Origin of the sequence: Massilia eburnea (genome assembly GCF_009720745.1) — a bacterium.
GTDB lineage: Bacteria > Pseudomonadota > Gammaproteobacteria > Burkholderiales > Burkholderiaceae_D > Rugamonas > Rugamonas eburnea.
The window spans coordinates 393,590-508,932 of the sequence record NZ_WNKX01000001.1 but is presented as its reverse complement, the minus strand read 5'-3'; the positions used below and the strand labels follow the sequence as shown (position 1 = coordinate 508,932).

98 protein-coding genes and 1 riboswitch (2 of these 99 running past the window's edge) are annotated in these 115,343 nt (G+C 62.6%); of the genes, 37 read left to right on the top strand and 61 right to left on the bottom strand.

The features are described from left to right. The 3 genes in view from GM658_RS02455 to GM658_RS02445 are tightly spaced (at most 42 nt apart) and all read left to right on the top strand, a layout consistent with a single transcriptional unit that may run on beyond the window. Positions 1-1,624 carry the 3' portion of a DUF418 domain-containing protein gene (locus tag GM658_RS02455; protein WP_155452411.1) on the top strand. 74 nt of this gene lie to the left of the window's left edge, so the window shows 1,624 of its 1,698 coding nt (coding positions 75-1,698); the start codon falls outside the window, past its left edge; the stop codon is at positions 1,622-1,624. Next, positions 1,625-3,979, top strand: a complete 2,355-nt coding sequence (locus GM658_RS02450) for a penicillin acylase family protein (protein ID WP_155452410.1) — start codon at positions 1,625-1,627, stop codon at positions 3,977-3,979. Positions 3,980-4,021: 42 nt separating this feature from the next. Beyond that, positions 4,022-5,113, top strand: a complete 1,092-nt coding sequence (locus GM658_RS02445) for a PQQ-dependent sugar dehydrogenase (protein WP_229416714.1) — start codon at positions 4,022-4,024, stop codon at positions 5,111-5,113. Here GM658_RS02445 and GM658_RS02440 read toward each other — a convergent pair. Beyond that, positions 5,103-5,684 carry a C39 family peptidase gene (locus GM658_RS02440; protein WP_155452408.1) on the bottom strand — a complete coding sequence of 194 codons (582 nt, stop codon included), beginning with the start codon at positions 5,682-5,684 and terminating at the stop codon, positions 5,103-5,105. The two genes, GM658_RS02445 and GM658_RS02440, sit on opposite strands and share 11 nt — an antisense overlap. Before the next feature lie 12 nt (positions 5,685-5,696). Beyond that, on the bottom strand, positions 5,697-6,341 hold the full coding sequence (locus GM658_RS02435) for a hypothetical protein (protein ID WP_155452407.1): 645 nt from the start codon (positions 6,339-6,341) through the stop codon (positions 5,697-5,699). A gap of 153 nt (positions 6,342-6,494) precedes the next feature. Continuing rightward, a riboswitch (glycine riboswitch) is annotated at positions 6,495-6,589 on the bottom strand. 170 nt (positions 6,590-6,759) lie between these two features. Between GM658_RS02435 and GM658_RS02430 the strand changes: the two genes are divergently transcribed. From GM658_RS02430 to GM658_RS02395, 8 genes are all read left to right on the top strand, one after another. Next, entirely contained in the window at positions 6,760-7,983 is a 1,224-nt protein-coding gene (locus tag GM658_RS02430; RefSeq protein ID WP_155452406.1) for an ABC transporter substrate-binding protein, read from the top strand. A gap of 4 nt (positions 7,984-7,987) precedes the next feature. Further along, positions 7,988-8,818 (top strand): carbohydrate ABC transporter permease, encoded by an 831-nt coding sequence (locus GM658_RS02425; protein ID WP_155452405.1) that lies wholly within the window; start codon positions 7,988-7,990, stop codon positions 8,816-8,818. Beyond that, complete coding sequence (locus GM658_RS02420; protein ID WP_229416713.1) at positions 8,815-9,660, top strand: carbohydrate ABC transporter permease; 846 nt, start codon at positions 8,815-8,817, stop codon at positions 9,658-9,660. The genes GM658_RS02425 and GM658_RS02420 overlap by 4 nt, the downstream gene beginning before the upstream one ends. 2 nt (positions 9,661-9,662) lie before the next feature. Then, positions 9,663-10,748, top strand: a complete 1,086-nt coding sequence (locus tag GM658_RS02415) for an ABC transporter ATP-binding protein (RefSeq protein ID WP_155452403.1) — start codon at positions 9,663-9,665, stop codon at positions 10,746-10,748. A 16-nt stretch (positions 10,749-10,764) separates the two neighbouring features. Beyond that, positions 10,765-11,793, top strand: coding sequence for a LacI family DNA-binding transcriptional regulator (locus tag GM658_RS02410; RefSeq protein WP_170298633.1), 1,029 nt, complete (start codon positions 10,765-10,767; stop codon positions 11,791-11,793). A 79-nt stretch (positions 11,794-11,872) separates the two neighbouring features. After that, positions 11,873-13,240 (top strand): GH1 family beta-glucosidase, encoded by a 1,368-nt coding sequence (locus GM658_RS02405; protein WP_155452402.1) that lies wholly within the window; start codon positions 11,873-11,875, stop codon positions 13,238-13,240. A gap of 11 nt (positions 13,241-13,251) precedes the next feature. After that, entirely contained in the window at positions 13,252-15,711 is a 2,460-nt protein-coding gene (locus tag GM658_RS02400; protein WP_155452401.1) for a glycoside hydrolase family 3 protein, read from the top strand. Then, positions 15,711-16,961 carry a sugar MFS transporter gene (locus GM658_RS02395; RefSeq protein ID WP_155452400.1) on the top strand — a complete coding sequence of 417 codons (1,251 nt, stop codon included), beginning with the start codon at positions 15,711-15,713 and terminating at the stop codon, positions 16,959-16,961. Before GM658_RS02400 ends, GM658_RS02395 begins: the two co-directional genes overlap by 1 nt. On the opposite strand, the gene GM658_RS02390 is transcribed toward GM658_RS02395, so the two are convergent. Genes GM658_RS02390 through GM658_RS02370 form a run of 5 tightly spaced genes read right to left on the bottom strand, consistent with a single transcriptional unit; the run spans position 16,919 to position 24,693 of the window. Continuing rightward, on the bottom strand, positions 16,919-18,442 hold the full coding sequence (locus tag GM658_RS02390) for a tryptophan halogenase family protein (protein WP_155452399.1): 1,524 nt from the start codon (positions 18,440-18,442) through the stop codon (positions 16,919-16,921). The two genes, GM658_RS02395 and GM658_RS02390, sit on opposite strands and share 43 nt — an antisense overlap. A gap of 12 nt (positions 18,443-18,454) precedes the next feature. Then, positions 18,455-19,468, bottom strand: coding sequence for a cupin-like domain-containing protein (locus GM658_RS02385; RefSeq protein WP_155452398.1), 1,014 nt, complete (start codon positions 19,466-19,468; stop codon positions 18,455-18,457). After that, a complete protein-coding gene (locus GM658_RS02380) occupies positions 19,452-20,159 on the bottom strand; it encodes a SapC family protein (protein ID WP_155452397.1) in 708 nt (235 codons plus the stop codon). Before GM658_RS02380 ends, GM658_RS02385 begins: the two co-directional genes overlap by 17 nt. A gap of 8 nt (positions 20,160-20,167) precedes the next feature. Next, a complete protein-coding gene (locus GM658_RS02375) occupies positions 20,168-21,718 on the bottom strand; it encodes a tryptophan halogenase family protein (protein WP_155452396.1) in 1,551 nt (516 codons plus the stop codon). Further along, on the bottom strand, positions 21,718-24,693 hold the full coding sequence (locus GM658_RS02370) for a TonB-dependent receptor (RefSeq protein WP_155452395.1): 2,976 nt from the start codon (positions 24,691-24,693) through the stop codon (positions 21,718-21,720). The genes GM658_RS02375 and GM658_RS02370 overlap by 1 nt, the downstream gene beginning before the upstream one ends. 361 nt (positions 24,694-25,054) lie before the next feature. On the opposite strand from GM658_RS02370, the gene GM658_RS02365 reads away from it, so the two are divergent. Genes GM658_RS02365 through GM658_RS02350 form a run of 4 tightly spaced genes read left to right on the top strand, consistent with a single transcriptional unit; the run spans position 25,055 to position 30,294 of the window. Next, a complete protein-coding gene (locus tag GM658_RS02365) occupies positions 25,055-26,461 on the top strand; it encodes a DUF2868 domain-containing protein (RefSeq protein WP_155452394.1) in 1,407 nt (468 codons plus the stop codon). Then, the gene (locus GM658_RS02360; protein WP_155452393.1) at positions 26,458-27,921 is read left to right on the top strand and encodes a DUF3482 domain-containing protein; all 1,464 of its coding nucleotides are present in this window, start codon (positions 26,458-26,460) and stop codon (positions 27,919-27,921) included. Before GM658_RS02365 ends, GM658_RS02360 begins: the two co-directional genes overlap by 4 nt. A gap of 44 nt (positions 27,922-27,965) precedes the next feature. Further along, positions 27,966-29,396, top strand: coding sequence for an aldehyde dehydrogenase family protein (locus tag GM658_RS02355; RefSeq protein WP_155452392.1), 1,431 nt, complete (start codon positions 27,966-27,968; stop codon positions 29,394-29,396). Continuing rightward, a complete protein-coding gene (locus GM658_RS02350) occupies positions 29,380-30,294 on the top strand; it encodes an AraC family transcriptional regulator (protein WP_155452391.1) in 915 nt (304 codons plus the stop codon). The genes GM658_RS02355 and GM658_RS02350 overlap by 17 nt, the downstream gene beginning before the upstream one ends. Here GM658_RS02350 and GM658_RS02345 read toward each other — a convergent pair. Further along, a complete protein-coding gene (locus GM658_RS02345; RefSeq protein ID WP_155452390.1) occupies positions 30,291-31,019 on the bottom strand; it encodes an SDR family oxidoreductase in 729 nt (242 codons plus the stop codon). The genes GM658_RS02350 and GM658_RS02345 overlap by 4 nt on opposite strands. A 103-nt stretch (positions 31,020-31,122) precedes the next feature. Between GM658_RS02345 and GM658_RS02340 the strand changes: the two genes are divergently transcribed. After that, positions 31,123-32,046 carry a LysR family transcriptional regulator gene (locus tag GM658_RS02340; protein ID WP_155452389.1) on the top strand — a complete coding sequence of 308 codons (924 nt, stop codon included), beginning with the start codon at positions 31,123-31,125 and terminating at the stop codon, positions 32,044-32,046. A 51-nt stretch (positions 32,047-32,097) separates the two neighbouring features. Then, positions 32,098-33,021 (top strand): exopolyphosphatase, encoded by a 924-nt coding sequence (locus tag GM658_RS02335; protein WP_155452388.1) that lies wholly within the window; start codon positions 32,098-32,100, stop codon positions 33,019-33,021. A 67-nt stretch (positions 33,022-33,088) separates the two neighbouring features. Here the strand turns inward: GM658_RS02335 and GM658_RS02330 are convergent, their stop codons facing one another. Beyond that, entirely contained in the window at positions 33,089-34,348 is a 1,260-nt protein-coding gene (locus GM658_RS02330) for a nitronate monooxygenase (RefSeq protein WP_155452387.1), read from the bottom strand. A 13-nt stretch (positions 34,349-34,361) separates the two neighbouring features. Beyond that, positions 34,362-34,847 carry a YajQ family cyclic di-GMP-binding protein gene (locus GM658_RS02325; protein ID WP_155452386.1) on the bottom strand — a complete coding sequence of 162 codons (486 nt, stop codon included), beginning with the start codon at positions 34,845-34,847 and terminating at the stop codon, positions 34,362-34,364. A gap of 134 nt (positions 34,848-34,981) precedes the next feature. Between GM658_RS02325 and murB the strand changes: the two genes are divergently transcribed. Beyond that, positions 34,982-36,007 carry a UDP-N-acetylmuramate dehydrogenase gene (gene murB / locus GM658_RS02320; RefSeq protein WP_155452385.1) on the top strand — a complete coding sequence of 342 codons (1,026 nt, stop codon included), beginning with the start codon at positions 34,982-34,984 and terminating at the stop codon, positions 36,005-36,007. 88 nt (positions 36,008-36,095) lie between these two features. On the opposite strand, the gene GM658_RS02315 is transcribed toward murB, so the two are convergent. From GM658_RS02315 to GM658_RS02255, 13 genes are all read right to left on the bottom strand, one after another. After that, the gene (locus GM658_RS02315) at positions 36,096-37,112 is read right to left on the bottom strand and encodes a diguanylate cyclase (RefSeq protein ID WP_155452384.1); all 1,017 of its coding nucleotides are present in this window, start codon (positions 37,110-37,112) and stop codon (positions 36,096-36,098) included. A gap of 9 nt (positions 37,113-37,121) precedes the next feature. After that, positions 37,122-38,150 (bottom strand): chemotaxis-specific protein-glutamate methyltransferase CheB, encoded by a 1,029-nt coding sequence (gene cheB / locus GM658_RS02310; RefSeq protein WP_155452383.1) that lies wholly within the window; start codon positions 38,148-38,150, stop codon positions 37,122-37,124. Next, a complete protein-coding gene (locus GM658_RS02305) occupies positions 38,147-40,429 on the bottom strand; it encodes a hybrid sensor histidine kinase/response regulator (protein ID WP_155452382.1) in 2,283 nt (760 codons plus the stop codon). The genes cheB and GM658_RS02305 overlap by 4 nt, the downstream gene beginning before the upstream one ends. Further along, entirely contained in the window at positions 40,426-41,097 is a 672-nt protein-coding gene (locus tag GM658_RS02300) for a chemotaxis protein CheW (protein WP_155452381.1), read from the bottom strand. The genes GM658_RS02305 and GM658_RS02300 overlap by 4 nt, the downstream gene beginning before the upstream one ends. 15 nt (positions 41,098-41,112) lie before the next feature. Further along, positions 41,113-42,486: a CheR family methyltransferase gene (locus GM658_RS02295; protein ID WP_155452380.1), complete on the bottom strand. Its 1,374-nt coding sequence runs from the start codon at positions 42,484-42,486 to the stop codon at positions 41,113-41,115. Beyond that, complete coding sequence (locus GM658_RS02290; RefSeq protein ID WP_155452379.1) at positions 42,483-42,941, bottom strand: chemotaxis protein CheW; 459 nt, start codon at positions 42,939-42,941, stop codon at positions 42,483-42,485. Before GM658_RS02290 ends, GM658_RS02295 begins: the two co-directional genes overlap by 4 nt. Next, complete coding sequence (locus tag GM658_RS02285) at positions 42,938-44,749, bottom strand: methyl-accepting chemotaxis protein (protein ID WP_155452378.1); 1,812 nt, start codon at positions 44,747-44,749, stop codon at positions 42,938-42,940. The genes GM658_RS02290 and GM658_RS02285 overlap by 4 nt, the downstream gene beginning before the upstream one ends. Before the next feature lie 99 nt (positions 44,750-44,848). Next, a complete protein-coding gene (locus tag GM658_RS02280; protein ID WP_155452377.1) occupies positions 44,849-46,081 on the bottom strand; it encodes an argininosuccinate synthase in 1,233 nt (410 codons plus the stop codon). A gap of 7 nt (positions 46,082-46,088) precedes the next feature. After that, the gene (gene argF / locus GM658_RS02275) at positions 46,089-47,030 is read right to left on the bottom strand and encodes an ornithine carbamoyltransferase (protein ID WP_155452376.1); all 942 of its coding nucleotides are present in this window, start codon (positions 47,028-47,030) and stop codon (positions 46,089-46,091) included. A gap of 45 nt (positions 47,031-47,075) precedes the next feature. Then, positions 47,076-49,910 (bottom strand): tetratricopeptide repeat-containing sensor histidine kinase, encoded by a 2,835-nt coding sequence (locus tag GM658_RS02270; protein ID WP_155452375.1) that lies wholly within the window; start codon positions 49,908-49,910, stop codon positions 47,076-47,078. A gap of 10 nt (positions 49,911-49,920) precedes the next feature. After that, positions 49,921-50,820 carry a ribosome small subunit-dependent GTPase A gene (rsgA, locus tag GM658_RS02265; protein ID WP_155452374.1) on the bottom strand — a complete coding sequence of 300 codons (900 nt, stop codon included), beginning with the start codon at positions 50,818-50,820 and terminating at the stop codon, positions 49,921-49,923. Further along, entirely contained in the window at positions 50,817-51,158 is a 342-nt protein-coding gene (locus GM658_RS02260) for a 4a-hydroxytetrahydrobiopterin dehydratase (RefSeq protein WP_155452373.1), read from the bottom strand. The genes rsgA and GM658_RS02260 overlap by 4 nt, the downstream gene beginning before the upstream one ends. Positions 51,159-51,166: 8 nt before the next feature. Beyond that, complete coding sequence (locus GM658_RS02255; RefSeq protein WP_155452372.1) at positions 51,167-52,438, bottom strand: M48 family metallopeptidase; 1,272 nt, start codon at positions 52,436-52,438, stop codon at positions 51,167-51,169. 57 nt (positions 52,439-52,495) lie between these two features. Between GM658_RS02255 and orn the strand changes: the two genes are divergently transcribed. Next, a complete protein-coding gene (gene orn, locus GM658_RS02250; protein ID WP_211841798.1) occupies positions 52,496-53,083 on the top strand; it encodes an oligoribonuclease in 588 nt (195 codons plus the stop codon). 145 nt (positions 53,084-53,228) lie between these two features. Here the strand turns inward: orn and GM658_RS02245 are convergent, their stop codons facing one another. Together GM658_RS02245 and GM658_RS02240 are read right to left on the bottom strand one after the other, a co-directional pair. Beyond that, positions 53,229-54,050, bottom strand: a complete 822-nt coding sequence (locus GM658_RS02245) for a crotonase/enoyl-CoA hydratase family protein (RefSeq protein WP_155452371.1) — start codon at positions 54,048-54,050, stop codon at positions 53,229-53,231. Between the two features lie 112 nt (positions 54,051-54,162). Further along, on the bottom strand, positions 54,163-54,852 hold the full coding sequence (locus tag GM658_RS02240; protein WP_155452370.1) for a UPF0149 family protein: 690 nt from the start codon (positions 54,850-54,852) through the stop codon (positions 54,163-54,165). A gap of 66 nt (positions 54,853-54,918) precedes the next feature. Here GM658_RS02240 and GM658_RS02235 point away from each other — a divergent pair, with 66 nt between their 5' ends. Continuing rightward, complete coding sequence (locus GM658_RS02235) at positions 54,919-55,896, top strand: serine/threonine protein kinase (protein ID WP_155452369.1); 978 nt, start codon at positions 54,919-54,921, stop codon at positions 55,894-55,896. A gap of 195 nt (positions 55,897-56,091) precedes the next feature. Then, a complete protein-coding gene (locus tag GM658_RS02230; RefSeq protein ID WP_155452368.1) occupies positions 56,092-58,302 on the top strand; it encodes a coiled-coil domain-containing protein in 2,211 nt (736 codons plus the stop codon). Between the two features lie 23 nt (positions 58,303-58,325). Here GM658_RS02230 and GM658_RS02225 read toward each other — a convergent pair whose 3' ends face one another. Both GM658_RS02225 and GM658_RS02220 read right to left on the bottom strand, forming a co-directional pair. Beyond that, entirely contained in the window at positions 58,326-58,688 is a 363-nt protein-coding gene (locus tag GM658_RS02225; protein ID WP_155452367.1) for a DUF8785 domain-containing protein, read from the bottom strand. Continuing rightward, on the bottom strand, positions 58,685-59,710 hold the full coding sequence (locus GM658_RS02220) for a DUF475 domain-containing protein (protein WP_155452366.1): 1,026 nt from the start codon (positions 59,708-59,710) through the stop codon (positions 58,685-58,687). The genes GM658_RS02225 and GM658_RS02220 overlap by 4 nt, the downstream gene beginning before the upstream one ends. 68 nt (positions 59,711-59,778) lie before the next feature. Here GM658_RS02220 and GM658_RS02215 point away from each other — a divergent pair, with 68 nt between their 5' ends. The 5 genes from GM658_RS02215 to GM658_RS02195 all read left to right on the top strand — a co-directional run bounded on the left by GM658_RS02215 (position 59,779) and on the right by GM658_RS02195 (position 69,760). Then, positions 59,779-60,198: a divergent PAP2 family protein gene (locus GM658_RS02215; RefSeq protein WP_155452365.1), complete on the top strand. Its 420-nt coding sequence runs from the start codon at positions 59,779-59,781 to the stop codon at positions 60,196-60,198. A 214-nt stretch (positions 60,199-60,412) separates the two neighbouring features. Further along, positions 60,413-61,597, top strand: a complete 1,185-nt coding sequence (locus GM658_RS02210; RefSeq protein WP_155452364.1) for an efflux RND transporter periplasmic adaptor subunit — start codon at positions 60,413-60,415, stop codon at positions 61,595-61,597. A 24-nt stretch (positions 61,598-61,621) separates the two neighbouring features. Then, positions 61,622-64,831: an efflux RND transporter permease subunit gene (locus tag GM658_RS02205; protein ID WP_155452363.1), complete on the top strand. Its 3,210-nt coding sequence runs from the start codon at positions 61,622-61,624 to the stop codon at positions 64,829-64,831. Positions 64,832-64,902: 71 nt separating this feature from the next. Continuing rightward, the gene (locus GM658_RS02200; RefSeq protein ID WP_155452362.1) at positions 64,903-68,112 is read left to right on the top strand and encodes an efflux RND transporter permease subunit; all 3,210 of its coding nucleotides are present in this window, start codon (positions 64,903-64,905) and stop codon (positions 68,110-68,112) included. Positions 68,113-68,344: 232 nt separating this feature from the next. Next, positions 68,345-69,760, top strand: coding sequence for an OmpP1/FadL family transporter (locus GM658_RS02195; protein ID WP_229416712.1), 1,416 nt, complete (start codon positions 68,345-68,347; stop codon positions 69,758-69,760). 56 nt (positions 69,761-69,816) lie between these two features. Here GM658_RS02195 and GM658_RS02190 read toward each other — a convergent pair whose 3' ends face one another. Beyond that, positions 69,817-70,755 (bottom strand): acetoacetate decarboxylase (ADC), encoded by a 939-nt coding sequence (locus tag GM658_RS02190; protein WP_211841797.1) that lies wholly within the window; start codon positions 70,753-70,755, stop codon positions 69,817-69,819. Continuing rightward, positions 70,752-71,975, bottom strand: a complete 1,224-nt coding sequence (locus GM658_RS02185) for an NADH:flavin oxidoreductase/NADH oxidase family protein (RefSeq protein ID WP_155452360.1) — start codon at positions 71,973-71,975, stop codon at positions 70,752-70,754. Before GM658_RS02185 ends, GM658_RS02190 begins: the two co-directional genes overlap by 4 nt. 129 nt (positions 71,976-72,104) lie before the next feature. Here GM658_RS02185 and GM658_RS02180 point away from each other — a divergent pair, with 129 nt between their 5' ends. Beyond that, complete coding sequence (locus GM658_RS02180) at positions 72,105-72,518, top strand: MerR family transcriptional regulator (RefSeq protein WP_308612778.1); 414 nt, start codon at positions 72,105-72,107, stop codon at positions 72,516-72,518. Positions 72,519-72,636: 118 nt separating this feature from the next. Continuing rightward, positions 72,637-74,643 (top strand): beta-sandwich domain-containing protein, encoded by a 2,007-nt coding sequence (locus GM658_RS02175; protein ID WP_155452359.1) that lies wholly within the window; start codon positions 72,637-72,639, stop codon positions 74,641-74,643. On the opposite strand, the gene GM658_RS02170 is transcribed toward GM658_RS02175, so the two are convergent. Beyond that, complete coding sequence (locus GM658_RS02170) at positions 74,640-75,338, bottom strand: SDR family oxidoreductase (protein ID WP_155452358.1); 699 nt, start codon at positions 75,336-75,338, stop codon at positions 74,640-74,642. The two genes, GM658_RS02175 and GM658_RS02170, sit on opposite strands and share 4 nt — an antisense overlap. A gap of 161 nt (positions 75,339-75,499) precedes the next feature. Between GM658_RS02170 and GM658_RS02165 the strand changes: the two genes are divergently transcribed. Further along, positions 75,500-77,800 (top strand): isoamylase, encoded by a 2,301-nt coding sequence (locus tag GM658_RS02165; RefSeq protein WP_155452357.1) that lies wholly within the window; start codon positions 75,500-75,502, stop codon positions 77,798-77,800. Between the two features lie 4 nt (positions 77,801-77,804). On the opposite strand, the gene GM658_RS02160 is transcribed toward GM658_RS02165, so the two are convergent. From GM658_RS02160 to GM658_RS02055, 22 genes are all read right to left on the bottom strand, one after another. Then, the gene (locus GM658_RS02160; RefSeq protein ID WP_155452356.1) at positions 77,805-78,128 is read right to left on the bottom strand and encodes a hypothetical protein; all 324 of its coding nucleotides are present in this window, start codon (positions 78,126-78,128) and stop codon (positions 77,805-77,807) included. Positions 78,129-78,143: 15 nt separating this feature from the next. Continuing rightward, complete coding sequence (locus GM658_RS02155; protein ID WP_155452355.1) at positions 78,144-78,521, bottom strand: hypothetical protein; 378 nt, start codon at positions 78,519-78,521, stop codon at positions 78,144-78,146. A 13-nt stretch (positions 78,522-78,534) separates the two neighbouring features. Continuing rightward, positions 78,535-79,461 (bottom strand): NAD(P)H-hydrate dehydratase, encoded by a 927-nt coding sequence (locus GM658_RS02150; protein WP_155452354.1) that lies wholly within the window; start codon positions 79,459-79,461, stop codon positions 78,535-78,537. Continuing rightward, entirely contained in the window at positions 79,458-80,222 is a 765-nt protein-coding gene (locus GM658_RS02145) for a histidine phosphatase family protein (RefSeq protein WP_155452353.1), read from the bottom strand. Before GM658_RS02145 ends, GM658_RS02150 begins: the two co-directional genes overlap by 4 nt. Before the next feature lie 205 nt (positions 80,223-80,427). After that, positions 80,428-81,744 (bottom strand): sensor histidine kinase, encoded by a 1,317-nt coding sequence (locus tag GM658_RS02140; protein ID WP_155452352.1) that lies wholly within the window; start codon positions 81,742-81,744, stop codon positions 80,428-80,430. 4 nt (positions 81,745-81,748) lie between these two features. After that, on the bottom strand, positions 81,749-83,143 hold the full coding sequence (locus GM658_RS02135) for a sigma-54-dependent transcriptional regulator (protein ID WP_155452351.1): 1,395 nt from the start codon (positions 83,141-83,143) through the stop codon (positions 81,749-81,751). Between the two features lie 9 nt (positions 83,144-83,152). Further along, complete coding sequence (locus tag GM658_RS02130) at positions 83,153-84,355, bottom strand: ABC transporter permease (RefSeq protein WP_155452350.1); 1,203 nt, start codon at positions 84,353-84,355, stop codon at positions 83,153-83,155. Further along, entirely contained in the window at positions 84,355-85,632 is a 1,278-nt protein-coding gene (locus GM658_RS02125) for an ABC transporter permease (protein ID WP_155452349.1), read from the bottom strand. The genes GM658_RS02130 and GM658_RS02125 overlap by 1 nt, the downstream gene beginning before the upstream one ends. Before the next feature lie 8 nt (positions 85,633-85,640). Continuing rightward, complete coding sequence (locus tag GM658_RS02120; RefSeq protein ID WP_155452348.1) at positions 85,641-86,303, bottom strand: ABC transporter ATP-binding protein; 663 nt, start codon at positions 86,301-86,303, stop codon at positions 85,641-85,643. Further along, complete coding sequence (locus GM658_RS02115; protein WP_155452347.1) at positions 86,300-87,547, bottom strand: efflux RND transporter periplasmic adaptor subunit; 1,248 nt, start codon at positions 87,545-87,547, stop codon at positions 86,300-86,302. The genes GM658_RS02120 and GM658_RS02115 overlap by 4 nt, the downstream gene beginning before the upstream one ends. A gap of 227 nt (positions 87,548-87,774) precedes the next feature. Then, entirely contained in the window at positions 87,775-88,569 is a 795-nt protein-coding gene (locus tag GM658_RS02110; protein ID WP_155452346.1) for a hypothetical protein, read from the bottom strand. Next, entirely contained in the window at positions 88,566-89,087 is a 522-nt protein-coding gene (locus GM658_RS02105) for an alpha-ketoglutarate-dependent dioxygenase AlkB family protein (protein WP_155452345.1), read from the bottom strand. Before GM658_RS02105 ends, GM658_RS02110 begins: the two co-directional genes overlap by 4 nt. Before the next feature lie 833 nt (positions 89,088-89,920). Beyond that, complete coding sequence (locus tag GM658_RS02100; protein WP_308612775.1) at positions 89,921-90,295, bottom strand: cyclic-phosphate processing receiver domain-containing protein; 375 nt, start codon at positions 90,293-90,295, stop codon at positions 89,921-89,923. A gap of 28 nt (positions 90,296-90,323) precedes the next feature. Then, on the bottom strand, positions 90,324-90,782 hold the full coding sequence (locus GM658_RS02095; protein ID WP_155452343.1) for a hypothetical protein: 459 nt from the start codon (positions 90,780-90,782) through the stop codon (positions 90,324-90,326). Then, positions 90,779-91,294 carry a hypothetical protein gene (locus tag GM658_RS02090; protein ID WP_155452342.1) on the bottom strand — a complete coding sequence of 172 codons (516 nt, stop codon included), beginning with the start codon at positions 91,292-91,294 and terminating at the stop codon, positions 90,779-90,781. The genes GM658_RS02095 and GM658_RS02090 overlap by 4 nt, the downstream gene beginning before the upstream one ends. Positions 91,295-91,350: 56 nt before the next feature. Then, positions 91,351-91,779, bottom strand: coding sequence for a hypothetical protein (locus GM658_RS02085; RefSeq protein WP_155452341.1), 429 nt, complete (start codon positions 91,777-91,779; stop codon positions 91,351-91,353). Positions 91,780-91,976: 197 nt separating this feature from the next. Beyond that, complete coding sequence (locus GM658_RS02080) at positions 91,977-92,363, bottom strand: hypothetical protein (RefSeq protein WP_155452340.1); 387 nt, start codon at positions 92,361-92,363, stop codon at positions 91,977-91,979. Between the two features lie 21 nt (positions 92,364-92,384). Further along, positions 92,385-92,654, bottom strand: a complete 270-nt coding sequence (locus tag GM658_RS02075; RefSeq protein WP_155452339.1) for a DUF7677 family protein — start codon at positions 92,652-92,654, stop codon at positions 92,385-92,387. Between the two features lie 37 nt (positions 92,655-92,691). Then, complete coding sequence (locus GM658_RS02070) at positions 92,692-93,072, bottom strand: hypothetical protein (RefSeq protein WP_155452338.1); 381 nt, start codon at positions 93,070-93,072, stop codon at positions 92,692-92,694. A gap of 54 nt (positions 93,073-93,126) precedes the next feature. Continuing rightward, the gene (locus GM658_RS02065; protein ID WP_155452337.1) at positions 93,127-93,534 is read right to left on the bottom strand and encodes a DUF3997 domain-containing protein; all 408 of its coding nucleotides are present in this window, start codon (positions 93,532-93,534) and stop codon (positions 93,127-93,129) included. A 167-nt stretch (positions 93,535-93,701) separates the two neighbouring features. Next, positions 93,702-94,358 carry a thiol:disulfide interchange protein DsbA/DsbL gene (locus GM658_RS02060; protein ID WP_155452336.1) on the bottom strand — a complete coding sequence of 219 codons (657 nt, stop codon included), beginning with the start codon at positions 94,356-94,358 and terminating at the stop codon, positions 93,702-93,704. Positions 94,359-94,369: 11 nt separating this feature from the next. Beyond that, positions 94,370-95,767 carry an L-cystine transporter gene (locus GM658_RS02055; RefSeq protein WP_155452335.1) on the bottom strand — a complete coding sequence of 466 codons (1,398 nt, stop codon included), beginning with the start codon at positions 95,765-95,767 and terminating at the stop codon, positions 94,370-94,372. Between the two features lie 107 nt (positions 95,768-95,874). On the opposite strand from GM658_RS02055, the gene GM658_RS02050 reads away from it, so the two are divergent. Beyond that, positions 95,875-97,512, top strand: a complete 1,638-nt coding sequence (locus tag GM658_RS02050; RefSeq protein WP_308612773.1) for a methyl-accepting chemotaxis protein — start codon at positions 95,875-95,877, stop codon at positions 97,510-97,512. On the opposite strand, the gene GM658_RS02045 is transcribed toward GM658_RS02050, so the two are convergent. From GM658_RS02045 to GM658_RS02030, 4 genes are all read right to left on the bottom strand, one after another. Then, complete coding sequence (locus GM658_RS02045; protein WP_155452334.1) at positions 97,431-97,628, bottom strand: DUF2970 domain-containing protein; 198 nt, start codon at positions 97,626-97,628, stop codon at positions 97,431-97,433. The two genes, GM658_RS02050 and GM658_RS02045, sit on opposite strands and share 82 nt — an antisense overlap. 83 nt (positions 97,629-97,711) lie before the next feature. After that, a complete protein-coding gene (locus GM658_RS02040) occupies positions 97,712-98,449 on the bottom strand; it encodes a hypothetical protein (protein WP_155452333.1) in 738 nt (245 codons plus the stop codon). Between the two features lie 58 nt (positions 98,450-98,507). Next, positions 98,508-99,428: a GGDEF domain-containing protein gene (locus GM658_RS02035; protein ID WP_211841796.1), complete on the bottom strand. Its 921-nt coding sequence runs from the start codon at positions 99,426-99,428 to the stop codon at positions 98,508-98,510. A gap of 65 nt (positions 99,429-99,493) precedes the next feature. Beyond that, positions 99,494-100,093, bottom strand: coding sequence for an IMPACT family protein (locus GM658_RS02030; protein WP_155452332.1), 600 nt, complete (start codon positions 100,091-100,093; stop codon positions 99,494-99,496). Positions 100,094-100,151: 58 nt separating this feature from the next. On the opposite strand from GM658_RS02030, the gene GM658_RS02025 reads away from it, so the two are divergent. Together GM658_RS02025 and GM658_RS02020 are read left to right on the top strand one after the other, a co-directional pair. Beyond that, the gene (locus GM658_RS02025; RefSeq protein WP_211841795.1) at positions 100,152-101,783 is read left to right on the top strand and encodes a DUF1444 domain-containing protein; all 1,632 of its coding nucleotides are present in this window, start codon (positions 100,152-100,154) and stop codon (positions 101,781-101,783) included. After that, on the top strand, positions 101,773-102,888 hold the full coding sequence (locus GM658_RS02020; protein ID WP_155452330.1) for a sterol desaturase family protein: 1,116 nt from the start codon (positions 101,773-101,775) through the stop codon (positions 102,886-102,888). The genes GM658_RS02025 and GM658_RS02020 overlap by 11 nt, the downstream gene beginning before the upstream one ends. On the opposite strand, the gene GM658_RS02015 is transcribed toward GM658_RS02020, so the two are convergent. After that, a complete protein-coding gene (locus tag GM658_RS02015) occupies positions 102,800-104,125 on the bottom strand; it encodes an amino acid permease (RefSeq protein WP_155452329.1) in 1,326 nt (441 codons plus the stop codon). The two genes, GM658_RS02020 and GM658_RS02015, sit on opposite strands and share 89 nt — an antisense overlap. Next, positions 104,118-105,182: an aromatic ring-hydroxylating oxygenase subunit alpha gene (locus tag GM658_RS02010; protein ID WP_155452328.1), complete on the bottom strand. Its 1,065-nt coding sequence runs from the start codon at positions 105,180-105,182 to the stop codon at positions 104,118-104,120. Before GM658_RS02010 ends, GM658_RS02015 begins: the two co-directional genes overlap by 8 nt. 71 nt (positions 105,183-105,253) lie before the next feature. On the opposite strand from GM658_RS02010, the gene GM658_RS02005 reads away from it, so the two are divergent. The 3 genes from GM658_RS02005 to GM658_RS01995 are packed head-to-tail and all read left to right on the top strand — an operon-like array spanning position 105,254 to position 107,564. Further along, positions 105,254-105,646, top strand: coding sequence for an oxidoreductase (locus GM658_RS02005; RefSeq protein ID WP_155452327.1), 393 nt, complete (start codon positions 105,254-105,256; stop codon positions 105,644-105,646). 20 nt (positions 105,647-105,666) lie between these two features. Further along, entirely contained in the window at positions 105,667-106,113 is a 447-nt protein-coding gene (locus tag GM658_RS02000) for a MarR family winged helix-turn-helix transcriptional regulator (protein ID WP_155452326.1), read from the top strand. Continuing rightward, on the top strand, positions 106,110-107,564 hold the full coding sequence (locus tag GM658_RS01995; protein WP_229416710.1) for an MDR family MFS transporter: 1,455 nt from the start codon (positions 106,110-106,112) through the stop codon (positions 107,562-107,564). The genes GM658_RS02000 and GM658_RS01995 overlap by 4 nt, the downstream gene beginning before the upstream one ends. Here the strand turns inward: GM658_RS01995 and GM658_RS01990 are convergent. After that, positions 107,561-108,139 (bottom strand): hypothetical protein, encoded by a 579-nt coding sequence (locus GM658_RS01990; RefSeq protein ID WP_155452325.1) that lies wholly within the window; start codon positions 108,137-108,139, stop codon positions 107,561-107,563. The two genes, GM658_RS01995 and GM658_RS01990, sit on opposite strands and share 4 nt — an antisense overlap. A 229-nt stretch (positions 108,140-108,368) precedes the next feature. Between GM658_RS01990 and GM658_RS01985 the strand changes: the two genes are divergently transcribed. Beyond that, positions 108,369-111,116, top strand: a complete 2,748-nt coding sequence (locus GM658_RS01985; RefSeq protein ID WP_229416709.1) for a TonB-dependent receptor — start codon at positions 108,369-108,371, stop codon at positions 111,114-111,116. Here GM658_RS01985 and GM658_RS01980 read toward each other — a convergent pair. Continuing rightward, positions 111,113-111,802: a YjjG family noncanonical pyrimidine nucleotidase gene (locus GM658_RS01980; protein WP_155452323.1), complete on the bottom strand. Its 690-nt coding sequence runs from the start codon at positions 111,800-111,802 to the stop codon at positions 111,113-111,115. The two genes, GM658_RS01985 and GM658_RS01980, sit on opposite strands and share 4 nt — an antisense overlap. Before the next feature lie 188 nt (positions 111,803-111,990). Here GM658_RS01980 and GM658_RS01975 point away from each other — a divergent pair, with 188 nt between their 5' ends. Continuing rightward, positions 111,991-115,071 carry a ligand-binding sensor domain-containing diguanylate cyclase gene (locus GM658_RS01975; RefSeq protein WP_170298630.1) on the top strand — a complete coding sequence of 1,027 codons (3,081 nt, stop codon included), beginning with the start codon at positions 111,991-111,993 and terminating at the stop codon, positions 115,069-115,071. A gap of 20 nt (positions 115,072-115,091) precedes the next feature. On the opposite strand, the gene GM658_RS01970 is transcribed toward GM658_RS01975, so the two are convergent. Continuing rightward, on the bottom strand, positions 115,092-115,343 hold the 3' portion of the coding sequence (locus tag GM658_RS01970) for a hypothetical protein (protein ID WP_155452321.1). 237 nt of this gene lie beyond the right edge of the window; only the last 252 of its 489 coding nucleotides appear in the window; its start codon lies beyond the right edge, outside the window; its stop codon occupies positions 115,092-115,094.

The window sequence follows — 115,343 nt, the reverse complement described above, 5'->3', positions numbered from 1 at the left end:
ACTGATCGGCATTTGCATCATGAATGTCGAGTACTTCAACCGCGCCATCTCCGATATGGGCGGCATTCCGGCGAAATTCACCGGACTTGATTTCGTCATCAGCTTCATCACGCAGTACTTTGTGACCGGCAAGTTCTGGACCATCTTCTCCCTGCTGTTCGGCATGGGCTTCGCCGTCATGCTCACGCGCGCCAACAAAGCCGGGCGCAGCTTCCTGGTACCGTACATGCGTCGTATTGCCGCACTTGCGGTGTTTGGCGCATGCCACCACATCTTCATCTGGTCGGGCGACATCCTGTTCAGCTATGCCGTGAGCGCGGCGGGCCTGCTGATTGTCCTGTTCGGACGACCGAAATATATTGTCACGGCCATTGTGCTGTTGCTGCTGGTTGGCTTCGCCCCGAATATGGGCGTGATGGCTGGTCTCTACTCGGAGAAGTCGGCGCCGGACCTGGGCGTGCTGCTCGGGATGGCGGCAAGCCTGACCTTCTTCTCGTTTATCGCGTGGTGGCTGCGCGGTGAGCAGGATGTCAAGAAACTCGATGTTCCGGTAGTGGGCCTGGTGATACTCGTTGCCGGCATCCTCGCCACGATTGCCGGGGTCGCGATCTGGTTCATGCCTCAACTGCCACGTCCCCTGCGCTTGTCGCTGCCTGTCATCGGCATCGCGCTAACTGCGGTGGGCATCCTGACCTGCAAATTCCATGAGCCGAAGTCTGAGCGTCCGTGGCGCCTTGGCGCCGGCATGTACGTGCTCGCCTTTACCATCATGACGGGTGTTGGCGCCATGCGGTATATGTTGCCGGAGAAACCGGTGGCACAGGCATCCGCCTCCGCTCCTGCAACCGCCGCGGAGGCCAAGGCCGCCAAGGCGAAGGCCGAACGCAAGGCTGAAGTTGCAAAACGTCTGAAGGAGCGTGACGAGGAAGTGAAAAAAGAGATCAAAGTGTCCACCACGGGCACTTATGGCGAACACCTGGTCCTGCGTGCGAATCACTTTGCTGAAAATGCTCCAGGCGAACTTGGCTTCGCACCTATCGTGGTCGGCATGTTCTTGCTTGGCTATTGGTTTGTACGCAAGGGCATCATGGAAAACACCCGTGCGCACCTGCCGCTGTTCCGCAAACTGGCCATGTTTGGCCTGCCGTTGGGCATCGGCCTGGGGCTGCTTGGGGCGGCGATCTGCATGTATCCGGTTCGAGGCTCCGATGGCGCGGACGGCGGTCAGCTCGCGATGGGGCTGCTCATGCTGGGCAACCTCCCAGCCTGCCTCGGCTATGTCAGCCTGGTGATCCTTATGTTGCATAGCAATTCGGTGTTCTCCAAGATCCGCGTCCTGGCGCCGCTTGGCCGCATGGCCTTGACCAATTACCTGACGCAGTCCCTGGTCGGCGCGATCTATTATTTTGGCTGGGGCTTCGGACACTTCGGCGTCAGCCGCGCCCACCAGATGGCTTATGTGGCCTGCCTCATCGTACTGCAAGTGGCGTTCAGCCACTTCTGGCTGGCCCGCTTCCGCTATGGCCCGATGGAGTGGCTATGGCGTGCCATCACCTACTGGACCATTCCGCGCATGGCGCTGGATAAGCCGACCGGTGTGCCGGCTGTGGCGGGAGGAGTTTGATTGGCTAGACTGGCGCTTGCCTTCGTACTCTTGCTGGGCGCAGGCAGCGCCCGCGCCGAAACCCTGGAAGTGGCGGGCCTGCGCCAGCCGGCCCGCATCCAGGTAGACAAGTGGGGGGTGCCCCATATCTATGCTGGCGACAGCAGCGACCTGTACTTCGTGCAGGGCTTCAATGCCGCCCGCGACAGGTTGGCGCAAATCGACTTGTGGCGGCGGCGGGGCCTTGGGCGCATGTCGGCGGTATTCGGCCCGTCTTACGTCGAGCAGGACCGGGCTGCGCGCCTGTTCCTGTACCGCGGCGATATGGACGCGGAATGGAAGGCTTACGGCGGCGACGCGCGGGAAGTGAGCGAGCGTTTCGTTTCCGGCATTAATGCCTATATCGATCTTCTCGAACGCAAGCCGGAATGGCTTCCATTCGAATTCCGCCAGTTTTCCTACAAACCTGAGAAGTGGGCGGCGGAAGACGTGGTACGCATACGCAGCCATGGCCTTACCCGCAACCTGCTGCAGGAATTCGAGCGGGCGCACGTTGCCTGCAACGCCAGCCTGGAGGCGGACCAGATTCGCGCCAGGCTGTCGCCCCCGTGGGTGACGCGTATTCCCGAAGGGCTGGATCCCTGCTTTCCGGATAACGCGCTGGACGTATTCTTCCTGGCGACATCGCCTGCCCGCGTGCTGCGCAAGCCGGGCAAGGCCGACCTGGCGGCTGCCGATGCGCAGCGCATGGAAGGCAGCAACAACTGGGTCATTTCGCCTGCACGCAGCGCGACGGGGCGGCCGATACTCGCCAATGATCCGCACCGATCTTATGCCGCGCCTTCCTTGCGCTACATCGTTCACCTGAGCGCACCGGGGCTCGATGCAATCGGGGCAGGGGAGCCGGCCTTGCCGGGCATCTCAATCGGCCACAATGGCCGCATCGCATTTGGGCTGACCATCTTCAGCATCGACCAGGAAGACCTGTACGTCTACCAGACCAACCCGGACAATCCGCGCCAATATCGTTATCAGGGCAAATGGGAGGATTTCCGCGTAGTGAAGGAAAGCGTACCGTTGCCGGGCGGCCGTTCCACACCAGTGGAATTGCTCTTCACGCGCCATGGTCCGGTGATTTTCGAAGAGCCTGGAAAGAGGCGTGCGCTGGCCGTGCGCAGCGCGTGGACGGCGCCCGGCACCGCACCGTACTTCGGCAGCATCGACTATATGCGCGCCCAGAATATGTCGCAGTTCAGGGACGCCATGGCGCGCTGGGGCGCGCCGGCGGAGAACCAGGTCTATGCCGACACTGCCGGCAATATCGGCTGGGTTGCCGGCGGCATGGCTCCCCAGCGGCCCAATTGGGACGGTTTGCTGCCGGTGCCGGGCGACGGCCGCTACGAGTGGCGCGGCTTCCTCGACGGACGCAAGCTGCCCTCGCAATTCAACCCGAAGCAGGGCTGGTTTGCCAGCGCCAATGAAATGAACCTGCCTGCTTCCTTCCCTTACAAGGAGTACAAGCTGGGCTTCGAATGGGCCGAGCCGTCGCGCGCCCAGCGTATCGCCGAGGTGCTGGGCAAGCCAGGCAAGGTCGGAATTGAGGACATGCAGCGCCTTCAAAACGACCTGGTGTCGGTTCCGGCGCGGCGCTTGTTGGCGGTCCTCAAGCAAATGAAGTCGCACGACGCCGGTGTGCAGGCGGCGCTGCGCCTGCTGGGCGGCTGGAATGCGGAGGTAAGGCCCGAGTCGCCGGCTGCCGCGCTGTTCGAAGTGTGGTGGTCGCGCCATCTCGGCGAGGCTTTCAAGACTGCCCTGCTCGGCAAGGCCGCAGCCAGCACAATGGGAGCGCCCGATACCACGGTGCTGCTGGAGACCCTCGAGCGTCCGGCCGCGCGCTTTGGCAGGAACGCCAACGCGCGGCGCGACCGCGTGGTGCTGGACAGCCTGGCCGCCGCCTGGGCCGAAATGGTGCGCCTGCAAGGCGGCGATCCGGCCCGCTGGGCCTGGGGCAAGCTGCAATTCAGCTACTTCATGCACCCGATGTCGCAGGCGGTCGACGCGGCCACGCGCGCCAAACTGGATGTCGGACCACTGCCGCGCGGCGGCAGTGCGCACACCGTCAACCAGTCCGGCTACCATCCGGCCAACTTCTGGCAGATCAACGGCGCTTCGTTCAGGGTGGTGATTGACGTCGGCGGATGGGATAATTCACGCGCAATGAATACGCCCGGCCAGTCCGGCGACCCGGGCAGCCCGCATTACCGCGACCTGGCGCAGGACTGGGCGATGGGTTCCTACTTCCCGCTGCTGTACACGCGCAAAGCGGTGGATGCGGCGACGGAAAAAACAATTGAGCTGGTGCCTGCGCGGCGCTGAGCCTGGAGGAAGAAATACATGATGTGCGATGGATTGCCGGCGATGGATCTCAAGACGCCGCCGGGTTTTTGCGTGGCGGTGGTCGCCGATAAGTTGCGTTATCCGCGCGGCGTACAGGAACTTCCGGGCGGTGAGCTGGCCGTGGTTGAAATGGGCGGTTGGGTCGAGGGCCGGGGACGGGTGATCGTGATCGGCAAGGATGGCACGCAACGCGTTTTGCTCGACAAGCTTGACCGGCCGAATGGCATCACGCTTGGCCCGGACGGCAAGCTGTATGTCGGCGTGGTCAAACGCATTGTGCGTATCGATCCGGCGCAGCCGGGGCAGGCAACGGATTTCGTCACCGGCCTGCCCGGCGTTGGCCGCCACCTGTTGACGGCCCTGCGTTTTGATCAGCGCGGCGACCTGTACGTGAACGTCGGCTCGGCAAGCGACCATTGTGAAAGCACTTCCGGCGCAGAACCTGCGGCCGACAAGCCGTGTGCCGAAAATGAAGGCGAGCAGGCGTCCGGTGTCATCCGCAAATACAGCATCACATGGCCCGGCGGCGTGGTGAAAAACTGGGAAACCTACGCACGCGGCTTGCGCAACTCGATGGCGATGGCAGTACATCCAGCCACGGGAGCGTTGTGGCAGGGAGAAAACTCGCGCGACAATATCAACATCCACATGCCGCAGCTGAAGAGCGACGCCGAGCTGCCGCATGACGAATTGAACCTGATACGGCGCGGCGCCCATTATGGCTGGCCTTATTGCTACGATGCGAATCTCGCCAGTCCGGAATATCCGTCGGCGAAGTGCGCAAGCTATACGGCGCCGGTGAGGCTATTGCCCGCGCATGCAGCGCCGCTTGGCATGCTGTTCTACACGGCCGACCGCTTTCCCGCCGAATACAGGGGCAGCCTGGTCATGACCTTCCATGGCTACCGCCAGCATGGCCATCGCCTCGTGGCGCTGCTGCCGGACAAGCAGGGCGCGCCTCTCGGCAAGATGGTGGAGCTGATCTCCGGCTGGGACGTCAAAGGCAAACAGGGGCGGGGCGCTCCGGCCGACGTCAAGCAGGCCGCCAATGGCGACCTGCTGCTGGTTGATGACCACAACGGCCAACTGCTAAAGCTCCACTTCAAGGACTGACGTTCATGCGCTGCGTATGCGTCCAGTTATGGTCGTATGCGCTGACCGCCGAGGCGTAGGTGCGATAAGTCTGCCCTTCGCCCGGCCACGGGTTCATGATGTAGATGTAGTTGGTGCCGTTGTAGGTTTCATAGCCGCGCCCCACCATGATATGGCCGCCGCCGTTGGTCCAGCCGTAGCGGATGACGAAGGGACGGTTGGCGTTGATGTCGTTGACCACCGAATTCCACGACAGGTAGTTGTTGATCGCAGTATTCGGTACGCCCCAGGCGGACAGGATGTTCTGCACGCTGCCCGAGGTGCCATACATATTGTTTGGCCGGTTGGCGTAGCTGTTCCAGTCGAAAATGCTGCTGCCGCAGGCGTAGTTGATGCCGAATGCCCAATTCACGATCTGGCACTGGCTTGGCGTCCGGCTGTAGTAGTTCAGGACAGCCTTGCTGGAACCGGCCCAGCACCATTGGCTATGTTCCTGGGTCACCAGGGGGACGTTCAGCGTGCGCCACTGGGCAAAGGCCGAGGGCAGGGCGAGCACCAGCGCGGCGGCCGCCAGGGTTTTTGCGAAATTCATGGGTGGACCTCCTTAGCGGAAAGCTTCGATATTGGCTTTGACTGCGGCGCGCAGCGGCTCCAGCAGTTCGGCGCTGTCGACCAGCTGGTTGCCGGCCTTCTTCATCAGCAGCGATTCGCGCGCGGAATGCAGGGGCGCAAACCTGGCATGGTCCACTTCGAGGAAGTCGGAACGGGCCTGGTACACGCGGATAAAGCGCAGATTGGAGCGTGCGCTGTTGCCGTGTACCGCCATGGCGGCTTCCACGTCTTGCGCCAGCACCGATGCGCCGTAGGCGACGGTCTCATAACGGCCATTCACCTGTTGCACTGTGGCCAGCCCGATCGGCCTGCCGTGCAGCGAGATGATGAAGCGCCACTCCCCCGTCGGCTTGGCCAGCGAAGGCAGGTCGGCGCGCGCCAGCAGTTCTTTCGGGTCAATGGTGTAGACCTCGAAGCCGCTGCCGATGGTCGCCTGTTTCAAGTCGCCGACGTCGGTGATATCGAGCGGGAAGTCCACCGGTGCGCTGCCGGGGCGAAGCGCTTGCTGGTGTTCGGCGAATTGCGCCAGGCCGCGTTTGGCAGCCTGCAGCGCCGCGCCGTTATCTGCTTTTGCCAGGAACGGTGCGGCCATCAAAGCTGCGCAGGCAATGCGCAGCCAGAGTCGATGCGTATGCATGTGACTACTCCTCTGAAGGTTGATCAGATCATTTTTGATTGCGGATGGATTGCCCCCTCTGTGCTGGACCTGAGAGTTTCACAGGCATGGGCTGCCTGCTTGCTCCTTCGGTGCGCCAGCCTTGCGGCGCTGGCGGCTCTTCAGAGTTGTGATAACACGCGACCGGTCCTTTGGCCTGAGAGATTCCGGGGGCGGCTTGCTCCTTCGGCGTTGTCCGTGGGTGGGACAAACTCTCCCGATCGCGCGGCCGGCATGCACCGGCAGCGAAATCAGGATAGCCCAGGAAAGTTTACGATTTCAATCGTTTTCCTTTGCACGTTGCTTTTTCGCCAAGCGTAAGAATCCTGTTATTCTGTTGACACTCAGGCGGGAAATTGGTAACGTTTCCAAAAAATAGCGGCACACTACAGGAGACGGGATGTTGAAGCAGTTCTTAGCCTGCGCCATGGCGCTGGGAGCAGCCACCGCGCAGGCGTCCGGACCCAGCGCGGAAGTAATCCACTGGTGGACTTCGGGCGGCGAGTCGGCTGCCGTCAAGCAGCTGGCCAATGCCTACCGGGCAGCCGGGGGCACCTGGATCGATACGGCCATTGCCGGCGGCGACCAGGCCCGCGCGGTGACCCTCAACCGCATGGTGGGAGGCCAGGCGCCGACTGCCGCGCAATTCAACATCTCCAAGCAGTTTCTCGATATCGTAGACCAGGAAATGCTGGTGCCGCTGGACGACATCGCGCGCCAGGAGCACTGGGATACCACGCTGCCGGAGCCGATCGTCAACGCCATCCGCATCGAAGGGCATTACTACGCGATACCGATGAATATCCACATGCAGACCTGGATCTGGTATTCCAAGGCAGCCTTCAAAAAGGCCGGCATCAGCAAGGAGCCGGCCACCGTCGACGAACTGTTTGCCGCACTGGACAAGCTGAAGACCGCCGGCCTGGTGCCGTTGGCGCATGGCGGGCAGGCCTGGCAGGAGCATATCCTGTTCGCGTCCATGCTGGCCAATATGGGCGGCCGCCAGCTCTATCTGCAGGTGATGCGCGACCGCGACCAGCGTGCCATCAATTCCGATGCGGTGCGCAAGGTGCTGCTGGCCTACAAGCGCCTGCAGTCCTATGTCGATCCCGCCTCGCCGGGCCGCAATTGGAACGACGCCACTGCGATGCTGGTCAGCGGCAGGGCCGGCGTGCAAATCATGGGTGACTGGGCCAAGGGCGAATTCAGCAATGCGAAGATGGAGCCGGGCGTGCAATACGGCTGCATTCCCGGCCTGGGCGCAAACTCTCCTTACCTGATCCAGGGCGATGCCTTTGTCTTCCCGCGCTCCGATCGCACGCAGGTCCAGCAGGCGCAGAAGCTGATGGAAAAAGTACTGCTGGCGCCCGCCACGCAAGTGAGCTTCAACAAGCTGAAAGGTTCGTTGCCACCGCGTTCCGATGCCGACACCAGCCAGCTCGACGCGTGCGCCCGCGCCGGCGCAGCCATCATGCGCGACCGCAACCGGCAGGTCGGTGCGCCGGAGATTTACCTGACGCCGGACCAGAACGGCGCCGTCCAGGATGCGTTGACCGCCTACTGGAATACCTCGATGCCGGTCGAGAAAGCGCAGAAGGCGCTGGCAGCGGCGCTGAGGAATTAAGCTGATGCGCCGAGCCATGTCCTACGCGGCCCTGCTGCCGATGCTGCTCACGGTATGCGTCGGCTACCTCGGCTCGTTCGCCTGGACATTCTATGTTTCGCTCACCAGCTCGCGCAGCATTGCGACCAGCAGGCTGGTTGGCTTCGCGCAGTATGAGCGCTTGTTTGGCAACGAACGCTGGCTGCTGTCGCTGCATAACCTGGTGCTGTATGGTGTGCTGTTCATCGCCGCCTGCATGGTGATTGGATTCCTGCTGGCGGCGGCGATCGACCGCCAGGTAGCGGGTGAGGGCGCGTTGCGGACAATCTTCCTGTATCCGTATGCGATGTCGTTCGTTGCGACGGGCCTGGTGTGGCAGTGGGTACTGACGCCTGGCGGCGTCCCGGGGCTGGAAATCGACTGGCTGGTGAATCAGGATACGGTGCTATACACCATCGTGCTGGCATCGGTCTGGCAGGCGTCCGGGTTCGTGATGGCGCTGATGCTGGCGGGCTTGCGCGGCGTCGATCCGGAAATCTGGAAAGCCGCGCGGCTGGATGGCATACCGGCCTGGCGCGTCTACCTGTCGATCGTATTGCCCATGCTGGCGCCAACGCTGGCGACGGTCTTCATCCTGCTGGCAACCATGGTCGTCAAGCTCTACGACGCGGTGGTCTCCATGACGCAGGGCGGTCCCGGCACGGCCAGCGAAGTGCCGGCCAAGTTCATCATGGATCATTTGTTCCTGCGCGCGAATATCGGCCTGGCCTCGGCGGGCGCGGTAGTGCTGTTGCTGACGGTACTGGCATTGCTGGCGCCATGGGCATACGCACGCAGCCGGAAGGGGGCGGCATGAGGGCCGCGCGTCTTGGACTGTACGCCTTCCTGGCCAGTGCTGCGCTGTTTTTCGTGCTGCCGCTGTACGTGATGCTGGCCACTTCACTGAAGTCGATGGATGAAATCCTGCTGGGGAATATTTTCGCATTGCCGCTGGCGCCGACGCTGGATGCCTGGCGCGCAGCCTGGAGCGAAGCGTGCACCGGCGCGGCATGCGAAGGGGTGCAGGGCGGCTTCTGGAACTCGGTGCGCATTGCGCTGCCCAGCACGCTGCTGCCGATTGCGTTGGGCGCGCTGAACGGCTATGCCCTGTCGTTCTGGCGTCCGCGCGGGGCCAACCTGCTGTTCGGCGTCTTGCTGCTGGGCGCCTTCGTGCCGGTACAGGTGATGATCTACCCGCTGGTGCGCATGATGGCGGGCCTGGGCGTATTCGGCTCACTGCCGGCAATCGTGATTGTGCACCTGGTGTTCGGCATGCCGGTGCTGACGCTGTTGTTCCGCAATTATTACAGCGCGCTGCCGCAAGAGCTGTTCCATGCCGCGCGCATCGACGGCGGCGGGTTCTGGCGCATTTTCTGGCATGTGATGCTGCCGCTATCCGTGCCGATGCTGGTGGTGGCGGCGATCATGCAGCTGACCGGCGTATGGAACGACTATATCCTCGGGCTGGTATTTGCAGGCCGCGACAACCTGCCGATGACGGTGCAGCTGAATAACGTGATCAATACCACCACGGGCACCCGTCTTTACAATGTCAACATGGCCGCCACGATATTGACGGCGCTGGTGCCGTTGGCGGTCTACTTCCTGTCGGGCCGCTGGTTTGTGCGCGGCATCGCCGCCGGTGCTGTGAAAGGTTGAAGATGTCGAATGTCAGTCTGAAAAAGCTGGATGTCACGCTCGGGGGGAACGCCATCATCCGCCGCCTGGACCTGGACGTGAAGGAAGGTGAATTCCTGGTGCTGCTTGGCCCCTCGGGCTGCGGCAAGTCCACGCTGTTGCACAGCATTGCCGGCTTGATCGAAAGCAGCGGCGGTGCAATCGAGATCGGCGGCAAGGACATGTCGCATGTCGATCCAAGCGAGCGGGGGATCGGCATGGTGTTCCAGTCCTACGCACTCTATCCGAGCATGACGGTCGAAAAGAATATGTCGTTCGGCTTGCGCATCGCGGGGGTGGCGAAGGCCGAAATCAAGCGCCGGGTGGAGAAGGCGGCTGCCATGCTGCATCTGGGCGAGCTGCTGCAGCGCAAGCCGGCCGCCTTGTCGGGAGGGCAGCGGCAGCGGGTCGCGATCGGCCGGGCGCTGGTGCGCGAGGCGGGCGTGTACCTGTTCGACGAGCCGCTTTCGAACCTGGACGCCAAGCTGCGTACCGATTTGCGGCGCGAACTGAAGCTGCTGCACCAGAAACTCGGCGCGACGATGATCTATGTGACACACGACCAGGTGGAGGCCATGACACTGGCCAGCCGCATCGTTGTGATGCGTGCGGGGGCGATCCAGCAGGTCGGAACCCCGGCAGAAGTATACGAGCGGCCCGCCAATCTGTTCGTGGCTGGGTTCCTGGGCGCACCGGCAATGAACTTCATCGAGGGAAGCATCGATGCGCAGGGCGTTTTTGCCGGCGGCGCGGTACGGCTGGCGCTGGGAACGGCGGGCGGCGCGGCCAAGGCCGTGCTGGGTGTGCGGCCGGAGCATATCGCCATTGCGCCGGGTGGACCGCTGCAGGGCAGGGTAACGCTGGTGGAGCCGATGGGGGCGCATCGCGTGGTCTGGCTCGACTGCGGCGGCAGGCAGCTGTCCTGCATCGTGCAGGGCAGCCGCGCCCTTGCGCCGGATGACGCGGTGTCGTTCGCAATCGACGCGCAGCGCGTGTCGCTGTTCGACCCGGACAGCGGCCAGCGCTTTGAAACGGCGGGCGCTTCAAGTATGCTCGCGATGACGTTATAAGAAGAAAAGGATTCCAGTGGCCACTATCAAAGACGTAGCCCGCCTGGCGGGCGTAGGACTGGGCACCGCCTCCCGTGTCGTCAGCGGCAAGGGTTCGGTATCTCCAGCCACGCTTGAGAAGGTGAAGAAGGCGATCGACGAGCTGGGATTCCGCCCGTCGCATGCGGCGCGCACCCTGCTGACAGGCACCAGCCAGATGATCGGGGTCTACATCCCGGTCCTGAGCGGGACCTTTTACACGCCCATCCTGCAGATTATCGACACCGAACTGCGCGCAGCCGGTCTGCACATGGTGGTGGCCTTCGGCGTTGGCCTGGGCGATGAGCGCAAACAGGCCAACGACGGCATCAAGTTCCTGATGGAGCGCGGCTGCGACGGCCTGATCGTGATGACCAGCGCCTTGCTGGACGAGGATATCGAAGCGCTTGGCGTGCAGCAGGGCAGGATCGTGGTGCTGAACCATAGCCTGTCCTGCATTCCGGAGCAGTGCTTCCCCTTGGACCACAAGCTTGGCGGCCGCCTGGCGGCACGTGCGCTGCTGGACCGCAAGCATCGCGACATCGCTGTGGTGGCCGGCCCGTCGCGTCTTGCCGACAACGTGGCGCGCATCGAAGGTTTCATGGAGGAGCTGCAGGAGGGCGGCATCGATACCAGCCGCATGTGGGTGGCCGAAAGCGATTTCTCCCCGGCCGGCGGCTGGGCCGCGGCCAAGGAGCTGGTGGAATCGGGCCGCCGGTGCACGGCCCTGTTCTGCGCCAACGATGAAATGGCGGTCGGCGCGCTATCCTACTTCCAGGAGGCTGGCATCCGCGTGCCGCACGACCTGTCCGTCATCGCATACGACGACACGCCGAGCGCCGAGTTTTCCGCACCGCGCCTGACGACCGTCCATATGCCCTGGCGCGAGATGACGATGAACGGCCTGAGTGCTTTGCTGAACCGCTGTTACGACTTGAGGCGTACGGTGACGCGCAGCTTCCCGGTGACGGTGACTTTGCGGGCATCGCTGGCCAAGGCGGCCAGCGCCAGGCGCAAGGCAGCATGAATTAGAAGCTCGAAGGGGCGCTTGCGCCCTTTTTTACGGCGAAATATGGAAACCTTTCCAAAGCTTATAAACGACGAATATGAACAAACCAGACCAGCTTGAACCAGGCGCCCCGGCGCGCAGCGACTTTGCCCGCGACTTCCTGTGGGGCTGCGCCACCTCGTCCTACCAGATTGAAGGAGCCGGCCGCGAAGACGGACGCGCCGAGTCGATCTGGGACCGTTTTGCCGCGACGCCAGGTAAGGTGCGCGATGGCTCCAGCGGCCTGGTGGCCTGCGACCATTACCATCGCTGGCCCGAAGACATGGATATCGCGCGCGACATGGGCCTGAACGCTTACCGCTTTTCCATCGCGTGGCCACGCGTGATATCCGAATTCGGTGCGGCGCCCAACCAGAAGGGCCTGGACTTCTATTCGCGCCTGGTGGATGGCATGCTGGAGCGCGGCATCCAGCCCTGGGCCACGCTATACCATTGGGACTTGCCGCAGTACCTGCAGGACCGCGGCGGCTGGGCCGAACGCGATACCGTGCAGCGCTACCTGGAATTTGTGGATGCGGTCACGCGCCGCCTGGGCGACCGCGTGCAGCACTGGATCACGCATAACGAGCCGTGGTGCACCGCAATCCTCGGCAATTTCGAGGGTGTGCATGCGCCGGGCCTGACCGACTTCGGTACCGCGCTGCAGGTTTGCCACCATGTGCTGCTCTCGCACGGCAAGGCGGTGCCGCTGATCCGCGAGAACGTTCCCGGCGCACGCGTCGGCATTTCCCTCAGCCTGCATCCGCTGCGCGCAGCCAGCGAGGGTCCGGCGGACCGCGCGGCCAGCGAGCGCCATGACGGCCTGCGCTATCGCTGGTTCCTCGATCCGCTGCACGGGCGCGGCTATCCGCCGGCAACGCTGGCGCAGGTGGGGCGCGCGGCGCCCGTGGTGCACGACGGCGACATGGAAGCGATTGCGGCGGCGACCGACTTCATGGGCGTGAACTACTATTTTCCCGAAACGATTGCGGACGCACCCGGCCACGAGCCGCTCGATGCACGCGTGCTGCCGCCGCCAGCCGGTGCGGAGACCACCGCCATGGGCTGGGAAGTGGCGCCGGAAGGCCTGGGTGAGCTGCTTGCCCGCATCCATTCCGATTACGCGCCGAGGGAGCTGTACATTACCGAGAACGGTTCCTGCTATGACGATGAAGTGCTGGCCGACGGCAGCGTGAACGATACGCAGCGCCGGCGCTACCTGGCGCGTCACCTGGGCGCCATGAAGGATGCCATTAGCGCCGGCGTCCCGGTGAAAGGCTATTTCGCCTGGAGCCTGGTCGACAACTTTGAGTGGGCGGAAGGCTACCTGCGCCGCTTTGGCCTGGTCCACATCGATTACACAACACAAGAACGAAGGCTGAAGGAAAGCGGCAAGTGGTATCGCGCCTTCCTGCGACAGCCGTAAAAGGAGACCCGATGAAGAAGATTGCATTGCTCGCAGCGCTCGCGCTTCCCGCAGCTGCCGCTCCGCTGGCGGACTGGCCTCATGCGCGAAGCGCCATTGCCCCCGATGCGGCGTTGGAGCGGAAGGTAGCGGCCATCGTCGCCGGCATGACACTGGAGCAGAAGATCGGCCAGATGACCCAGCCCGAAATCAAGACCGTCACTCCGGATGACGTGCGGCGCTACTACATCGGCTCCGTGCTGAATGGCGGCGGCAGCTGGCCGAACGGGAACAAGCACGCCAGTGCCGCCGATTGGCTGGCGCTCGCGGAAAAATACCATCAGGCGGCCATGTCGACCGACATGGCCGTCAAGGTGCCCGTGGTCTGGGGCATCGATGCCATCCACGGCAACAGCAACGTGTTCGGCGCCACGCTATTTCCGCATAATATCGGCCTCGGCGCCGCGCATGATCCGAAGCTGGCCTATGAAATCGGCGCAGCCACCGGCAAAGCCGTACGCGCGACCGGCATCGCCTGGGTGTTCGGCCCGACCATCGCCGTGGTGCGCGACGACCGCTGGGGACGCACCTACGAGAGTTTTTCGGAAGACGGCAAGCTGGTGGCCGCATATGCCGGCGAATACGTCAAGGGTCTGCAGGGCCGCTTCAAGGATGACGCCAATGTTCTGGCCAGCGCCAAGCATTTTGTCGGCGACGGCGGCACGGACCAGGGCAAGGACCGGGGTGACAACAAGTCTTCCTTGGCCGATATGATCAACATCCACGGTGCAGGGTATGTGCCGGCGTTGGCTGCCGGTGCGCAAACCGTAATGTCTTCGTTCAATAGCTGGAATGGCGTGAAGATGCACGGCAACCGCGAAATGCTGACCGGCGTGCTGAAGTCCAAAATGGGCTTTGATGGATTCATTGTCAGCGACTGGAACGGCATTGCCGAAGTGCCGGGCTGCCGCAACGATAGCTGCCCGCAGGCGATCAATGCCGGCATCGATATGGTCATGGTGCCGGATGACTGGAAAGCCTTCATCGCCAACACCATTGCACAGGTGAAGGTGGGCGAGATCCCGATGGCCCGCATTGACGATGCGGTGATGCGCATCCTGCGCGTCAAGCTGCGGGCGGGCCTGTTTGACAAGAGCCCGGGGCAAAACGCCTATGCCGGCCAGGACGCGGCGCTGCAGGACCGCGAGCTGGCGCGCCGCGCGGTGCGCGAATCGCTGGTGCTGCTGAAAAACGAAGGGCCGTCGTTGCCGCTGGCGCGCGGTAAAAAAATCCTGGTGGTCGGCAAGAGCGCCGACAACATCGCCAACCAGACCGGCGGCTGGTCGCTGACCTGGCAGGGCACGGACAACACGAATGCGGATTTCCCGAATGCCGACAGCATCCTGTCAGGCATTCGCTCGGCAGCGGGCGAGGGCAATGTGGAATTCAGCGTGGACGCGAAAGGCGTCGACCTGTCCCGTTTCGATGCGGTGATCGCGGTGATCGGGGAGCGCCCGTATGCGGAAGGCGATGGCGACATCGGCTCATCGGGCACCTTGCGCCACAGCAGCCGCTATCCGGAAGACCTGGCCGTGCTGGAAGCGGTCGCCGGCAAGGGTAAGCCAGTGATCACCGTATTTGTCTCCGGACGTCCGCTGTTCGTCAACGATTTGCTGAACCTGTCCGACACCTTCATCGCCGCCTGGCTGCCGGGAACGGAAGGCAAGGGCGTGTCCGATTTGCTTGTGGCAGGGCCGCACAGCTATGACTTCCGCGGCAGGCTGTCCTTCTCGTGGCCGAAGTCGGCCTGCCAGACGCCGTTGAATTTCGGCGACGCCGGCTACGCGCCATTGTTTGCATTGAATTATGGCTTGCGCAAGGGCCAGCGCTCAAGGCTGGGCAAGCTGGATACTGCCTACGCACCTGGCGGCTGCGGGTCGAGTAATATCGTTGCTGTCCATAGTCAGGCCGACCGTTCAAGCTTCCCACTGGCGATCCGCAGCGGCAGCGAACAGCTGGCGCTGGGCGCAGACCTGAATGCGACTTTCCGGCTGCCGGGCATCACCGTGCAGACGGCGCAGGTCAACACGCAGCAGGATGCCAAGCTTGTGACATGGACGGCCAGTGCGGAACTGGCTGCGCGCGGCGCCAGGCCGCTGATGCTCTCAGCCGCAGCGGCGCGCGATGGCGCGCTGCAATTCGACACGATCGTGAGCGTTACTCCGCAGGGCAAGGTCATGCTGGCGATGCAGGACACTGCACTCGACGCGACCAGGCTGTTCAAACGTATTGCCGGCAAGGGCAAGCAGACCGTCAAGGTGCCGCTGGCTTGCTTCACGGCGCGCGGCCTTCAACTGGACCACATGGATACGCCGTTCAGCATCCATGCCGACGCCCCGTTTGCCGCGGCGATCGCCAATATCGAAATTGCCGGCGGCGCGGCCGCAGCGGCAGACGCAGTGCGCTGCGAAGAACTCACGGGAGAGAAATAATGGCAGGCATCGCACCCAATACCACATCCGTTCCCAAGGAAGCGGCGGGCGGAACGCACAACGGCGCCAACACCGGCGCCCTGGTGATCGTCACCATCCTGTTTTTCATGTGGGGCTTGATTACTTCGCTGAACGACATCCTGATTCCGCACCTGAAATCGATCTATACCTTGAGCTATGTGCAGGCGATGCTGGTGCAGTTCTGCTTCTTCGGGGCCTACTTCATCGTCTCGCTGCCTGCCGGCGCGCTGATCCGCCGCATCGGCTATCAGCGTGGCGCCGTAGCCGGTTTGTTGATTGCCGCCGGCGGCTGTGCACTGTTCTACCCAGCCTCGTTCGGCGGCTACGGCTTGTTCCTGTTTGCTTTCTTTGTTCTGGCAGCGGGCATTACTGTCCTGCAGGTGGCAGCCAATCCCTATGTGGCGGCGCTTGGTCCGGCGCGAACGGCATCGAGCCGCCTCACGCTGACCCAGGCTTTCAATTCCCTTGGCACCACGATTGGTCCATCCGTCGGCGGGGTGCTGATCCTGTCGGCCGCCGTTGCCGCCGCCGATGGCGCGAGCGTGCGCGGGCCTTACCTGGCGCTCGCTGCTGCGCTGGCGCTGCTGGCCGTGCTGTTCTACGCCGCGAAGCTGCCGCAGATCGAGGAAAGCGAGGATGTGGCGCTGGCGGGAGAGGGCCACGGTTCTGCCTGGGCACACCGCCATCTGGTGCTGGGAGCGATCGGCATTTTCCTGTATGTCGGCGCGGAGGTAAGCATCGGCAGTTTCCTGATCAATTTCCTGGGCGAGCCGCGCATCGCAGGCCTGGCTCACGCGGAAGCCTATCGCTTTGTCAGCATTTATTGGGGCGGCGCCATGGTCGGCCGCTTTATCGGTTTTGCCGTGATGCGGGTGGTCAGCCCGGGCAGGGCGCTGGCGTTCAACGCGTTGCTGGCGATCGCACTGCTGCTGACTGCGACATTCGGCAAGGGCGGCGTCGCCATGTGGGCGGTTCTGGCGGTCGGCCTGTGCAACTCGATCATGTTCCCGACCATCTTCAGCATGGCGCTGAACGGCCTCGGCAAGTACACGGGGCAGGGCTCCGGCATCCTGTGCATGGCTATTGTCGGCGGAGCGCTGGTGCCGTTCGCGCAAGGTGCGCTGGCCGATACAATGGGAGTGCAGGCGTCCTTCATGCTGCCGGCCGCCTGCTACGCGTTCATTCTCTACTTCGGCGCTAAATACTCTTCCATGTACGCGGCGCAGTAATTCTCTACATACTGCTGGTGCGGCGGCAGCTGCGCCACGGACCGTGCCACGTTGCTGCGGATGCTGTCGAGGAAATGGGACAGCTCCGCATCCCCCATCAAATCGGCGGAAGGATGGTGCTGCTGCGGCAGGATGCCTTGTCCCAGCATCACCTGGATCCAGGAATTTTCGGCAAACAGCTCATTCGATAAACGGAACACGCGCCCCGTTTCGCGGAACAGGTCGATGCGGTGCTGCAGCGAAGGCGGCACTGCCATCCCGGCGCAATGGCGCCAGAACGGCGTATCGCGGCGGTTCGTCACCTTGTAATGCAGGATGATGAAGTCGCGGATATGCTCGATCTCGGCCCAGGCCTGCTTGTTGTATTCGTCGATCTCCGATTGGTAAATGCCGGCGGAAGGGAACATCTGCATCAGCCGCACGATGGCGCGCTGGATCAGGTGGATGCTGGTTGACTCGATGGGTTCCAGGAAGCCGCTGGACAGGCCGATGGCGACGCAATTCTTGCGCCAAACCTTGCGGCGCTGGCCCGGCTTGAAGCGGATCACGCGCGGCTGCACCAGCTGCTCGCCGGTGATGCCGGCCATCAGCTTTGCGCGGGCGGTATCGTCGTCGACGAATTTGCTGGAAAAGACCATGCCGTTGCCGACACGGTGCTGCAGCGGAATGCGCCACTGCCAGCCCCAGTCGTGGGCGATGGCGCGGGTGTAGGGAACGGCGGCGCCGGTGGATGCGGTCTGCACGGCGATCGCACTGTCGTTGTGCAGCCATTGCGACCAGTCGTCGAAGGCCTCGCCCAGGGTTTCCCCGATCAGCAGGGCGCGGAAGCCGGTGCAGTCGATGAACAGGTCGCCCTCGATCACCGCGCCGGAATCGAGCTGCAATGCCGTGATATGGCCGCTGGCCGCGTCGGTGTGGACTTTGGCGATCTTTCCTTCGATGCGCTGCGCGCCATAGCCCTCCGAGTACTTGCGCAGGTAGCGTGCGTAGGCGCTGGCGTCCAGATGATAGGCATAGTTGATGCCCTGGCGCGGCAGGTGGCCGAAGCGGTTCAGCTGCGCCGCTTTCAGCTCCAGGCAATAGTCGCCATAGTCGCTGGCCAGCTTGCGCTCGCGTCCCTTGCGCCAGAAATGCTGGAAGCCGGCCGTCCAGTGGTCGGTGCCTGTGAGGCCAAAGGAGTGGATGTAGTCTTCGCTGGTATTGCGCCAGTTTTCAAAGCTGATGCCAAGCTTGAATGTCGCGTTGGTCGCCGCCATGAACTCCTGCTCGTTGATTTGCAGCAGTTCGTGGAAATTGAGCAGGGTGGGAATGGTGGCCTCGCCAACGCCGACGGTGCCGATCTCGTCGGACTCCAGCAGCTTGATGTCGAGGACTTTTCCCAAGCTGCGCGCGATGGCTGCCGCGACCATCCAGCCGGCGGTGCCGCCGCCGGCGATGACAACGCGCCGCACAGGGCGGGACTGGTTTTGTTCGTCTCTCATCAGGGTCTCCGTTTATCGGTTGATTTTTTTGAGAAGCTGGGCACGCAGCATGCGCGCCGCATCGTCGCTGATCGGGCCGAGCACGCGCTGCGCCTGCACCGGTATGTGGGCGGCGGTTGCGCCGCCGGCCTCGAATACATAATGGCGGAACAGTTCCTGCCATGCGCGACGCTGTTCGCGCGGCAGGTCGCGGATCGAGAGCAGGGATAGCATCAGCGCATTGGTGGGAGTGTCCATATACTCGGGCGACTGGCGCCACCAATAATTGACCAGTACGTTGAAGTTCTCCAGCGCTTCGACGTGGTGCCACCACATGCTGGGAATGAAGATGGCGTCGCCCGGCTCCAGTTCGGCACACAGCGCATGGCGCATCGCTTCGGCAAAGCGCGGGAAGCGGTCCAGGTCCGGCTGGTGCAGGTCCACCAGGCTGATTGGCTGGCCTGCGGGTGTGAAGTCGAGCGGCCCGACGTACAGGTTTTCCAGCTGGTCCGGCGGGAACAGGGTGAACCGGCGGCGTCCTGCGGTGACGCAAGCCAGGTTGTCCGGCAAGTCGTAATGGGCGGCGATGCGGGTCTGGTTGCCGATCCAGACGCTCATGAGCGCGTCGCGCGGCCCCAGGTCGAGCGGGTTTTCTTCGCGGTAGCCGGGCAGCGCCGTGTCGACTGTGGTGGAGCCGACGTAAATCGCCGGCGGGACGGGGTTATCGCGCTGGCCCGCCAGTTCATCCAGCACGTCGTCGAGACGCGCACGCACGGAAGCGAAGTTAAAGCCGCTTAAATCCTGGTTGTAGAAGAAGCGGCCGCCAATCTCGCGTGTGCCCAGCATCGCGACTACGCTGGCATCGCGGTAGAAGCGGCGCAGGTAGGCATCGGCGCTGGCTGCGCCGGCGCGGCTGGCCTGTACCGCAGGCCAGCGGGCGACCAGGCCGCGCAGCACCAGCGGTTCGGTGGCTGTCAGGAGATCGTCGTTGAGGTCGGACGGCGTCAGGCCGTGCAGCTCGCGGATCGGTTTAGCATTGGCCAGCATGGACGCGGTTCTTGCGCTCGATCAGGGTGCGGAAGTTGGACATGGACGCAATCACCATGTAGATGGCCTGCAGGTAGCCGGCGTGGTTCAGCCTTTCCAGGGCCTCGCCCGGCAGGGCGGACAGGCACTCTTCATTGATGGTGTAGAAGCCGGCCAGGCGATACTGCGAGCCATCATCAAGCTCGATGTCGAACACGAAGGACTCGAGCAGCTTGAGTTCCAGCAGCGCCGCCAGGAAGCCGTTTGCCTGCTGCAATCCCTGGTGCAATGCCAGCAGGGTGGAATTGACCTTCTCCAGGTATTCGGAAGTGCCGCCGTGGGGCAGGAATACGCGTTCGCCGGCCGAGGCGCTGACGCGGGGGTTGTCAAGGTCCACATGCACCGTCAGCTCGCTGCCGTTGACGCCGATCAGGAAGGGCTGCCGTTCAATCGCCAGCGGGATGTACGGCGCTTCCCAGCCATGCAGGCCGAGGAACAGGTTTTCGCCTTCCTGGAAACCGAATAGCGCGTGCGCCTCGAAACCGCCGCCGGCCCCCTTGCGGAACACGATCGGGTAGCAGGCCTGCACATCGCGGAATTCGGATGGAAAGGTGAGGGCGGACATCACGTTGTCGCCGAAATGGGCGCCGCGCCCGGTCTGCACGTGCAAGTCCTTGTGGTCGATATTATTGAGCAGGACAGGTTTGGCCATGATGGTCCTCAGATGGTGGGCAAGCCGTGGCGACGGATATGGTCGATCAGCTCGCGGTTGGTCGGCAGGGCTGCCAGCATCCTGTGGGTCAGGCTGGCAGCTTCACGGAAATAGTTGTCGGCCGCCTGGTCGTTGTCACGCCGGCGGATGCCGCCGCCGGCTTCACTTCGGAAGCCCATGCCGTAGAGGACATATTGCCAGCTGGCCGATGGGAAGACTTCGTCGGCGCGGCCGAAGTCGTAGCGCGACGGCTGGCGGTGGCGCCAAAGCGCGAGCATCTCGGCCAGCCGCGCCGGCACCGATTCGCGGTTGTCGATCCAGTAGGGCGAGTCGCGGCGTTTGCTCAGCACATAATGCAGTTTGAGGAAGTCGATCACGCGTTCCCAGCGATAGCGGAAGGCGTCATTGAAACGGCGCGCGGCCAGGTCCATGATGCCGCGCGTAGCGGGCATTTCCTCGCTCAGCATGCTGGCGGAGAGTTCGACCATGGCCAGCGCCGACGCTTCCAGCGGTTCGATAAAACCTGCCGACAGGCCGATGGCGACGCAGTTACGGTGCCAGAATTGTTCACGGTAGCCGGGATTGAAGGTCAGCTTGCGCGGCGATGGAATGTCTGGCGGACCGCCGCTGTCGACAATGTACTGGCGCAAAGCGCGTTCGGCATCTTCGTCGCTGCTGTGGGCACTGGAGTAGACGTGACCGATACCGCGCCGTGCGGGCAGGCCGATGTCCCAGATCCAGCCACTGCGCTGGGCGGTGGAACTGGTCTGCGACGCAATCGGACTGTCTGCGGACGGATAGGGGATCTGCACCGCCAGGGCGCTGTCGTTGAACAGCACGTGCTTTTGCGGCAGGAAGGGGACTTCGTAATGCTGGCCAAGCAGGCGCGATTGCAGGCCCGTGCAGTCGATGAACAGGTCGCCCGCCAGGGGACCGTGGCTCGCACCCTGCAGAGCGCTGATGTCGCCGTTCGGCGCCGTTGCGATGGAGGTGATGTGGTCAAGCACATGCCGCACGCCAAGCCGTTCGGTGCAATGCTTGCGCAGGAAGACGGCAAACTTGCCCGCGTCCAGGTGGTAGCCATAATTGGCCACCGCTGCAAATTCCGGAGTGGACGGCTGTTTGGGCGCCTTGCCGCTGACGCACAAGTGGGGCTGGAAGCTGGCCAGGTCGGCGAAAGGGATATGCGAATGCGCCTGCTGCCAGCGTTCGGCGAGATTGGCCTCGCCATACCCTTGCGGCAGGACGAATGGATGGAAGTAGACGTCGTCCGCCGCTCCGGTCACCCAGCGGTTGAAGCGCGAGCCCTGCTTGAAGGCGGCGTCGCACTCGCGGAAAAAGACGGATTCTGAGACACCGATGCGGCGCAGCGTGTCGCGCATGGTGGGCCAGGTGCCTTCGCCCACGCCGATGATCGGCACGTCGGGCGATTCGACCAGGGTGACCTGCAGGCCCCCCGGCTGATCGGCAGGGTGGTCAGCCGCAAGGATGGCGGCGGCCAGCCAGCCGGCCGAACCGCCACCCATGACGACCACTTGTCGGATCGCGTTGCTTGCCATCAGAACTTGTAACGGGCGCCCAGCATGTAACGCGGTCCTGATTGGGTCACAAACAGCGCCATGGTTTCGGCGCGGCCGTGCACCCGCTGGATTTCGTTGGTCAGGTTGATCGCTTCGAACTGCACGCTCAGCTTCTCGCTGAACGCGTAGCCGACGCTCAAGTCCAGCTGGCCGTAGGCCTCCGTATAGTTCGGGTTCGGCCCCGAGCCGTCAAAGGTCGAGGACAGGAACTTGTCGCGCCAGTTGTAGGCCGCGCGGATGGTCCAGTTCTTGTCTTCGTAGATGCCGACCAGGTTGGCCGAGTTGCTCAGGCCGACCAGCGCGAACTGCTCGCCGATCTTGTAGTTGTCGTACTTCAGGCCCGAATCAACCCAGGTGTAGTTGGCCGATATGCCAAAGCCGGAATTGCCGAACATATGCTGCACATTGAGCTCGGCGCCCTTGATCTTGTCCTTCTTCTGGTTGGAGAAGGTGGTGATCTCGAACGGCAGTACCGGATCGCCAGGCTGGCCGACAATGGTGCCGGTGGCGTTGCCGCTAGGGTCGTCGGCGCCGCGCGTCACGCCCGGCGCGGTCGGGTGGTTGCGGAAGATGTAGTTGCGGATGCAGACCAGGTCATTGCCGCAGGCACCCTGGCTGACCGCCTCGTTCCACAGCGCGCCGCCGACAGGGGTATGCAGGTTGAACGGTGTGGCCGTGATCTTGGACTGGCCGGCGTAGTTTTCCAGGTCCTTGTGGAACAGGCCGAGCGAGGCGAAGCTTTGCGGGCCGTAGTACCACTCGAGCGACAGGTCCAGGTTTTTCGACTTGACCGGTTTCAATTGCGGGTTGCCCTGCGAGCCGGTGCCGCCGAAGACGCGGGCCAGGGTATTCAGCGTGGTGCCGCCCTGGATCTGGTCGTAGCGCGGGCGGCCGATGGTTTCGCCGTAACTGGCGCGCAGCTTCATATCCGAACGGATGTCGGCATCCCAGTCCACGCTGGGCAGCACGTGGTGGTATTTGCCGTTCAATGTGGTGAAGGTGGCGGGACCGAAGGCGACCGGGAATTCGTTGGCCGAAACCCAGCTGATGGTGGTTGCCGCCGGCACCAGCGCGGTGGAGACCACGTCCGTCGTTTCGTAGCGCAGGCCGACATTGGTATGCATCGGAATCGCGGTATCCCAGTCGGTACCGAACTGCACATAGGCGCTCTTCGACTTCTCAGTGGTGCGCTGGTCGGTGTCGAAGGTGTTTTTCGGCAGGTACAGGTCGGGCAGGCCGCTGGCCTTTGCAGCTTGGGCCCGCAGGTCGGCGAAGTTGAAAGTGTAGAACTGGTTGAACAGGGCCGGGTTGCCGCTGCCTTCGATCTGGTCGAAGTACTGGCGCAGCGACTCCTGGTGGAACATGCTGGCAGGGTAGTCCGACGGCTTGGTGGCGCCGCCCCAGGTGTCGCGCTGCTGGGTCGAGAAGGCGGAGCGGTTTTTTACTTCGGTCGAGGCCAGGCCGAAATTCAGGTTGGACGCTTCCAGCACTTTCAGGCTGCCGCGGAACTGCGCCTGGTCGACTTCGCCCTTCATATAGCCGTTCTGGAATACGGAACCGGTTACCTGCTGCGGCGCGGCGGCAAAGTCGGCGCCCTTGATGCTCAGCACGGGGAAGTCCTGGCGGAAGTCGGCCGTGGTATCGCCCCGGCTGAAGCTCGCCGTGCCCAGCACATTGCTGGAACCGAACGGGCTGTCGGCTTTCGATTCTGCGGTGGACTTGTGCACGTCCAGTTCCAGCTTTAGGCCATCGGTCTTCCATGCGGCATTGAAGCCGAGCGACTTGTTCTGGGTCCTGGTGGCGAAGTCGGCGCCGCCCATGGCGATGTCGGAGTTGCCGGCCGGGATCAGCTCCGTGTACACCAGCGGCGCGGCAACCGGACCGTTGCTCCAGGTGCTGCTGGACGGTCCGAAGTTGAACCATGCCGACAAGTCCTGGCGGCGGGTCTGGATCTTGTTTTCGGAATAGGTATAGTCAAGCGTGGTGGTCAGCTGCTTGACCGGCGCCCACTGCAGGGTCAGCTGGCCATTGGTACGCTGGCGCTGTACACCGTTCATGTTGTAGTTCAGGTTCTGCGGCACCGAATAGACGTCGGTCGGCTTCGGGCGGTTGGTGATGCGGTCCGCTCCGTCCGTGCCCGGTTGCGGGATGGTGCCCCAGTTGTTTTCATCGCCGCGGAACGGGCCGCGCCAGCCATTCGATACGGCCGCCTGGTTGAAGCCCAGGTTGCGCTCCTGATAGCTGGCGCTCAACGCCACGCCGATGCGGTTGTCGTCGAAAGTATTGCTGTAGATGCCCGAAATTTCCGGCGTGGTGGAACTGCCCCGCTTCACGTCGCCGGGCAGGTTGTTGTGCGAGGTGTCATGCACCGCTTTGGCGCCGATGCTGGCCAACAGGCCCGGGCGATCCAGCGGACGCGCGGTCATCACATTGAGGGTGGCGCCGATGCCGCCGGTCGGGGTTTCCGCGCGGCCGGTCTTGTACACCTGGATCTGCGAGATCGCTTCCGATGCCAGGTTGGCGAAGTCGAAGGCGCGGCCATTGAGGTCGCCCAGGTTGGAGGTCGGCATCTGGCGGCCGTTGAGCAGCACCAGGTTGAAATCGGGGCCCACGCCGCGCACGGTGACTTTGGAGCCCTCGCCGATGGAGCGGTCGATCGACACGCCGCTGATACGCTGCAGCGATTCGGCCAGGTTAGTGTCCGGGAACTTGCCGATATCGGCTGCCACAATGCCGTCGACGATACCGTCGGCATTGCGCTTCAGGTTCATCGAAGAACCCAGGCTGGCACGCAGGCCGGTCACTACCACCGTCGTTACGTCGCCGCTACTGGAAGGGGCGGGGGCAGCGCCTGCCTGGTCCGATTCCTGTGCCTGCGCTGGTGCGATGAGCGCCGCGCAGGCCGTCGCTACTGCAAGGCTCATCAAGGTCTGCTTCGCCTTTGGATAGTGCATTTGGTCTCCTTGGTTCTTATAGTCTGGCCGCCTCCCCAACCAGCATGGAAACGTTTCCACGTCATGCTTCAAAATACTAGGGGCAGCAAAATCGATTGTCAATAAAATACGCCGGGAATCGGCAGGAAGTGTGGGGTTTCCGTCATCAAACTGGAAACGTTTCCATTCTGGTCAGCGCAATATAGCACCGTTCAAAATTTGAAGTCAACAGCCTGAACGTACGTTATGCGCAACGAAAGTGGGAACGTTTCCACATGGCGGGCTGATACCATCAACGGTGCGTGGCTGTTGGCAGGAATGACTGGTGGTACACTCGGTGCATGAGTGCAATCAATATTGCTGCTGCCTGTGTGGAGGGCTGATGAAAGAAAAGACAGCTCGTGCCATCTTGCTGGTCAAGGCGATTGAGGAGGCTGACCGGCAAAAGGAAGTGCTGACCGAGGATGACCGCAAATTCGCCAGCCGCACTGCGCGCGAACTGGCGCACTGGCAAGCCGCAGAATCCCGTTCGGCAGCCACGCTTCCCAATTTCCTTTACCATCGCGCGGACCAGCTGCTCAAACGCCTGGCGTCGCGCCACAAGCTTTTTGCCGGCGTTGCGAAAGGCCACAGCGGCTTGTGGGGCGCCAGCTGGCTGCTGCCGCTGGCAGCGCTGCTGGTGGGCAGCATGGCGGAGCATTTCAGCAATGCGCACCGCGTCGACCTGCTGTCGCGTCCCCTTCTCGGCATCATCGCCTGGAATTTGTTGGTCTACCTTCTGATCGTCGTTTGGGCGGTTCTGCCGGCGCGCCGCGCCGGCTTGCGGCGCGGCCTGGCCAATCGCATGGGACTGGGGGGCGGGCATGTGCCGCGCCGCCTGCCGCACGCATTGTCTGCCGGTGTCCTGCAATTCATGGTGGACTGGGCCCGCCTCAGTGCGCGGCTGAACATGGCGCGCATTGCACGCATCCTGCATTGGTCGGCCGCGGCATTTGCGATTGGCGCCGTGCTGTCGCTGTATTCGCGCGGCATTGTCGAACAATATGCCGCCGGCTGGGAAAGCACCTTCCTGAATGCGGGCCAGGTGCACCAATTACTATCGCTGGTGTTCATGCCGGCGGAACTGGTATTTGGCCTGCAGGGCTTTTCGCTGGCCGAGGTCCGCTCGCTGCAGGACTGGAGCGCGGCGCACCCCGGCAACGGCGCGCGCTGGGTCCACCTGTATGCGGCGAGCCTGCTGCTGTACGTGATTCTTCCGCGCATTGTCCTGGGCCTCGTGGCCGCGCTGCGCGCCATGTTCTTGCGCCAGCGCTTCCCGCTCGACATGGACCAGCCTTACTTCCACCAATTGTCGGTGGCGGCCGGCGGGGAACCGGGCCTGTTGCGCGTGCTGCCTTACAGCCTGACGGTGGATGAGGCGCGCAGCAAGGGACTGGATGTCGTGGCCCAGGACATGCTGGGAGAGCAGGCCCGCGTGCGCCTGCTGCCGCAGGTAGCTTATGGCAGTGAAGCGCCGCCGCTGGAGGCGGGAGAAGGGGTGACCAATGCGGTGTTGTTCGGCATTGCCGCCACGCCGGAGCAGGAGAACCACGGCGTCTTTCTCGCGGCGCTGGGCCGGGGCAAGCGCCTGGTGGCGCTGCTCGACCAGTCGGCAATGGCGGCGCGTACCGACGCCAGCCGACTGCGTGAGCGCATCGAGCTGTGGCGCGAATTCTGCATCCTGCACGGCGCAGAACCCAGGGTGGTGGACTTGCTGGCGCCTGAAACCGTCGATGGAGGCGCAGCATGAGCGGCGCCCCGGTCACCATCCAGCTGGCGCTGGTCTCGCACACCAATAACGGCAAGACCACATTGGCGCGCACCTTGTTGGGCACCGACGTCGGCGAAGTGCGCGACGCGGCCCACGTCACGGCCTTCGCCGAAGCGCACGCTTTGATGCAAACACAGCATGGCGACCGCCTTGTGCTGTGGGATACGCCGGGATTCGGCGATTCGGTACGCTTGATGAAGCGTCTGGCCATGATGGGCAACCCGCTTGGCTGGTTCCTGCGCGAAGTGCTGGACCGCTATCGCGACCGCCCGTTCTGGCTTAGCCAGCAAGCATTGCGCGCCGCGCGTGACGAAGCCGACGTGGTGCTCTACCTGGTCAACTCCACCGAGAACCCGGGCGATGCCGGCTACATTCCGGCCGAAATGCGCATCCTCGATTGGCTGGGCAAACCCGTTCTGGTGCTGCTGAACCAGATGGGGCCACCGCGCCCGCTGCCGGAAGAACAGTCGGAGCTGCTGCGCTGGAAAGACTTCATGCTGCAATTCGGCCAGGTGCGCGAAGTGCTGCCGCTGGATGCATTCGCGCGTTGCTGGGTGCATGAACGGGTGTTCTACGATGCGCTGGGCGCGCTGGTAGGGCCACCCAAACAGGAAGGTTATGAGCGCCTGTTCTCGGTGTGGGAAGAAACCAATGCCCGCCGTTTCAAACAATCCATGGCGGTGATGGCGCAACAGCTGACCGACGCCGTGCGCGACAAGCAGGTCGTGGAAAGGGTGGAACGGGGCATGCTTACTTCCGCGCTGAAAGTCATCGGCATCGGCAAGGGTGAGGATCGCAAGCGGCAGGAAAGGGCAATGAACACCCTGATCGGCCGCCTCAATATCGCGATCGGACAGGCGACGGTGCACCTGCTGGCGCTGCACAGGCTCGATCCCAGCGAAGCGCCAAAAATCAATGCCCGCGTCAGCAGCAATTTCGTGGTGAAGGCGCCGGTGGAGAAAGCGCAGGCTGCACTGCTGGGCGCCATCATGTCGGGCGCCGCTACGGGCCTGTCGGCCGACCTGGCCGCGGGCGGGCTGACATTGGGTACTGGAGCACTGCTGGGCGGCGTGATCGGCGCGCTGGCGTTTTCCGGCGCCGCCTGGGGCTTCAATGTCGGCACCGACCGCAAAGTGCCGGTGATCACGCTGTCGGATGAATTCCTGCGCACGCTGCTGGTGTCCAGCGTGCTGCGCTACCTCGCCGTTGCCCACTTCGGCCGGGGCCGCGGCAATTTCGTGGAGGGCGAAGCGCCCGCCTTCTGGCAGGAGGAAGTGGAGACCGCCGTCGCCGCACGCGAAGAACAGGTGGCGGACCTGTGGCGGCAGTTGCGCGAAGCGGAGACGCCGGAACTGGCGCCGGCCAGTGCCCTCTTTATAGCCATTACAAAGGAAGTGCTGGAACGCCTGTACCGGCAGGATCAGGCAATCATCGCCTAGTTTTGTTCTACCGCATCCGGGCCCGGCGCGCCTAAGATGGGGGCATGAAAACCATCGACCACCTCTACATCAACGGTGAATTCGTCACGCCGCACGGCAGCGAATTCATGGAGTTTGCCAACCCATCCACCGGCGCTCCGCTGACCCGCGTGCGCCTGGCGGATGAGACGGATGCGCAGCGTGCCATCGCCGCCGCCAAAGCCGCTTACCCTGCGCTTTCCGGCAGCAGCCGGGAACAACGCATGGACACGCTGCAACGCCTGCACGATGCCGTGCGCGAAGGCGAGCACGAATTGATCGAAGCCATGCTGGACGAATACGGCGGCCCGCTGGCCACTACCACGGGCACGGTGCGCCGCGCCGCAGCCAGCTTCGCCGTCGCGAAAGAGCTGTTGGCCGGCTACGACTTCGTGCGCCAGCTTGGCAGTGCGCGCGTGCAGATGGTGCCGCTCGGCGTGGCGGGCCTGGTGACGCCCTGGAACGCGAACTACAGCTTCATCTGCGGCAAGCTGGCGATGGCCATTGCTTCCGGCAGTACGGCGGTGATCAAGCCCAGCGAAATGAGCGCAATGCAGACCGCGGTCCTCACCGGTCTGCTGCACCGGGCCGGCCTGCCGCCGGGCGTGTTCAACATCATCACCGGCCGCGGTGACACGGCCGGCGCCGAAATCGTACGCCATCCCGACGTGGCGAAAATCTCCTTCACTGGTTCCACCGCAGTGGGCAAGGCTATTGCGCGCGGTGCTGTGGAGACCATGAAGCGGGTGACGCTGGAGCTGGGCGGCAAATCGCCCACTGTATTGCTGGACGACGCCAATTTCGAGAAAGCCATGCCCTTGGCCATTGCGGCGGCAACTTTCAACAGCGGCCAGGCATGCCTGGCCGGCACGCGCCTGCTGGTGCCGCTGCACCGGCTGGACGATGCCAAGCGCCTGGCTGCTGCCGAAATGTCCAGGCTGAAGGTCGGGGACCCGCGCGACCCGGCCACGCGCATCGGCCCGATGGTCAGCCGCCGCCAGTGGGAGCGCGTGCAGCACTATATCCGCCTGGGCCTGGAAGAGGGCGCGGAGCTGCTGGTTGGCGGCGAAGGCAAGCCGCAAGGGCTGGAAGCGGGCAATTTCGTGCGGCCCACTGTATTCGCCAACGTGCATAACGGCATGGCCATCGCACGTGAAGAGATTTTCGGCCCCGTGCTGTCGATCATCAGCTACCGCACGGAGGAAGAAGCCGTGCAGATCGCCAACGACACGGACTACGGCCTGCATGCCTATGTCTTTTCCGGCGATGTGGCGCGCGCCAACCGCGTGGCGTCGCAGATTGTGGCAGGCAGGGTGTTCGTCAATGGGCTGTATGATGAACCCTTGGCGCCGTTCGGCGGGTTCAGGCAATCGGGCCTGGGCCGCGAGTTCGGCATCCATGGATTGGAAGCCTATCTCGAACCGAAGGCCATCATGGGCTATGAAACGACACTCTGAGCTGCTGCAGGTATTGCGCCAGGCCGTGGCCCGGCATTTCCGCGGCACTGGGCATGAACGCCGGGATATCGTCACCGCCATCCCCTGGCTGACGCTGATCCGCATTCCCACGCCCACAGAAGCTGGGCGGGGCTTGCTGCAGCCTTCCATGTGCCTGCTGGTGCAGGGCGCCAAACAGACGCTGGTCGGTCCGGAGCTGGTGCAGTACGGCCCCGGCGACTACCTCCTTGCAGCTGTCACGATGCCGGTATCCGGCCAGGTCACGGCGGCCACGCTGGCGCGGCCGTATTTAGGCGTGCGCGTCGATTTTGAAGCCCGGGAAATCGCGGCCTTCATCTTGGAAATGCAGATCGCCCCGCCACCGCCCGCGCAACTGCCGGCCACCTACGTTGAAGCGGCCGGCGCCGGGCTGCTGGACGTTGTGGCGCGGCTGCTGGCGCTGCTGGACAAACCGCGCGACATTCCGGTGTTGTCACGCCTGCTGAAGCAGGAGTTGTTCTACCACCTGCTGATGGCGCCGGGCGGCGCCGCGCTGCACATCGCGGTGCGTGGCAGCGGCAAAGAACAATCGATCGGGGAAGCGATCCAGTGGATACGCCAGCATTTCGACCAGCCGCTGCGCATTGAAACGCTGGCCAGGGAAGTGCGCATGAGCGCCTCCGTCCTGCACCGCCGCTTCAAGGCCATGACGGTGATGAGCCCATTGCAGTACCAGAAGCAGGTGCGCCTGCTGGAAGCGCGCAAGTTGCTGATGGCCGGCGGCGTGGAGGCAGCCACGGTGGCCTTCAAAGTGGGCTACGAAAGCCCTTCGCAATTCAGCCGCGAATACCGCAGGATGTTCGGCGCCTCGCCCAAGCAGGACGCCGAACAGCTGCGGCAGTCGCACTTCGCGCCTTAGGCGGCGAAGCCACCGTCGATATTGAGACCTGCGCCGGTCACGTAGGCCGCTTCATCGCTGGCCAGGTAGGCCACCATCCCAGCAATTTCTTCGCCGCGCGCGTGACGCTTGATCGGCATCAGGTCGTGCAGGGCCTTGGCAAAGTCGCTGTGCGCCGGGTTCATGTCGGTATCCACCGGGCCTGGCTGCACATTATTGATGGTGATGCCGCGCGGGCCAAGGTCGCGCGCCAGGCCTTGCACCAGGCCAGTCAGCGCCGACTTGCTCATCGCATAAATCGAACCGCCAGGGAAGGGCATGCGCTCGGCATTGGTGCTGCTGATATTGATCACGCGGCCGCCGGCCTTCATATGTGCCACTGCTGCCTGGGTGGCGGCGAACACGGCGCGCACGTTGACGGCGATGGTGTTGTCGAAGGCTTCCATCGTCAGTTCGGAAACGTCGCCCAGGTGCAGCACGCCGGCGTTGTTGACGAGGATGTCGAGGCGGCCGAAACGGCGCGCGATGTCGTCGATGGCGGCGCGGGTGGCTGCGACGTCGGTGGCGTCGACTTTCAGCGCGATGGCCTGGCCGCCCGCGGCCTGGATTTCACTGGCCAGCGCGTCGGCGGCAGCGCCCGAGCTTTGGTAGGTGAAGGCGACGGTTGCACCGTCCTTGGCCAGGCGGCGCACGATGGCGGCGCCGATGCCGCGGGAACCACCGGTAACGAATGCGATTTTGCTCATGATTTGCTCCTACAAGTTTGGTTGGGATGAAGCCAGTATGGTTCACGCATTGCGATGCGACTAGCTGGTAATATTAGCTATCACTTTCAACCAAAGGTATCAAATGGAGCCATTGAACCTGCTCGAAGCCTTCCTGCAGAGCGCCGAATGCGCCGGCTTCTCGGAGGCGGCGCGCCGCCTGGGCCTGACCCCGGCCGCCGTCAGCAAGAACGTGGCGCGGTTGGAAGGCCGCCTCGGCGTGCGCCTGTTCCAGCGCAGCACGCGCCGGCTGGCGCTGACCGAAGCCGGCGAACGCTTGCTGCAGCAGGTGCGCGGTCCGCTCACCGAGCTGCAAGGCGCCATCGCCGACGCTGCGCAAGGCGCTGGAGAGCCGGCCGGGACGCTCAAGGTGGCGCTGGCGCATGGCGTGGGGCGCATGTATATCCTGCCCTTGCTGAAAGGCTTCCTGCAGCGCTATCCGGGCGTACAGCACGACTGGCGCTTCGACAACCGCGTGGTAGACCTGATCGGGGAGGGCTATGACGTCGCCATTGGCGGCGGCATCGACCTGGCGCCAGGCGTGGTGGCGCGCGAGCTGGGGCGGCCATGGGTCCTGGTCACGGCGGCGCCTTCCTACCTGGCGGGGCGCCAACTGCCGCGCCACCCGTCCGAGCTAGCGGGCTGGGAAGGCATTGCGCGCCGCTCGGCCGAGAGCGGACGCCTGCGCGACTACCTGCTGCGCAATGCCGCCGGCGAGGAGGCTGTGGCTGAGTTTCGCCCCGTCGCCACCTTCGACGATCCGGAAGCGATGGCGCAGGCGGCCTGCATGGGACTGGGCGTGGCGCTGCTGCCCGGACCACACGCGGCGCCGCTGCTGGAATCGGGGCAGCTGGTGCGCCTGCTGCCGGACTGGCATGCCGAGGTCGGGCCCCTGTCGATCTACTATTCGAGCAAGAAGCTGTTGCCGGCCAAGACCCGGGCTTTCGTCGACTATGTGGTTGCGCAATTGCGGGCACAAGACTTTGCGGGGCGTCTCGACAGGCTTTGAAACTTCACGGTACTATGGGTCTCCAATTCATCAGCGATAGGGGTGCCTTCCATGAAGTTCCGCCTAGTTACCCGCAGTGATTTTGATGGCCTGGTGTGCGCGGTGCTGCTCAAGCACCTGGACTTGATCGACGAGATCCTGTTCGTGCACCCGAAGGACATGCAGGACGGGAAAATCGCCATTACCAGCCGCGATATCACCACCAACCTTCCTTATGTAGCGGGCGCCCACCTGGCGTTCGACCACCACCTGTCCGAGACCATCCGCAATACGGGCGACCGCCAGAACCACGTCATCGATCCCAATGCGCCGTCAGCCGCACGCGTGGTGTATGACTACTACGGCGGCGGCAACAAGTTCCCCTCAGCCTGGAACGACATGATGCTGGCGGTGGACAAAGGCGATTCGGCGCAGTTCAACCGTGACGAGGTGCTGAATCCCAAGGGCTGGGACCTGCTGAACTTCCTGATGGACGCGCGCACGGGGCTGGGGCGCTTCCGCGACTTCCGCATCTCGAATTACAACCTGATGATGGATTTGATCGACTACTGCCGCTCGCACACGATTGATGAAATCATGGCGCTGCCTGACGTGAAAGAACGCAGCGACCTGTATCACGACCATGCGGAGAAGTGCAAGGAGCAGATCCGCCGTTGTTCGACGGTGCACAAGAACCTGGTGGTGCTGGACTTGCGCAACGAGGAGACGATTTATGCGGGTAATCGCTTCGTCATATATGCCCTGTACCCTGAGCAGAATATCTCGATCCACGTGCTGTGGGGGCTGAAGAACCAGAATACCGTGTTCGCCACGGGTAAGTCGATCCTGAATCGGTCCTCGAAGACCAATATCGGTGCGCTGATGCTGGAATACGGCGGCGGCGGGCATGAGAATGCCGGCACTTGCCAGGTGGAGAATGAGATGGCGGAGGAGGTGTTGGGCGCTTTGATCGTGCGCATCAACAAAGAGGGCTGATTAACCCGGTAAACCTGGGTCAGACCCAAGGGTCTGACCCCGCCGTACCGGGTTTTGGCAAGCTGTATTAGAACTCTTTCTCAGGTAAAGCTATAGAATTATCGGTCGAGAACTGGTAGTCCTTGAACACATGTTCCGCCGTCAGCAGCTGGTAGGAACCATCCGGCTTCTTGAATGAAGTGTCCTTCAGGCGGTAGGTGTAATGACCGCAAGTCCAGCAGTTGAAGTTGCGCATGTGGGTGCACAGGCAAGTCTTGTCCATCACCTTGATGCCCTTGTCGCTGCCGCCGTTCGCCACCACTTCGCGATTATACGAATTGATGTAAGCACAGTTGCCGGTCGCATCGAGCAGGTAGCCGTAGGATTCGCAGCCGGGACGGATGCCGGCGCCGATCGCTGGAGTGCTCTTCAGCATGCGCATCGGATAACCGGTAGGCGAAATGCCATTGACGATCACGTCGTCCTCGGTCGCCTTGAAGTATTCCTGCTTCACATCGTCAGGCAGGCCGCATTCCTTGGTCACGGTAAAGCGGGTCGCCACCTGCACGCCGGCCGCGCCCATTTCCAGGAAGGACACAGCGTCGCTGCCGGTGAACACGCCGCCAGCGGCGATCACTGGCACGTCCAGGTTTTCCGCCTTCATGTAGTCCAGGATCTCCTGCACGATCTGGTGCAGGTCGAATTCCTTCCAGTCTTCCAGCCCGAAGCCCAGGTGGCCGCCGGCCAGCGGGCCTTCCACGATCACGTAGTCGGGCAGGCGGTTCAGCTTCTGGTTCTTGCGCAGGAAGATCTGCAGCGCGCGCACGGAGGACACGATGATGCCCAGCTTCGCCTCGCGGAAGCGCGGATGGTCGGCCATCAGCGCGAAGGAACCGAAGTGCAGGCCGGCCGACAGGGTGATGCCGTCGATGCCAGCGTCCAGCGCCGCGTTCAGGCGGGTGCGCAGGGTTTCCTTCGGACCGTTCATGGTCAGCTTTTCCATGCAGTTTACGAAGATCAGGCCAGGGCCTTCCTTGCGCTGCATGGTGTCGCCGATGTGGCGGCGCTGTGCTTCAGCCAGGCGGCCGAGGTCGAACTGCACCTCGGACTTGTCCATATTATTGATGTTGTGCTTATACAGCTTGGTCTTGTCCTTGACGAAAGTGGTGTCGAACTTGCGGTCCGAGACATCCTCCACCATCGCATCGGAAATATGGCCGATGCCGCCAAGGCGCGCCGCTTCCAGCGCCAGTTCGGTCGTGGAAATGTCCACGCCCATCCCGCCGATCATGATTGGCACATACTCTTTGTCGCCAAACTTGAGGCGGAAATCGTCAACACGTTTCATTACAGTCCTTCGATCAATCGCGGAAATTATTGAATTCCAGTGGCGTGTCCGGCACGTCCTTACGCAGCAGCTGCATCGCAGCCTGCAGGTCGTCGCGCTTGGCGCCGCTCACGCGCACCGACTCGCCCTGGATGCTGGCCTGGACCTTCATCTTGCTTTCCTTGATAACCTTGGTGATCTTTTTCGCGGTATCGGAATCGAGACCGTTTTTCACCTTGATGACCTGCTTGACTTTGTCCCCACCAATTTTCTCTACCTTGCCTTCGTCGAGGAAGCGCACGTCGACCTTGCGTTTGGCCAGCTTGTTGGTCAGCACATCGCGCACCTGGCCAAGCTGGAACTCCGAATCGGCAAATGCCGTCAGGTCGTTTTCTTTTTGTTCAACGCGCGCATCGCTGCCCTTGAAGTCGAAGCGGGTCGAGATTTCCTTGTTGCTTTGGTCGACGGCGTTGCGCACCTCGAACATGTCCGCTTCGGATACTACGTCAAACGATGGCATATTCTTTCCTTTACAATGAAGCAACCGCCCAGAGGGCGGACTCAAAAGAAGCGACATTTTAACGGACAAACAAGCGAACGCTCGGTCGTTTTTGTCATAATTGCACTATAATCGAGCAAAAACTTGATCTGCCCATGCCTTTCCCCGAAATTCTCCAGCACGACCACCCACTAAAGCATTTAAATACCTTCCGTATTGATGTACGCGCCAAACATTACCTGCGCGTGACATCGGTGGACGACTTGCGCGCCGCCCTGGCCGATGCGCAGCTGGCCGCCATGCCGCGCCTGGTGCTCGGCGGCGGCAGCAACCTGCTGCTGACGCGCGACTTCCCGGGCCTGGTGCTGCACATCGCGCTGGAAGGCCGCGAAATCCTGGCCGGCACCGCGACCCACCACCACGTGCGCGCCGCCGCCGGCGAAACCTGGCACGACTTCGTGCAGTGGACGCTGGCGCAAGGCGTGGGCGGGCTGGAAAACCTGTCGCTGATCCCCGGCACCGTGGGCGCAGCACCGATCCAGAATATTGGGGCGTATGGGGCGGAAACCAAGGACTATTTCCTCTCGCTGAGCGCGTTCGATCCCGCTACCGGCGAAGTGCGCGTGATGGACGGCGCCGCTTGCCGTTTCGCCTACCGCGACAGCGTATTCAAGCACGAAGGGCGGGAGCTGATCATCCTGGACGTCAGTTTCGCCCTGCCGCGCGCCTGGCAGCCGAATTTGCGCTATGCGGAACTGGCCAACGCCGTCGCGGAGCAGGGCATCGCCGCCCCGACGCCGCAGCAAGTGGCCGACACCGTCATCGCCATTCGCCGCCGCAAGCTGCCGGATCCCGCGCAGATCGGCAATGCCGGCAGCTTCTTCAAGAATCCTGTGGTCAGCGCCGAGCAGTGCGCTGCGCTGCTCGAGCAGTTCCCGACGCTGGTGCATCACCGCCAGCCCGACGGCAGCGAAAAACTGGCGGCAGGCTGGCTGATCGACCAATGCGGCTGGAAAGGGCGCAGTATGGGCGCCGCCGGCGTCTATCCGAAACAGGCGCTGGTGCTGGTGAATAACGGCGGCGCCAGCGGCGCCGAAGTGCAAGCGCTGGCGGCCGCCATCCAGGCCGACGTCTGCGCCCGCTACGGCGTCATGCTCGAGCCGGAGCCAGTATTCATTTAAATGCCGGGGGCGGAAAAAGGGGACGTACCCCTTTAAATGGGTAATTCTCCATTTAAAGGGGTACGTCCCCTTTTTTCGCCCCCGGCTTTCACGATGCTTGGATGACGCGGTTGCGGCCTTCGGCCTTGGCGGCGTAGAGAGCGCGGTCGGCGGCGGCGACCAGTTCCTGCCAGGTCAGCGGTTTATGCGGCACGACGGTGTGCACCCCGATCGACATCGTCAGCAGCCCGTTGGGCGTTGCCCTGGTGTTTTCGATTCCCAGGTTCGACAGGTGGCGCAGGCAGTCCTTGGCCACGCTCATGGCGCCGTCGCTGTCGGTTTCCGGCAGGATGATGGCGAATTCTTCGCCGCCGTAGCGCGTGACCAGGTCGGCCGGCCGCTTCAGGTTTTCGGTCAGGACCGCGGCGACCTTCTTCAGGGCCAGGTCGCCGGCGGGGTGGCCGTAGCTGTCGTTGTAGTGCTTGAAGTGGTCGACGTCGACCATCAGCAGCGACAGCGGGGTCTTGTCGCGCTGTCCGCGCTGCCATTCCAGCACCAGGGTCTCGTCGAAGCGGCGGCGGTTGGCGATGCCGGTCAGCGGGTCGAGGGCGGCCAGCTTTTGCAGCTCCACATTGGCGGCGGCCAGCTTCTGCTGGCTCTCGCGCAGGAAGCGGAAGGCCTGGTCGCGTTGCAGGCGGTGGATGTGGGCGTTGGAGTGGTGGCGCACGCGCGCCAGCAGTTCCAGCTTGTCCGGCAGCTTGACCAGGTAGTCGTTGGCGCCGACGGCAAATCCGTGGGCCTTCAGCTTGGGGTCTTCGCGGGCGGACAGCACGATGATCGGCACATGGGCCAGCATTTCTTCGTTGCGGAAGCGGCGGATCAGCTCAAAGCCGTCCACTTCCGGCATCACCAGGTCCTGCAGGATGACGGTAGGCTGCAGCGCGTTGGCGCAGGCGATGGCTTCGCGTGCGTCGGTGGTGAAGTGGAATTCGATATCTTCCTGGTCGGCCAGCATGCGCCGCACGGCTTCCACGATGATCAACTGGTCGTCCACCAGCAGCACGCGTACCTTGAAGTTGGTCAGGCTTGGTTCGGTATCCGGGTTCAAGGTGAGGTCGTACGACATCGCTTTCCTTTAAATCAGTTTGCCTCCGATCGTGCTGCGCAGGAATGGGCCGATCTTTTCGAGAGGCAGGATAGTTTGCGCCGCATCCAGCTCCACCGCGGCGCGCGGCATGCCATAGACCGCGCAACTGGCCTGGTCCTGGGCGATGGTGTGCTTGCCCGCGCGGCGCATTGCCAGAAGGCCTTCGGCGCCATCGCGCCCCATGCCGGTCAGCAGCACGCCGACCGCATCGCCTTTCCAGTGCTGGGCCACGCAGTTGAAAAACACGTCAACCGAAGGCCGGTATGCATAATCCTTTGGGTTGGCATCGTAACCTAGTTGGTATTTTTCATCCAGTACGAGGTGGTCGTTGCTTTTTGCGACCATGACTATACCTCCTTGCAACAAAGTGCGGTTCTCAATTGCGCGCACCGGTACGGCCAGCTGTTCGGAAAGCCATTTGGCAAAGTGGTCGGCGAAGTTTTCGTCGATGTGCTGGACCACCACCACGGCGCAATTGGGCGGCGGTGTCCAGCCGGCGAGGATGCGCGCCACAGCCATCGGTCCTCCGGTGGAGGCGCCAATGGCCACCAGGGTGTCGATCACGCCTTCGCGCGGTTCGGGTAGCGAGACGTTGCGGCGCGGCGACATGGACTGGCTGCCGCCGCTGTGGCGTATCAGCTTGTCCATGGTCTTGATCTTGTGCAGAAGCTCGGCGTCGCCGCCTTGCTGCCCTTGCAGCACCGGGGTCGCCGTCACGTCCAGCGCGCCGGCGCCCAGGGCGCGGAAGACCTGGTTGACGTTGTCCTGCGGGCGCCCTGTCACCACCAGGATGGCGCAGGGGCATTCTTCCATGATGCGGCGCGTCGCCTCTACCCCGTCCAGCTCGGGCATGTTCAGGTCCATCAGGATCAGGTCAGGCCGGTCGATGCAGCATTTTTGCACCGCTTCCAGTCCGGTGCGGGCGATCCAGGCCAGCTGGTGTTCCTGCGTGCTGGCGATCACGCGCCGCAGCGCTTCGGCCGCCATCGGGACATCGTTGGCGATGGCGATCCTCATCGGTAGGCGTCGCCTATCAGGTCGGATACCGCGTCAAGCAGCGTCTCGTCGTGGAAGCTGCCCTTGGTCAGGTAATAGTCGGCCCCTGCGGCCAAACCGCGTGCGCGGTCTTCCGGCCGGTCTTTGTAGGACACGATCATCACGGGCAGTTTGTGCAAGTGCAGGTCCTTCTTGATCAGGTTGACCAGTTCTATGCCATCCATGCGCGGCATGTCGACGTCGGTGATGACCAGGTCGTAGTCGCCGCTGCGCACCACGTTCCAGCCGTCGATGCCGTCGACCGCGATGTCCACTTCAAAACCGCGCCCGGCCAGCAATTTGCGCTCCATTTCGCGCACCGTGAGCGAATCGTCCACGACAAGGATGCGTTTCATTCTACGCCGTCCGGCATGGTCTGCGTGCGCAAGTTGGTGCAGGCCGCCTTCTTCCAGCAGCTTTTCAATGGAAAGCAACAGGTCGGGCACGTCCAGGATCAGCACAGGCTCGCCATCGTCCAGCAGGGCGGCGGCGGAGATGTCGCGCATTTTCCCGAATACCGGGTCGATGGCTTGTACGGCCAGGCTTTCCTCGCCGCGAATCTTGTCCACCACCAGGGCGTAGCGCCTGGCGTTGCCGCCGATGACGACCACGGACAATTCGTCGGCATGCTCCATGTCGCCCAGTTCCAGCACCTGGGCGGCAGCGACCAGGCCGAGGTGCTCGCCGTCGTGGTCGAAAAACTGCTTGTTTTCCAGGGTGTGCACGGCGTCCTGCGGCACCTTGATGATGCGTTCCACCTTGACGATGGGGACGGCGTAAGCCTCGCCTTTGACGTCCACCACCAGGGCGCGCACGATCGATTGCGTCAGTGGCAGGGTGATCGAAGTGCGAAAGCCTTTGCCAAGTTCGGACTCGATGCGCACCGTGCCGTTTTGCTGGCGGATGGTGTCGTGCACGATATCCAGGCCTACGCCGCGGCCGGAGATCTCGGTGATGCCGCCCTTCAGGCTGAAGGCGGGCAGGAACAGGAACTCCATCAGCTCCGGCTGCGACATGGCGGCCACCATCTGTTCGCTGGCCATCTTGCGCTCGATCACGGTGCGGCGGATTTTTTCGGGATCGACCCCGCGGCCGTCGTCGCTGATCTCGATATTCAGCATGCCGGCGCGGTGGCGCGCTTCCATGACGATGGTGCCGGTGGCGGGCTTGCCTGCGGCCAGCCTTTCTCCGGCGCTCTCCATGCCGTGGTCGACGGCGTTGCGCAGCATGTGGTTCAGCGGGCTCTCAATGCGCAGCAGGATGTCGCGGTCGACCAGGGTGTCTTCGCCTTCGACGCGCAGCACGACATCCTTGCCAAGGCTGCGCGCCAGGTCGCGCACCATGCGCGGGAAGTGCTGGATGCCGTCGCGGAATGGCCGCATGCGCAGTGCCAGCACTTCCTCGACCATGTTCTCGCTGCCGGTCAGCAGGCGCCGCTCATAGTTTTCCATGTCGGTGATGTGCTCGAGCATGAACTGCTTGAGCGGCTGGCTTTTCTGAATTGACAGCAGCGCCTTTTCTTTCAGCGCCGGGTCGCTGGTGCGGGAGGCGGCTTCCATCACTTCTTCCAGCACCGCGAACAGGGCGGCCTGGTTGCGCTTGTAGCGCTGCATGCCCTGGATCAGGGGATGCAACTGGTGGGCGTTGATGCGCGCTTCGCTGGCCAGCGCAAGCAGGCGGTCGAAGTTTTGCGCGGATTTCATCGGCGGCAGCGTGCGGCCGGGGACCGGCTGCTCGGGCACAACTTCGGCTGCCGCAGCGGGCGCGTCGGCGTCGTTGCCGGTTGGGACGAGTGCCGGCGGCGTAGCGGCCGGCGATGGCGCCGGGGCTGGCGCCAGCATGACCGGCTCCGGCAGGAAGGCGATGCTTTGCACTTCGTTCATGGTCTTGCTGACCTGCGCGCCGTTGGCCGCCAGCCAGGCATTCAGGTCGCCATTGACGCGCGAGCATTGTACGATCAGGTCCACTGCTGCCAGCAACGCGTCCACGCGGTTCGGCGTGAGTTTCAACTTGCCCGCCTGGGCGGCGATGAAGGCGTCCTCCATGCCGTGCGCCAGCTGCACCACCATCTCCAGGCCGACGATCGAGGCGGCGCCCTTGATCGAATGCGCGGCCCGCATCATCGATTCCACGGCAGCCGGGTCGTTGCGGCGCTCAAAGGCCAGCAGGCCGTCGGTCAGGATCTGGGTCTGGCTGTCCGCTTCCATGCGAAACAGGTCCAGCATGGAGAACTGGCTCAGGTCATCCTTCTTGTCGCTCATCGCAGCGTCCTCGCGAGTTGGTAGCCGAGCAGGCTGTCGTCCAGGCAGCCTACCTGCATCTCCTCATGCGGCAGCACGCCGGCCAGGTAGCGTTCGATGCCCTTGTTGATGGTGGCGGCGGGCGGTTTCAGCGCGTCGGCGGCGTAGCGGATGATGCCGTGCAGTTCCGCTACCGGAAGGGCGTAGGTCTGCTGCTCCCATTGCACCAGCAGCATGCGGGCGAAGGTGTGGCGGCCGGCGCGCGCTTCGCCGCCGGCTTCGTCGATGCCCAGCAGGTCGGCCAGGGAGATGCAGGGATACAGCTTGCCGCCGGCATTCACCACGCCGCGCAAGCCGCGCGCGCTGCGGTGCGGCAGGCGGTGCGGGATGGCTTTGGGGGCGATCTGCTGGAACATATGGGTTGGCAGGGCGAGCCACTCGCGGCCGATGCGAAAGGCGACGCAGGAACTGTCGTGGCGCACGCCTTCGTCCCGCGGGGCCCGGAAATGTTCGGCCCATTCGCGCAGGTAGCCCTGGTTGACGGGGCGCTGCAGGTTGCGCATGGCGGCGCCGGCGTATACCTCGCAATTGCGGCAGTGGACGGCCTTGTCGAGGATTTCGCAGCTATGGTCGCCGGCGACGCCGATGCGGCCCCAGCAGGCGTCCATGTCTTGTGTTTGGTCAGTCATTGTCGTCGTCCGCTATCACTGTGGCTGCTGGCGCTGGAAGGCGCGCGCGGCCCGCGCCTTCAGCGTGGCGGCGGCGCTGCGGTTGCCGCCTTGCTCCTGCAGCAGAGCCAGATGGCATAGCGCTTCGTAGTGGTCGGGCTGCAGGTAAAGGCAGCGTTTCAACTGCGCTTCGGCGTCGGCTGGCTTGCTCGAGGCTTCGGCCAGCAGGCCGAGGATGAAGTAGGCTTCGGCCGAATCGGGCTGCTGCGCGAGGAATTCGCGGCAGGCGGATGCGGCTTCCGCCAGCTTGCCCGCGTCGGCCAACCGGCGGGCATGAGCCAGCAGGGTTTCGTCGCCGCCGGCGGCCATCGGGGGCGGTACCGGGGCGCTGGCGGCAGGCTTGCCAGCATGAGGCGGTCGCCCCGTGCGGCCTGCCGCGGTAGCGGGCGAGGTAGCGGCCTGCGCGCCGATTCCCGATGCCAGCGACGCACGCGGGGCGGGAGCTTTGCGGGGCGACGCGGCGGCAGCGGCGAAAGCGCCTGGCAGGCTGGCTTCGCGACCACGCGGCGTGGCGGCAGCGCCGGACGTGCCGGCGGGGGGCGTCGTACGGGCGGGCAGGGCGGCACGCGCGGGCGCACCGGCGAGTTTGACGTCCTTGCGCAGCGCAAACGCCTGGCGGTGCGGCAGCGCCGAGAAGCCGTTGCGAACAAAAGATGGCACCTCTGCATAACCGGCCAGCAGCATGCCGTCGCTCGCCAGGTGTGCGGCCAGGCGTTCGATGGCGGCGGCAGTGGTCGGATCGTCGAAATAAATCAGCAGGTTGCGGCAAAATACCACGTCATACTGTTGCGCCGTGCCGAGCGAGCCTTCGAGGATGCTGCCCTGGCTGAAGCGGATGCGCGCACGCAGCGCTTCATTGATGCGGTATTCGTCATTGCCGGCAGCCGTGAAATAGCGCTCGCGGAACGATAGTTCCTTGCCGCGGAACGCGTTGCGCCCGAATACACCGGCTTGGGCGCGGGCGATGCAGGCAGCGCTGATGTCGACCGCGTCGATCATGAAATTCTGCGGTTTGACGCCCGCGTCGCACAGGGCCATGGCCATGGAGTAAGGTTCTTCCCCGCCGGCACAGGGCACGGACAGGATGCGCACAATCTTCGCACCCTCGGCCAGCCGGCGGCGGACGTGTTCCGTCGCCACGGCAAACGCCTGCGGATCACGGAACAGCCACGACTCGGGCACCACCACCAGTTCGACCAGTTCGCGCAGTTCCGTCTCGTCCAGCGTATCGGCATAGGTCTTGCGTACGGTTTCCCCGGTTGCCGCCATGCGCCGCTGCACCGCCTGTTCCACCGTGCTGCGGGCCAGGTTCATGCCGGTCAGGCGGCGCAGTGTGGAGAGTACTTTCATTGCGTCTCAGCCTCCGCCGGGAACAGGCGCGCCCGCAATTCCGCCGGCAGCAGGGCGTCGACTTCCACCAGCTGCACCATGCCTTGCGCGTCGGCGGCAACCTGCCCGAGGAAGGGGGCGGCCTGGACGCCGCTTGGCGCCAGCTCGTGCTGCGCCAGCTCCTGCACGCCTTGCACGCGCTCGGCCATCAAGCCCAATGCGTGCACCTCGCCGCCGGGTGCCGTGTAATCGGCGACCACGATGCGCGTATCGAAGTGCTGGCGCGCCGGGGCACCGCCGCCGCTGCGCGACAGGTCGATCACCGGCACCGGATCGCCGTGCAAATTCATCAGGCCCGCCACGCTGTCCGGCGCCAGCGGAATGGCCGTCAGCTCCAGCAAGGGCAGCACGCGCCGCACCTGCCGCAAGGGCAAGCCATAGCGGTCGGCGCCAATGTGGAAGACCAGTACCTTCATGCGTTGACGGCGAAAGTGGCCACGCTGGTTTGCAGGTCGCCCGCCGCATACTGCAGCTGGTGCACCGCTTCGCTGGTGGCCTTCAGCGATTCGACGGTCTGCTGGGTGGCATCGTTCAGCTGCATCATGGTCTCGGTGATCTGCTGCGCGCCCACTGCCTGCGCCTGCATGCCTTGCAGGACGGCGTCGAACTGCGGCGCCAGTTTCTGCACCTGGTCCATCACGCCCGACAGCTGGTCGGTGACCTGGCGTACTTCGCCCACGCTGCGGCGGATCTCTTCGGAGAACTTGTCCATGCCCATTACGCTGGCCGACACTGCGGACTGCATTTCCTTCAGCATCTGCTCGATGTCCCAGGTGGAGACCGAAGTCTGGTCGGCCAGGCGGCGGATTTCGGTCGCCACCACCGAGAAGCCGCGGCCTGCTTCGCCGGCTTTTTCCGCCTCGATGGCGGCGTTCAGCGACAGGATATTGGTCTGGTCGGCCACCTTGGTGATGGTAGTCAGCACGGAGTTGATATTGGACGCCTTTTCCGAAAGGGCCGCCAGCTTGGCATTGATCGAGTCGGTGGCGTTGACCATGTTCTGCATGGTCTGGTCCATGCGGCGCAGGTTGCCCTGGGCTTCGGACGTGGCGCTGGTGGTGTAGTCCGCCACCGCGGTCGCATCCTCCATGGTTTTCAAGAGCTGCGAAGTATTCGACGAGATTTCCTTGGTGGTGCTCAGGACTTCAACGGAAGTCTGCGCCTGCTCCACGCCCGTCGCCTCCTGCTGCTTGGCCGAAGCGGCAATCTCGGTCGCCGAGGTGGTGACCTGGATGCCGGCCTTCTGCACATTGGTCAGCAGCGAGCGCAGGTTGTCGAACATTCGCTGCAGGCCCTCGCCCAGCTGGCCGATGGCGTCGTCGCCGGTGACGGAGACCTTGCCGGTCATGTCGCCGCTGGCTGCACGCGACACTGTCTGCAAGAGCGCGTCGACCTTGGAGCGCAACTGGTTGGTCAGCTCCTGCTCGCGCATCGCCGCATCCTGGATTTGCTGGGCCATCATATTGAAATCGGCGCTGACCTTGCCCAGTTCATCTCCGGAAATCACGCTGATGCGTGCGGCCTGGTCGCCGGCTCCCAGTCGGGTCAAGGCGGCCGTCAAGTTGGACAGCGGCGCCACTATCGCGCGCGCCAGCAGGTAGGCGACGAGCAGCGACAGCACGACTACGACGACGCCGCCACCCAGCAAGAGGTTATTCTGGTTATTGTGCAGGTCTGCCGACTTGGCGTTTCGCTCCCCCAGCAGGCGGCGTTCCTCTTCGCCCGCCTGGTCCAAAAGTTCGCGCGCGCTGCTGACAATGGCCCCGGCCTCCTTCAGCTCGGAAGATTGCCCCAGGATTTCTGCGGCGTTCTTCGCATCGCTCAGCGCGCGGCGCTTGTCGATCTGGCGGCGAATATTGACGTCGGCCCAGGTGGCCAGCAAAGCCTGTGCGCGCTTCAGGCGCTCATTCTGTTGCGGGTTGTCGGCTGTCAGTTGCACGGCCTTGGCCATATGCTGCCTGAGCACCTCCACGTTATCGCGCTCGCTGGCGATATTGGCTTCGCTGCCGGTCAGGATGTAGCCGCGGGCATCGACCTGGATCTGCAGAGATGCGCTATTGACCCGGTCTAACTCCACCAGCACTTCCATGGTGTGCTTGTCCCATTTGTTGGCATCGGTCAGGCTGGCGAAATTATTGTAGGCTGAAATCAGCAGTAGCAAGATGATTGCCACTATGGCGCCGAAGCCGATATATAGTTTTTTCTTGATGCTCAAATTGTTCATGCGGTGGTCTCCACAGGGGATCGGGCTTTCTTCCAAGGCAATGTAGCAAAAAAAACGGGCCGCGCAAAGCGGCCCGTCATAGGGGAGCGGGGACAGTGATTACTGGCCGCGCTTATTGCGTGCGTTGGCGGCGATGCGCATGCGCAGCGCGTTCAGCTTGATGAAGCCGCCGGCGTCGGCCTGGTTGTAGGCGCCGCCGTCTTCGTCGAAGGTGGCGATGGTCTGGTCAAACAGCGAATCGGTCTTCGAATCGCGTGCCACCACGATCACATTGCCCTTGTACAGCTTGACGCGCACCCAGCCGTTCACGGTTGCCTGGGTGTGGTCGATCAGGGTTTGCAGCGCAACGCGCTCCGGCGCCCACCAGTAGCCGTTGTAAATCAGGGAAGCGTAGCGTGGCATCAGGTCGTCCTTCAGGTGGGCCACTTCGCGGTCCAGGGTGATCGACTCGATGGCGCGGTGCGCCTTCAGCATGATGGTGCCGCCAGGGGTTTCGTAGCAGCCGCGCGACTTCATGCCGACGTAGCGGTTTTCCACCAGGTCCAGGCGGCCGATGCCGTGCTTGCCGCCCAGGCGGTTCAGTTCAGCCAGGACGGTGGCAGGGGACATGCGCTTGCCGTTCAGGGCCACGATGTCGCCTTTTTCGAATTCGACATCCAGGTATTCCGGCTGGTCCGGTGCAGCTTCCGGGCTGACGGTCCAGCGCCACATCGATTCTTCGGCTTCGGCGCTCGGGTTTTCCAGGTGGCGGCCTTCGAAGGAGATGTGCAGCAGGTTGGCGTCCATCGAGTATGGCGCGCCGCCGTTCTTGTGCTTCATGTCGATGTCGATGCCGGCGTCTTCCGCGTATTTCAGCAGCTTTTCGCGCGACAGCAGGTCCCATTCACGCCACGGAGCGATCACGCGCACGCCAGGCTTCAGTGCATAGGCGCCCAGTTCGAAGCGAACCTGGTCGTTGCCCTTGCCGGTGGCGCCGTGCGAGATGGCGTCGGCGCCGGTCTGGTTGGCGATTTCGATCAGGCGCTTGGCGATCAGAGGGCGTGCGATCGAGGTGCCCAGCAGGTATTCGCCTTCGTACACGGTGTTGGCGCGGAACATAGGAAAGACGAAATCGCGCACGAATTCTTCGCGTACGTCGTCGATGAAGATGTTTTCTGGCTTGATGCCGAACTTCAGCGCCTTGGCGCGTGCCGGTTCCAGCTCTTCACCCTGGCCCAGGTCGGCGGTGAAGGTCACGATCTCGCACTTGTAGTTATCCTGCAGCCATTTCAGGATCACGGAGGTGTCCAGGCCGCCGGAGTAGGCGAGGACTACTTTTTTAACGTCACTCATGGTTTTCTCAGTCAGTTGGGTTTTCGGTGTCGATCTTGCCGAGCAAGAGGTATTCGATCAGGGCCTTTTGCACGTGCAGGCGGTTCTCGGCTTCATCCCAGACCACGGATTGCGGGCCGTCGATGACTTCAGCGGAGACTTCCTCGCCGCGGTGGGCCGGCAGGCAGTGCATGAACAGGGCGTCCGGCTTGGCGCGGGACATCTTGGCGGCATCGACGATCCAGCCGTCGAAGGCCTTCAGGCGGGCGGCGTTTTCCTCTTCGTAGCCCATCGAAGTCCAGACGTCGGTGTTGACCAGGTCTGCGCCTTCGCAGGCGTCGGACGGGTTGGCGAAGAAGGTGAAGCGGTCGGTCGATACCAGCGACATGTCCATGTCGTAGCCGTGCGGCGTGGAGACATTGACGTGGAAGCCGAACACTTCGGCCGCCTGCAGCCAGGAGTACAGCATATTGTTGGCGTCACCGACCCAGGCCACGACCTTGCCCTTGATCGAACCGCGATGCTCGATATAGGTGAAGATGTCGGCAAATACCTGGCACGGATGGTGTTCGTTGGTCAGGCCGTTAATCACCGGCACGCGCGAATGGGCAGCGAAACGCTCGATGATGTCCTGGCCGAAGGTACGGACCATGATGATGTCGCACATGCGGGACATCACCTGGCCGGCGTCTTCCACCGGCTCGCCGCGGCCCAGTTGGGAATCGCGGGTATTCAGGTAGATGGCGGCGCCGCCCAACTGGTGCATGCCGGCCTCGAAGGAGAGGCGGGTACGGGTCGAATTCTTGTCGAACACCATGACCAGGGTGCGGTCGATCAGCGGATGGTAAATCTCGTAGGCTTTGAACTTGCGCTTGATTTCCGCGGCGCGCGCGATCACATATTCGTATTCCTCCAGGGTCAGGTCATTGAACTGGAGGTAATGCTTGATGCTTTTAGGTGGTATAGACATCTTTGCTTGGATTTGCTGCGGTGGACTAAAGATTATACGGGCATTTCAATAAATCGTGGCCGGGCGTTCGGGGTCGTGGCGCGGGGCCAGTAACGGCAGGTCCAGCGTGAACGTGGTGCCGGCGTCGCTGCTGCTGACGGCGATCTGGCCGCCCAAGAGGGAAGTAACGATGTTATAACTGATTGACAAGCCCAGCCCCGAGCCGCCTTGTCCCAGTTTGGTGGTGAAAAAGGGGTCAAAGATGCGCGACTGGTTCTCCGGCGCTATGCCTTCGCCGTTGTCGCTGAATGTTATCAGCACGCGGCCCTCCACCGGGGTACTGGCCACCAGGCGCATCTGGCCATCCTGCCGGCCGTCGAAACCGTGCAGCAGGGCGTTGTTGATCAAGTTCGTGATCACCTGGCCGAAGGGGCCGGGATAGCTGTCCAGGGTGATCGTCTCCGGCACCTCGAATTCGAGATGGTGGTAGTCCTTGCGGATGCGGTTCATCACGGTGGCGACGATTTCATGCGTCACCTGGTGCAGGTTGAACACGCGGCGCTGCTCGGTGGTGCGGTCCACCGCCACCTGCTTGAAGCTGGACACCAGGTCGGCTGCGCTGTGCAGGCCGCGCATCACCAGGGTGGAAGCCTTGCGTGCATCGTCGATGAAGGACAGCAGCTGGGATTTGCGCAGTCCCGGTCCGTTGACCGCTTCTTCCAGCGCGTTGGTCTTCTGTTCCAGGGTGCTGGCGATCAGCAGGCTGTTGCCGATCGGGGTATTCAGCTCGTGCGCCACGCCCGCCATCAGCGAGCCCAGGGCCGCCAGCTTTTCCTGCGACACCAGCTGCGACTGCGCCTCCTGCAGCTGGGCATAGGCGTGGGCGTTGTCCAGCGCGATGGCGCCGTAAGCGCAGAGCGTGCGGAAAATCAGGCGTTCGCGTTCGCCGTAGGCATTGGGGTGCATGGCCTGTACCGTCATGACGCCCAGCGCGCGTTCACCCACCAGCAGCGGCACGAACAGTGCGCAGCGGCTGGCCGCCGTCCCGGGCGTGACCAGGTTGTCGCGTTCGGACGGGACATGTTCGATGTACACTTCGCGCCGCTCGCGCAGGCATTGCGCGGTGTAGGCCGTCGGGTGGTCGAGCGCGATGGTGTTGCGGGGCAGGGCCTGGCCGGCTTCCACGCCAAAGGCGCGTTCCAGCTGGCGCCCAGAGGGATCGACCAGGTAGACGGCAAAAGTATTGGCCGAGAGCAGGGCGTGGGTGTGCCGGTCCAGGGCCTGGAACACCGCGCCTGCATCGAGGTGGGTGGTGATTTCCTGGCCGATGGCCGACAGGCGTTCCAGCAGTTTGCTGGTCTGCTGCAGCACTTCGGCGCGGCGGGCTTCCGACATGGCCAGCTCGCGGTGGTGCAGGCCCTCGGCGCGGGCTTGTTCGGTCTGGTGGTGCACCTGCATGGCGATGGCGCGGCTGGTCGCCTCCAGCGTGTGGGTCTTTTCGCGCGCGGCGCTAGCGGCGGTGGCCATCTCGTAGGCCCGGCCAAAATCGCCCAGGCGCGCGTATTCCGCGCCCAGCGCATCGTACAGGTCACCCGGCACGGTGTAGCCCTCGATCGTCTGCGCCGCTTCCAAAGCCTTGTGCAGGTAGTGCAGGCGGGCGTTGGGTTCCGCCATGCCGGGCGGCGCCGACAGCTGCAGCTGGCCATGGATCAGGGCCAGGACGCGCAGCGCTTCGACGTGGTGGAAGGCATTGTGATGGCGCGAGGCGCGATCCACCGCCAGTTGCGCCATGTCCAGCGCCTCCAGCGAACGATTCAGGAAGCACAGGGCGTGGGCCTGGCCGCGCAGCGCGACGATCTTGAAGTCGCTCTGCTGCAGGATTTCGGCGCGCTCCGACAGGCGCTGGAAAGCGTCCAGCGCTTCGCCATAATCCTTCTTGTCCAGGCACAGGTCGCCCAGGTGCTGCAAGGCGATGGCATAGGCGCGGCCGTTGGCTTGCGGCGCCAGGATTACCAGCGCTTCGCGCAGCAATTCTTCGGCCGCGTCGAGACGGCCCAGGCGGCGCACGATGTCGGATGTGTGGACCAGGCAGGAGCCGATGCTGCGCGGCCAGCCGGTCGGCTTGGCCAGTTCCATGGCGCGCTGCATCCACTCCAGGCCGGAGTGATGGTCGTTCAGGTGCGAGAATTTTTCCGCGATATTGGCGGCAGCCGTGGCGGCGGCGCGGATCTGGCCCGTTTCAAGGGCCGCCTCATAGCTGCGGATCCAGAAGCCGGCGGAATTGCCGATATCGCCGGACTGGCTGGCGGCGATGCCGAAAAAGTCGTTGATCCAGCAGTCGACGCCGGGCGGAACTTCTTCCGCCAGGTCGAAGCGGGCGCCCCAGCGCTGGGTGGCCGCGTGCAGGTCGCGCAGCGCGGCCCAGCGCGCCTGCACCGCATCGGCGATGGTGGCGCGCTGCTGGTCGCCGGCCGCATGGGCGGCGTTGGCGCAGGCTTCCAGTTCGGCATCGCGCTGGCCATGGTCGCCGCGGTCGACCGAGATCCAGGCTTTGAGCCAGTGGGCATCGGCGCGGCCGATGCTGTCGCCCTGGGCTTCGAACACTTCCAGGGCGCGTGAAGCCAGCGAAGAAGCCGCGTCAAGTTCGCCCAGCAGCCAGCGGATTTCGCCATCGATCAACTGCAGCCGCGCTTCGATCGACGCCCGCGCATCGTCCGGCAGGTGGGCCGAGGGCAACAGGGCGCTGACTTTGCGCGCCAGCTCCTGCGCACGCTTGCCGTCGCGCTGGCGCAGGTGCCAGGCCAGGGACAGCAGCAGCGGCAGCCGCTCAATACCGCGCAATGGCAGGAGTTCCAGCTCCCACTGCGCTACGGCATTGTCATCGGCGAACAGCTGCTGCATGGTCGTCCCGTCAGTAAAGCGTCTGCGAGGATTCGTGCAGCAACTGGCCGTACAAGGTATGCCGCATTTTCGCGATCTTGCCCTCGTTGACCGCCTCCAGCACGGCACATTGCGGCTCGCTCAAATGCCGGCAGTTGTAGAATCGGCAGCCGCCAAGATAGGGCTGGAAATCGCGGAAGGCCCGTTCCAGCATGCCTTCGCTCAGGTGGTACAGGCCGAATTCCTGGAAGCCCGGCGAATCGATCACGCTTGAATCCGGCCCCACGTGGTACAGGCGGGTGAAGGTGGTGGTGTGCTTGCCGGTATCGAGCGCCTCGCTGATTTCGCGCGTCGCGATATCGGCATCCGGCACCAGGATGTTGATCAGGGACGATTTGCCCATGCCGGACTGGCCGATCAGGATCGAGGAGTGACCTTGCAGGAGCGGCGCCAGCGTGGCGCCGGTCTGTTCGGGCTGGCCGGTGGCCGATACCTCCAGCACCTCATAGCCCATGGAAGAATACACTTGCAGGCGCTTGCGGGCGTGTTCCAGCATCTCGGTCACGTCGACTTTGTTCAGCAGCAGGCGCACGTGGATGCCGGCCGCTTCCGCCGCCACCAGGGCGCGCGATACCAGGTCGTCGGAGAAGCTTGGCTCCGTGGCGACCACGATGAACAACTGGTCCACGTTGGCCGCCAGCAGCTTGGACTTGTACTGGTCGGAGCGGTACAGCAGCGTCTTGCGCTCCTGGATCTTGTCGATCACTGCCTGGTCGGGTGAAGTCAGGGTCAGGTCGACGATATCGCCGACGGCGACATTGGTCTTCTTGCCGCGCGTGACGCATTGCAGGCGCTGCCCCTCCGCTTCCGCCAGGTAGTGCCGGCCGTGCGCTGCGATGATGGTGCCGGTGCGTTTGGTCCCCTTGCTCATGCCTGGCCTAACGCATCGGCCTTGGCGGCGCAGATGAAATCATTGACCGACAAGCCGTTCACCGAATGCGTGTCGTAGCGCACCTGGCAGGTCTTGTAGCCCACCACCAGCTCGGGGTGATGGTCCTCGCGGTGGGAGATGAAAGCCAGCGCATTCACGAAAGCCATCGTCTCGTAGTAGTTATTGAAGCCGAAGGTGTTCACCAGTTTGCCGCTGGCCATGCTCCAGCCATCCAGCAGCTGCACCAGGCGCAGCGCTTCCGCTGCGTCCAGGGCCTGCACCTGGTGGCTGCAGCGCAGGGCGCGCAGGTCGGCCGCGGTGTGGATATTCGCTGTCATTGGCGCACTCATGGTGTTGTCGCCAGATTGAGTTGGCGAATCCGCACGCTGGCCGGCGGGTGCGAATCGTAGAAGGCCGAATGCAGCGGGTCAGGCGTCAGGGTCGACGCATTGTCCTCGTACATCTTGACCAGCGCCGACACCAGGTCGCGCGCATCGGTATGCTTGGCCGCGAAGGCATCGGCCTCGAACTCGTGCTTGCGCGAGCTGAGTGAAGTCAATGGACCAAACAGGAAGGTAAAGACCGGCAGCACCAGCATGAACAGGATCAGCGCCAGTGCGTCGTTGGACTGGCCAGGCACGATGATCGGATTCACGCCCAAGCCGGTGTAGAACCACAGCTGGTTTTTCAGGTAGCCAAGCAGCGCCAGGAAGCCAAGCGACAGCGCAAACATCACAACGATGCGCTTGACGATATGTTTCAGCTTGAAGTGGCCCAGTTCATGCGCCAGCACCGCCTCGACTTCCTGTGGCGACAGGCTGGAGACCAGGGTGTCATAGAACACGATGCGCTTGGCCGCGCCAAAGCCCGAGAAGTAAGCATTGCCATGCGCACTGCGCTTGGAACCGTCCATCACGAACAGGCCCTTGGAAGCGAAGCCCACGCGGGCCATCAGGCCCTCGATGCGCTGCCTCAGCGACTCGTCAGCGAGCGGCGTGAATTTATTGAACAGGGGAGCGATGAAGTTCGGGAAAATCGCCATGATCAGCAGCTGGAAACCGCACCACACCAACCAGGCATACAGCCACCACAGGCTGCCCGATTTTTGCATCAGAACCAGGATCACCCACACCAGCGGCAGGCCGATCACCGCACCGATGCCGACGCCCTTGACCAGGTCGAAGAAAAACAGGCCCTTGCTCATTTTATTGAAGCCAAAGCGCTCTTCCAGCGTAAATTGGCGGTAGTAATCGAGCGGCAGGTCGATCAGCCCGGAGACGAGGGCAAAAGCCACGATCAGGCCAATCTGGTAAGTCATGCCGCCGCCGGTGGCATTGAACACGGTCGCCGACAGCCATTGCAGGCCGCCCAGCAAAGTAAAACCAACCAGCGCCACGGTCGACACCAGCATATTCACCAGCCCAAGCTTGGTGCGGGCGATGGTGTAGTCAGCCGCCTTCTGGTGGGCTGCGAGAGGGATTTTTTCCGCGAAATCGGCCGGCACTGCCGCGCGGTTCTGGATCACATGGCGAATATGGCGAGAGGCGAGCCAGAAGCGCACCAGCAGGGTTAATGCTAAAAATGCAACGAACAAATACGAAAACGCGTGTGAATACATTCTGTGCCTGTGAGAAAATGGCGGATTAACCTGCCTTATATTGTCTTAGAGAGAATTATGTCACAAGCGAACGACACCCCTGCAAGCCCAGAGTCCGCACAGCGCCCGAATGAGATGAACCTGGTGTGGGTGGACATGGAGATGACCGGCCTGGAGCCTGAAACCGATCGCATTATCGAAGTGGCAATGGTCGTCACCGACATGCACCTGAACGTGCTGGCAGAAGGCCCCGTGCTGGCGATCCACCAGTCGGATGAAACGCTGGACAAGATGGACGCCTGGAACAAGGGCACGCACGGCCGCTCCGGCCTGATCGACCGCGTCAAAGCCTCCACCGTGAGCGAAGAAGCAGCGGAAGCCGAGTTCATCGCCTTCATGCGCCAATGGGTACCGAAGGGCAAATCGCCGATGTGCGGCAACACCATCGGCCAAGACCGCCGCTTCATGGTCAAGTACATGCCGAAGCTGGAAGCGTTCTTCCACTATCGCAATATCGACGTCTCCACCCTGAAAGAGCTGGGCCGCCGCTGGAAGCCCGAAATGGTCGCCGGCTTCAAGAAAGCGCAAAAGCACACCGCACTGGCCGACATCATCGAATCGATCGAAGAACTCAAGTACTACCGCGAGAACTTCATCAAGCTCTAAGCCCGCCAGAGTAAGTACAGCCGAGTTCGTGTCCCACCATGGGGTCACACCCGAAATGAGACACGAGCTCAGGCGCTTCGCGCATGAGCTCGTGTCTCATTTCGGGTATGACCCCAAGGTGGGACACGGGCTCTTCTGTTTTCAATTAGTCCTTGAACGCGGGGGCGCGCTTGGCCATGCTGGACATCATGGCTTCCTGCAGGTCGGCCGACATCAGCATGGCGGCGTTCCAGGTGGCGTTGTAATTGAGGCCGTCGGCGATCGAGTGGTCGCGCGCGTAGGTGATCATTTCTTTGACACCGCGTACGGCTAACGGAGCCTTGGAGGCGATGTCTGCGGCAATCGCGCGGACTCCCTCGCGCAGCGCTTCCGGCGATGCGAAGACGCGGTTGACCAGGCGGATTTCCCTGGCTTCGGCGGCGTCCACTTTGCGTGCGGTATACGCCAGTTCGCGCGCCATGCCTTCGCCGATCAGGCGCGGCAGGCGCTGCAGGGTGCCCACGTCGGCGGTCATGCCGATATCGATTTCCTTGATGGTGAACCAGGCGTCGGACGAGCAATAGCGCATGTCGGCGCAGGTGATCAGGTCGATGCCGCCGCCGACGCAGGCGCCATGCACGGCTGCCAGTACAGGCTTGCGGCAGCGTTCCAGGCTGCTCAGCGTGTCCTGCAGGTCGAGGATGATGCGGCGCAGGGATTCGCGCATGCGGCCGTCACAGTCGCTCTGGATCTGCTGGCCCAGCCCCATCATCATTTGCAGGTCGATGCCGGCGGTGAATGCCTTGCCTTCGCCTTCCAGCACCGCGACCCGGATGTCGGGCGTGTCGTCCACATAGCGGAAGGCGCTGCGGATGTCGTGCCACATCTGAAGATTCATGGCGTTCATCTTCTCTGGACGGTTCAGCCGCACGGTGGCGATGTGCGCTTCTACGCTGATGGTGACGGTTTCCAGCGCTGGGATGCTCATTGGGTTCTCCTCTTACGTAAGGAGTCCGATTATGGCAGCGGCTCTTCGCCAGATTTAGAGTAAATACGTAAAAAAGCCCGCGCTTGGCGGGCTGTCCAGGAAGGCGTGACGCTTATTGCTCGGCGCCGTGGCACTTCTTGTACTTCTTGCCGCTGCCGCATGGGCAGTCGTCGTTGCGGCCGACTTTCGGCTCTTCGTGCTTGACGGTGGTCACGCCGGTTTTGCGGCGTGGTACCCACCATTTGTGGATGGCCGGCAGGTTGGCTTCAATGTCCAGGGCCAGCTGGTGGGCTTTGACCGGGTCTTCCACTTCCGGCAGTTCTTCCGGCTTGATCTCGTCGGCGCCAAGCAGGTAGATCGGGCGCATCAGCGGGGCTGCTTCGGAGTCCCAGATCTCGTCCCAGGAACCTTCGCGCAGTTCCATGCCTTCCCAGAAGCCCCAGCACCAGGCTTCGGCGTTCAGCAGGGTCTTGCCTTCGTGTTCATGCTCGACGAACAGCGGCTCGAACTCTTTTGGCGCCACCTCAAAGGTCACCAGCACTTCGTTCATGAAGCGGGTGATCAGGTTGTAGATGCGCTCTTCCTGCTTTGGATTCTTGAATTTGGGGCCATCCTTGCGGTCTTCGCCCCAGATGCTCGGCAGCCATTCGGCCGGGGTGATCGGCGCGGGGCCAATGGCGATGGCGGTCAGGTAGCCATGCAGGTGGTCCATTGTCATGGAGTCTTCCGGGCTCTGGTCGCTGAGCAGGAAGTTATCGAGTTCGTCGAATTCTTTGTCGGTCAATGGCTGGTCGAGTTGCATGGCTTGGTGCTCAATATATTGGGTCGAAGGGCGACAGTATACGCCCTGGCCCTTACAATTGCGAACATGACGCATCCTTTCTTAGATTTGAGCCCCGACCGGGTGCTCGACGCCCTGGCCAGCATCGGCCTGTATGGCGATGGCCGCCTGCTGGCGCTGAATTCGTATGAGAACCGTGTCTACCAGGTGGGCATGGAGGAGGGGCCGCCGGTGGTGGCCAAGTTTTATCGCCCCGGGCGCTGGACCGATGAGCAGATCCTGGAGGAGCATGCTTTCGTGCAGGAGTTGCAGGAGCGCGAAGTGCCTGCGGTGCCGGCCCTGGCCCGCGACGGGCGAACCTTGCATGCGTTTGAGGGATTCCGCTTTGCCGTCTTCCCGCGCCATGGCGGGCGGGCGCCGGAGATGGACGATCCCAAGGTGCTGGAGTGGACTGGCCGTTTTATCGGCCGTATCCACGCCTGTGGGGCGGCCAAGCCCTTTGCCTCCCGGCCGACGCTGGATCTGGCGTCGTTCGGCGAGGAGCCGCGCGACTGGCTGCTGGCACATGATTTCCTGCCGCCGGAGCTGGTGACGCCCTGGCGCTCGGTGGTTGACCAGGCGCTGGATGGCGTGCGCCGTTGCTATGAGCGGGCAGGGCAGGTTGCGCTGATTCGCCTGCATGGGGATTGTCATGGCGGCAATGTTTTGTGGACGGATGCGGGGCCGCACTTCGTCGACTTCGACGACGCCCGCATGGGGCCGGCGGTGCAGGATTTGTGGATGATGCTGTCCGGCGAGCGGCGCGACATGGTGCGGCAGATGGGGGATATCCTGGCGGGATACGAGGATATGCGGGAATTTGATCCGCGCGAGCTGTACCTGGTGGAGGCTTTGCGGACGTTGCGGCTTATCCACTATTCGGCCTGGTTGGCGCGCAGGTGGGATGATCCGGCGTTTCCGGCAGCTTTTCCGTGGTTTAATACACAACGATATTGGCAGGATCGTATCCTCGAATTGCGCGAGCAGATCGCGCTGATGGACGAGCCGCCGCTGTGGCCGGTCTAAACCCGGCAAACCAGGGTCTGACCCAAGGGGCAGACCCAGTCTGATCTACGACCGGCGGCTTCTGGAGGGTCTGACCCAGGTTTACCGGGTTTAAAAGCGAGAATTGCCGGGAATTCCCCGCCTTCCTCCCAAGCTTCACCCCAGCTGGTCTCATCGATAATGGCACCATCACCCCAAACGCCAAGCGAGATCCTCATGCAAGCCCAACTGCCACCAACCTCCGAAGACCGCGCTGAGCATGAGAAAGCCGAGCTGAAAGCCATCACCGAAGCCATCGCCCGCGTCGAAGCCGAGGCCAAAGCCCAGTGCGCCGCCGAATCGCGCGCTGTCGCCGAAGCCCGCGCCCGCGCCTTGGCAGAAGACCGCGCCGCCCTCGAATCCGCCGCCGCCGCCGCCGCGCTGCAAAATGCCGAAGCCGCTGAAGAAGCCATCAAAGCCAACCAGGAACGCCTGGACACCCTGCGCGCTGCCGCCTCGGCCAGCGTCGCCCGGCTGGAAGCCGTCAAGCAGGAAACCGCAGAGCTGCGCGCCCGCGTCGATGCCGACATCCAGGTCCGCCTGGCCGCCGAACAGCGCGCCAAAGCCGAGGAAGAAAGCCGCCGCCGCGCCGCCGAACAAGTGGCCGAGGAAGCCAAACTGACGGAGTTGGCCAGCAAGGCCGCCGAAGAACTGGCCGCCCAGGCCGAAAACGCCCGCCTGCAAGCCGCCGAGCGCGCCGCAGCCGTGCAGGCCGCCCGCGAGGAAGTGGTGGGCGTGGCCTCCGCCGACGCCCGCATGGCCGCCATGGCGCGCGAGCGCGAGCGCCAGGCCCACGCCGCGCGCATGACCGCCGAACAACTGGCGCAAGCCGAAGCCGAAGCCCTGGAGGCGACCCGCCAGCGCGAGCGCGCCGACCAGGTGGCGCTGGAAGCCGCCTTCAAACGCGCTGCCGCCGAAGTGCGTGCACTGGAAGAGGCCCGCGCGCTGGCTCACCTGGAGCAGGAGCGGGAGCAGATCGCCCTGGCCAAGGCCGAATCCGACCGCAGCGCTGCCCAGTCGCTGCACCTGCGCCTGCAAACCGAAAAGGAAATCCGAGACGCCGCCCAGCACCGCGAGCGTGTCGAAGCCATGGCCGCCACCTCGGCGCAAGCGCGCCGCGATGCGGATCTGCAGATCATTGCCGCCACCGAGCGCCGCGTTGAGACCGACCGCGAATTGCACGCCATCGCCATGGCCCGCGTGGAAGCGGAGCAGCAAGCCGATTTCGAAACCCGTGCCCGCCTGGAAGCGGAAGCCGTGGCGCTGGAACAGGCCAAGCTGCGCGAACAGGCCGAGCAAGCCGCCGCCGAACAAGCCCGCATTGAAGCCGAGGAACACCAGCGCGCCGCTGCAGCCGCGGCCGAGCGCCAGGAACTGTCGGTGCGTTCCGCCGCCGTGGCGGCCGAACATGCCTCCGCCGAACAGATCGAACGCGACGCCGTGGCCGCGCAATTGGCCGCCATCGAGCAGGCCAATGCGCTGGCGCAGGAAAAAGCCGCCGCCGCCGTGCGCCTGGCCGATGCCGAACGTGCCCGCGCCGAGGCCGAACAGGCCGCGCTGCTTGAGATGAATGAGCGTATCGCTGCCGAAGAACTGGCGACGGCAGCCGCCAAGTCGCGCGCCGACGCCGAACGCGCCGGCGCCGCCGAAGCGCGCCGCAAAGCAGCTGCCGATGCGCGCCTGCAGGCCGCCGTCGAGCAGGAAGCCGCTGCAGTGCGCGCGATGGCCGAGCAGCTGGAACGCGATGCGGCCAATAAGAGCGCTGCTGCGGAAGCTGCGGCTGCCCAGGCACGCCTCGCTGTGGAACTGGGCAAGGTGCAGGCTGAACGCGCGCAAGCCGAGCAGGCGCGCGTGGCGGCGGAGGAATCGCTGCTCAAGTCTGAGCTGGAGTTCGTGGCCAAGGAACGCGAGACGCTGGCGCTGATCGACCAGAAACTGGTGCAGCAGCGCGCGGCCAATGCTGCCGAGGTGCGTGCGGCCAAGGCGATCGAACTGCGCCTGGAGCTGGAGAAGCAGGCCGCCGCTGCCGCCAAGTCACGCGCGGATGCGGAGGAGCAGCTGGCCGAAGTCGCGCGCCAGCGTGAGGAGGCCGAGACCGCCTTCAACCAGGCGGAATGGGCCAAGCTGGCGGAGCAGAAGACGCTGGTCGATACCGTTCATGCGCACGCGGAGATGCAGCGTCGTGTGACTGCGACGACGGCAGCAATGGTGGAGTCGAAGAAGAAGCTGCTGGAGCAGGAAACCCGCCGCCAGCATGCGGCGCAGAATATGCTGAATGCGATGGAGGAAAAGGCTGCTCATCCGGCGGATGAGCACTCCGAAACCATGGCGCGCGATGTGATTGGCCGCCTCAAGGAAACTGCCGGCTCCGTGTGGCGCGGGCGCTAACCCCTTTTTCCGAGGTTACCGGTTTAAGGCTGAACGTCCACCGAGGTAACAAAATACTGCGTATCTCCAAAGCACGAAGTCGGCACACCCTTATGCTGCGCATAATGCAGCACTACGCGCTTGCCCGCAGCCGAGGCAATCTGCCCCGCAACCGCTTCATCACGTACCGTAAATTCGAACTTTTCCGGGATCATCCCTGGCAACGGCGTGAGCAAAATCTCCCCCTCCCAGGTCTTGCAAATCCACCCGCGCTTGGAAAACTTCTGCAAGTACCCAGCGCGTTCCCCCTCCGAATACGAATAGCTCAACGCCAGCCACACATACGCCGCAAACAGCAGCGCCACGGCAGCCAGCAGGCCGCCGCCAATCACCAGCACACGTCTCATTCAGACTCCAGTTTCTTATATTTGAGGGAAGACCACAGCGAAACACCAATAAACGCCACCCCGGACAAGCCAGTGACCCACTCCGGAATGTGATACTTCACGCTGGCAAACATGATCAGGGCCAGGATGCCGATCGCATAATGTGCCCCATGTTCCAGGTAAATGAATTCGTCCAGCGTGCCTTTGTGCACCAGGTAGACCGTCAGCGAACGCACGTACATGGCGCCGATGGCCAGGCCCAGCATGATGATCACCACGTCGCTGGTGATGGCAAAGGCGCCGATTACGCCGTCGAAGGAGAAAGATGCATCCAGCACTTCGAGGTAGAGGAAACCGCCAATCGAGCCGCCGGCAACAGCTTTGCCCACTTCGCCATGGCCTTCTTCTTCCAGCAGGCTGCTGATCCAGCCCACGCCCACGTAAATCGCGATGCCGATCACCCCGGAGTAGAGCACGCTGTAGCGCTTGGCCTCCGGCACCATCTGCACGCACAGCACCACGCTTACCAGGGCCAGCAGCACGGCCAGGCTTTCCGTGCCGTATTTGCCCACTTTTTCCTCAAACCAGTGGATCCAGTGCACGTCCTTTTCTTCATCGAACAGGAAATTCAGGAAGACCAGCAGCAGGAAGGCGCCGCCAAAGGCTGCCACTTCCTCGTGCACGCCCATCAGGTGACGCGAGTATTCCTGGGGTGTCTTGAGCGCCATATCCCAGACCGCAAGCATGTCCAGTCCGGTTGCTGCAGCGACAATGGCCAGTGGAAATACCAGCCGCATGCCGAACACGGCCACCAGGATACCCACGGTCAGGAACAGCTTTTGCCAGTAATCGTTCCAGGTCTTCAGGACCGAGGCGTTGACCACCGCATTATCAAACGAGAGCGACACTTCCATGACGCCCAGAATGCCGGTAATTAAGAGTGCGTTCATCGCCGCCGCCGGGCCGCCATGGCCGTAACCCCACCAGGCTGCCAGCCCCATCAGGACGAATGTGGCAATAAACGATATCCTGAAATACTTCATCTTTTGCTTGCTATTAATATTGTTAGTGCGCCGATTATAATGGTGGATTGCCCCTTAGGACGCTATAAATGGATCTCGCTTACCTTGTGACGCCGCTTTTGACCTGGATTACTGTCGGTCCGATCAAATTCCTGATTAATAGTATCAAAGCCCGCAAATGGGCCTTCAACCTGGTCGGGAATGGCGGTTTCCCGTCCAACCACAGCGCTGTGGTGTCCAGCATGGCCACCCTGATCGCGCTGCGCGAGGGTATCGGCCATCCGGCTTTCGGCGTCGCGGTCACGCTCTGCTTTATCGTTATCATCGATGCCAACAGCCTGCGCCAGCACGTCGGCCGGCAGGCGGCGGCCATCAACCGCCTGGCCAAGGATGCCACGGACCACAAATGGCTGCGCGAACGGATGGGTCACACCGTGATCGAGATTTGCGGCGGCCTGCTCACCGGCATAGCCATCGGCCACCTCGTTTTCGCGCTCTTCCCGCGTTGAATACTCCGGGGATTGATTCACAAATGAATCAATCCCTTTCTCTCTAATATTCACCTTTTTTGCGGTTTATCCGCGAATCCTGCAGTCCAGCCATGAAATCCCGCATTCTGGCCCAGGTGAATTGACACTCCCCCTCTCTAATTAGATACTTTTGCACGCTGCAGAAGTATGCATTCAATATTCAAATAAGCCGTCCACCAAACTGGAGATTCACATGTTGCGTAAAACCCTATTAGCTGTTGCCGTTGCTTCTGCCCTGGTCGCCTGCGGTAAATCCGACAAGGCGCCGGAAGCCGGCAAGGCCAGCGCTTCGGCCACTGCCGATGCGAAAGGCAAGGGCGATGACAAGAAGCTGGCAACGCTGCAAGTTGCGTCCGAAGATCTGGTGACGGTGGAAAGCAATGCCCTCTCGTCCGGCCCGGTGATCACCGGCTCCATCGAACCAGAGCGCAAGGCCGATATGCGCGCTGAAGTGGGCGCCGTCGTGATGCAGGTGCTGAAAGAGAACGGCGAGGCGGTGAAGAAGGGCGACCTGCTGGTGCGCCTGGACGACACTTCCCTGCGCGATGCGCTGAATTCGGCACAGGAAGCGGTGCGCGCCTCCAGCCAGTCCCTGGATGCGGCCGAGCGCGTGCTGACCCGCCAGAAGACCCTGAAATCGTCCGGCATGGTGTCCTCGCAGGTGCTGGAAGACGCTGAAATCCGCCGCAATAACGCCCAGTCCGACCTGTCGGCCGCCAAGGCACGCCTGGTCGCTGCCAACCAGCAGCTGACCCGCACCCTGGTGCGCGCGCCGTTCGACGGCATCGTCTCCGAGCGCAAGGTCTCGGCCGGCGACACCGCGCAGATCGGCAAGGAACTGGTGAAAGTAATCGACCCTGCCTCGATGCGCTTTGAAGGCCGCGTTTCCGCCGACTCGGTGGGCGTGGTAAAAGTGGGGCAGGGCGTGGTGTTCGCCATCAACGGCTACCCTGGCCAGAACTTCCTGGGCAAGGTCAAGCGCGTCGATCCGGCCGCCAACCCGGTGACCCGCCAGGTGGAAGTGCTGGTCAACTTCGCCGACACGAACCTGCCGCGCGTCGCCGGCCTGTTCGCCGAAGGCCGCATCGAAGCGGAAACCACTTCGGCGCTGATGGTGCCGGAATCGGCCTTGGTCAAGCAGGGCGACACCACCTACGTGTGGAAGATCAAGGACAAGCAGCTGGCCAAGGCCACCCTGCAAATGGGCGCGCGCGATGCGCGCAGCGGCAATTGGCAGGTGCAGACCGGCCTGGCCAAGGGCGACCTGGTGATGCGCACCCCGGCTTCCGGCTTCCGCGACGGCCAGAAAGTGGAAATGCAGGTGGCCAAGACCATGGCTTCGGCCTCCGTGCCTGCTGATGCAAGCAAGGGTAATTAAAAGGTAACCACAGGAAGTCGAACCATGTTCCTTTCAAATTTCAGTATCAAGCGCCCAGTCGCCATGATCGTGCTGATCGTGGCGATGATGGCCATGGGCCTGCTGGCCCTGTCCAAGCTGCGCGTGAACCAGAATCCGGACGTTGAGATCCCGCTGCTGATCGTCAACATCCCATATCCTGGCGCCTCGCCCGAGACGGTCGAGCGCGAAGTGGTCAACCGCCTGGAAAAATCGCTGCAAGCGATCGAAGGCGTGACCGACCTGTACTCGACTTCGCGCGAGGGCAGCGCCACCATCGAAATGCGCTTCACGTTCAAGAAGAACCTGATCGAAGCGTCCGACGAGGTGCGCAACGCTATCGCCTCGGTACGCTACAAGCTGCCGACCGAGATGCGCGAACCGATGATCCAGCGCATCGACACGTCGGAAGACCCGATCATGCAGATGTCGCTGTCGTCCAAGACGCAATCGCACGCCGTGCTGTCGCGCCTGGCCGAAGACAAGCTGGCCGACCGCTACCGCGCGCTGGACGGCGTAGCCGTGGTCAACGTCAACGGTTCGCTGCGCCGCGAGCTGTCGGTGCTGCTGCGCGCCGACAAGCTGCGTGAGCACAATGTCTCGGTGGCCGAGGTGGCGCAGGCGCTGCGCATGCAAAACACCAATGCACCGGTGGGCAAGGTGCGCGGCGACCTGGAAGAAAAGGCGATCCGCCTGGTGGGCCGTATCGAGCGTCCGGAAGAATTCAAGGACGTGGTGGTCAAGCGCAATGGCGACCAGCTGGTGCGCCTGGGCCAGGTGGCGACCATCGAGGACGGCTTTGCCGAAATCAATAACGTCAGCCTGCGTTCCGGCAAGCCGAACGTGGGCCTGGCCGTGATCCGTGCGCGTGATGCCTCCACCGTGTCGGTGGCCAAGGCCGTGCGCAAGCTGACCGAAGAAATCAATGCTGAATTCAAGGCCGAAGGCAACGGCACTTCGCTGGAAGTGACCCGCGACGGCGGCGAAGATGCGCAGGATTCCCTGAACAACGTGATCGAAGCCCTGGTATTCGGCGCCGTGCTGACCATCTTCGTGGTGTACGCCTTCCTGAATTCCTGGCGCTCCACCCTGATCACCGCGCTGTCGCTGCCGACTTCCGTGGTGGCGGCGTTTATCGCGGTCTGGCTGTGCGGCTTCACGCTGAACTTCATGACCCTGCTCGGCCTGTCGCTGGCGATCGGCGTGCTGATCGACGACGCCATCGTGGTGCGGGAAAACATCGTGCGCCATATGCAGAACGGCTCCGACCGCCGTACCGCAGCGCTGAACGGTACCGCCGAAATCGGCCTGGCCGTCGCCGCGACCACCTTCTCCATCATGGCGGTGTTCATCCCGGTCGCCTTCATGGGCGGCATGCCGGGCGAATGGTTCCGTCCATTCGCGCTGACCGTGACCTGCTCGGTGGCCGTGTCGCTGTTCATTTCCTTCACCCTGGATCCGATGCTGTCGGCCTACTGGGGCGATCCGCCGGACCACCACACCGCGCCGAAGAAAGGCCTGGGCAAGGTGCTGGACAAGTTCAACCACTGGTTCGACCACCAGGCCGACCGTTACGGCAAGGTGATCGCCTGGGCCTTGCATCACCGCCGCTGGATGGGCGTGATTGCGGTGCTGACTTTCGTTGGCGCGCTGGCCCTGCAGTTCACCGTGGGCGGCTCGAGCTTCCTGCCGAAAGTGGACTTCGGCACCATCGCCATCGACGTGCGCACACCGTCTTCCTCCAGCCTGGATTACACCAAGACCAAGATGGACAAGGCTGCGCAAATCGCCCACACCATTAAAGAGGTGAAAGCGACCAGCACCTACGTCAACCTGTCGGGCGGCCGTATCTGGGTCGACATCGGCAAGCGCAAGGAGCGCAAACGCGATGCCACCGAAATCGCCATTGAGCTGCGCCAGAAGCTGGCCGGGCTGGTAGGCGGCGAATTCGTGGTGCTGGAAGACATCAACAACGGCGCCCGCAAGCCGGTGCAGATCGACTTCGTCGGCCCGGATTCGCGCAAGCTGATGGAGATCACCAACCAGTACATGGAGAAGCTGCGCCAGGTCAAGGGTGCGGTCGACGTCGGCCTGTCCGAGCAGGATCCGAAGGACGAGCTGCAGATTGAACTGAACCGAGGCCTGGCCAACTCGATGGGCATTTCGGCCGGCGATGCGGCGACTTCTCTGCGCGTGGCCTTTGCCGGTATCGAAGTGGGCGACTGGGTCGACCCGACCGGCGAAACCCGCGACGTGGCCGTGCGCCTGCACCCGGCCGACCGGGTCAGCCCTGAAAATATCGAGCGCCTGCCGATCGCCGTCAGCGGCACCAACCAGATGGTGCCGCTGGACCAGATCGCGACCATCACCATGGGCAAGGGCCCGGCTTCCATCCGCCACAAGAACAATAAGCGCATGGTGTCGGTGTCGGCGAACGTCGAGGGCCGCTCGAACGGTGAAGTGATCGAGGAAGCGCGCAAGCTGGCCGCTGCCATGGATTATCCGCCGGGCTTCGGCATGGACGTGGGCGGTTCCGGCAAAGACCAGAAGGAAGTGTTCGGCGCCATGGGTATCGCCCTGGTGTCCGGCATCGGCCTGATGTACCTGGTGCTGGTGATGCAGTTCGGCTCCTTCACGGCGCCGGGCGCGGTGATGCTGTCGCTGCCGCTGTCCCTGATCGGCGTGGTGGTGGGCCTGCTGCTGACCGGCGGCACGCTCAACCTGATGAGCTTTATCGGGGTGATCATGCTGATGGGCCTGGTGGCCAAGAACGCCATCCTGCTGCTGGACGCGGCGCGCAAGCGCGAGGAAGAGGGCTATGGCCGCGAGGACGCGCTGATGCATGCCGGCCGCATGCGCCTGCGCCCGATCCTGATGACGACCTTCGCCCTGATCGCCGGCATGATGCCGGTGGCCATCGGCATGGGCGATGGCGGCGAGTTCTATCGCCCGATGGCGGTGGCCATCATCGGCGGCACCATCACCTCCACCATGCTGACGCTGCTGGTTGTGCCGACGTTCTACGACAGCATCGAGATCACCAAGGACAGCATGATCGCCAAGTTCCACGCGCGTTCCGAACGCTGGAATACGGCCGTGGCCTTCCTGATGACCTTTGTGGAAGCGATCCTGGCGCTGACCTTCGTGCGCCTGGTGTATCGCCTGCTGAAGAAACTGTTCGTCCTGGCGGGCCGCCGCCAGGCTGCGGCGGCGTAAAGCGCGTCAAGCTGCGCAAGGAAGGGCCTTCGGGCCCTTTTTTTTGAATCGTGAGTTAAGGAAAATGCAAGATGTTCCTGTCGAATTTTAGTGTCCGGCGCCCGGTTGCGACGATCGTCCTGATCATCGCGATGATGGCGATGGGTTTGCTGGCCCTGTCCAAGCTGCGCGTGAACCGCGAGCCTGACGTCGAACTGCCGATGTTGTTCATCAACATCCCGTATCCAGGCGCCTCGCCGGAAACGGTGGAGCGCGAAGTGGTCAACCGGCTCGAGAAGTCGCTTCAGGCAATCGAAGGCGTGGACGACCTGTTCTCCAATTCGAGCGAGAGCATGGCGACCTTCCAGATCCGCTTCAGCTTCCACAAGAACCTGATCGAAGCGTCGGACGAGGTGCGCAATGCCATTGCCGCGGTGCGCTACAAGCTGCCGACGGAGATGCGTGAGCCGATGATCCAGCGGGTCGACACCGCCGCCCAGCCTGTGATGCAGCTGGCGCTGTCGTCGAAGACACTGTCGCACGCCGCCATTTCGCGCCTGGCCGAAGACAAGCTGGCCGACCGCTTCCGCGCGCTGGACGGTGTTTCGGTGGTCAACGTCAATGGTTCGCTGCGACGCGAACTGTCGGTGCTGCTGCGCGCCGAAAAACTGCGTGAATACAATGTATCGGTGGCCGAAGTCACTAACGCGCTGCATATGCAGAACACCAATGCCCCGGTGGGCAAGGTGCGCGGCAACCTGGAGGAAAAGGCGATCCGCCTGGTGGGCCGCATCGAGCGTCCGGAAGAATTCGCGGATGTGGTGGTCAAGCGCGATGGCGAACGGCTGGTACGCCTGGGGCAGGTGGCCCAGATCGAGGACGGCTTCGCCGAAATTAACAATGTCAGCCTGCATAGCGGCAAGCCGAACGTGGCCTTGCACATTATCCGGGCGCGCGACGCTTCCGCCGTCTCGGTCGGCAAGCAGGTGCGCAAGCTGACCGAGGAGATCAACAAGGAGCTGTCCGACAGCGGTACCACGCTGGACATCACGGAAGACGGCGGCAAGGAAGCACAGGATTCGCTGGACAATGTGATTGACGCGCTGGTGTTCGGCGCCGTGCTGACCATCTTCGTGGTGTACGCCTTCCTGAACTCCTGGCGTTCTACCCTGATCACCGCGCTGTCGCTGCCGACGTCGGTGCTGGCCGCCTTCATCGCTGTCTGGCTGTGCGGCTTCACGCTGAACTTCATGACCCTGCTCGGCCTGTCGCTGGCGATCGGCGTGCTGATCGACGACGCCATCGTGGTGCGGGAAAACATCGTGCGCCATATGCAGAACGGCTCCGACCGGCGCACCGCGGCCCTGAACGGCACGGCGGAAATCGGCCTGGCGGTGGCCGCCACCACCTTCTCCATCATGGCGGTGTTCATCCCGGTCGCCTTCATGCCGGGCCTGGCCGGTGAATGGTTCCGTCCATTCGCCCTGACGGTGACCTGCTCGGTGGCCGTGTCGCTGTTCATTTCCTTCACGCTGGACCCGATGCTGTCGGCCTTCTGGGGCGACCCGCCGGATCACCACACGGCGCCGAAGAAGGGCATCGGCAAGGTGCTGGACAAGTTCAACCACTGGTTCGACCACCAGGCGGCGCGCTACGGCAAAGTGATTGCCTGGGCGCTGGACCATCGCCGTTCGATGGCGGCGATTGCGCTGGCCAGCTTTGTCGCGGCCATCGCGCTGCAGGTGACCGTGGGCGGCACCAGCTTCATGCCCAAGCAGGACCATGGCGCCTTGCGGGTTGACGTGCGCACGCCGTCTTCTTCCAGCCTGGCATACACGCGCGGCAAGATGGAAAAAGTATCCGCGATCGCCATGGGCATCAAGGAAGTGAAGTCGACCGAGGTGTACATCAACCAGGCCAGCGGCAATATCTGGGTCGATATCGGCGAGCGCCGTGAGCGCAAGCGTAGCGCTACCGAGATCGGCTCCGAGCTACGCCAGAAACTGGCCGGCATGGTGGGCGGCGAATTCACGGTGATCGACGACTTTGGCGGCGGCGGTGGCGGCAAGGCGGTGCAGATCGACTTTGTCGGCCCGGATTCGCGCAGGCTGATGGACATCACCAACGACTTCATGGCCAAGCTGCGCCAGGTGCCGGGCGCGGTGGATGTCGGCCTGTCCGAGCAGGATCCGAAGGACGAGCTGCAAATTGAACTGAACCGCGGCCTGGCCAACTCGATGGGCATTTCGGCCGGCGATGCCGCGTCGTCCTTGCGCGTTGCGTTTGCCGGCGTGGAAGTGGGTGACTGGGTTGACCCGACCGGCGAGGCGCGCGATGTTGCCGTGCGCCTGCATCCGGACGACCGCCTGAGCCTGGAGCATATCGAGCGCCTGCCGATCAAAGTGGCCGGCAGCAACCAGATGGTTCCGCTCGACCAGATCGCCAAGGTCACCATGGGCAAGGGCCCGGCCGGCATCCGCCACAAGAATGGCTTGCGCACCATCGCCGTCACCGCCAATGTGGAGGGGCGTGCGGCGGGCGAAGTGCTGGCCGACGCCATGAAAATCGCCAAGAACATCGATTATCCGCCGGGCTTTGGCCAGGGCGTGGGCGGCGCCAGCAAGAACCAGGGTGAAATCTTCTCCGCCATGGGTATTGGCCTGCTGTCGGGCATCGGCCTGATGTACCTGGTGCTGGTGATGCAGTTCGGCTCCTTCACGGCGCCGGGCGGCGTCATGCTGTCCTTGCCGCTGTCGCTGATCGGCGTGGTGGTCGGCCTGATCGTCACCGGCGGCACCCTCAACCTGATGAGCCTGATCGGCGTCATCATGCTGATGGGGCTGGTGGCCAAAAACGCCATCCTGCTGCTGGACGCGGCGCGCAAGCGTGAGCAGGAGGGCGCCAGCCGCCACCAGGCCCTGATCGAGGCCGGCCAGACCCGCCTGCGGCCTATCCTGATGACCACTTTCGCCCTGATCGCCGGCATGATGCCGGTGGCGATCGGCATGGGCAACGGCGGCGAGTTCTACCGCCCGATGGCCGTGGCCATTATTGGCGGCACGCTGACCTCGACGCTGCTGACCCTGCTGGTCGTGCCGACCTTCTACGACAGCATCGAGATCACCAAGGACAGCATGATCGCCAAGTTCCACCGCCGCGATGAGCGCTGGGGCGCGGCCCTGGCCTTCCTGATGACTTTCCTCGAGGCAATCCTGGCCCTGGTCTTCGTACGCCTGGTATTCCGCCTGCTGATGAAAGCGGTGGGCCTGGTGAACGGTCGCCGCGCGCCAAAGATGGCTTGATATTTATCAATTAACTTGTTGGAAAAAGGGTCAGTCGACCCTTTTTCATTAAACAATTCGCAATTGAAAAGCACTCTCGTGCGCTTTTAGTGTAGACTGCCATGCCTTTGCGTACTTTCTACATCGCAAGGTTACTTAAAAGTTAATAAATCAATAACTAACAAAGCTGAGACCTACTTTGAACCCAAAATACCTCTCCTTGATGATTGCTGCAGCCCTGTCCGCAGCCGCAATGAACGCTAATGCATCCGGTTACCGCTTTGGTTCCCAGTCCGTGTCCGGCCAGGGCACCGCGGATGCCAACTCCGCCGAAGCCGCTGACGCTTCCACCATTTTCGCTAACCCAGCCGGCCTGACCCGCCTGGATGGCATCCAGTTCACCGGCGGCATCACCGGCGTGATCCCGCATTCCAAGTACACCGACCACGGCTCGACCAACTTCGTCGGCAAGCCAACCGGCGGCGTGACCGAGACCGACGACTTCGCACCGAAAGCCGTTGCCGCTCCTAACCTGTACGCTTCCGCCAAGCTGAACGACCAGTGGGCAGTTGGCCTGGGCATGTTCGTGCCATACGGCGCCAAGCTGGACTACGACAACAACTGGGCCGGCCGCTACGCGCTGACCAAGATCGACCTGAAGTCGGCCACCTTCAACCCAACGGTTGCCTTCAAGCTGAACGAACAGCACTCCTTCGGCTTCGGTATCGACGCTGAATACATGAAGGCCGAACTGGGCCAGGCTGTTGACGTGCCAGGTTCGATCTACGCACTGTCCACCAACCCAGCACTGGCCGCCAACAGCGCCGCGCTGCAACAGGCGATGGCAATGGCGATGATCAAGGCCGGCGCCAATCCAGCGACCGTTGCCGCGACCCTGAAAGCGACCCTGGCTGCCGCCAAAGACGGCCACGCCACCATGGACGGCAAGGATTGGGGCGTTGGCTTCAACCTGGGCTACATGTTCAACTACAGCCAGGACACCCGTTTCGGTTTCTCCTACCGTTCGTCGATCCACCACAAGCTGAAGGGCGGCGCGAACTGGGACTTCTCCCAAGTGACCACCGACGCTTCGGTCAACGCGATCCTGCAACAGTCCTCGCGCAAGAAGAATTCGCCAGCGCTGGTTGACCTGCGTACCCCGGAAACCCTGTCGGTGAACGTGTTCTCGCAGATCGATCCTAAACTGGCTCTGATGGGCGACGTGACCTACACCCGCCACAGCCGCCTGAAAGACCTGAACATCCAGTTCGTCGGCACCGGCGAAGGCGATGAAGTGATCAGCCAGCAGTGGGACAATTCGATCCGCGCTTCGCTGGGCATGAACTACAAGCTGGACGAGGCATGGATGCTGCGCGCCGGTGTCGCCATCGACACCACCCCAGTGCCGAACGAATCCAAGCGCCACGCAGCGCTGCCGGATTCGGACCGCTACCAGTTCTCCCTGGGCGCAAACTGGAAGCTGTCGGCCAACTCGTCGATCGACCTGGCCTACACCTTCATGCACTTCGACGACGCCAACAGCACCTACAAAAACAACTGCTCGCCGCTGGCGCCAGCCGGCACCTGCACCGGCAACGGCGAAACCACCGTTGGCACCTGGAAGACCCGTATGCACCTGCTGGGCCTGGCCTACAACTACAAGTTCTAAGCCTCTTCCGGCCTGAACGCGAAACCGGCGCCCTGCGTGAGGAGGGGCCGGTTTTTTTATTTGAGCAGGGTTGGGGCGTACAGCGCGCTCTGGAATTCGGGCACGTATTCGTATTTCATCATCCGGCCCAGTTTCAGCGAGCGAATATAGCCGGACAGCTCGCCCTGGCCAAGGTTCAGCGTGGCCGATGCGGCGTCGCTGCTGGTGGCATGCGAGAGCTGGCGCGACGTCGCATAACCATGGGTCAGGCGGCCTTGCCGGTCGATGTTGGTGAAGCTGTTGGTCACCATCTCGATCTCGCGGGACGGCTCCTTCAGCTTTTTCCCTTCAAAACTGATCTCGCTGCCGATTCGGTATGTCACGGAAAGTGGCGATTCACTGCGTTCGATGCTGGTCAGCCACTTGGGCAGGTTGTAGCCGACTACGCCGCGCACCCTCGCCAGTTCGGTATTCACAGGCAGCTTCAGTACGTAGCCCCAGAAGTCTTTCGACATCGATTGCCAAATCAGTGTGAAGGGGCCGAAGCTGGTTGCGCCGGGCTTGGTGGTAATGACCGAGAGCGCGACTTCGTTGTAGCTGTCGTTGTCGCAGTATTCGTAGGTATAGGCGGTCAGGGCGACCAGGCCGCGGCCGGGCCAGACCTGTAGCGGCTGTACCGCCTCCAGGACTTTTTCGGGCATCAATTCATTCAGGCGCGCCAGGTCGGCAGTGAAGACTGCGGTGATCCGGCTATTCTTATAGTAGAAGTTGGGCGACCAGGATTCGAAGCCGATGTCGAGCTTTTCCTTTTTCAGGGTCTTGAACCAGCTCAGGTCCAGTTCCGGCGCTTCGGCCCCGATCACGGATAGCGGAGGATTGGAGCGATAGCGGTCATACAGCCCGCCCTCGACCACCGGGACTGGATTGCCCGCGATATCGATGGTCTTGCCAGCTGCCCAGGAAGGGAGGGTGAGGCTGGCCAGCAGCAGGCCGGTGCTGAGTTTTTGAAGGGTCATGCCTGGATCCATTTGCGGTATTTGAAATTCCGGATCGCGGTGTCCAGCTGCTGCTGCAACAACGCGAAGACAGGTGCTACGTCAGGATTGGCGCGCTTGCCGCGGCTCAGGCGGCGCAACTGGTGCTTCACCATCGCCATATAAGCCAGCGACGCCAGCACCTTGTTCTTGAAGCTGACAGCGCGCAGCAGGGGCGCATGTGCCCGGTCATTGCGCCAGGTGTTGGGCAGTTGAGGATCAAGCGCCAGGGCCGTGCCAATGCCGGCCATATCAATGCCGCTGCCGAGCACTTGCTCAACCACCGCGTAGCGGCGGATGCCGCCGGTGACCATGACTGGCATGCGCGCGACGGCACGGATATCCTTGGCGAATTCCAGGAAGTAGGCTTCGCGCGCGAGTGTGCGGCCATCGCGCGCTTCGCCCTGCATGGCGGGCGCTTCGTAGCTGCCGCCTGACAGTTCAAGCATGTCGACGCCGAGCGGATTGAGCATTTCGACCACGCGCTTGGCGTCATCGGTGCTGAAGCCGCCGCGCTGGAAGTCGGCTGAATTCAGTTTGACTGCGACCGAGAAGCCACTGCCCACCGCTGCGCGGACGTCCTTGACGATATCCGTCAACAGGCGGGCGCGGTTCTCAATCGTGCCGCCCCATTGGTCTTCGCGCCTATTGGTGATGGGCGAGAGGAATTGGCTGAGCAAGTAGCCGTGTGCAGCATGGATCTGCACGCCGTTGAAACCGAACTTTTCCGCCAGCTGCGCTGCCTTGACGAAGTTCGCTTTGACTTCGGCGATATCTGCTTCCGTCATGGCGCGCGGGGCGGAGAACTGTTTTGAAAAACTCCCCAGGTCCATCGCTACTGCGGATGGCGCGATGGTTTCCTGGTCCAGAGCTGCTGGCATCTGGCGGCCAGGGTGATTGAGCTGCATCCAGATATGGGCGCCATGCGCACGTGCCGCCGCCGCCCATTTTTCAAAGCGGGCGCTGTGCAGCCCGGAATCCAGCACCACGCCACCGGGCCCTGTCATGGCGCGGCGGTCAATCATCACGTTGCCGGTGATGAGCAGCCCGGCACCGCCTTCGGCCCAGGCGCGGTACAGGCGGAGCAGGTGTTCGGATGGCGCGTGGTCCTTGTCCGCCATGTTTTCCTCCATGGCGGCTTTGGCAATTCGGTTGGGGATGATTGCGCCATTGGGCAAGGCCAGCGGGGTGAAAGGATTCATTTTTGCGATCCATCGGTGGTTGCGATGACTACACCTTAGGATTAAAGCTAACTTGAAGGTCAAGGTTTATTTTTCCGGCTTGACCTTCAAGTTGGCTTTAAGCTTATAGTGGTGGTTCGAGGGAGGCGCATGATGAAAATTGGGGAATTGGCTAAACAGACAGGCCTGGCCGCGTCGGCGATCCGCTTTTACGAGTCGAAAGGGCTGCTCAAAGTCGGGAGCCGGCAGTCGAACGGCTATCGCGAATATCCCGAAGATGCCGTGACCATCCTGCGGGTCATTACGGATGCCCAGCATGCCGGCTTTTCGCTTGAAGAAATCAGTCAGCTGCTGCCGGATGATGCTTCATCGTGGAAGCATGATGAGCTGATCGCCGCCCTGCGCAAGAAAATCGCCGACATCGAAGCGCTGGAGGAGCGTCTGGCGCGCAGCAAGGCGGAGCTGAAATCGCTGGTCCACTTGATCGACTCGAAGCCTGCCGGCGTTGACTGCAAGGAGAACGCAGAGCGTGTCATGGCGTCGATGGCCGCCCGGAAGCGCTAGTTTAGTAAAACAGGACTAAATGAGGCCCTAAACTTCGAAGTTTGTTGATACTCCCTTGCTCGCTTTATACATTGAGCCAACCGGCATATAGCCGGGCACAATAATAGGGAGACAACACATGGATACAAACGGATGCATGAAGGTCGTGCACAGGGCGCTATCGCTACTGGCTTTGTGCGGCTTTGCTGGATCGGCGGCTTGGGCTGCGACGGGATATAACGGTGTCTATGGCGGCGGCCCAATGTACAAGCACGTCGCCAGCAATATTTCGGAGATCAAGAATTCCGGCTTCACCGAAGTCATTGTATGGAGCGTGCAGGTCACCGCCGCCGGCGACTTGAACTTCAATGGCGAATTTCCGCTGACCTCGGGCGGCGTCTACGTCGGCAACAATACCTGGCCCAACTTTGCCGCCGACCTGGCGACGATGAAGCAGGGCACTGCCAAGCGCATCACGTTCAGTGTCGGATCGTCGAACGCGAACCCGAGCGACTTCGATCACGTCAAATCGCTCGTGCAAAGCCAAGGCACGGGCAGCAGCAGCATCCTTTATAAGTCCTTCCTCGCGCTGAAGCAGGCGATTCCTTCGCTGGACGCCATCGATTTCGATGACGAGAGCACTTACGACTCGGCCTCCATGAGCCAGTTCGCCGTGATGCTTGGTAACCTTGGCTACAAGGTCACCATGTCGCCGTACACCAATTCGGCCTTCTGGACCTCGGTGGTGTCGAACATCAATACGCAGTTGCCGGGCACAGTCGACGGCGTGCACCTGCAGGCCTATTCCGGCGGGGCCGGGAACAGTCCATGCTCGGGCTGGAACTTTGGCAGCGTGCCGGTCTTCCCGGGTTTGTGGGATTCGAATTATACGCCGCCGACCCTGCAGACCAAGATGGCGGGCTGGAAGAGCCAGTGCGGCATCACGGGCGGCTTCCTCTGGCTGTACGACGACATCGCAGGCAAGACCTATAACGGCCAGAATTCGGCGCAGGCCTATGCGACAGCGATCAACAACGCGCTCGGCATCGATCCTTATCCGCCGGGCGCTTATGATGTCCAGGCCATCTCCACCGACGGCACGGCCATTACCAACGGCGGCATCGACGGCAGCGGCTATGCCTATTCTTCCAACCTGCTCGGTTCCTCGGTCACCTGGAACGGCAATGCCTTCGCACTCGGCGCCGCGAACACGCTTGATGCCTGGTACAACACGACGGTTGGCCTGCCTGCCGGGCAGTACAACACGTTCAGCATTCTCGCCACCGGCCTGCAGGGCAACCAGGTGTCGCAGACCTTTGTCGTGAACTACTCCGATGGCACGAGCACGACGATCAGCCAAAGCATGAGCGACTGGTTCAGCCCCCAGAACTATGCAGGTGAATCGAAAGCGGTCACGATGGCTTACCGCAACGGCCCGACCGGCGCCAAGGACAACCGCACCTTCTACCTGTACGGCTACTCGTTCGCGATCAACAGCGCCAAGACCGTCACCAGCGTTACGCTGCCAAGCAACCGCAACGTCGTGGTGCTGGCCGGTGTGTTGAGCAACACCGCTGCGCCGCCGCCAGGAACGCCTGTCAGCCTGTCGACCGTGTTCTCGCGCGGCGGCGTGTACACCGACGGCACGAAGTTCGGTAGCTGCTCATTGACCTGCACGGGCGGCGGGCTGGATAACGGCGGCTATGCCTTCTCGTCCAACCTGCTGGGTTCTTCGACCACGCTGAATGGCGTCAAGTACAACTACGGCACGGCCAATGCGAATAACGCCGTCAGTGCTACGGGCCAGACGCTGCAGCTGCCGGCCGGCCAATACGCGTCGCTGCGCATGATGGCGACGGCAGTTGGCGGCAACCAGACCTCGCAAGCGTTCAAGGTGAATTACACGGACGGCACCTCGACGACTTTTACGCAGAGCATGAGCGACTGGTTCACGCCGCAAAGCTATGCCGGGGAACTGGACGCCGTGCCGATGAGCTATCGCGATACGAACAATGGTGGCCGCGATAGCCGCACTTTCCATTTGTACAACTACACGTTTGCGCTGAATTCGGCCAAGAACGTCCAGAACGTCGTCTTCCCGAACAATGCCAATGTCGAAGTGCTGGCAATGACCCTGGTGCCCTAGTTCTTCAGCTTCCAGCCGCCATCGCAGTCCAGGATGGCGCCCGTCACGAAGGTATTCGACGTGACAAGCATGATCGCGCTGGCCAGGTCTTCTGGCTGGCCGATCCGTCCCACGGCGACTTCGCTCGCAAGTTTTTCAAATAGTTCTGCCTTGGCCGCCTCCGGTACGCGCGACCACCAGGGTGTATCCACGACGCCCGGCACAACGGCATTCACCCGCGTAGGGCGAAGCTCGGAAGCCAGGATCGGCACCATCGCTTCCAGCGCGGCATTGATGGCGGCCAGGCCCGCCGTCCCCGGCTTCATCGCGCGCGAAGAAATGGCGCCGACAAAGGTGATCGAGCCGCCTGGCCTGATGGTTTGCAGCGCAGCCTGGGCGCAGGCAATTTGCGGCCAGAACTTGCCTTCGAATCCCTTGCGCAAATCGTTCATATCCAGTTCGCGAAAATTTCCCGCGCCGGAAGAACCGGATACGCAAAGCACCAGGTGATCGAATTCGCCGTGCTCCCTGAAGAAGTGCCGGACCGCCTCCGGGTCTCCAGCGTCCAGTTGTGCCGTGGCGGCGCCCACCGACTCCGCGTCGCCGAACTTGGCCGGATCGCGGCCGACAGCAATGACTGAATGCCCGGCGGCGGCGGCCATCTTCGCCGTCGCCAATCCAATGCCCGAGGTGCCGCCAACAATGATGTATCGCATGCTCGCTCCCAGATGGTTTATTTGGCAAGTGTATCAGCCTGGGATTTGTAGTGGAATTACATCAGTTGAATCGGATTGCGATTGAGTAAACCTCAGCTAAGGAGCAGAATCGATTCGCTACCAAGTAGCATAAGTACATAAATCAAAAAAGGGAGACATACATGAAAGTTCGCCGTGCCCTCGGGGTGGCGATGCTGGGCTGCGCCTTGTTCGGCAGCCCGCTTGCCCACGCCGCCATCAATGCCAGCAGCCTTGGCGCCGCCTATGACGCCACCAAATCGAGCATCAACTTCAAGGTGTATTCCAGCCGCGCGACCCGCATCGACCTTTACCTGTACAGCGCCGCCACCGGCCAGCAGGAGAAGGCCAGCCTGCCGATGACCCTGGGCAGCGGCGGCGTCTGGAGCCTGAATGTCACCAGTACCCAGCTGGCCAGCTATGGCATCACCGGCACGGTGTACTACGGCTACCGCGCCTGGGGACCCAACTGGCCGTTCAGCCCTACATGGACCAAGGGATCGGCGGCGGGCTTGATTACCGACGTCGACGCCAACGGCAACCGCTTCAACCCGAACAAGCTGCTGACCGATCCGTACGCGCTGGAGATCAGCCACGACCCGACCACCGCCACCATGAGCAACGGCACGATCTACGCCAGCGGGTCCCTGTACCGCAACATCGACAGCGGCAGCAGCGCGCCGAAGGGGATTGTGCTGCAAGGCGACACGCAGTCGATCGGTACCAAGCCGACGCGTGCCTTCAAAGACGACATCGTGTACGAAGCCCATGTGCGCGGCCTGACCAAAAATGACAGCAGCATCACGGCTGCCTATCGCGGTACCTACAAGGGGGCTGGCCTGAAAGCGCCATATCTGGCCAGCCTGGGCGTGACCGCAGTCGAATTCCTGCCGGTGCAGGAAACCCAGAACGACACCAACGACGCCGATCCGAATTCCGATACGGGCGACAACTACTGGGGCTACATGACCCTGAACTACTTCTCGCCCGACCGCCACTACAGCTACGACCAGACGGCTGGCGGCCCGACCCGCGAGTTCAAGGAAATGGTCAAAGCCTTCCACGACAACGGCATCAAGGTCTACATCGACGTGGTGTACAACCACACCGGCGAAGGCGGCCAGTGGAATGCCGGCGACAAGACCACCTACAACATCTACGGCATGCGCGGCCTGGATAATCCGACCTATTACTCGCTGACCAGCGATTACCAGTACCCATGGGACAACACTGGCGTCGGCGGCAACTACAACACCCGCAATACGGTGGCGCAGAACCTGATCGTCGACTCGCTGGCCTACTGGCGCGACAAGCTGGGCGTCGACGGCTTCCGCTATGACCTGGCTTCGGTGCTGGGCAACACCTGCCAGCACGGCTGCTACAACTTCGACAAAATGGACAGCGGCAATGCGCTGAACCGCATCGTGGCGGAGCTGCCGCCACGGCCTGCGGGCGGTGGCAGCGGCGTTGAGCACATCGCGGAGCCGTGGGCGATTGGCGGCAATTCCTACCAGGTGGGCGGCTTCCCGACCGGCTGGGCGGAATGGAACGGCATGTACCGCGACGTGATCCGCCAGCACCAGAACAAGATGGGGCAGGTGAGCGTCACGCCGGGCACGCTGGCAAGCCGCCTGGCCGGTTCCAGCGACCTGTATGGCGACGATGGCCGCAAGCCGTGGCACTCCGTTGACTTCATCACTGCCCACGACGGCTTTACGCTGAAGGACCTATACAGCTGCAATTCGAAGAACAACAGCCAGGCTTGGCCTTACGGTCCGAGCGATGGCGGTGAAGACAATAACAACAGCTGGGACCAGGGTGGCGTGGCGAGCGACCAGCGCAAGGCTGCGCGCAACGGCATGGCGCTGATGCTGCTGTCCGGCGGCGTGCCGATGATGGTAGGCGGCGACGAAGCGCTGCGCAGCATCAACTGCAACAACAATCCCTACAACCTTGACTCCACTGCGACTTGGCAGAGCTGGAGCTGGGGCTCCGACCAGTCCAACTTCCAGTCCTTCACCAAGGGCCTGGTGGCGTTCCGTAAAGCCCACCCCGCGCTGCGTCCCGCGAACTTCTATGCATCGACGGATGGCAACGGCAACGTGATGGAACAACTGCGCTGGTTCAAGCCCGATGGCACAGTCGCCGACAGCACTTACTTCAATGACGGCAACAACCATGCGCTGGCATGGCGCATCGACGGCAGCGAATTTGGTGATTCCGCGTCCGCCATCTACGTTGCCTACAATGGCTGGAGCGGCAGCGTGAACTTCACGCTGCCATGGCCGGGCAATGGCAAGAGCTGGTACCGCGTCACCGACACCTGCACCTGGGCTGAAGGTGCGGGCCAGGTCCGCACTCCCGGCGCCGAAGACTTCATCGGCGGCGAGAACTACGTGTACGGCGTCTGCGGCCGAGGCGTGCTGCTTCTGATCGCCAAGTAGGCCGCTACGTGCCCGGCTGCTTGCCGCTGGCCGGCGGCGAGGAGCCGGGCGTTGTTGCAGGGCCGTTGGCAGGCGCGGCGCCGCCGCTGGGCACCGCCGGCGCCGTGCCTTGCGTAGCGGGGTGATTGCCACTGTCGGAGGGACTGGCCCCTGTTGCGGGCAGGCTGGGTTGCTCGGTGCCGGTGCCGCCGGTATCGGGCGTCGCTTTGGTCGCCACGCCGGTGGGTGGATTGGCCGGGCTTTCGGCATTGTGCTTGCTGCAGGCTGGTAATGCCGCAGCCAGCAGGACGCCCATCGTCAGGGCGCCCGCATGGCGGAATATCTGCATGTGGATGCCTCCGGTTTAATAGGTTGGGCGGCGGTCGCGTGGCTCTTTCTGGTCGACGCGGTCAGGTGCGGTCGAAGGCGGTTGGCCGGCGCCGGTCGTGCCCTGGGTGCCGCTGGTTCCGCTGGTTCCGCTCGTGCCACTGGTGCCACTGGTGCCACTGGTGCCTGGGGTGGCGCCCCCGGCAGGCGGTGTAGTGTCTGGAGCCGGCGTCGCTGGTGGCGGCGTTACCGGGGCTGGCTCGGCAGCTGGCGGCGTCGTGGTGGTCGGCGTAGCCGTATTCGGCGTGGTCACCGGTGCGGGTTGGATGTCTTCCGAATGCTTCTTGCAACCGCCCACGCCGGCAGCCAATGCTGCGCCCAGCATGAGGGCGCTCAATTTGTTCAAAGTGATCATTTTTCAATTCCTTTCAAGGGGCAGCCAGTACCCGCAGCAAGGCAGGTACTTCAGCTGCGATTTCGCGCGCCAGGTAGCCCAGCGGGCCGCAGCGCAGCGCCAGTTGTTCGCCGGCTGCTCCATGCAGTACCACGCCCCAGGCCGCAGCCTGTTCCAGCGTGGCGCCACGGCCGAGCAATCCAACGATGATGCCGGCAAGGACATCCCCCGAGCCGGAAATGGCCAGGCCGGCATTGCCGCCCTGGTATTGCCACACCTTGCCATCCGGCGCCGCCAGGACCGTGGTGGCGCCTTTCAGCGCGACGACGGCGTTCCAGCGTTCAGCGGAGGAAAGTGCAGCGCGATGGGGTTCCTGTTCGATGCTGCGGCGCTCGGCGCCAGTCAACCGCGCCAGTTCGCCGGCATGGGGCGTCAACAGCACCGGCGATGGGAAGCGGAACTGCTCCCAATCGACCGTTTCATCCAGCAGGTGCGGCTCGCCGCGCGGATGGACCGCGCACATGCCGGTGGCATCGAGCACCGTACGGATGCCCTCAAAACGTTCCAGCAGCTGATGTACCAGCTCGACGCAGGCGCCTTCATCCTGCATGCCGGGACCCACCAGCAGGGCATCCGCTTTGCCCGCCAGGTCACCTAGGCGGCGCGCGCTGTCGGCCAGGAAGCCGTGCGCGGAGGTCTCGCCAAGGCCGATCACCCGCGCTTCCGGAATTGCCGCGCCCACCTGCGGAGCAATGCTGGCAGCGGTGGCAATGGTCAGTTTGCCGGCGCCTGCACGCAAGGCCGCTTCGCCTGCGAGCATGGCGGCGCCGGGCATTTCCGCCGAACCGGCCACGATCAGCACATGGCCCCGCGCCTCTTTGTCGCCATCGAAACCGGGCTGCGGCAAGGGCCAGCGGCGCAGCAGGGCAGGGTTGAGGTCGAGCGGTTCAGCGCTGCTCATGGCTTCGGTGCGGACGGCAGGTCCGGCTTGTCGGTGACCGGCGTGCCGCTTTCCTTCAGCGGCGCGACGAAGTTTTCCAGCTCCAGCATCAGCTTGCCGCGCTTGCCGGCCTGCGGATCGAACTGGTAGGAAGTGACGCCGCAGTTCGGCACGTCGGCGGCGCGGTCAATGGCGAGGATCGTTTCCTCATCCATCCGCTCGAACAGGTAGCGGAAGCAATTGACGATGACCTGATGGCCAATGATCAGCACACGCTCGCGCCGGTACTCGCGGGTAATGGTGTCGAGTACGCTGCGCAGGCGCAGGATCACGTCGCACCAGCTCTCCCCGCCCGGCGGCCGGAAATAGAATTTGCCGACGTGCTTGCGCTGTTCCGCCAGTTCCGGATATTTCCGAGAAATGCCCAGCGAAGTCAGGCGATCTGTGACGCCGAATTCTTTTTCGCGCAAGCGTTCATCGGCGACCACAGCCAGCATGTCTTCCGGACCCAGGCATTGCAGCACCGCCTGGGCGGTAGCGCGGGCACGCAGGTAAGGGGAATACAGCACGACATTGGGCTGCTGCCCGGGCGGCAAGGCCGCGAACCATTGCGCCAGCGCATCGGCTTGACGCATACCCAGTTCGGAAAGCGGGACATCGACATCGCGTTCAGCAATATCGATCAGCAACTCTTTGGCAGCCGTGGCGGCGTCGCGTGCGACGTTGCCCGCGCTCTGGCCATGACGTACCAGCCAAACCTGTTGCGGCCATTTTTGCTCCATCGCAGACCTTTCGGCGGATAGTCAAAAGCCTATGGTAAGCGATGCCGGGACGGGATGGCACACGATCGCCCGCACCCCGAAAAGGCCGAGCCCGTGTCCCACCCTGGGGTCACACCCGAAATGGGACACGGCCTCGGCATTGCACAAGGCTGGGGCCGTGTCCCGAAACGGGTGTGACCCCAGGGTGGGACACGGGCTCAGCCGTTCAGGCGTGGGGGAGCCAGATGTCGAAGCTGGTTTCGCCGGCGGCGTTGGGGGCGAGGCGGTGGGCGAAGCCGTGGCGCAGCAGCACTTCGCGTACCAGCAGCAGGCCGATGCCCTGGCCGCCTTTCTTGGTGCTGAAGAAGGGGGTGAATAGTTGGCTGGCCGGTACGCTGGCCAGGCGTGCGCCGGAGTCGATGACAGACAGCCGCAGGCCTTCCTGCTCGCGCACCAGTTCCAGCTCCACTGAAGCAGCGCCGCCGCTTTCCTGCTGCGTGGCGTGTGCCGCCTCCATCGCGTTCTTGACCAGGTTTTGCAGCGCTTGCTCGATCAGGTGGCGGTCCAGCGGTAGCGGGCCGGCTTCGTCGCGGCGCCGCCAGCCGATGCTGATGCCTCGGCTGCGGCACGGTTCGCGGTACAGGTAGAGGATGTCTTCCACCACATCCTGCACGGCGCAGGGGCGCAGTTCGGGCGCGGGCAGCTTGGCAACGTGGGTAAAGCGTTCGATGAATTCGCCCAGGCTGGCGTTGCGCCGCTTGACGGCGCCAATGGCGGTGGCGAAGTCTTCGCCGTCGCTTGCGGCCAACTGGCGGCGGTAGAACAGCAGCGATTCCAGCACGGAGCCAGTGGCGGCCACTGTATTGTTCACTTCATGGCCCAGCACGCGCACCAGCTTTTCATACGTCGCGCGTTCCGAGCTTTGCAGTTCTTCAGTCAGTTCTTCCAGCAGCAGGAAGCGGCGCGCGAAACCGCGGTCGAAGAAGTGTCCGCGCTGGCCGCGATAACGGCGGCCATCCGGATCGGACAGCATGGTGCTGGCGCCATCGGGCAAGCTTTCCATCTGCTGCAGCAAATGGTCGCGGTGATTCAGCGCCTGCGCGCTGGGATTGAGCAGGGAAACGTTGCCGTCGAAATCGAATACGATGACGGCGCTCGGCGTCGCTTCCAGCAGGCGGTCGAGGAAGCCTTGCTGTTCGCCGATGCGAAGGCGTTCTGCGTGCAGGGTGTCGAGCAGGGCGTTGAACTGTGCCACCAGCTGGCCCAGTTCATCGCTGCCGCTGCCGTCGTGGCGGAGCCGGGCGGCGTAATCCTGGTCTTGCAGCAGTTCGCGCAGGCGCTGGGTATAGCCGAGCGGCTCCAGCGCGCGCCGCAACAGCCGGACGCCAAACACGAAGCTGGCCACCAGCACTGCCTCAAGCGCCACGAACAACCATGGCCGCTCGCGCAGCTGCAGGAAGGCCAAGGCAAACAGCAGCAGGTGCAGCGCCGCCAGAAACGCGAACAGCTGCGTGCGCAGACGGCTGAGCCCGTGTCCCACCATGGGGTCAGGCACCCCGGTGGGACACGGGCTCAGCCTCTGGCGGCGCGCCAATACCGTGCCGTTCGAGACGGCGGTAGAGGGCGGCGCGCGACAGCCCCAGCGCAGTGGCGACGCGCGTGATATTGCCTTGGTGCTGTTCCATCGCCTTGCTGATCATCAGGCGCTCCACCTGGTCCAGCGTCATGCCGTCCACGCCGAGGCGCTGGCTGCCGCCTTCTTCATGCGCGCTGGCGGCAATGAAATCCGGCTTGTCGAGCTGTGGACGGCCCGCCAGCAGCATGGTGCGCTCCAATGTCTGGCGCAACTGGCGGATATTGCCCGGCCATTGCTGCGCCACCAGCCAATCCAGTGCTGCCTGGGTGACGCTGGCCGGCGGCAGGCCGTAGCTGCTGGCCACCGTGACAAGAATATGGCGCACCAGCAGCGGTATATCGCTGCGCCGCTCGCGCAGCGCCGGCAGGCGGATGGTGATCAGGTTCAGGCGATAGAACAGGTCTTCGCGGAAGCTGCCATCGGCCACCATTTCCGCCAGTTCGCGGTTAGTGGCGGAAACCACCCGCACGTCGGCCTGCTCGCTGCGGCTGGAGCCTACCGGCGTGAAGGTCTGGTCCTGCAGCACGCGCAGCAGCTTGACCTGGTCCGGGCGCTGCAGTTCGCCGATTTCGTCGAGGAAGAGGGTGCTGCCATGGGCGGTGGCGAAATGGCCGCGCCGGTCGCTGCGCGCATCGGTGAAAGCGCCTTTCACATGGCCGAACATCTCGCTCTCGAACAGGCTGGGGGTAATGGCGCCCATATTGATCTTGACCGGCGTCAGGGCGGCGCGCGGGCTGTTGCGGTGGATGGCGTCGGCCACCAGTTCCTTGCCGCAGCCGCTTTCGCCCAGGATCAGCACCGGTGCGCGCGTGGCCGCGACCTGGCCGATGGTGGCCAGCACGCGCAGCAGCTTTGGATGCTCCCCGATGATGCCGGAAAAGTCGAACTGCCGGTCCAGCTCCGTACGCGAAGGACCATCGCCCGCCAGCTGCGGCGCGGCGGCCAGCGTGGTGCGCACCAGTTCCAGCAACTGCGCATTGTCCCAGGGCTTGGTGAAGAAGTTGGCGGCGCCGGCCTGCATGCCTTTCACGGCCAGCGCAATGGACCCCCAGGCCGTCATCAGCAGCACCGGCAGGGCCGGGTAGGCCGCGCGGATCGATGCCAGCAGCGACAAACCTTCGTCACCGCTCGTTTGCAAGGAAAAGTTCATATCCTGCAGCACCAGGTCGAACTGGCCTGCGGACAGCGCTTGCAAGGCCTGCTGCGGATCGTCGCAGCAGCGCGCTTCATAGCCCGCCTGTTTCAGCAGCAGTTGCAGCGAAACCTGTACGGCGCTGTCGTCGTCAACAATCAAGATACGGCGCATGTCTTCCTATTATTCGTGGTGCAGGGCGGCGGCGGGATGGAGGCGGCTGGCGCGCCAGCCCGGATACAGCGCGCACAGCAAGGATAGCAGATAGATAACGCCCATTGAAAGGGCCGCAGCCCCGGAAAACACCTGCCAGTTCAATGCGTCTCCAAGAAGACCTGTCAGCGGCAGTTGCATCAGCAGGGCCAGTCCCACCAGCATCGCGACGCTACTCAGTAGCAGTTGTTCGGTGACGATCTGGCGCGCAATGCCGGCCGCCGTGGCGCCCATGGCGCGCCGCAGGCCGATTTCCGGAATGCGGCGCGTGGTGTTCTGCCACAGCACGCCGAACAGGCCGAAACCCACCATCGCCAGCAGGAAGACGGCAACCAGCGCCAGGATCTTGAGCGGCACCAGCTTTTCGGCCAGCTGCGAGGTGCGCAGTTCGGCCAGCGGATTGATGGTGTAGCTCCAGTCGTTGCGCACTTGTTTGAGCTGGCGCTGCAAGTCCAGTTCAAAGGAGCGCGGCGTTCCGGGGTGCATTTTGACCAGGAGCGTCATCTGGGTCTTGTTGCCATCAACCGACGATTGGCGGAACAGGACAACGGGGCGCGGCGCCATGAATTCGCCGTGACTGCGGAAATCGTCGATCGTGCCGACTATCCGGAAGCGGGCCGCATTTTTGGGATCGCTGGACTCGGCGACGATCAATTGGCCCAGCGGCGAGCGGTCTGGGAACAGTTCCTCCGCCATGCGCCGGTTCACCACGGCAGGCGCAGCATCGGCGCCGTTGTCCTGCGCCGAGGGCCAGCGTCCGGCCGCGAGTTTCATGCCCAGCGTGTACCAGAACCGGTCATTCGTTTCTACCATATTGCTACGCGTTTCGCGACCGCCATCGGGTGCCTTGAAGCGGCTGACCATGCTGGAATCCTGGAACAGCGCGAAATTGGTCAGTGCCGCGTCTTCCACCTGTGGCATCGCCTGCAGCGCGCGCAGGAAGAGGTCATGTGCGCCCTCGGTGCGGGCAAACCGGTTGTCCATGGGCGGCTGCAGCTGCACGGCCCAGACGTCCTGGTACTGGAAGCCGAGCGGACGGTGGTACAGCTGCCAGTAACGCACGCCGGTGGCGGCGATGGCGAACACGATCACAAAGGCCAGCATGATTTCCACGCTAAGCAGCATGTTGCGCGTCTTGCGCTTCCAGGTCAGTTTAAGCAGGTGACGCAGCATCAGGCGGCTCCCTTCAAGGCGTGGACAGGGTCGAGGCGAGCCATCTTCAAGGCCGGCACCACGCCGGACAGCACGCCAAAGACAATCGTAATCAGAAGGCCCCAGCCGAAAACGGCAAGGTTGATGCCGACCTTCAGGTAAGGAATGGGGCCGGCAGCTTCAAGCCACCACAGCACGCCGGCCGCCAATACCAGGGCGATGGCGCCGCCGGCCAGGCAAAGCAGCACGTTTTCCAGTACCAGTTGCACGGCCAGTTGGGCATTGCTGGCGCCGAAGGCTTTGCGCACGCCGATTTCCGTGCTGCGTTCCATGATGCGGCCAACATTCAGGTTCACCAGGTTCAGTGCTGGCAGCAGCATGAACAGCAACATCAGCGAGCTCACGCCGGCCAGAATCAGGCTGGCGCCGCTGATACCTTTGACGCCGGGGACGACGCTGCCGGATGCCGAGTTGACCTCGTGGCTGCCTGTCAGCGTACGGGCAAACATGTCGATTTTGCTGTCGGCCCACATCTGGCCCTTGGTGAACTCCGGATCGCCCGCGAAATCCATTTTTTCAGTAATGCGCTGCACTTCGGCGCGGATGGCGGGCAGGTCATCGGGGCTGCGCGCCAGCAGCAAGGCGAAGAAACGGCCTGTCATCTGGTGGCGGTAGGTGGTATTGGGGTAGGTGGTGACAGGCACCCACATATCGGCATAGGCGTTCAGGTGCAGCGCATCCTCCACCACGCCGATTACGGTAAAGGTCTGGCCGCCCGTTCCCACCTTGCGGCCCAGCGGCGCGGGCTCGCCAAACAGTTTGAGCGCCATGGAGCGCGCCAGTACGGCAACCATGCGGCCCTGCGCCACGTCGTCATCGTTAGGTACGCGGCCGGCCAGCACTTTGAAGTCCAGCACGCGCCAGTATTCGGCGTCGGCGTGGCGCATATTCACTTCGGTACTGGCGCCGTTCATGATGACGGCAGTCGGCTCGATGCCGGTGACCGCGGCCACCGTTTCCACGCCCGGCATCGGCTTGAGGTATTTGTCGATGATGCGGTAGCCGAGCGGGCTGCGGCTGATGGACGTCATCTTCTCGTTGGTCGCTTCCAGCATGTGCACTTGCAGGAAGCGGTTACTGCGGTGCTCCACGCCGGAAGGGTAAAAGGCTTCCTGCAGCAGGGCGGTGACGACCAGCAGCACGACCAGGGTCAGTACGATGCACGCCAGGTTGATGGCGGTGAACAGCTTGCGGCGCTGGAAGACGTTCCAGGCCGTCAATAGATAATTTTTCAGCATGGCCGCCCCTATGCCACCAGCTGGCCGTCGAACACGCGCACGATGCGGTGCGCGCGACTGGCTTCTTTTTCGTCGTGGGTGACCATGACGACAGTGGTTCCTTCTTCGTTCAGCTTGAGCAGGATATCCATCACTTCCGCGCCCATCTTGCTATCGAGGTTGCCGGTCGGTTCGTCGGCCAGCAATACGTCGGGCTGGCCGACCATGGCGCGTGCAATGGCCACGCGCTGCTGCTGGCCGCCGGACAGCTGGTTGGGGTAGTGCTCCATGCGTGCACCAAGGCCGACCTTTTCCAGTGCGGCGCGTGCACGTTCGCGGCGTTCGCTGCCGGACATGCTGCGGTAGAGCAGTGGCAGCTCCACATTGTCGATCACGCGCAGGTCGTTTATCAGGTGGAAGCTCTGGAAGATGAAGCCGAAGGTGTCGTTGCGCAGGCGCGCGACGTGCTTGTCCTTGTACGACTGCACGGCCTTTCCGCCTACGTGGATCTCGCCCGCGCCCGGCCGGTCCAGCAGGCCGATGATATTGAGCAGCGTACTTTTACCGCAGCCGCTGGGGCCCATGATGCAGACGAATTCGGACTTCTGCACGTGCAGGTCGATATCCTTCAGCGCCAGGGTCTGTACCTTGTCGGTGAAATAGGTTTTGCTGACTTTTTCGAGTTTGATCATTGTGCGATCCTGATGGAGTCGTGGTCTTTGAAATTGGTCGTGTCGGAAATGATGATGCGGTCGCCGGCACGAGCACCGGCAAGAATTTCAACCTGTTTGCCGTCGCTTGCGCCGATAGTCAGCGTGACCTTGCGCGCGGTGCTGCCATCGACAACGAAGACGGATTGCATGCCGCGTCCATTGATGGCCGGGCCGCGCGTAACCACCAGGGCGCCATCCTGGCGGGCCGCGACAATGTTGGCGTCCACACGCTGCTTGTTGCGCAGTTGCGGGTGATTCGGCTGGTCCAGCGTGACCAAAAGCTTGACCGTGCCATCCTGGATTTCGGGCAGGATGGTCTGCACCTTTCCTTGCAGCTGCAGGGCGCCTTGTTCGACCAGCACCGGCTGGCCCGGCTCCACGCGGCGGGAGTGAAAGTCGGATAAAGTCGCCTCGACACGGTAATTGTGCAGGTCCGAAACGCGCGCCACCAGCTGGCCGGCGGCGACGGCGGCTCCTTCGTCCTGCAGCAGCCAGGTCAGCATGCCATCGAAGGGCGCGCGAACCTGGGTACGCGCAAGGAGATCCTCCTGCTGCGACATCTGCTTGCGCAGGATGCTTTGCTGCAGCTGGGCGCCTTCGATATTGCTGGCGGTGGCGCGGCGCACATCCTCGACCTGTTCCTGCTGCTGCCGCAGCTGGATTTCATTGCGCTTGACATTCAATTCCGCGGTGAGCAGGTCTTCCGCTGATACGCCGCCGTGCTGGCGCAGGTTTTGCGAGCGTTGCAGCTTGGCGCGCGTCGATTGCAGGTCAAGCTGCAGAAGCTCGATGCTGCTGGCCAGCTGCTTGCGTTTCTGTTCCTGTTCCAGGCGCAGGGTCTGGATGCGGTTATCCTGTTGCGCCAGTTGTTCTTTCAGGCGCTCCAGCTCCAGCTTGACCGATTGGCTATCCAGCTCCAGCAGCAGGGTGCCCGCAGTCACTTGCTGGCCCGGGCGGGCGAGCACTTTGGCAATGCGCGTCTGGATGGGGCTGGGCACCTGTTCCTCGTGCACCGGAACCACGATGCCGGCAGCGCCGATGGTGTCGGCAATGCTGCCTTGGCGAATCTCTGCGATGTTCAGTTGATTGGCGCTGACACTTGGCGACACGGCGCGGTTCACGCCCCACACGGCGGCGCAGACGAGCGCCAGCCCGGCGCCGATCGCACCGAACGTGGTGCGCCGGCGGCGCTTGATGATAGAAGGGTTGATAGCTTGGTCCATGCACGGAACATTGCAATCTCCGTGCCATGCCGCAAAGCCGCATGTTTCCGGGCTTTGCAGCGACATTGGTGAGCGCTGCCGCACGCTGCTGTCCGAATCCGGACAGTGGTAGTCGCTTCAGCCTGGAGCATGATGCAGGGCGTAGCCGACGGGCACCGGCGGCAGCGCTTCAAAACGATCGCTTTGAGGATGCCGTCGGCACGTCCGGTTGGGGCATCGTCTCAGGGTTACTTGCGTTTCTGAGCGTCCTGTTTGCGTACTCGGAATGCTTGCAGGCGGCGCTCGGCATCGGCAGTGATCCTTTCGTAGACGTCTTCGCCCCATTTGGCGCGGATGGCCTGGTCCATCGCCGAATCGAATGATTCCATGAAGGCAATGCCGTGCTCGCCAGGCGCATCGCCGACAATAATCCACTCGATGCCATACGCTTCATGAGCTGCCACGTCGCTCTCGTAGATGTCCGACGGTGGCAGGCCGGGCGCCTGCAATGCCATCAGTCCATTTGCAAGGCAAAGCTCGGCGGCTTTGCGACCATCAGCGGAGTTTTCAAGCTTTGCGATCAGCTGGCTGCAGGCTGGGCGCGCCTTTGGGGTGGAGGTCGCGGTTCGGGCGAGACATTTTTCGGGGGCGCTTGGAAGCGCCAATTCCTGCTCCCAGCATTTGGCGGCGGTTTCATCGGCGATAATGCCGGGGCGACCAGCGCGCAGGGCATACGCAAGCTTGCTCTGGGCCGGCCGGTAGCCGTTGACGGCAGCAAGGAGCAGCATGCGGTTTGCTATGTCCGCACGCAATCCCGGCAACTTGAGTGTTGCCTTGCTGTGGTCAAGCATGTCTGACAGTGCGTATTGAACGTCTGGCTCTGGCCCGTAGCTGCCAACGGCGTACCACAGGTTGAAGGCCTGCTGGTGCTTGCCCGCCTTGATTTGCCGCTTGCCCATTTCGACAGCGCTTACAATTGGACGGGCGGCATGGGCTGGGAGGATGGAGCTGATAATCAGCAGGAGGATCAGGTTGCGAATCATTTGACTATTGCCCGGAATGTCAGGCTGATGCGTTCACCGGCATTCACTGACTTCGGGATGGAATGCAGCCAGTGATCCTGGATCTCCTTGGTCATGTACAGCAAGGATCCACTTGGAAGCGGGTAGTTGAACTCTGCTGACTTATCCGCCTTACTGCGAAAGGTGATAATGCGCACCGCGCCAAGTGAGATGATGGCCACACCAGTTCCGTGAGCCAGCTCTTCACTGGAATCAGAATGAAATCCCATTGAAGATAGACCATCTTCGTAGTAGTTCAAAAGACAGTTGTTTGGAAGGAATCCTAGGGCCGCCTCAATTTCTTCGCAAATGGCCTGGAGCTTCGCAGGCATCGGAATCTCAGGGTAAGAGATCTGGGAATAATCATAGGCGACACCGAAGCTCGCAGTCTTGCGAGCTTTCATGCGTTCATCCCAGGCGACCGAGTGCTTTAGCTCCTGAAAGAGGTCGTCGGACCCGATCAAAAATTTCTCTACAAATTGAATTGCCGGTGTGTTCATAGGTTTCTTTGCAGGGGAGAGTTCAGGTGACAGACTCGAACATCCCCCGTATTTCCGGTCTCTCCAGACCAGACTATAGCCATTTAGCGTAGATCAGACGGTGACTCGAAAAAAGACATCGCGAACACCGTCCTCCGGCGTGTGGTGCTAGCGCATGGCTTCCTCGGTAATTCGAACGTGGGCGTCGGTCACGTGCACGCCGTGCGCCTCGATGTCGTCGAGGCACTCGTTTGCATCCACGCCAGATGTCCGCACATCCCTGAAGAGCTCGATCGTCTTGAACTCAGTCCAAGGCGCGTATTTTTGCGGGAGATTGTCACCAGATGGTAATGTCGTGAAGCCGAATACCCGGCCAGGTCCTCTGAAAATATGAATTTGCATGTGTTTTACCGGTAGTTGGGAAATTAGGCATTTCTAAAATCCTCCTTTCTCTAGTTGTTGGTGGGTTCAAGATCCACTTCAGGGGTCACCCTATTTTAGCTTTCATCGCGAAGTACAGACTCCAGCAACACGCCGACCTGGTTGCTCGTGCGGGAAGTCCCACTCACGTACGCAAGATCCATGCTTGCTCACGGCGTAGTAGGCAACGAGGTCACTGCCAACCCAATCGGATGGGACCGACGCTGGATCGATTTTTTCATGTAGCTGGAACAGAAGATAGCGTCGGGTATCCTGGTACGGGATGCAATACAGATCATCCCTCCGATGTTCATGATTCGGTACGGCTGATTTGAGCCGTGCGCATGCCGTTTTGTGAGCGCTCGGTTTAGCGATACTCTGGCCACTCATCCCCCAAAGGATGCCAAGAGCAATAGCGGAACCAAGTACCCGGCTCATTCTTTGGAAACCATACGTTCTATGGATTGAATACCTGCGATCATTTTGTCCCGTGCCGAAGAGTTGGCCGAATGCACAGCGATTTTGGGCGGTATGAAGCCACGAAGCGCAACCGCTTCTTCGATCCAAAGCACGACGTCGTACCCGGTCCCGCGTTCATCATCACGCAGATCGTGGTCCAGGCTCATCTCTTCCACATGTCCCGATTCCAGAAGTTTGATGGCTTCGTCTGGCCAAAAGACTCGCACCCAGCCTTCCGGAATGCTGCGTTCATCGTCAAGAAAAACTCGCATAGTGTACGTGGCGGCACAGTTTAGCGTCTGCCAAATTGAATCATTGGTTATATACATCGCGGCGTTGGAAAGCCCCAAGCATGATGGGCACATTTATCAACCACCGTTATTTCTGCGGCACACGCCGCCACGCTAAAGCTCCCAGGGCGAACGAGGGCATCGGCGCGAGAACCCCTGCAATGCGAGACCAGAGCGGAATAGGCAACTCGTACGGCATCAGATTTGTTATGGCTGTAAACACGGCAACGACGGCGCCTGCGAACAAGGCTGTGGCCAGCGGTTTTCGAGAGGCCAGGCGCGCACTCCAGTAACCGCCATAGATATGGCAAAGGACGCCAAATACATGTGCGAAGGCTATGTAGGCGGTCGATTGATACGCCCTCGCATACAAGTCCTGCAGCGATACCCCTTGTAATGTCAGCACCCACAGGAAAATGATGCCGACGACTGTGAGGACAGTATAAGAAATGCCTATCCCCACAGCAGCGCCGACCAAAACAGCGGTCCCGGAATTGCCGCGAGCGGGCTCATCAAGTGTGGACTTGGGTGCGGCGTACAGGTTCATTGGGCGCTTAGGACTTTTCGCAGAAAACGGCAAATGCCAACAATAGTACCGACAATCAGTGTCCCCCACAGGATAGCCCAGCCTAGTAGGAAGAGCAGCCCTGCGGCAATCGCAACCAAACCATCCAGATACGTCCAGGTTGAAATGACATGCGGCGCTTCAAGTGCGCCTTTACCAAGTAATATGAAAAGTGGGCCAGTACCAACGAGCGAGAGGGGAATAAAACAGAATTTATAGGTCCAGGGCGACGCAATTTTTGTCACTATGCCGCCGCGCGTGCGAACCGGAGCACCATTCCGGTACATTGCCGTTAGAAACAGCAGGTAGGCAATGCAGGTCAACTCGATTCCGCGGACCGGACCAACGGTCTCCGGCGAGCGGAGGCCGATCAACAACAGCAAGACGCCGATGCTTGCAATGGCGAGGCTGATACGGGCAATGACGTTATCGCGCAAGCGCTGCTTTTCAATCGCTCTTTGGGGCATCTGATTTGCTTTTGGCGAAAAGTCCAACGCGGACTCGGATTGTTTGGGATTCAGATCTTATCTTTTAACGGAGGCGGTCGAGCTCAATGAGTAATCTGTAGTAGTTCAGACTTTTCTTTGGATAGTTCACGAACTTCGTCCAAGCGCTTCTGAAAATCTGGGACTTTGAACCTGTAGTGTTGCAATGGAACTTGGCAGCTATCAACGATTCTCATCTCTTTTGTTTCGTTTGGCTCTACGTCCCCAAGAATGACCAGGTAATACACGCCCGGAGTCAATCCGACATAGCCGGTTCCGATCCCCAAGAGATCAAGAAGCCTAGGCGTATATGTTCGTTCGCCCTTATAGTCTTCGATCACCTGATATCCGGCGGACACAAGTTTTACCGCCTCGTCGTCAGAACCCACGTCAGAACGCTTCCCGGTCATTTCCTTTAGAAGCTTTTCCTCGAGCCTGGTCTCGAGTACATACACCAGCATGACTCTTCTCGCATCCTTGAATTGCTTACTCAAGGTTAAGCCAGGTGGGCAAGTATGCGCCGCACAAATCGTTGAAGTCAGTGAGAGGAGGAGGCCTAGTAGACGTTTCATGAAGTCCCGACTTTGATTGGATTGCATATTGACGATTTAGTAAAAGTCATTATGAATGTTAAATGTGCGGCGATCAATCGCGGGGCACACCGCAGCTTGGGGGTATTCGGGACGGCGACTTATGGTCCCAAGGTTTTTGAGCCTGCAAACACGCCTATGGGAACGCACACGGTAAGCCCAAGAAGTATGCGGATTGTGAATTCCCTATGTGAAATCAGCTTCTTTCGGACCTCGATGAAATACGTAATGATGGCTCCGAACAAGATTGCGGATGCAGCCTGAAGGCTTGGCTCGTTGAGTTGCCTGGCGCTTAAATGTACGAGAACCAGCACAACGGCTATCAGCTCCGTTGCGTACTCGGGATACTTCAGGAGCGCCAGCGTTCGTTCGCTTAGCGGCTCGCCGCTTGCCGTGGTGAACCCATCAACAAAGCCAAACGGAATTGAGGCGACGACAGTAGCCAGGAAGACCAGGGTTCCATAGATAATGACGAGCGTTAAATTCATAGGCGTGCAGATTTTTGGGTTTTAGATCTTATCTTTTAGCGATGGAGGTCCATAAAGCGCTGTCTCCCACTGTTCATACGGTGGATCGACCTTGAACGACGGATCAAACCAGGCCCTCAGGTAGTCCGTGGCCCGCCGCTGTGCATAAGTGAAATTGAGGACCTGGCCTTCCTCATCGAGCTCGATGACGTTGGCGAAGATCGCGTAGACCTGTTCAATGGCGCTCGGATCTTCACCATAAAGGCTGAGGTAATCGACACCCTCGAGCATGTAATGCGTACCGCTAGCCATGAAGTATGCGAAGGTCCTGAGTGCGCCACTAAAGTCCTTACTTAACCTCACTGCACTGCCTCCTGGGTTTGTCCAAACGCGCTGGATCTTCCCACCGAGACTTGTAGTTCTCTTGAAGCACGCCCAGCGATTTGTTGATGATTTTTCTGACAGTCAGCTTGCCGACGAGGCGTGTCCCCTCCAAAATCGAGAGTACCCGTCCCTCCCACAGACAGCATGGATAGACCTCGGGCGAAATGAGCTGCACCTGAACCAGTGCAGGTTCATCAGGATTCACCAGCGCTCTGTCCGGGTAGGTGTGCGTTCCGCTGCTCTGGTAATTTTCATGGAGCAGGTGCTGGGGGCGGTAACCAGACATGACTGCCACATGGGACGGGAATAAATGAAACACACCTTCAAAGTCAATTCGATTGTTCATGCTAACCGGCGCCCGCAAGCGCGTCTGCGTTCGATAAATTGTTGGGCATGTAGATTAATCCAAAGACTCCAATACCTTCGAGAATTTCGGAAGTTTCATCTCCGTCGATTTTCTTTGAAATTCAAGTGCAGTAAGCGGCCCTATCACAACGCTTGATGGATCGACAAACTCCCCGTCGTTTGCTGAATCAATGATGAAGTAGTTTGTCTGGCTTCGATCAAAACTAGGATGCTGTTTCGCCACTAAGTACCGCCCGTCCCATCCGACCGCAAATACCGTACCGTCAATCCTGCCAATCCAATTGCCGTTCCCGAGGTCGCGACAGATTGAAGTATTCTCTGATGTGTCGATCCAAAGCAACGCGTACGGGCCGGCACGCCATTCCACCCCGGAGTCAAATAAGCACCCGCCCAGAAACAGGGGCATCACAAGCACAAGGAACCACCGCAATTGTTTACCCATTCGTCGCCTAATGTGGCTTGGATGTCATATTAACGTTTTAGTAAAAGTCATTATGACGTCTAAGTGCGCGGGGGGCAATGGGCGGGGACAGGGGGAGCCGGGCGAAATGCTGGCGCCGCACCGAACCAGACTGATAGCCTGGTTCGGCGGGAGAGCGAGAGGCGGAATTACTGGCGCGAGCGCGCAACCAGCGCGTCCAGCACCTGCATGGACGATGGAATCACTTCCGTGCCCGGCATGTTGGGATTGGCTTGCGCCACCATCTGCGGCTCGGTCACGAACTTGCCGTTGACGACGATGGTCGGCGTGCCGGTCACGCCGTAGGCATCCGCCATGCGCGCCAGCGCTTTCAGGCGCATCGCCACGCCGAAGGAATTGTAGGCCGACAGGAACTTCTCTTTGTCGATCCCGTTGCGCAGCGCCCAGTTCAGGTTCTCTTCATCGCTACGCAGGCGGCGGTGTTCCTTGTGCCAGGCTTCCAGCACCTTGCCGTACATGGCGTCCTGCAGTTGCAGCGCTTCCAGCGTCACGTAAAGGCGCGCTTCGAAGTCGCGCAGTTCACCGCTGGAGAGGTGGATGCGGCGGAAGTTCACCTTGTCCTCATTCTTCCTGGCCCACTCGGTCAACGGATTATCCACGGCGTAGCACGCGGGGCAGTGATACATGAAGAACTCGATCACTTCGACCTTGCCTTCCACCTTCTGCGTCGGCTGCGCCTGCTGCAGGGTGCGGAATTCGGCGCCGTTCACCGGGTTGCTTGGCGAGGCGAAGGCATTGCCGGCGGCGAGTGACGCCAGAGCGAGGGATAAGGCGATACGGCGCATGAGGTCTCCTGTTATGCGTTGGAAGTGGAATCGATCTGCAATTCCTGGTTGCTGGCGAAGGTCGCCATATTGGTTTCACCCATGATGCGGCTGGTCACCGTGCCGGCCGCAATCGAACCGCTCACGTTGAGCGCAGTGCGGCCCATATCGATCAGCGGTTCGATGGAAATCAGCAGGCCTGCCAGCGCCACCGGCAAGTTCATGGAAGACAAGACGATCAGTGCGGCGAAAGTCGCGCCGCCGCCTACGCCGGCCACGCCCACCGAACCGACGGTGATGATCGCCAGCAGCGGCGCCAGGAAGCCGACGGTGAATGGATCGATGCCGACCGTCGGCGCAATCATCACCGCCAGCATGGCGGGATAAATGCCGGCGCAGCCGTTCTGGCCTATGGTGGCGCCGAAGGAGGCGGCAAAGTTGGCGATGCCTTCCGGCGTGCCAAGGCGCTCGGTCTGGGTCTGCACGCTCATCGGAATGGAACCGGCGCTGGTGCGGGAGGTGAAGGCAAAGGTCAGCACCGGCAGGATCTTCTTCGTGTAGCGCAGCGGATTGAGGCCGCTGGCGCTCACCATCGCCAGGTGCACGCAGAACATCAGCAGCAGGGCGCAGTAGGATGCCACCACAAAGCCGATCAGGTTCAGGATGTCGGCATAGCTTGAGCTGGACACCACCTGCGCCATCAGGGCGAACACGCCGTACGGCGTCAGGCGCAGCACCAGGGTCACCATGCGCATCACAATGGTGTGCGCCACGTGCACTGCATGGTCGAAGGAAGTGAAGTGGTCCGGCTTCTTTTCCGCGATGCCGATGGCGGCCACGCCGATAAATACGGCAAACACCACCACCGCGATGGTCGACGTCTTGCGTGCGCCCGTCATGTCGAGGAAGGGATTGCTCGGAATGAAGGACAGGATCATGTTCGGCAGCGACAGCGCCTGGGCGTCGGCCAGCTTGCCTTGCAGGTAGACGCCGCGCGCAACTTCGGCTGCATTGGAAGCCAGGCCCACCGCGCTCAGGTTGAACAGCTTGGCCATCAGGATGCCGATGGCCGCCGCTACGGTGGTGGTGATCATCAGGGTGCCGATGGTCAGGGCGCTGATCTTGCCCAGCGAGCTGGCATTGCGCAGCTTGAGGATGGCAGACACGATGGACACCATGATCAGCGGCATGACGATCATCTGCAGCAGCCTGACATAGCCGCTACCGACGATATCGAGGTATTCGCCCGTAACTTTGACTTCCTCGCTGCTCGCGCCATACAGCAGCTGCAGCCCGGCGCCCAGGACAATGCCCAGCCCCAGCGCGGAAAACACGCGCACCGTGAAGCTGGCGTGGCGCTTTTGCTGCACTGCGAGGAAGGCCAGCAAAAGGGCCGCGACGGCCAGGTTCAGGATGACTTGCAGGTTCATGTTGGGGCGGCGGCTTATATTTTGGAATCGACAGATTCTAATTGAATTGGTGTAGTCTTGCCTATTTGAAGCACCCGGGTTGCAGAGTCGCTACGAAAGGAAAAGCCATGTCGAAGCAGTCGATGAAGGTGGGCACACGTCTGGCGCTGGGATTTGGCCTGGTGCTGGTCCTGATGGCAGGCATTTCCGGCCTTGGCATCTATAACATGCACCGCATTCACGCCCAGCTGGAAAAAGTGGTTCAGCTGAATGTGGCGAAGCTGACCCTTGTTCAGGACATGTCGGAGTCGGTGCACATCGTTTCCCGCGTCATCCGCACTATCGTGCTGCTCTCGGATGAAGCAGCCATGAAGCGCGAGCTACCCAAGATCGGGGCTGCACGCGATACATATGACAAGGCGCGGGTAGCGGTGGATGCCCTGCCCGATACCGAGGAAGGGAAGGCGATCCGCGCGCGCATTCGCGCTTTACAGCAGGAAGCCCGCCCCCTGAACGACCAGGTACTGCAATTGGCGCTGAACCATAAGGATGACGAAGCAACGGCGATCCTGATGGCAAAGGCTGGCCCGGTCACCCAGCGCTGGCAGGACGCCATGGACGAAGACGTTCTTCTGCAGCGCAAGCATAATGAGAGCGATGCCGCCGCGGCGGCTCAAGCTTATGCTTCGGCCCGCAGCATGATGCTGGCCATGAGCGCGCTGGCACTGGTGGCCGGCGTAGTGGCCGCCACACTGATCGCGCGCCGCCTGCTGGCGCAGTTGGGCGGTGAACCGGATGTCGCTGCCGAAATCGCCGGCCGTATTGCCGCCGGCGACCTGACCGTGCACGTGGCGACCCGCCACGATGACGAATCCAGCATGATGAAGGCCATGAGCACCATGCGCGACAGCCTGCTGCGCATCGTGTCCGAAGTGCGGCAGGGGACGGAAAACATCAACGCCGCCGCGACCGAAATCGCGGCCGGCAACCTGGACCTGTCCTCGCGCACCGAGCAGCAGGCCAGCGCGCTGGAGGAAACCGCATCCTCGATGGAAGAGCTGACCAGCGCCGTGCGCGAGAACGGCAGCAATGCGCGCCAGGCCAACGAGCTGGCCGCTGCGGCGAGTGCGGTCGCGCAGCAGGGCGGCGCCGTGGTCGGCCAGGTGGTTCAGACCATGGGCAATATCAGCGATTCCTCGCGCAAGATTGCAGACATCATCGGCGTCATCGACGGCATCGCTTTCCAGACCAATATCCTGGCCCTGAATGCAGCAGTGGAGGCGGCCCGCGCCGGCGAGCAGGGGCGCGGGTTTGCCGTGGTGGCCAGCGAGGTACGCCAGCTGGCCCAGCGTTCGGCCGCCGCCGCCAAAGAAATCAAGGACCTGATCGTAAGTTCGGTGGAGCAGGTGGATGAGGGCAGTGCGCTGGTGGCGCGCGCCGGCAGCACGATGGACGAAGTGGTGGTCTCGGTGCAGCGGGTGTCGCAGATCATGCGCGAAATCACGGCCGCCGGCGACGAGCAAAGCGCCGGCATCGAGCAGATCAACCGCGCCGTGACGGAAATGGATACGGTGACGCAGCAGAATGCCGCGCTGGTGGAGGAAGCCGCATCAGCGGCGGATGCGTTGAAGCAGCAAGCCGCCCACCTCGATACCTTGGTGGGCGTGTTCAAGCTGCAGGGACATCACGATGTGGCCATGCGCACTGCCGCCAGCAAGAGGCCGACGAAGCAGCTGGCTGCAATCAGCGCGCCCACTATCACGTAGCCGGGGCGCAGGGCGCCGACATCGCGTTCGAAATCGCTGCGCCGGCGCAGTCCGATGAAGGACCAGGCGACAGCCAGCATGGTTTCACCGAAGCCGCGGGATTTGCTATTGTCCATGTCGTTTTCCTTTCGAGGTAGTGCCCATTGTGCGCCGGTCCAGCCCCGAAAAACAGGCGCAGAAGCGCCTGCAAACGACCGTATCAGATGCCGCGCAAACGCGTGAGCGACTTGAGCAGCATGGTGCGCTGGCCGCCGGCCCAGTCCAGGCGCAGCAGGTCGGCGTCACCCAGCGATTCCAGGCTGGCGGCGGATTCGTCGCTGCCGCCGCCGGCTTCTTCCAGCATTTGCTCATATATTTCAGGGTAGGCCTGGATGCGCAGCATGACTTCGTCCGCCACTTCGTCTTCCACCAGGGTGTCGCCCCAGCCGATCAAACGTTCCGCCAATGCATACAAGGGGCCATGGCGTTCATGGGCCGCCGCCTGCTGCGCCAGCTGCTCGAAGCTGGCCAGCGCCTCCTGCAACTGGCGGGTGCAAGCGGAAACGTGGCAGGCGTAGGTGGCAAATTCCCGCGCCAGCGGGCCGCCATCGGCCACCTGCCGCCAACTGGCCAGCATGGCGTCGCCGCTGAGCACCTGGCCGGCGCCCGGCACTTGCCAGGGCTGGGGCGAGGCCAGTTGGCGCAGCTGGATTTCGGCGCGCGAGACGCAGACTTGCAAGTTTTCCAGGCGGCGCGCAAAGGCGTCGTTGGCGCGCGCCTCGCGCAGCTTTTGCAACAGGTGCATGGGAAGGGCTTCGAGGCCGCGCCATCGGCTGATGGCAGGGACGGCTGAGGCACGGGACGCAGTGGTCGGTGCCAGCAAGTGGTTCCTGTCGCGCGCACCGCGGCCGCGCAGCAGCCAGGTGTCGCCGGGTTTGAAGTGAAGCAAAGAGTCCATTTCAACCTCCCTCGGGCGTTGAGGGAATTCTGAACCTTTTACCAAGCCCCCGCAAGCATCACTCGGTGCAGAGGATGCGGTTGCGGCCAGCGCGCTTGGCCTGGTAGAGCGCATCGTCGCCCCGTTTCAGCACATCTTCGCAGGAGCCGTCGCTTGGGCGGAATTCGCACAGGCCGCCGCTGATTGTGGCGCCCTCGCCAATGCTGCCAAGAGCCTGCAGCGTGCAGGCGATGCGCTGGCGCAGGCGTTCGGCGATCGGCGCTGCCTGGTCGCGGGTGGTGTGTGGCATCAGGACCACGAATTCATCTCCGCCCAGGCGCGCTGGCGCGTCGGTGCTGCGCAACTCGCTGCGGCAAACGTCGGCCGCGGTGCGGATCACTACGTCACCGGCCAGGTGGCCGTGCTCATCATTAACGCGCTTGAAATGGTCGATGTCGAAAATCAGCATGGCCAATGGCGTGCCGTAGCGTTGGAAAGTATCGAAGTGCTCGGCCAGCACGTGCATCAGCTTGCGCCGGTTGAGCAAGCCGGACAGGGCGTCGATCTCGCTCAGCATACGCAGCCGGTTTTCCAGCTCCTTGCGGGCGGTGATGTTGCTGGCCACCCACAGCACGGCATCTTCACCGTTCACCGGAAAGTCCAGCGCCTGGATGCGGCCTTCGAACCACAGGCTGTAAGCGGGGCCGTCGGATTGCAAGCCTTTCACATCGCAGGCCGCCAGCCCGTATTCGACGATGTGCAGCGCCTGGCTCAGCAGGGCTTTTTCAATCTCCTGCTGGAACCAGCTCGCCTTGGCGGCTTCCAGCACCTGGTGGATGGTTTTGCCGATCAGGTGCGAGCCGTCGTGGTAATAGCGGGCGTCGATGCCGCCGAAAATAGCCATATAGCGTCCGCTGCGCGTCAGGATGAACGCAGGGTCGGGCAGGGCATTCAACACAGCAGCCAGTTGAGTGCCAGAAAACAGTGTTTCGTCGCGCATGATGTCTAGGACAGTATCGAGAGCGCGGCAATCTGGCAAAAATTGTTAACAGAAAATCACGAGTCTTAACAGTCGGGCTCGTTTTTCAGCCATGCCAGCTGTCCGCTGGCCGCTTCGTCCAGCCTGGCCACCAGTGCGGCTGCCGTGTGTTCGGCGACGCGGAAGGCCAGCATCACGCGCTCGTCATGGCCAACCTCGACCAGGCTGGCGCCGGCGGCCGCCAGCTCGCGCCGCAGCAAGCCTTCCAGCGGGTAGGGCAGGGTGCAGCGCAGCTCGGTGTAGCGCACGATGGCGATCTTTTCCACCGTCAGCAGGGCTTGGGCGACGGCATCGGTGTAGGCCCGCACCAGGCCGCCGGCGCCCAGCTTGATGCCGCCGTAATAGCGCACCACGGCGGCCAGCACGCCTTCCAGGTCCTGGTGGCGCAGCACGTCCAGCATGGGACGGCCCGCAGTGCCGCCCGGCTCGCCATCGTCGACGGCGGCCGACTGGCCGCCTGCCAGCAGGGCCCAGCAGACGTGGGCGGCAGCGGGATGTTGGGCCCGCAACTGTGCCACAATAGCTTGCGCTGCGGCACGATCGGCGACCGGATGGACAAAGCCCAGGAAGCGGCTTTTCTTGACGTTCAATTCGCTGGTGGCGAAGCTGGCTATGGTTTGTGGCATGGGGCCAACATGATACGGGTTTGCCGCCTCTTGCTGGCCGCATTACCTTACAATGCTGTTGCAGAATTTTCAAGTTGACAACATTTTGGCGACCTACCGGCTCACAACCCTCGGCGTGCAAGACAGCTTCCAGCGGGAGCGGGTCGAGGCACGCCTGATGCTTTTATTCCGGCGTCCGCTGGACGCGGTGCGCCCTATCGTTGCCGGCAATGGCGCCGTCCTGAAGAAAGGTGTGGACTGGGCTACCGCCGAACGCTATCGCGAAGCCTTGATGAGCTGCGGCGTGCGCTGCGAGATCGAAGAGGAAAAAGTACCGGTGGCGCGCGCCACCCTGGCCGAATACGCCGCCCAGCTGCAAGCCCACCTGGAGCTGCTCGACCCGGGCCGGCGCTGGAGTTACATCGAGTCCGAACAGGAGCTGTTCGGCGTGCCCGGCCCGGCTTCGCCCTATCCGCTCGAACTGGTGGTGCCGCTGGAGCGTATGTACCAGGAATGGCTGGCCGTTTCCCTGGCCGCCAGCGAAGACTTGCTGCGCCACACGGCCGGCATGGTCCTGATGGGCAATACGCCGGGCATGGTGGAAGATGCGGAGCGCCACCTGCTGCCTATCGTGCGCAACAGTTCCGAGCGCGGGCAGGCCATGCTGGCGGCTGCGCGCGGCTATTCGCCTTTGTTGTTCCGTCCCTTGTGCGAAGGGCTGGAAGTGGGCCTGGCCTACCATCGCGGCCGCGTCGTGCACCGCGTGGCGCAAGCCCACCTCAAGGCATGGGACATGAGTGAGAACGCGGCCTTCGAGGCAGCCTTCGCCAACCTGCGGGCACGCTCCACCGCGCCCCTGCTGTCGTCGCCGCAAGGCGTGTTTGGCGGCGGCTGGAACGACGGCTACGATTCCTCGCGCATGCTGCTGCCCGAATTGATCGAAGCGACCGTCACCGATGGCCGTCCGGTGGTGATGGTGCCGACCCGCGGCATGCTGATGGTGGCCAGCGACCAGAACGAAGCAGCACTGGACGCGATGCTGAAAACCGCCATTGAAGCCATGCGCGAGGAAAAGATGGTCATGCCGCGCCTGCTGCGCTGGGTCGACGGCCGCTGGCAGTTTTTTGTGCCGCCAAGCCTGGCGCGCCGCCTGAACAGCCTGGCCAAGTACGTGGAAGGCAATGATTACCGCCTGCAGAAGGAATTGATGAAGGCGCATGAAATGGCAAGCGGGCGCAATCGCAGCATCGCTACTTACCTGGTCGGCAAGCTCGGTCCCGAGCAGTTGCGGACCAGCGCCTGTACCTGGACGCGCGACATGACGAGCCTTTTGCCGAAGACCGATTTGCTGTACTTTGCCGATCCCGCCAGCCTGGATCCGCCGATCACGGTGAGCTGGGATGCCGCCATGCCGGTGGTGGGCGCCCTGATGCAGCGCACCGAAGACCATCCGCCGCGCTACCTGGTGGAGTCCTTCCCGAACGCAGTGCAACTGGCGCAACTGGCCGACATCGCCGCTGCGGCGCGCCGCGAAGCACGGGCCCAGGCTGCCCGTGCCGCCCAGGAAGCGCAAGCCGCCCTGGCTGCGCAAAACGGCCAGAAGGCGCCGCCAGTCAAGAGCAAGGCCGCAGGAACTGTGCGCCCAGGCTGGCAGGCGGTGCGCAGCGTGCTGGCCCGCTGGGTCGACACCAAGCCCGCACATGCTCGATAACAATGCGCTGGTGGCCGCGGCCACGCCCGTCTTCCTGCTCATGATAGGGCTGGAGGCCTGGCTGTCGCACCGCCGGCGGCTGGATGCGTACACGCTGGCAGACAGCGTCACCAGCATGTCCTGCGGCATCTGGACCGTGACCCTCGAAGTATTCACCAAATCGGCCATGCTGCTGGCCTATGGCTGGGTGTTCGCCCATCTCTCGATCTGGCAGTCTGCACCCGGTTCGGCCTGGACCTGGGCCTGGTCCTTCATCGCCTTCGACTTTGTGTATTACTGGGCGCACCGCTGGTCGCACGAAATCAACTTCCTGTGGGCCGTGCACTCGCCGCACCACCAGAGCGAGGAATTCAACCTCACCACGGCGCTGCGCCAGGGCGCCTTCCAGGACGTATTCCACGCGCCGCTGTTCATGACGCTGGCGCTGCTTGGCTGCCCGCCGGGCGTCTTCATCATCCAGCTCACGCTGAGCAAGTTCTACCAGTTCTGGATCCACACCCGCCTGGTGGGGCGCGTGCCGCTGATCGAAGGCATTCTCAATACGCCCAGCGCCCACCGTGTGCACCACGCAGTCAACGAGGTCTATCTTGACCGCAACTACGCCGCAACCTTGATGCTGTGGGACCGCCTGTTCGGCACCTATATAGAAGAGGGCGAGCAATGCGTGTACGGCGTGCGCAAGGGCGCACCGGGGTGGAACGCGGTGTGGGCGCAATTCGCCTGGCCGGCCGTGATGTGGCACGACGCGCTGCGCACCGCGCGCTGGCGCGACAAGCTCTCGCTATGGTTCCGCCATACGGGCTGGCGTCCCGCCGACGTTGCCGTCGCCGATCCGTGGCCGCCATTCGTTCTGCCGTCCGGTCGCCTCTACACGGCCACCCGTGCAAGCACCCGAGGCCCGCGCTGGACCGCTGCCGCGCTGTCCGCCTTCATCGCCGCCGTGGTGCTGCAAAACCGGCTGATCACACATGCCGCCGCGCTGGCGTTAGCGCCGAAGCTAGCCCTGGTCGGCGCGGTCACTGCTGCGCTGCTGCTGGCGGCGTACTGCCTGCAAGCTGTTGCGCCTTCCGGCGCCAGCGCGCCAGCCAGAACACCGGCAGGCTGACCGCACCCAGCGCGACGCCCCACCAGAAGGCCTCCTTGCCCATGCCGTAAAAGGCCCACACCGAGAACACGCAGGTCATCACGGCGCTGAACGCCAGCATGGCCCCACGCTGGCGCAGCTTGAAGACTGCAGCGCCGCCGACCAGGTAAAGCGGCATGCTGGCCGCCGTCACCACCAGGGTCAGGAAGGTGAAGCCTTCAGCCAGCGAGCGGCTGTAATTCATGGCGATCATCACGCTCGCCAGCGCACCCACCAGCAGCAGCGACCAGGCCGGCGCGCCGTGCTTGTTGGGCGCTTGCAGCAGGGCTGGGAAGATGCCGTGGCGGGCCATCGATGCCGTCACTTCGCCCGCCAGCATGGTCCAGCCGTTCAGCGCACCGAGGCCGCTGACGATGACCGCCATCGCCAGCCAGTGTCCGCTGCCGGCGTCCCAATAGCGGCGGAACAGATCGACGAAGGGGGCGTTCGATGCGGCCAGTTCGGACTGCGGCAGGAGCAGCATGGGAATGGTGCAGACCAGGACGTACACCGCGGCAGCGGCCAGCGTGCCGGCAATGGTGGCGCGCGGAATGGTGCGTTCCGGCTGCTGCACCTTGGTCGCCGGCAGCGAGGCGCATTCCACGCCCAGCATCGCGAACAGCGCGATGGTGCCTGCGGCGGCGGTGCCGTCCAGCGTGAACGGCGTGGGCGGCAGGTGGGCGGCATAGGCGGCGCCGTCGCGCAGCGCAATCCAGGCGCCGAGCAGCACGATAGCGCCCATGGGCAGCAGTTTGAGCGCGGCCGACACCAGCTGTACACGGCCCGATGCCAGCGCGCCGCGCAGGCTGACCAGCACGAAGAACCAGATGATGCCCATGGCCGCCAGCGGCGGCAGGGCAGGGTGCGAGGACAGCGCCGGCAGCAGTGTCGTCAGGTAGCCGACGATGCCGATCGCCAGCGCCGCATTGGTGACCCAGATCGACACCCAGTAGCACCACATGGTGAAGAAGGCGACGCCGTTGCCGAAAGCGCGGCGGCAATAGCCGTAAGGGCCGTCTTCGTCCGGCATGGCGCGCGCGAGGCGCGCGAATACATGGGCGATGAACAGGCAGCCGATGACGGTGATGGCCCATCCGGCAAAGGCGTTCTTGCCGTAGGGCGCCAGCGCGGCCGGCAGCATGAAGATGCCCATGCCGATCATATTCCCGACGATCAGGGAGGTGCACATCCAGAAACCGAGCGGTTTTCCTTTATCCATGGCGTGCATAGGCGGCGCGCAGCAGGTTCTGGAAATGCCACACGCCGCTTTCGCGCTTCGGGTTCAGGCGCCCAGCGCTGTAGGAGCCGGATGCCAGGCCTTGCTGCACGTGCTCGCAGATGGCGATATCTTCGGCCTGGATCTCGTCGCTGAAGGCTTGTTCGGCCTCAATGCGCGCCTGCACCTCCGGCGCGTCCGTGTAGTAATAGTCGAATTCGACGATGCAGTGCTGGTGGCCGGCCGGCAGGATGCGGTTGGTCTGCAGCCGGCCGGGGGTGATGTTCAGCATGGTGTTGGGGTAGACGAAGTAGTACCAGGCATTGCCATCGCCGTAGATGCCATCGTTATTGCGCAGCGGCGAATGCTGCAGCGAATGCCAGCGCGCGAGTTCGGTATCGTAGACCCGGTAGTCGAGCACCTTCGACAGGCCGGGATGAACAAACGGCAGGTGGTAGCCTTCCAGGAAATTGTCGATGTAGACCTTCCAGTTGCAATCGAGCTTGTAGGTATCGCGCTTGGCGAAACGCATGGCCGATAAGTCGCCTGGCGCGATGCGTGCGGCGATGCCGGCGAACACTTGCTCGAACGGCGGCGCGGCCGCATCGAGCGCGACGAACACCAGGCCTTGCCACTCCCGTACCTGGATGGCGGGCAGGCGGATCGCTGTTTTGTCGAAGTTGGCCGCGTCATGCATTTCAGTGGCGGCGCGCAGGCGGCCATCGAGTTCGTAGGTCCAGCCGTGGTACTTGCAGTGCAGCGCCCGTGCTGCCTTGCCGTTGCAGGTGGCGAGCGGGCCGGCGCGGTGGCGGCAGACGTTGAAGAAGGCCTGCAGGCTGCCGTCCTGCTGGCGTATGATGATGATCGGTTTGCCGGCAATGCCGCCGACTACATGGTCGCCAGTTTCTCGCAGTTCCCCTGCGTGCGCGGCCAGTTGCCAGCTTGCGCCAAAGACTTCGCGCTGTTCGAAGTCCAGCCATTGCGGGTCGGTGTAGAAGCTGGCGTGCAGCGCGTGCGCTTGCTCCAGCGGCTCGATACGGCAATGCTCCTGCAGGGTCATTATTGGCTCCGCGGCGAGAAAGATTCACTTTCTCATAATTTGCTGCGGACTGGAAGAAAAGGGTTGCAGAAATGGAGGAGCGTCTTTTCTTTGATGGATTGCATGCGCTGGCGGCATCAGCCTTCCCCAAGCACTGCAATTATTGCGGGCGTGTATTCGCCACTGCTACGGACTTCATGCGGCAAACCCAGTCGGTACGCCAGGACATTACGGGATTGAAGCAAAGCTTTGACGACGACAGCGTGGCCATCGTCGAGGCTTACCGCAACTGCCCGTGCGGTTCGACACTGATGGACTTCTTCTCCGACCGGCGCGATGTATCCGAGGCCGGCGGCCGGCGCCGTGAGCTGTTCGACAAGCTGCTGCCGCACCTGGAAGAGAAGGGCATGGACAGGGCGGCGGCACGCGAACACCTGCTGCGGCTTTTGCGCGGCCGGCAGGATTCCGGTAATATGGATAGGTAGCCTAACTATCTTTCTGCGGAATGACAAAATCACATGAGGCGCGGGTCCATGCCGTGTCGGAAGAATTACGCCAGGTGCTGAAGCGCCTGGTGCGCGAAATGCGGCGCGACGCCAGCGAACATGGCGGCGACATCCCGCTGGTGCAGTACATGCTGCTGTCGGTCATCCAGGAACAACCCGGCATTGGCGTGGCCGAACTGGCGCGCCTGGAAAACGTGCGCGCAGCTACCATGAGCGGGCATGTCAAATCGATGGAAGAGGCGGGGCTGGTTGAGCGCAGCGCCCCCGATCCGCAGGACCGGCGCCGCTCCGGCGTGCAGGCCACCGCTTATGGCCTGGAACGGCTGGAAGCCCTGCGCGACGCGCGCCGCGACTGGCTGTCGCGCCGTATCGGCCGCCTGGCGCCGGCCCAGTTGGCCGCGCTGGAAGCCGCCATCGAACCCTTGGCCGAACTGGGAAAAGAATGAACGACACACCCGTCACCGAGCGCGAAATCCGCTCCGTCTATCTTGCCATCATGGCCGTGCTGGGCCTGAGCGCGCTGGACCAGAGCATCGTCGCCACCGCGCTGCCGCGCATCGTGGCCGACCTGGGCGGCATGGCCCACCTGTCGTGGGTGGTCACCGCCTACGTCCTGGCATCCACCGCCACCATGCCGCTGTACGGCAAGCTGGCCGACCAGTATGGCCGGCGGCCGATGATTTTCACCGCAATGGGGGCGTTCCTGCTTGGTTCCGCGCTATGCGGCCTGTCGCAGAACATGACCCAGCTGATCGCCTTCCGCGCGCTGCAAGGTGTTGGAGCGGGCGGCTTCCTGCCGCTGGCGCAGATCATCATCGCCGACATCATTCCGCCGGCGGAACGCGGCAAGCGCATGGGCATGGTGCCGGTGGTATATGCCGCTACCGGCCTGTTGGGCCCGGTGCTGGGCGGCCTGATTACCGATGCCCTGTCCTGGCACTGGACTTTCTACGTCAACCTGCCGGTCGGTGCGGTGGCCTTCTTCGCCATTGCGCGCGCACTGCGCAAGGAAAGCATGCACCATGCGCATCGTGTCGATTACCTCGGTTCCGTGCTGATGACAGGATCGATCACGTCCGCGCTCCTGGTGCTGGCGCTGGGCGGCACTGAATGGCCTTGGGATTCGCTCCAGGTACAGGTATGCAGCGTGCTGGCGCTGGTGCTGGGCGGCTGGCTGGCACTGCATGTGCGCAAGGTGCCGGAACCAGTGCTGCCGCCGGACCTGTTCGGCAACCGCACGTTCAATATCGCCAGTGTGGTGATGGCGCTGACGTTCATGGGCCTGATGGGCGCAACCGTGTTTTTCCCGCTGTTCTTCCAGGTGGTGATGGGCAGCAGCCCGGCCAGTTCCGGCATGCTGACGGTGCCCATGATGCTTGGCCTGGTCGGCTCCTCGATGCTGAGCGGGCGCCGCTTGGCGCGTACTGGCAAGTACAAGGGCGTGCAACTGGGCGGCTTGGTGGCGGCGCTGGTGGCTTTCTCAACGCTGGCCTGGGGCATGGAGGCCAGCTGGGGTTATGGTGTGATCGAGCCGGCGATCTTCCTGCTTGGCGCGGGCCTTGGGCTGGTGATGCCGAACATGACCATCGCCGTGCAGAATGCGCTGCCGCTGGCGCGCCGTGGCGTTGGTACCGCGATGCTGACCTTCTTCCGTTCGCTGGGCGGTCTGCTGGGCGTGACCGGCTCGGGCGCCTTGCTGGCCCGTTCGCTGCATGCCCATGGCGTGCAGGCAGTGGCGGCGGTGGGGGCGGGCGTCAACGTCCTGCCATCGACGGTGGCCGTCTACCGCCACGCCATCGCCGGCATTTTCGGCGCCGGCGCGCTGCTGGTGCTGCTGGCGCTGGTCGTGCTGCTGTTCCTGCCAGAGGTTCCCCTGGCAGGCCATAAGGCCGATTAATCCGGGATCAGCATATTGGCAAGTGCCAACACCCATAGCAGGACGCCGATCACGCACCAGATGATGTTCGCTGCCGAGAAGCTTGCGTTACTGGCGCCACTGGCGTCGCCGCAGCGCGCGTTAATTTCGGCCTGCACATTCTTAAGCAATAAGCCGGTAGGCAAGAGCAGCACGAGCACGCCAATATCGATATAGGGCCAGGCCAAGCCTTTGCCAGACAGGCGCCACAGGATATTCGAGGTGATCAGGAGGACGACCATCTGCGTGGCGTATTTGCCGGCATCCCACGGCCCGCGTTCGCCGCTTGCATCATGGTCTGCAACGTTGCGGTACAGCGAATGCTGGAAGAAAACCGAGAAGATTGTGCGCGGGATCGGCCACACGCCTTCATCGGTCGCTTTGTTGTGCAGGGCCCAGTTTTTGTAGTTCCAATACCGCAGATAGAAGCCCAAAGTCATGAAATACAGGATCAGCAGCTTGCGCGTCGAGACGACATAGAACCGGTCATCGGAGCTGGTTACCGCTTTCGGTTCGTCAAAATTGGCGAGAGGGGCGGCGTAGATGTTGTCGGTCATGTTCATTCCAGCAATAAAAGATCGCAGATTGTAACGACACATGCTGCTTGGGAAGCTCTCAAATCCTCACAGAGTTGCATAAATCCCACATCGGTTCTATGCAGACGCCGCCCTTAGGGCGGGTCGACTCATATGTTTTCGGAATATCAAAACGAAAAGACGCAATACTTTCATCTTTCATGTCCTGCGTAACATTGTCTCCACCATAACCAAAACAATGGAGACAACAATGCGTAAGACTGTACTTGCAGCGCTGATTGCGGAAATGCTGCTGCCCCTGGGTGCCTTTGCTCAAACCGCTCAAACCGCCGACGAGGCAATCGATCCATCGGCCAAGATCGTGGTGAGCGGCGTGCGCGCTTCCCTCGCTTCCTCGCTGGCGACCAAGCGCCTGCAAGAGGGCGTGGTGGATGCCGTGTCGGCCGAAGACGCCGGCAAATTCCCGGATACGAACATCGCCGAATCGCTGCAGCGCGTAACCGGGGTGCAAATCCAGCGTAATAACGGCGAAGGGCGCTACATCTCGGTGCGCGGCCTGGGTCCGGAATTCAATAATGTGCTGGTCAACGGCCGTACCATGACCAGCGACACCGGCGGCCGCGACTTCTCTTTCGACTTGCTGTCTTCCGATTTGATTTCGAAAGCCATCGTCTACAAGACTTCCATGCCATTCCTGCCTGAAGGCGGCATCGGCTCCACCGTGGATATCCAGACTGCCCGTCCGCTGTCCGGCAAGCCTGGCCACACTGGCGTGATCAACGTCTTCGATTCCTACGATTCGAACTCGAAGAAGAACACCCCCAACGTCAGCGGCATGTATTCCTTCGCGAATCCGGACAAGACCTTCGGCGTGACCGGCTCCCTGTCCTACACCGACCGTGCGTCCAAGCAGAACAAGGCCATCAACGACGCCTGGAACCTGCGCGACGTCTACATGATCGACGGCGACCTCAATTCCAAAGGCCTGACCATGGCCAACGTCACCAGCAAGAAGCTGCTGATGCCGCAAAGCTTCGGCTACCAGCAGGAGAACGAAACCCGCAAGCGCCTGGTCAGCAACCTCACGGTGCAGTACAACCCTTCGGCCGACTGGAAGCTGACGGCGGACGCACTGTACTCGCGCCTTAACCAGCGCAACGACGTGATCGCCATCAGCGACTGGAACAATCCTGTGCAACTGGGTGTCAAGACCGACGCGAACAACCAGGTCGTGAGCTTCTTCCGCCCAGGCGCGAACTTCTTCGCCAATAACCCGGCCCTGGTAGGCGACGGCACCGGCGTGCTGACCGACGCCAACTCGAACGACATGATCGTCAAAGGCGGCGACCGCTTGTCGATCACCAAAGCCTTCGGCCTGAATTCGAAGTGGAACGTGTCGCCGGAATGGAAGCTGGAAGGCGATATTTCCAACTCGCGCACCACCACCAAGACTCCCGACCAGTGGATCGTGGCCGGCATGGTGCCGAACAATGGCGACACGCTGACATACGGCGCGATGCCTAGCCTGGTGTTCGGCGACAGCATCACCGACCCGTCTGCGGTGCGCGCACACGCAGTGTCCAACAAGGACGTGCGCTTTGCCGATGAACTGAGCGAAGCCCGCATGAGCGCTTCGTGGTCGCATGAGATGGGCGCCTTCAAGGGCATCGACACCGGCGTCTCCTACTCGCAGCGCAAAGTGGGCCGCAACCAGTGGGAGAGCGATTCCTGGAACGCTTTCAGCGGCTACCACGTGTCGCTGCCCTCGTCGCTGTTCACAGTGAAATCGCTGGATAACGCCTTCGCCGGCGCACCGGCGAACTACCTGAGCTTCAACCCGTATGACTACATGGCCTACCTGAACCAGCCTTCGACGCTGGCGCTGTCGAACGACCCGGCCCTGTACCTGGACAAGACCAAATTCCCGAACGGCCCGATGTCGATCGACTACACCAAGCCGAATTTCTGGAGCGTGAAAGAGAAGGTGTCGAGCTTCTTCGCCGACTCCAAGTGGGAAGGCGATCGCTGGTCCGGCAATTTCGGCGTGCGCGTGGTGCACGTGAATTCGACTTCCACCGGTATCAGCCGCGAACTGCTGTCGGCCACCAAGAGCCCGAACGACACTACCTATATCCTGAACTACGGCCCGGCGGTGGAAACCTCGGTCGACAACAGCTACAACAGCTTCCTGCCATCGGGTAACCTGAAGTTCGACCTGACCGACGACATGATCCTGCGCCTGGCTGCCTCCAAGACGCAGACCCGCCCGACGCTGAACCAGATGGGGGTCGACAACTGGTACGGCGGCCGCTTTGGCGACGTGCAGACCGGCGGCGGCAATCCTTACCTGAAGCCGATGGAGTCGAAGAACCTGGACCTGTCGTATGAGTGGTACCTGTCCAAGACCAACTTCCTGGGCGCAGCGCTGTTCTACAAGGACGTTTCCAACTTCCTCGAGAAGCGCCTGGTGGACATCCAGATCCCGCAATACTCGGAAGTGGTGCATGACACGCGCATCCGCAACGGCCAGAAGGGCAAGATCAAGGGCGTTGAACTGGCCGGCCAGTACGCCTTCGACAACGGCATCGCCTGGCTGAAGGGCTTCGGCGTCGCTGCCAACTACACCTTCGTTGACGCTACTGCAAGCCGCGACGATGCTGCAGCCCTCGATTGCGGCTACCCGGGCCTCTCCAAGCAGTCGTGGAACGGCTCCGTGTTCTACGAGAACGACACCTTCTCGGCGCGCGTGAGCTACAACTGGCGCAACAAGTTCGCGGTCGATTGCGGCGGCGGCAGCACCCAGCCGCGTACCCGTGCAGCGTATGGCCAGTACGATATGAGCCTGCGCTACAACATCACGCCAAAGATCGCCTTGTACCTGGACGGCATCAACCTGGGCAATGAGCGCATGCACGAATACGCCAACAATGAGAGCCAATTCCTGACCCTGGAAGACGTTGGCCGCCGGGTGAATGCCGGCCTGCGCTTCGCCTTCTAAACGAGGAGGGGAGCGATATCGTCGAGGTGGGCGGCTTCGAAAGTGGGCACTGCTTCCGTGTCGTTGCTTAAACGGCCCGGGTTGAACCAGCAGCTTTCGATGCCGAACCGGTTGGCGCCAAGGATGTCCGCATCCAGCCGGTCGCCCACGATGATGGTCGCCTCCTTACGCAAGGGGGCGCGCGCCATCTTCGTCGCATAGTCAAAGAAGCGGCTGTCAGGCTTGGCGTAGCCGCAAGCTTCTGACGTGGCGGTGAAGGAAATGTAATCGCCCAGGCCCGAGCTCGCGATGCGGCGGTCCTGGATGCTTGCTACGCCGTTGGTGATGATGCCCACTTCGCCATGTGCGGCAAGCGTTTCGCACAGGCGGCTGGCGCCATCGACCAGCACCACATTCTCCGACAAGGACTCCAGGTAGCGGTGACTCGCCTGTTGCGGGTCGATTTCCAATCCGTTCGCCGCGAACGTCTTGCGGAAGCGCTCCACCTTCAGGAATTCTTTCGAGACCGTGCCGGCTTCAAACGCGCGCCACAAATCGATGTTGATGCCCTGGTATTGCTGAAACAGTTCATCGACCTTGTCGCGAAAGCCGAGTTCGCGCAGGACGCGTTCAAAGGACAGCTTTTCGGACGCCTTGAAGTCCAGCAGCGTGTCGTCGAGATCGAACAGGAATAGCAAATGTTTCATGCCGAGAAAGTAAAATAGCCTACTATAAGCACGCTATTTTACTGATGTTCGTCCATGGGCAAAAATTGAAGGATTACTTGATTCGGGCTCTGCTATGTTTGGTTTTCTCCCTGGCGCCTTTGGCGGTCGCAGGGAACCAGCATATTTCCGAACCGCAATTCGTTCAGACGCTCACCAACAATAGCATCATGGATGGGGTGGTCACGGCGGTGGCCCTCGATGCCCAAGGCTATGTCTGGGCGGGCGGGGCCACCGGCCTGGCTCGCTTTGATGGTTACCAATTCGTCAGGTTTCCGCTGAAAGCCGATGGCGATACGCCCGAAGTGATTAGCGCTGTCACCACGATCGCCGCCGGGCGCGACGGACGGGTATGGGTGGGGCTGGCATCGGTTGGCGTCGCGGCTTTGGACCCGCGCACTGGGCGTACCGTGTTCTACCGCCATGATCCCCAAAAACCGCAATCGCTGACCGACGGCCTGGTGCGCGCCATTGTTTCCGATGGCGCCGACGGCTTCTGGATAGGTACGCAGGGCGGCGGCCTCGATCATTTCGCCCCGGCCACCGGCAAGTTCGAGCATGTGCGTGCAGCCCAGGGGGGCGTGCCGGACGATAACGTCTCGGCGCTGTTGCTCGACCGGCGCGGCGACCTGTGGATTGGCAGCGGCAAAGGACTGGTGCGCAAGGCCAGCATGGGCGGCTACACACGCGTGTTGCGCGATCCCGTCGATGAGGCGAAACTGGCGCGGCAGGTCGTGATCGAGCTGCGCGAGGATCGTTTCGGCCGTTTATGGGCGGGGACATTGAGCGGCAGTTTGCTGATCGTCGACACTTTGTCAGGACAGGCCAAGTGGCTCGCCGATGGCGAGGCCGGTGCGAACGGTGCGATCAATGCCATTGAGGAAGCCGGTGGCAACCAGATGTGGATAGGATCGGGCACCGGCATCGAGATCCGGGCAGCCGACAGTGGTGAGCTGCTGCAACGGTTGCGGCATACGGCGGGCAGAATCGGCGCCCTGGCGGCGCAGGACGTGATGGGCATCGTGCGCGATCGTTCGGGCGTGCTGTTCGTTGGTTCATATGGCGGCGGCGTTCAACGCCATGTGCCGCCGTTGCCGGGCATCTCGGTCTATCGGCCGGCGCCGGACGATCCTTGGGACGGTATCGGCATCCGCAGCATTGCGGAAATGCGGAATGGGGAGATCTGGCTCGGGCGTTCCCAACACGGCGTTTCCGTGCTCGATGCTTCCTTGCGGCGCACCAGCGACATTGAATTGTCAGGCCAGCGCGAAGGCGGCCGCTCTTCGTTTTCCGCGGTAGGCGCCATCGTGCAAGGAGCAGAAGGGCACGCCTGGATCGGGACCAATGAAGGACTGTATGAATTCAGCGAAGACCACCGCCTGATCCGCCGCTACGAGGTTGCCGGCATGATCAGGCGGCTGCTGGCAGGCCGCGATGGCGTGTTATGGATCGGAACCAGTAACGGCGTGTTGCGCAAGGCCGCTGGCTCTGCCGCGATCGCACCGGTGCTGCTGGCGCAAGGTGGCCCGATGCGTGGAAATGTCGACGCCCTGGTGCAGGATCCTGCGGGACGTCTCTGGGTCGGGAACACGGCTGGCATTTTCAAGATCGACCCGTCCAGCGGCACCGCCCAAAAACTGGAGGCCGTGCCATCCCCGGCCGATAGCCGCTTTGCGGTGAAAGGCATGCTGGCCGATAAGGATGGCCTGTGGATCGACAGCGATGGCGGCCGCTACCGGGTCGACCGGATTGAAGGCAATAAGGCGCACTATACGCTGGCGATTTCCAGCCAAGGAGAAGGCGGGCACCCGATTGGCGCCAATTTGCTGCGCGATGCAGCCGGACGGATTTGGACCCACCGCGGTGTGTACGATCCCGCCACGCGGCAATACGACGAACTGAGTAGCGCCGATGGCGTTGATTTTGGCACCGGCTGGTTCCGCGCCTATACCCAATTGCGCGATGGACGGATGCTGTTCGGGGGCTCGGCCGGCCTGCTGGTCGTGGAGCCGGAAAAATACGCGGCGTGGGCATTCCGTCCGCCGGTGGTCCTGACCTCACTGACGGTTGGCGCCCAGCCGGTGGAACTGCCGGCGACGGGACGCATTGTCGTCATGCCGCCGCAGCGCTCGTTCAGCGTCCAGTTCTCGGCGCTCGATTACAGTGCGCCCGAGCGCATTCGTTATCGCTACCGCCTGCTGGGCTACGATCCTGATTGGCGCAAAACGGGCGCGAATTTGCGTGTAGCCAGCTACGACAACCTGCCGCCAGGTTCCTACACTTTGCAGGTGCAGGGCAGCAACCGGAATGGCGAATGGAGCGATGCGGTGGCGTCGCTCGAAGTGGACGTCAAGCCGGCATGGTGGGAGACCTGGTGGGCCAAGCTGCTCATGCTGGTGCTGGCTGGTCTCGCGGTGACGGGCCTGGTGCAATGGCGCACCTTGCGGTTGCGCCGCAGGGAGGAAGAGCTGGAATTGCGGGTCGCCGAGCGGACGGCGGAACTGCAGGAAGTCTCGGCAGCGCTGGTGGCGAAATCGCAGGCGCTGGAATTGGCCAGCCTGACTGACCCGCTGACCGGCCTGCACAACCGGCGCTACCTGACCGAACACATTCACGCTGACATCGCGCAGTGCGTCAGGAAGCATGAAGACAGCCTGCGCCTTGGCACGCCGCCGGCTGAGGACAGCGACCTGATCTTTTTCCTGATCGATATTGACTATTTCAAGCAGGTGAATGACCAGTACGGACACGCAGCGGGCGACGCGGTGCTGATCCAGATGCGGCATCGCCTGCAGGCCATCTTCCGCGGGAGCGATTATTTGATTCGTTGGGGTGGCGAGGAATTCCTCGTCGTTGCGCGCGACACCAGGCGTGAACGTGCGGCGGAGTTGGCGGAACGCGCACGCGCTGTGGTCGCCGACGAACCATTCGTGCTACCGGATGGCGTCGAGCTTCGGAAGACATGCTCGATCGGCTATGCCTGCTTCCCGCCAGCGCGCCGGTTCCCGCAAGCGATGGACTGGCAGGCGGTCAGTGAAATTGCCGATGCCGCGCTGTACCTGGTGAAGAACAGCGGGCGCAATGGCTGGTACGGGGTGACGGAGGTGAATGTCCAATGCCAGGAAGACTTGCAGCATCTGTTGCAGCAGCCTTTGGCGGCATGGGAGGGATCCGGCCGGGCCCTGATTCAGCGTTCATCAGCCCCTAGCGGCGAAGCGTCGACCTTGACCGAGGCGGCCCCTGCGGGCTGACGAAAAAACGCTGGCCCGCATCAGGTAGCAGCGGCTTTGCTTGCCGAGTTATCGCCTTGATTCAGACGGCGCACTTGAAGCGTTGCGCCGATTACTAGCAGTATAAACATCACTCCGGTCATCGTTTTCAGTTCAGGCGCCTCTGCATTCGCCAGTAGCGGAGCGCCCGCAGGCAGGCGGGTGAGAGTTTCCGTCACTGCTGGAATCATATGAAAGAAGAAAGTCGCCGACAACAGCACGGTTTGTACTGCAACACGTTTGCGAGCGAACCA

What these genes read in the sequence shown, in the direction of transcription:
- GM658_RS02445 (WP_229416714.1), top strand. Translation starts at nt 4,022, where the DNA reads ATGGATCTCAAGACGCCGCCGGGTTTTTGCGTGGCGGTGGTCGCCGAT.
- GM658_RS02440 (WP_155452408.1), bottom strand. Translation starts at nt 5,684, where the DNA reads ATGAATTTCGCAAAAACCCTGGCGGCCGCCGCGCTGGTGCTCGCCCTG.
- GM658_RS02435 (WP_155452407.1), bottom strand. Translation starts at nt 6,341, where the DNA reads ATGCATACGCATCGACTCTGGCTGCGCATTGCCTGCGCAGCTTTGATG.
- GM658_RS02430 (WP_155452406.1), top strand. Translation starts at nt 6,760, where the DNA reads ATGTTGAAGCAGTTCTTAGCCTGCGCCATGGCGCTGGGAGCAGCCACC.
- GM658_RS02425 (WP_155452405.1), top strand. Translation starts at nt 7,988, where the DNA reads ATGCGCCGAGCCATGTCCTACGCGGCCCTGCTGCCGATGCTGCTCACG.
- GM658_RS02420 (WP_229416713.1), top strand. Translation starts at nt 8,815, where the DNA reads ATGAGGGCCGCGCGTCTTGGACTGTACGCCTTCCTGGCCAGTGCTGCG.
- GM658_RS02415 (WP_155452403.1), top strand. Translation starts at nt 9,663, where the DNA reads ATGTCGAATGTCAGTCTGAAAAAGCTGGATGTCACGCTCGGGGGGAAC.
- GM658_RS02405 (WP_155452402.1), top strand. Translation starts at nt 11,873, where the DNA reads ATGAACAAACCAGACCAGCTTGAACCAGGCGCCCCGGCGCGCAGCGAC.
- GM658_RS02400 (WP_155452401.1), top strand. Translation starts at nt 13,252, where the DNA reads ATGAAGAAGATTGCATTGCTCGCAGCGCTCGCGCTTCCCGCAGCTGCC.
- GM658_RS02395 (WP_155452400.1), top strand. Translation starts at nt 15,711, where the DNA reads ATGGCAGGCATCGCACCCAATACCACATCCGTTCCCAAGGAAGCGGCG.
- GM658_RS02390 (WP_155452399.1), bottom strand. Translation starts at nt 18,442, where the DNA reads ATGAGAGACGAACAAAACCAGTCCCGCCCTGTGCGGCGCGTTGTCATC.
- GM658_RS02385 (WP_155452398.1), bottom strand. Translation starts at nt 19,468, where the DNA reads ATGCTGGCCAATGCTAAACCGATCCGCGAGCTGCACGGCCTGACGCCG.
- GM658_RS02380 (WP_155452397.1), bottom strand. Translation starts at nt 20,159, where the DNA reads ATGGCCAAACCTGTCCTGCTCAATAATATCGACCACAAGGACTTGCAC.
- GM658_RS02375 (WP_155452396.1), bottom strand. Translation starts at nt 21,718, where the DNA reads ATGGCAAGCAACGCGATCCGACAAGTGGTCGTCATGGGTGGCGGTTCG.
- GM658_RS02370 (WP_155452395.1), bottom strand. Translation starts at nt 24,693, where the DNA reads ATGCACTATCCAAAGGCGAAGCAGACCTTGATGAGCCTTGCAGTAGCG.
- GM658_RS02365 (WP_155452394.1), top strand. Translation starts at nt 25,055, where the DNA reads ATGAAAGAAAAGACAGCTCGTGCCATCTTGCTGGTCAAGGCGATTGAG.
- GM658_RS02360 (WP_155452393.1), top strand. Translation starts at nt 26,458, where the DNA reads ATGAGCGGCGCCCCGGTCACCATCCAGCTGGCGCTGGTCTCGCACACC.
- GM658_RS02355 (WP_155452392.1), top strand. Translation starts at nt 27,966, where the DNA reads ATGAAAACCATCGACCACCTCTACATCAACGGTGAATTCGTCACGCCG.
- GM658_RS02350 (WP_155452391.1), top strand. Translation starts at nt 29,380, where the DNA reads ATGAAACGACACTCTGAGCTGCTGCAGGTATTGCGCCAGGCCGTGGCC.
- GM658_RS02345 (WP_155452390.1), bottom strand. Translation starts at nt 31,019, where the DNA reads ATGAGCAAAATCGCATTCGTTACCGGTGGTTCCCGCGGCATCGGCGCC.
- GM658_RS02340 (WP_155452389.1), top strand. Translation starts at nt 31,123, where the DNA reads ATGGAGCCATTGAACCTGCTCGAAGCCTTCCTGCAGAGCGCCGAATGC.
- GM658_RS02335 (WP_155452388.1), top strand. Translation starts at nt 32,098, where the DNA reads ATGAAGTTCCGCCTAGTTACCCGCAGTGATTTTGATGGCCTGGTGTGC.
- GM658_RS02330 (WP_155452387.1), bottom strand. Translation starts at nt 34,348, where the DNA reads ATGAAACGTGTTGACGATTTCCGCCTCAAGTTTGGCGACAAAGAGTAT.
- GM658_RS02325 (WP_155452386.1), bottom strand. Translation starts at nt 34,847, where the DNA reads ATGCCATCGTTTGACGTAGTATCCGAAGCGGACATGTTCGAGGTGCGC.
- murB (WP_155452385.1), top strand. Translation starts at nt 34,982, where the DNA reads ATGCCTTTCCCCGAAATTCTCCAGCACGACCACCCACTAAAGCATTTA.
- GM658_RS02315 (WP_155452384.1), bottom strand. Translation starts at nt 37,112, where the DNA reads ATGTCGTACGACCTCACCTTGAACCCGGATACCGAACCAAGCCTGACC.
- cheB (WP_155452383.1), bottom strand. Translation starts at nt 38,150, where the DNA reads ATGAGGATCGCCATCGCCAACGATGTCCCGATGGCGGCCGAAGCGCTG.
- GM658_RS02305 (WP_155452382.1), bottom strand. Translation starts at nt 40,429, where the DNA reads ATGAGCGACAAGAAGGATGACCTGAGCCAGTTCTCCATGCTGGACCTG.
- GM658_RS02300 (WP_155452381.1), bottom strand. Translation starts at nt 41,097, where the DNA reads ATGACTGACCAAACACAAGACATGGACGCCTGCTGGGGCCGCATCGGC.
- GM658_RS02295 (WP_155452380.1), bottom strand. Translation starts at nt 42,486, where the DNA reads ATGAAAGTACTCTCCACACTGCGCCGCCTGACCGGCATGAACCTGGCC.
- GM658_RS02290 (WP_155452379.1), bottom strand. Translation starts at nt 42,941, where the DNA reads ATGAAGGTACTGGTCTTCCACATTGGCGCCGACCGCTATGGCTTGCCC.
- GM658_RS02285 (WP_155452378.1), bottom strand. Translation starts at nt 44,749, where the DNA reads ATGAACAATTTGAGCATCAAGAAAAAACTATATATCGGCTTCGGCGCC.
- GM658_RS02280 (WP_155452377.1), bottom strand. Translation starts at nt 46,081, where the DNA reads ATGAGTGACGTTAAAAAAGTAGTCCTCGCCTACTCCGGCGGCCTGGAC.
- argF (WP_155452376.1), bottom strand. Translation starts at nt 47,030, where the DNA reads ATGTCTATACCACCTAAAAGCATCAAGCATTACCTCCAGTTCAATGAC.
- GM658_RS02270 (WP_155452375.1), bottom strand. Translation starts at nt 49,910, where the DNA reads ATGCAGCAGCTGTTCGCCGATGACAATGCCGTAGCGCAGTGGGAGCTG.
- rsgA (WP_155452374.1), bottom strand. Translation starts at nt 50,820, where the DNA reads ATGAGCAAGGGGACCAAACGCACCGGCACCATCATCGCAGCGCACGGC.
- GM658_RS02260 (WP_155452373.1), bottom strand. Translation starts at nt 51,158, where the DNA reads ATGACAGCGAATATCCACACCGCGGCCGACCTGCGCGCCCTGCGCTGC.
- GM658_RS02255 (WP_155452372.1), bottom strand. Translation starts at nt 52,438, where the DNA reads ATGTATTCACACGCGTTTTCGTATTTGTTCGTTGCATTTTTAGCATTA.
- orn (WP_211841798.1), top strand. Translation starts at nt 52,496, where the DNA reads ATGTCACAAGCGAACGACACCCCTGCAAGCCCAGAGTCCGCACAGCGC.
- GM658_RS02245 (WP_155452371.1), bottom strand. Translation starts at nt 54,050, where the DNA reads ATGAGCATCCCAGCGCTGGAAACCGTCACCATCAGCGTAGAAGCGCAC.
- GM658_RS02240 (WP_155452370.1), bottom strand. Translation starts at nt 54,852, where the DNA reads ATGCAACTCGACCAGCCATTGACCGACAAAGAATTCGACGAACTCGAT.
- GM658_RS02235 (WP_155452369.1), top strand. Translation starts at nt 54,919, where the DNA reads ATGACGCATCCTTTCTTAGATTTGAGCCCCGACCGGGTGCTCGACGCC.
- GM658_RS02230 (WP_155452368.1), top strand. Translation starts at nt 56,092, where the DNA reads ATGCAAGCCCAACTGCCACCAACCTCCGAAGACCGCGCTGAGCATGAG.
- GM658_RS02225 (WP_155452367.1), bottom strand. Translation starts at nt 58,688, where the DNA reads ATGAGACGTGTGCTGGTGATTGGCGGCGGCCTGCTGGCTGCCGTGGCG.
- GM658_RS02220 (WP_155452366.1), bottom strand. Translation starts at nt 59,710, where the DNA reads ATGAAGTATTTCAGGATATCGTTTATTGCCACATTCGTCCTGATGGGG.
- GM658_RS02215 (WP_155452365.1), top strand. Translation starts at nt 59,779, where the DNA reads ATGGATCTCGCTTACCTTGTGACGCCGCTTTTGACCTGGATTACTGTC.
- GM658_RS02210 (WP_155452364.1), top strand. Translation starts at nt 60,413, where the DNA reads ATGTTGCGTAAAACCCTATTAGCTGTTGCCGTTGCTTCTGCCCTGGTC.
- GM658_RS02205 (WP_155452363.1), top strand. Translation starts at nt 61,622, where the DNA reads ATGTTCCTTTCAAATTTCAGTATCAAGCGCCCAGTCGCCATGATCGTG.
- GM658_RS02200 (WP_155452362.1), top strand. Translation starts at nt 64,903, where the DNA reads ATGTTCCTGTCGAATTTTAGTGTCCGGCGCCCGGTTGCGACGATCGTC.
- GM658_RS02195 (WP_229416712.1), top strand. Translation starts at nt 68,345, where the DNA reads ATGAACGCTAATGCATCCGGTTACCGCTTTGGTTCCCAGTCCGTGTCC.
- GM658_RS02190 (WP_211841797.1), bottom strand. Translation starts at nt 70,755, where the DNA reads ATGACCCTTCAAAAACTCAGCACCGGCCTGCTGCTGGCCAGCCTCACC.
- GM658_RS02185 (WP_155452360.1), bottom strand. Translation starts at nt 71,975, where the DNA reads ATGAATCCTTTCACCCCGCTGGCCTTGCCCAATGGCGCAATCATCCCC.
- GM658_RS02180 (WP_308612778.1), top strand. Translation starts at nt 72,105, where the DNA reads ATGATGAAAATTGGGGAATTGGCTAAACAGACAGGCCTGGCCGCGTCG.
- GM658_RS02175 (WP_155452359.1), top strand. Translation starts at nt 72,637, where the DNA reads ATGGATACAAACGGATGCATGAAGGTCGTGCACAGGGCGCTATCGCTA.
- GM658_RS02170 (WP_155452358.1), bottom strand. Translation starts at nt 75,338, where the DNA reads ATGCGATACATCATTGTTGGCGGCACCTCGGGCATTGGATTGGCGACG.
- GM658_RS02165 (WP_155452357.1), top strand. Translation starts at nt 75,500, where the DNA reads ATGAAAGTTCGCCGTGCCCTCGGGGTGGCGATGCTGGGCTGCGCCTTG.
- GM658_RS02160 (WP_155452356.1), bottom strand. Translation starts at nt 78,128, where the DNA reads ATGCAGATATTCCGCCATGCGGGCGCCCTGACGATGGGCGTCCTGCTG.
- GM658_RS02155 (WP_155452355.1), bottom strand. Translation starts at nt 78,521, where the DNA reads ATGATCACTTTGAACAAATTGAGCGCCCTCATGCTGGGCGCAGCATTG.
- GM658_RS02150 (WP_155452354.1), bottom strand. Translation starts at nt 79,461, where the DNA reads ATGAGCAGCGCTGAACCGCTCGACCTCAACCCTGCCCTGCTGCGCCGC.
- GM658_RS02145 (WP_155452353.1), bottom strand. Translation starts at nt 80,222, where the DNA reads ATGGAGCAAAAATGGCCGCAACAGGTTTGGCTGGTACGTCATGGCCAG.
- GM658_RS02140 (WP_155452352.1), bottom strand. Translation starts at nt 81,744, where the DNA reads ATGGTGGGACACGGGCTCAGCCGTCTGCGCACGCAGCTGTTCGCGTTT.
- GM658_RS02135 (WP_155452351.1), bottom strand. Translation starts at nt 83,143, where the DNA reads ATGCGCCGTATCTTGATTGTTGACGACGACAGCGCCGTACAGGTTTCG.
- GM658_RS02130 (WP_155452350.1), bottom strand. Translation starts at nt 84,355, where the DNA reads ATGCTGCGTCACCTGCTTAAACTGACCTGGAAGCGCAAGACGCGCAAC.
- GM658_RS02125 (WP_155452349.1), bottom strand. Translation starts at nt 85,632, where the DNA reads ATGCTGAAAAATTATCTATTGACGGCCTGGAACGTCTTCCAGCGCCGC.
- GM658_RS02120 (WP_155452348.1), bottom strand. Translation starts at nt 86,303, where the DNA reads ATGATCAAACTCGAAAAAGTCAGCAAAACCTATTTCACCGACAAGGTA.
- GM658_RS02115 (WP_155452347.1), bottom strand. Translation starts at nt 87,547, where the DNA reads ATGGACCAAGCTATCAACCCTTCTATCATCAAGCGCCGCCGGCGCACC.
- GM658_RS02110 (WP_155452346.1), bottom strand. Translation starts at nt 88,569, where the DNA reads ATGATTCGCAACCTGATCCTCCTGCTGATTATCAGCTCCATCCTCCCA.
- GM658_RS02105 (WP_155452345.1), bottom strand. Translation starts at nt 89,087, where the DNA reads ATGAACACACCGGCAATTCAATTTGTAGAGAAATTTTTGATCGGGTCC.
- GM658_RS02095 (WP_155452343.1), bottom strand. Translation starts at nt 90,782, where the DNA reads ATGAACCTGTACGCCGCACCCAAGTCCACACTTGATGAGCCCGCTCGC.
- GM658_RS02080 (WP_155452340.1), bottom strand. Translation starts at nt 92,363, where the DNA reads ATGAATTTAACGCTCGTCATTATCTATGGAACCCTGGTCTTCCTGGCT.
- GM658_RS02075 (WP_155452339.1), bottom strand. Translation starts at nt 92,654, where the DNA reads ATGGCTAGCGGTACGCATTACATGCTCGAGGGTGTCGATTACCTCAGC.
- GM658_RS02070 (WP_155452338.1), bottom strand. Translation starts at nt 93,072, where the DNA reads ATGAACAATCGAATTGACTTTGAAGGTGTGTTTCATTTATTCCCGTCC.
- GM658_RS02065 (WP_155452337.1), bottom strand. Translation starts at nt 93,534, where the DNA reads ATGGGTAAACAATTGCGGTGGTTCCTTGTGCTTGTGATGCCCCTGTTT.
- GM658_RS02060 (WP_155452336.1), bottom strand. Translation starts at nt 94,358, where the DNA reads ATGCGCCGTATCGCCTTATCCCTCGCTCTGGCGTCACTCGCCGCCGGC.
- GM658_RS02055 (WP_155452335.1), bottom strand. Translation starts at nt 95,767, where the DNA reads ATGAACCTGCAAGTCATCCTGAACCTGGCCGTCGCGGCCCTTTTGCTG.
- GM658_RS02050 (WP_308612773.1), top strand. Translation starts at nt 95,875, where the DNA reads ATGTCGAAGCAGTCGATGAAGGTGGGCACACGTCTGGCGCTGGGATTT.
- GM658_RS02045 (WP_155452334.1), bottom strand. Translation starts at nt 97,628, where the DNA reads ATGGACAATAGCAAATCCCGCGGCTTCGGTGAAACCATGCTGGCTGTC.
- GM658_RS02040 (WP_155452333.1), bottom strand. Translation starts at nt 98,449, where the DNA reads ATGGACTCTTTGCTTCACTTCAAACCCGGCGACACCTGGCTGCTGCGC.
- GM658_RS02035 (WP_211841796.1), bottom strand. Translation starts at nt 99,428, where the DNA reads ATGCGCGACGAAACACTGTTTTCTGGCACTCAACTGGCTGCTGTGTTG.
- GM658_RS02030 (WP_155452332.1), bottom strand. Translation starts at nt 100,093, where the DNA reads ATGCCACAAACCATAGCCAGCTTCGCCACCAGCGAATTGAACGTCAAG.
- GM658_RS02020 (WP_155452330.1), top strand. Translation starts at nt 101,773, where the DNA reads ATGCTCGATAACAATGCGCTGGTGGCCGCGGCCACGCCCGTCTTCCTG.
- GM658_RS02015 (WP_155452329.1), bottom strand. Translation starts at nt 104,125, where the DNA reads ATGGATAAAGGAAAACCGCTCGGTTTCTGGATGTGCACCTCCCTGATC.
- GM658_RS02010 (WP_155452328.1), bottom strand. Translation starts at nt 105,182, where the DNA reads ATGACCCTGCAGGAGCATTGCCGTATCGAGCCGCTGGAGCAAGCGCAC.
- GM658_RS02005 (WP_155452327.1), top strand. Translation starts at nt 105,254, where the DNA reads ATGGAGGAGCGTCTTTTCTTTGATGGATTGCATGCGCTGGCGGCATCA.
- GM658_RS02000 (WP_155452326.1), top strand. Translation starts at nt 105,667, where the DNA reads ATGACAAAATCACATGAGGCGCGGGTCCATGCCGTGTCGGAAGAATTA.
- GM658_RS01995 (WP_229416710.1), top strand. Translation starts at nt 106,110, where the DNA reads ATGAACGACACACCCGTCACCGAGCGCGAAATCCGCTCCGTCTATCTT.
- GM658_RS01990 (WP_155452325.1), bottom strand. Translation starts at nt 108,139, where the DNA reads ATGACCGACAACATCTACGCCGCCCCTCTCGCCAATTTTGACGAACCG.
- GM658_RS01985 (WP_229416709.1), top strand. Translation starts at nt 108,369, where the DNA reads ATGCGTAAGACTGTACTTGCAGCGCTGATTGCGGAAATGCTGCTGCCC.
- GM658_RS01980 (WP_155452323.1), bottom strand. Translation starts at nt 111,802, where the DNA reads ATGAAACATTTGCTATTCCTGTTCGATCTCGACGACACGCTGCTGGAC.
- GM658_RS01975 (WP_170298630.1), top strand. Translation starts at nt 111,991, where the DNA reads ATGGATGGGGTGGTCACGGCGGTGGCCCTCGATGCCCAAGGCTATGTC.